Raw genomic sequence first — 115,343 nt, forward strand, 5'->3', positions numbered from 1 at the left:
CTTTCAGTGTTTAAAAAAGGCAGTGAAAAGGGAAGAATAAAAGAAAAAGCTTGGGGGATTTGTAGATGAACAAACAACAATGGACCATCATACTCGCATTTATTTTCGTATTAATTGTCTCAGTATTTGCCGTGATTAATGTACGGCCTGTTGAGGTACACTATTTATTTGGAACGGCTGAATGGCCGCTGATCCTTGTCATTATCGGTTCAGTTTTAATGGGCGGACTGATTGTGGCATTTGCAGGGATCTTCCAAATTGTGAAACTGAAACGTGAACTAAAGGCACTAAAAGCTGAGCGTGCAGCCGCTGCACCTGCTGCGCCGACGAAAAAGGCAGACAAAGATCTTCAAAAGAAATCTCATGTCACGCCTTTAAAAGAACAGCCAGCATCATTTGACCGGAAGGAAAAATAATCTTCCAGCACAATTTCATAAAATAAAAATTGAAACCCCTCAGGCCACTCTAGTATAATAGTGTGGTTGAGGGGTGAATTTATGTTATTATCCAAAATGCGCTGGGAATATGAACATCCAAGCGAAGAAAAAGTGAAATCACTCTCTGAAAATCTGAATATTTCAGCGCTGACTGCATCGCTTCTCGTAAAAAGAGGACTTGAAGAAGTAGAAGAGGCGAGGTCTTTTTTATTTGATCAAAAAGCCGAATTTCATGATCCATTCCTATTAAAAGGAATGAAAGCAGCAGTAGAGCGCATCAACAAAGCGATCGAAGAGCAGGAATCGATTGTGATCTTCGGAGACTATGATGCAGATGGTGTGACAAGTACGTCTGTGCTTTTACATACATTAAAAGAGCGGTCTGCGATAGTAGACTTTTATATTCCAGATCGGTTTAAAGAAGGCTATGGGCCTAATGAACAGGCTTTTCGATATATCAAGGAGCAAGGAGCATCGCTTGTTATCACGGTTGATACAGGCATTGCTGCTGTAAATGAAGCACGTATTGCAAAAGAAATAGGGTTAGACCTGATCATTACAGATCACCATGAACCAAGTGAGGAGCTGCCTGAGGCACTTGCCATTGTCCATCCTAAGCAGCCGGGATGCGAGTATCCCTTTAAAGAACTTGCTGGTGTAGGTGTAGCGTTTAAAGTGGCGCATGCACTTCTTGGGGAGCTGCCAGTTCAGCTGTTAGATCTCGCAGCAATCGGGACAATCGCGGATCTTGTACCGCTTCATGATGAGAATAGATGGCTTGCCAAAAAAGGGCTTGTGCAGCTTCGGCAGTCGAATAGACCAGGACTGAAAGCGTTATTGAAAGAAGCGGGAGCCACTCTTGAAGAAGCGAGCGAGGAAACGGTCGGTTTTCAAATTGCGCCAAGGCTGAATGCTGTAGGGCGAATTGAACAGGCAGATCCAGCCGTTCATCTTCTTATGACTGAGGATAAGGATGAAGCAGAAGAGCTCGCTCGTTTTGTACAGGAACTGAATAAAGAACGACAAAAGATTGTCAGTACGATTACAGAGGAAGCCATTCAAATGGTGGAAGAGGCAGGCGATGACCAGTCTGCGATCGTTGTAGCGAAAGCTGGCTGGAATCCGGGCGTTGTCGGAATTGTTGCCTCTAAATTGACGGATACTTTTTCTCGTCCGGCGATTGTGCTTGGAATAGATGAAGAGACGCAAATGGCAAAAGGATCAGCCCGGAGTATTCCTGGCTTCGATCTATTTTTCCATTTAAGCAAATGCCGCGATATCCTGCCGCATTTCGGCGGGCATCCGATGGCAGCAGGGATGACACTTCGAGCGGATGATGTCGCTTTACTAAGGGAAAGATTAAATCAATATGCAAATGAAACATTGACGGAAGAAGATTTTATTCCAATTCAGCGGGTCGATGCTGTGTGCAAGGTAGACGAATTGACGGTTCAAGCGATTGAAGAAGCGGGAATGCTGTCACCATTTGGTATGTCAAACCCAAAACCGTTCATTATGATTGAAGATGCGAAGCTTGAAGATATCCGAACGATTGGGGCAAATCACAACCATATTAAAATGTCTCTGAAGGACGAAGACACGCTGCTTGACTGTGTTGGCTTTCACCAAGGGAAATTAAAAGAAGAAATTGTTCCAGGAAGCCGCATCTCCGTGATTGGGGAAATGTCCGTCAATGAATGGAATAACCGGAAAAAACCCCAGCTCATGCTAAAAGATGCACGAGTTGATGAATGGCAGCTGTTTGATCTGCGAGGGAAAAAGGATTGGGAGAAGAAAGTTTCGACACTTGATTCAGAAAAATCATTGGTCGTCTGTTTTGATGAAGCAACAAAACAGGACGTCGATCTCCCCATTCATCATGTTCATGCAGAAAATGTATCCACATTTGATGTACAAGGAAAGTATGTGGTCTTTGCGGATGTTCCCGCAGATGAGCAATTGCTGAAGCAGCTTTTAGAAAATCAAAAGCCTGCGAGAATTTATACGGTTTTTCAAAGAAAAGAAGATCATTTTATGTCCTCTTTCCCAAGCCGTGACCAATTCAAATGGTTTTATGGGTTCTTGTTTAAACGGGGAAGTTTTCCTATCAAAGAACAAGGAATGGAGCTTGCCAAACATAAAGGCTGGACAAAAGATACAATCATTTTTATGACAAAGGTGTTTTTTGAACTTGGTTTTGTTAAAATAGAAAATGGTGTGCTGTCAATAGTACTTGATGCCCCTAAAAAAGATTTAACGGCATCAGCGTCCTATACAGCAAAACAACGATTGATGGAACTCGATCAAACACTAACATATTCCTCAGCTAAAGAGCTGAAGGAATGGCTGAATAGCATGATGAGCGAAGTCTCACCTGTGCTTTGACGTACGAGGAGGAAAAGGAAAAGATGGATTTAAAACAATATGTGACAGTTGTACCTGACTACCCAAAGGAAGGTGTACAATTTAAAGATATTACAACGTTGATGGATAAAGGCGAAGTGTACCGATATGCAACGGATCAAATCGTTGATTACGCGAAGGAAAGAGACATTGATCTCATTGTTGGACCTGAAGCGCGTGGATTCATTATTGGCTGCCCTGTAGCATACGCACTTGGTGTAGGTTTTGCACCGGTTCGTAAAGAAGGAAAGCTTCCTCGTGAAGTCGTTAAAGTCGATTACGGCTTGGAATATGGTAAAGATGTATTAACGATTCATAAAGATGCGATTCGTCCTGGTCAGCGTGTCCTGATTACAGATGACTTACTGGCGACTGGTGGAACAATTGAAGCGTCCATTAAGCTTGTAGAGGAATTAGGCGGCGTTGTGGCAGGGATTGCATTTTTGATTGAGCTGACGTATCTGGACGGCAGAAAGAAGCTTGACGGCTACGACATCATGACGTTAATGCAATACTAATGGAGTTTTTCGTAAAAAGCACTCAGTAAGAAGGGTGCTTTTTTCCTATCAAAAATCTTTTAGCGGACTTCTTCTCTTTACATCTATCGAATTTTTCTTGATAATAAACTACAATACAGTTTTCATTTAAAAAGGTGATTCCATGGCGAACGAACAAGTTTTAACGGCGCAGCAGGTCATTGACAAGGCAAGAGAATACCTGTCCGCTGAACATATTCAATTTATAGAGCGAGCATATGAATATGCTGAAAATGCACACAAGGAGCAATACCGGAAATCTGGTGAGCCCTATATTATCCATCCAATTCAAGTGGCGGGTATTCTTGTTGATCTTGAAATGGACCCATCAACCATTGCAGGCGGTTTCCTGCACGATGTAGTTGAGGATACAGATGTGACATTACAGGATTTAAAAGAGCATTTTAACGAAGAAGTAGCAATGCTTGTTGATGGTGTCACAAAGCTCGGGAAGATTAAATATAAATCACAAGAAGAACAGCAGGCCGAAAACCATCGAAAAATGTTTGTTGCAATGGCGCAGGATATCCGTGTGATCTTGATTAAGCTGGCAGACCGTCTTCATAATATGAGAACGCTCAAGCATCTTCCGCAGGAAAAGCAGCGGAGAATTTCAAATGAAACACTTGAAATCTTTGCACCGCTTGCGCACAGATTAGGGATTTCAAAGATTAAGTGGGAGCTTGAAGATACAGCACTCCGCTATTTAAATCCGCAGCAATATTACCGGATTGTGAATCTGATGAAGCGCAAACGAGCGGAACGTGAGGAATACTTGGACGAGGTCGTCAATGAAGTGAAAGACCGCGTGTCTGAGGTGAACATCAAGGCCGAATTTTCCGGCAGACCAAAACATATTTATAGCATTTATCGCAAAATGGTCTTGCAAAATAAGCAGTTTAATGAAATTTATGATCTGCTTGCCGTACGTATTTTGGTTGACAGCATTAAAGACTGTTATGCGGTGCTCGGAATTATCCATACATGCTGGAAGCCGATGCCAGGCAGGTTTAAGGATTATATTGCGATGCCAAAGCCGAACATGTACCAGTCTCTTCATACAACGGTGATTGGACCAAAAGGTGATCCGCTTGAAGTTCAGATCCGTACAGTGGAAATGCATGAAATCGCAGAATACGGGATTGCGGCACACTGGGCATACAAAGAAGGCAAAGAGTCAGCAGAATCAACGGAAGAAGCGGTCTTCCAAAAGAAGCTCTCATGGTTTAGAGAAATTCTTGAGTTCCAAAATGAATCCACAGATGCAGAAGAATTTATGGAGTCGTTAAAGATCGATCTTTTCTCTGATATGGTGTTTGTGTTTACGCCAAAAGGAGACGTCATTGAACTGCCGTCGGGCTCAGTTCCGATTGATTTCTCTTACCGGATTCACTCGGAAATTGGGAATAAAACGATCGGTGCCAAGGTCAATGGCAAGATGGTCACACTCGATCACAAACTAAAAACAGGTGACATTATTGAAATTCTGACATCAAAGCACAGCTACGGGCCAAGTCAGGATTGGGTCAAGCTTGCCCAAACCTCCCAAGCGAAGCACAAGATCAGACAGTTTTTCAAAAAACAGCGCCGTGAAGAAAATGTCGAAAAAGGCCGAGAGCTCGTGGAAAAAGAAATCAAAAACCTTGAGTTTGATGTCAAAGACATTCTGACCGCTGAAAATCTGCAAAAAGTGGCTGACAAATTTAATTTTTCAAACGAAGAGGACATGTATGCAGCTGTTGGATATAACGGCATTACTGCACTGCAGGTCGCCAATCGTTTAACGGAAAAAGAAAGAAAACAAAGAGACCAAGAAGAGCAAGAGAAAACCGTTCAAGAAGTGACGGTGGAACCAAAGACGTATCACGGGAAAAAACGGGAAGCTGGCGTAAGGGTCAAAGGGATTGATAACCTGCTTGTCCGCTTATCTAAGTGCTGTAATCCTGTTCCTGGTGATAGCATTGTCGGTTTTATTACGAAGGGTCGAGGCGTATCTGTTCACCGCGACGACTGTCCGAACGTAAAGACAGGAGAAGCGCAGGAGCGGTTAATTCCGGTCGAGTGGGAGCATGAGCAGCCTGCTCAAAACCGTAAAGAATACAATGTGGAAATTGAAATATTAGGATATGATAGACGCGGCTTACTCAATGAGGTGCTTCAAGCCGTCAACGAAACCAAAACGAACATCTCCTCTGTTTCTGGGAAGTCTGATCGTAACAAAGTGGCGACGATCCATATGGCGATCTTTATCCAAAATATTAATCATTTGCACAAAGTGGTCGAACGCATTAAACAAATCAAAGACATTTACTCTGTTCGCCGATTCATGAATTAGAAAGGAAGTATTTCGTCTATGAGGCTTGTTGTGCAGCGTGTGACAAATGCATCTGTGAAGGTAGAAGAAGAGATCACAGGTGCCATCAACGAAGGTTATATGGTGCTTGTTGGTGTCACACACGAAGATACAGAAGAAGATGTGCTTTACTTAGCTGAAAAGCTTGCACATTTACGTATTTTTGAAGATGAAAATGGGAAAATGAATCGTTCATTATTGGACATAAAAGGAAGCGTTCTGTCTGTATCTCAATTTACCCTTTATGGTGATACGAGAAAGGGCAGACGGCCGAATTTTATGAAAGCCGCCAAGCCGGATGCAGCCAATTCGCTTTACGAATGTTTCAATAATACCCTTAGAGAAAAAGGCATCCATGTCGAAACTGGCCGTTTTGGTGCGATGATGGACGTGTCATTGACCAATTCAGGACCGGTCACGATCTTGATGGACAGCAAAGAATAGATTCTCTTTAGACTGTAGATGAACTCATGCGGGAGTTTGTTTAGAGTCTTTTTCTTTTGCGGTCAAACAAAAAAGAGGCGCAGAGGCCTCTTTCTTTTTAACGGAAATATTGTTTTAATCCTTCAGTCATTCCTTCTGTGACTCGTTCTTGGTAAGAGGCGCTATAAATGATCGCTTCCTCCTGAGGATTGCTTAAGTACCCGAGTTCATATAAAAGGGAAGGGCGTTTGTTTTCTCTTAAAACAAAGTAATCTCCGAATTTGACACCCTTATCAGGGATTTGAGAGCGTTTTGCGACTTCGGAATGAACGCTTGACGCTAACTGCTGATCTTTTGCTGCTTGATAATAATACGCTGTACTTCCTCTAACACTTTGGTCCATAAAGCTATCATAATGAAGACTAATAAATGCATCTGCATTTCGGTAATGAGATGTTGCCACCCTTGATTGGAGGCTGATAAAGGTATCATCACTTCTTGTTAAATATACATTTGCACCAGAAGCCCTTAATTTGCCTGCAAGTAAATTGGCGGTTTTGATTGTGAGGTTCTTTTCAAAAGCACCGTCTGCGCCAATTGTGCCGCTGTCTTTTCCGCCATGACCAGGATCAAGAACAATCGTTTTTCCTTTTAAAGAACCAGTTCCAGACGATGAATCCTGCTGAGGTCTTGGCGCTTCGCCGCTATTTTTCTTCGTTTGAACGACCCAGCTCGCCACATAGCCAGTTCCGCCGTTTGATAGTGTCACCTCGTACCAGTCGCCTTGCGTCCGAACGATTTGATAGGCAGCTCCTTTTGTTGCTCTTTCTGCAATCCCAGCAGAGGTAGAAGCGCTTTTTCGAATGTTGGTGCCGTCATAGACAATGTACGCTTTTTGCTCAGAAGCCGAAGAGGATGAACTCTTTTCAGGTGCAGAGCCTGCTCCTTTGCCTGTGACAATGTAATAGCTTGCAACCCAGCCTTTTACGCCTTTGCCCTCAATTTCATACCAGCCGTTCTGCTCTCGCAAAATGGTGATCTGTGTGTTGCGTGCAAGTGAAGCGACGACTTGTGCATTTGGTGCGGCCGATTGCCTTACATTCAAGCTCGATACGCCAACTGTACCTGTCTGGTTAGAGCGAGAGGACTCGCCGGAGCTTGATTGAGAAGTTTTCTGCCCCCCTGAAACATAATCAGAGTGAACCCAGCCTTCTGCTTGTTTATACGAAATTTTCGTCCATTCGCCGCTTGTCTCGAGCTTTTTAGCGGTAGCGCCTTGCGGGAAAGTACCAATCACTTGATAGGAAGTCCCAGGGCCTGTCCGGATGCGAAGATCGGAAGCTGTCGATGTAATTGTACTGTCTCCAGCCGTGCTTTGCGCCTTTGGTTTCGCGGATTTTTGAGCGCCGGATGATGTGGTAATCAGCCATGAGACGACCCAGCCTTTTTGTCCGTTTGATAATTGGATCTGCACCCATTCTCCTTGTTCAGTGAGAATGGGATAACTTTCGCCGCGTTTCACAACAGCTGCAATTCCATAGCTTAAACCAGGGCCCGTTCTCACATTGATTTCATCTGTTGCGACCACAGCTTGATCTGTTTGTGCTGTAGCATGTGTCATAGGCAAACCACTCGCGATGAGAACAAAACAAGTAAGCAGCATCATCATTTGATTGTGTTTTTTCAGATTCAAAACGGTGTTTTCCCCTCCCTTGTAAAACCGATGAATGTTAATTCGTTATGTAGTGGATGAATTCCTTGCAGTTTCCCTAATAAAAATGAATCAATCTGTTTATACTAAATAAAAATGTGATAAAAGGATGTACAAACATGAGATTAAGCAGAAAATTAGGACGAGTGCAATATAATGGACATCGTGATATCGACCGCTGGCAGCACGACGAAATGGATCAGCCAGGCTTCCTTGAAGAGACCGCATCTGAATACGGATGTACGTCAAAAGAAGAGCTGGAAAAGAAAAAGAGGCACGGCAAGGGTTGACAGAGTGGCAGCACCGACCTTATTATAATATAAATCAACACACTTGAAAATTTAAAATGTGGAACTGATGATAGAGAATAGTAGGGTAAATTGCGTGAGCAGAGAGGAATCGCCTTAGGCTGAAAGCGAATCCGCATGGCATTTATCACGAAAGAACACTCTGTAGGTTTCCTGCTGAACGCTCTAAAAATGAGTCAATAGGCGGAGAACGTGAATCTGCGTTAAGGATTTGAGCGGGAACATGGCTGGATCATGTTCCAACTAGGGTGGCACCACGGGTATAACTCTCGTCCCTACTATACACATAGTAGAGGCGGGGGTTTTTTATATGTCCACATAAAAAATGAATGATGGTCGTAGGAGGACGAAAAATGAGTTTTAATATTCCAAGAGGCACACAGGATATTTTACCTGGAGAGTCAGAACGCTGGCAGTATGTTGAACAAATTGCGAGAGAGACATGTGCAGCCTTTCAATACAAAGAAATCCGCACACCGATTTTTGAGCATACAGAGCTGTTTGCACGGGGAGTAGGCGAATCAACTGATATCGTTCAAAAAGAGATGTACACATTTGAAGATAAAAAAGGACGCAGCATCACACTACGTCCAGAGGGAACAGCTTCAACCGTCCGCTCTTATGTTGAAAATAAATTGTTCGCACAGCCGGCTCAGCCAACAAAGCTGTATTACATCGGACCAATGTTCCGCTATGAACGTCCGCAAACAGGAAGATATCGTCAATTTTATCAATTTGGGATAGAAGCGATTGGTTCCAAGGATCCTGCTATTGATGCAGAGGTCATTTCACTTGCGATGAGTGTATACGAGAAAGCAGGTCTTTCTAACTTAAAGCTCGTCATTAACAGCCTTGGTGACAAAGAGAGCCGTGCAGACTACCGCACAGCACTGGTCAAGCACTTTGAACCAAGAATTGAGGAATTCTGTCACGACTGTCAAACGCGTTTACATCAAAATCCGCTGCGCATTCTTGATTGTAAAAAGGATCGTGACCATGAACTGATGACAACAGCTCCATCCATTCAAGATTACTTAAATGAAGAATCTCGGACGTATTTTGAAAAGGTCAAACAATACTTATCAGATATAGGCATTGAGTATGTCGTTGATCCAAATTTAGTACGCGGTCTTGATTACTACAATCACACAGCATTTGAGATTATGAGTAATGCAGAAGGCTTTGGTGCGATTACAACATTAGCCGGCGGCGGCCGTTATGATGGACTCGTTGAAGGAATTGGCGGTCCTGAATCACCAGGGATTGGATTTGCGATGAGTATTGAGCGTTTCTTATCTGCGATCAATGCTGAAGGAATTGAGCTTCCTCTGCAAGATGGTATTGATTTATACATTGCTGCTCTCGGAGATGAAGCGAAGGATTATTCTGTTTCATTATTAAACCGTCTGAGAAAAGAAGGTATCTCAAGTGAAATGGACTATACAGGGAAGAAACTAAAAGGACAATTTAAAGCGGCTGATCGATTAAAAGCCAAATTTATTGCAGTTCTTGGTGAAGATGAGCTTGCGCAGCAAATTGTGAATGTGAAAGATACGACAACGGGTGAACAAATTGAAGTGAAGCTTGATGAGCTGATTCAAATGTTGAAGGCCCACCAGAAAGCGTAAAGAAGGAGTGGAATGTTTGTGTTTGGTAGAACTTTTTATTGTGGAGAAGTAACAGAAGACCAAATCGGTCAGTCAGTTGTATTAAAAGGATGGGTTCAAAAAAGGCGTGACCTAGGCGGATTAATCTTTATTGATTTGCGCGACCGTACAGGGATTGTACAAGTTGTCTTCAATCCAGACTTATCAAAAGAGGCGCTTGAGACAGCAGAATCAATTCGTAATGAATATGTTCTTGATATTAAAGGAACGGTTGTCGCAAGAGAAGAAGCAACGATCAACCCAAATTTAAAAACGGGCAAAATTGAAATTCAAGTCGAAACGGTCACCGTTTTAAATGAAGCAAAGACTCCTCCTTTTGTGATTTCAGATCAAGCAGACGAGGTATCAGAAGATGTTCGTTTAAAATATCGTTACCTGGATCTTCGCCGCCCTGCAATGTTTGAAACAATGAAAATGCGACATGAAGTCACAAAAGCATTCCGCCATTTCTTAGACGACAACGGCTTTCTAGACATTGAAACACCAATTTTAACAAAAAGTACGCCAGAAGGTGCGCGTGACTATCTTGTTCCAAGCCGTGTACACGAGGGAGAATTTTATGCACTGCCTCAGTCACCGCAATTATTTAAACAATTGCTGATGGTTTCTGGGATGGACCGTTATTATCAAATTGCCCGCTGTTTTAGAGATGAAGACTTGCGTGCTGACCGTCAGCCGGAATTTACACAAGTCGATATTGAAATGTCCTTTATGAGTCAAGAGGACATCATGACGCTTGCTGAAGAGATGATGGCGAAGGTGATGAAAGATGTCAAAGGTGTAGACCTTACATTGCCATTACCTCGTATGACATACGATGAAGCGATGAATTCTTATGGATCTGATAAGCCGGATACACGTTTTGAGATGAAGCTAGTGAACATTTCAGACACGGTAAAAGACTCCGATTTCAAAGTGTTTAGCGGAGCTGTGAAAAATGGTGGAGCTGTGAAAGCCATCAATGTAAAAGGGGCTGCAGCGAACTACTCAAGAAAAGACATTGATGCACTCGGTGCATTTGCTGCGAACTACGGTGCAAAAGGTCTAGCTTGGCTAAAAGCAGAAGGGACTGAATTAAAAGGTCCGATCGCTAAATTCTTTGATGAAGTAAAGCAAGCTGAATTAAAAGAACAGCTGCAAGTTGAAGAAGGCGACCTTTTACTCTTTGTTGCAGATAAGACGTCTGTTGTCCATGATGCGCTTGGTGCACTTCGCTTAAAACTTGGTAAAGAGCTTGAACTGATTGATGAGTCTGTATTCAATTTCTTATGGGTTGTCGATTGGCCGCTGCTTGAAAAGGATGAAGAAGAAGGCCGCTTCTATGCTGCCCATCATCCATTCACAATGCCGGTTCGCGATGATCTTGAATTAATTGAAACAAGCCCAGAAGACATGAAGGCCCAGGCTTACGATCTTGTGCTGAATGGCTACGAGCTTGGCGGAGGTTCTATTCGTATTTTCGAAAAGGACATTCAAGAAAAGATGTTTGGCTTACTTGGTTTTTCAAAAGAAGAAGCTTACGAACAATTCGGCTTCCTGCTGGATGCGTTTGAGCATGGTGTTCCTCCGCATGGCGGAATTGCGCTTGGGCTTGACCGTTTAGTGATGCTGCTTGCAGGCCGCTCTAACTTAAGAGATACGATTGCATTCCCGAAAACGGCAAGTGCGAGCTGCGTTCTTACAGATGCCCCTGGCCATGTAAGCGAGGCGCAGCTTGATGAGCTGAGTTTAGCGATTAAAACAAAAGTAAAACAGTAAAATAGGCGCATGTTTATAGGTATGTAAACGCTTGAAAAAGAAATATGCCTATGATATGCTTTCATCAATCAATAAATAAAGTCCTGATACGTACGGTGGTTACCTAGTTTTGACCGAACATTTTTTTATACGGGAGCTTGCCTTTCCTTTCTGCATAAATGCCTCTTTAGAGGACTTATAAAGTCAGGGAGAAAGCACCCACCTGCATGGTGCGGGGTTCAAAACGAAGGAAATGCTGGCGGCGTCATCGGGACTTTTTTGTGTTTTTTTCTTTTAGAGAAGGATGACGGAGAAGTCTGAATATGATATGATTCTTTCGATTCATTTTAAATAAAGGTGGAGTGAGGCACTTGTTACATCAGTTTTCAAGAAACGAGCTTGCCATTGGCAAGGAAGGCTTAAATATACTAAAAAACAGTACAGTTGCAGTGCTTGGTGTGGGCGGCGTTGGTTCATTCGCAGTAGAGGCACTCGCGCGTTCAGGCGTTGGCCGTATTGTTCTTGTTGATAAAGATGATATTGATATTACAAATGTAAACCGTCAGCTTCCAGCATTGCTATCAACAGTTGGCCAGCCAAAGGTTGACTTAATGCAGGCGAGAATCGCTGATATTAATCCAGAATGTGAAGTTGTTGCGCTGAAGATGTTTTATACAGAAGAAACATACGAACAATTTTTTGAGTATCCGCTTGATTATGTCATTGATGCCTCAGATACCATTCACTATAAAATTCATTTAATGAAAGAGTGTCTGAAACGAGGTGTGAACATCATTTCAAGTATGGGAGCTGCGAACAAAACAGATCCGACACGCTTCAAAATTGATGATATTTCAAAAACACATACCGATCCTATTGCAAAAGTTGTGAGAACACGTTTGCGTAAGGAAGGGATTCGTAAAGGAATTGAAGTCATTTTCTCTGACGAAAGTCCAATTGTCATTCGCGAAGATGTCAGAAAAGAAGTTGGAAATGATGAAGCGAAGATTCGCAAGGCGCAAATGCCGCCATCATCTAATGCGTTCGTTCCGTCTGTTGCCGGACTGATCATGGGTGGTCATGTCATTATGAAGCTTTTAAAAGATATTCCAATTACTCGTGTGAAGGATAAATAAACAGCCCACCTGCTGACATGCAGGGGGCTTTTTTTATTTCTGGCGTTTTAAATTCTCATAGACCTGTTTCAATGCACCTTCAAATTTTCCGGTTTGTTTCGGTACATAGTATTGCTTGTTTTTCAGCGGATCAGGTAAATATTGCTGCTTCACCCAGCCGTTTTCGTAATCATGTGGGTATAAGTAATCGACGCCTCTTCCGAGTGCTGTGGCGCCTTTGTAGTGAGCATCCTTTAAATGAACTGGAACTTCTCCAATTTTCCCTGTACGAATGTCACCAAGTGCCGCATCAATCGCCTTATATGCCGAATTAGACTTAGGAGAAAGACACAGCTCAATCACTGCGTTCGCCAGTGGAATCCGTGCTTCTGGGAAGCCGACTCTTTCTGCTGTTTGTACTGCGCTTAACACGCGGGGGCCAGCCTGCGGACTAGCTAAGCCAATGTCCTCGTAAGCCATCACGAGTAATCTCCTTGAAATGCTTTCAAGGTCTCCAGCTTCGATCAGTCTGGCAAGGTAATGCAGCGCCGCATCTGTATCAGATCCTCTAATGGATTTTTGAAAAGCCGAGAGGACATCATAATGAGCATCACCATTCTTGTCATGTGAGAAGCTCTTTTTTTGTAAACATTCTTCTGCTGCGGCAAGAGTGATTGTGATATGCCCTGTCTCATCAGCTTTTGTCGATAAGACAGCGAGCTCGAGTGCATTTAAAGCAGAACGCACGTCTCCTCCGCATCCATTGGCAAAATGATTCATCGCTTCATCGTCCACTGTCACCTCATAGCCGCCAAGCCCGCGATGTTCATCCTGTAAGGCTCTTGTTAACGCAGCTTTGATTTGCTCTGTTTCAAGCGGCTTCAGCTCGAATATTTGTGTCCGGCTTCGAATGGCAGGATTGATCGCATGATAGGGATTAGCCGTCGTTGCCCCAATTAAAATGATCATGCCATTTTCTAAATAAGGAAGAAGAAAATCCTGCTTTCCTTTATCAAGCCGGTGGACTTCGTCTAAAATAAGGATCACCTGGCCGCTCATTTTCGCTTCAGCGGCAACAGCTTCCATATCCTTTTTGTTATGAATGACCGCATTTAATGTACGAAAAGCAATGCTTGTACTGCCAGCAATCGCGGTTGCAATCGATGTTTTGCCGATGCCCGGCGGTCCGTATAAAATCATCGAGGATAAATGTTTTGCCTCGACCATTCGCCTAATAATTTGACCTTCCCCAACAAGATGCTCCTGCCCAATAATGTCTTCAATATGACTTGGGCGCATCCGGTACGCTAAAGGTTTCATAATTATCTCTCCTATAGCAATGTCTTGTTTGTATAGAGTACCGAAAATTCTTCAAATAGAAAAGGGATTCGTCCTTCTATCATGATCAGAACCCGTAAATGAAAGTTGGCAGAAAGTATGATATAATTGCTTTTGGTCTATATATCAGCGTATATGAAATCAGAAAAATAATTGATGACATAGAATAGAAAACGCAGAGGTGTTTAACTTGAAAATATCAACTAAAGGCAGATATGGTCTGACGATCATGATCGAATTAGCCAAAAAACATGGCGAAGGCCCTACATCATTAAAATCAATCGCTCAAAACAATGATTTGTCTGAGCATTATTTAGAGCAGCTTGTATCACCACTCCGCAATGCCCGTCTTGTAAAAAGTATCCGCGGAGCGTATGGCGGCTATGTTCTTGCACATGAACCAAACGAGATCACAGCAGGTGATATTATTCGTGTATTAGAAGGACCCATTAGTCCTGTTGAAGTCATCGAAAACGAAGAACCAGCAAAGCGTGAACTATGGATTCGTATTCGTGATGCAGTAAAAGACGTACTAGACAATACAACTCTTGAAGACTTGGCAAGCTACACAGATGACGGGGATCAAGACTCGTATATGTTCTATATTTAGATCAGAGGTGTACCGGAAATGGAACGAATCTATTTAGATCATGCGGCCACTACGCCGATGGATCAGCGTATTGTGGACAAGATGATGCCGTACTTTACAGAGATATTTGGCAATCCCTCTAGTATTCATTCATATGGGCGCGAGGCAAGAAAGTGGCTCGATGAAGCAAGAGAAGTCATTGCAGGAGAATTACACTGTAAGCCGCAGGAGATCATCCTCACAAGCGGTGGAACCGAGGCGGACAACCTGGCAATTACAGGTGTTGCCATGGCAAGACAGCATGAAGGAAAACATATTATCACAGTGAAAACAGAGCATCATGCGGTGCTGCATACATGTGAACGTCTAGAGAAACTTGGATTTGAAGTGACATATTTAGATGTGGACAAAACTGGATTGATTCATCTTGATCAATTAAAACAAGCATTGAGAGATGATACGATTCTTGTGACCGTTATGTACGGCAATAATGAAACAGGTGTGATTCAGCCAATTAAAGACATTGGCGAACTTCTGCGTGATCACTCTGCTCATTTTCATACAGACGCAGTGCAGGCGTTTGGAACAATGCCAATCGATGTAGCAGACCTTCATATTGATCTTTTATCTGCTTCTGGCCATAAACTGAATGGTCCGATGGGAACTGGCTTTTTATATGTAAACGAGGGCGTGAAACTTTCTCCGCAAATATTCGGAGGCGAACAAGAAAGAAAGCGCCGTGCTGGCACTGAAAATGTGGCAGGAATTGTTGGGCTTGCAGAAGCTGTTCAATTAACGAAGCAAAATAGAAGAGAAAAAGCGATGCATTATGGTAAGCTCAAAGAAACCATGCTGCAAGTATTCGAAGAGGAATCTCTCAATTTCTCTATCAATGGACATCCGAAAGAGACATTGCCGCACATTTTAAATGTTCATTTCCCGGGCGTCTCCATTGAATCGCTGCTTGTGAATTTAGATATGGAAGGAATTGCTGTTTCAAGCGGATCGGCATGTACGGCTGGATCTGTCCTTCCTTCGCACGTGTTAAGCGCCATGTATGGCGAAGAAGCAAAAGAGCTGACATCCTCAGTCAGAATAAGCTTCGGTCTTGGGAATGAAGAGGATCATGTGAAGCAGGCGGCACGTAAGATAGCGGCTGTTGTCAAACGCCTTGCCAAATAAATGCTTCCTTTTGTTCGTGTGTGAAAAATGAAACAGCAAAGCACCTAAAGAACGAAACGCGCATGTTGTTTCATTGAAATTGGAGTTGATGAAGATGACAAAAAGACCAGAAGAAACAAGAGTTGTGGTCGGTATGTCCGGAGGAGTCGATTCATCAGTTGCCGCTCTTATGTTAAAGGAGCAAGGCTATGATGTCATCGGCATATTTATGAAAAACTGGGATGACACTGATGAAAATGGTGTCTGCACAGCAACGGAAGACTATGAGGATGTCATCCGCGTATGTAACCAAATTGGAATCCCTTATTATGCAGTGAATTTCGAGAAGCAATATTGGGACAAAGTGTTTCAATATTTCCTTGATGAATATAAAGCGGGCAGAACGCCAAACCCAGATGTCATGTGTAACAAAGAAATTAAGTTCAAGGCATTCCTTGAGCATGCATTGTCACTTGGTGCGGATTATTTGGCAACAGGACACTATGCTCGTGTTGATCGAACTGGTGATGAAGTCAAAATGCTGCGAGGTCTTGATGCAAACAAAGACCAAACGTATTTCTTAAATCAGCTGACACAGGAACAACTTGATAAAGTCATGTTCCCAATCGGTGATTTAGAGAAAAAAAGGGTTCGTGAATTGGCAAAAGAAGCAGAGCTCGCAACAGCAACGAAAAAAGATTCAACAGGTATCTGCTTTATTGGAGAAAGAAACTTTAAAACGTTCCTCAGTCAATATTTGCCTGCACAGCCTGGTGTGATGCAGACAATGGACGGAGAAGTAAAAGGGGAGCACGATGGACTGATGTATTACACGATCGGTCAGCGCCAAGGACTTGGTATTGGCGGCAGTGGTGATCCTTGGTTTGTCGTTGGAAAAGACTTGGAGAAAAACATCTTGTTTGTTGAACAAGGCTTCCACAATCCACTTTTATACTCTGAAAGCATTTCAGCTGTTAATATCAGCTGGACTCGTCCCCATATTGTCGGAGAAAACGGTGAATTAACTTGCACAGCAAAATTCAGATACCGTCAAGAAGATCACCATGTGAAGGTCAAAATGACAGGTGAGCAAGAAGCGATGGTTATCTTTGATGAACCTGTTCGTGCTGTTACCCCGGGACAAGCGGTTGTTTTTTATGATGGCGACGAATGTCTTGGCGGCGGTACAATTGACGATGTCTTCAAAGATGGTCAAAAGCTGTCGTATGTGTAGCATGTTTCAAAACCTCAACGTCGCTGTTGAGGTTTTTTAATGAAAGGATGAGAGAGCGAATGAATTATAACGAAATCGGCATAGAAGCCTTGAATCAAGGGAATATCGAAAAAGCAGCTGAAGCTTTTACAAAAGCGATCGAAGAAAGCCCGAAGGACCCGGTTCCATATATTAACTTTGCGAACTTACTTTCAAGTATCAATGAATTTGAACGCGCTTTAAACTTTTTTCAGAAAGCAATTGAACTTGATCATACCGCAGCTGCAGCCTATTATGGAGCAGGAAATGTATATACATTAAAAGAAGACTTTATGAAAGCGAAAGACTATTTTGAACAAGCACTAAAAGCCGGCATGGAAAATAGTGATTTGTTTTATATGCTCGGGCAGACGCTCATCAAATTAGAGCAGCCAAAGCTTGCGATGCCGTATCTTCAGCGAGCCGTTGAACTAAACGAAGAAGATAATGAAGCAAGATTCCAATTTGGCATGTGCTTAGCCAATGAACACATGCTGGAAGAAGCGGTGACAACTTTTACTGAAGTCATCACGCGTGATCCGCAGCATGCAGATGCCTTTTATAATTTAGGGGTTGCGTATGCGTACTTAGAGAAAAAAGACGAAGCACTTGAGATGCTGGGTAAAGCCATTGACGTGCAGCCTGACCATATGCTGGCACTACATGCGCAAAAGCTGATTCAAGAGGCAGAATAGATGGAAGGAGGGAAGACCTGTGCAGGAACATCCAGATCAAATGAAGCTTGAGGACGAACCGTTTTTAAAGGGGATCATTCAAGCCGTTATTTTCCATAATGAAAGTAATTTATACTCGGTGTTAAAGGTAAAAGTCATTGAAACATCGGAAAACTTAGAGGAAAAAACAGCATCTGTCACAGGCTACTTCCCAGCACTTCATGAGGAGGAAACCTACACCTTTTATGGCAAAGTGACAAGCCATCCGAAATTTGGTGAACAGTTTCAGGCTACTCATTTTCAAAAGGAAGTACCGACAACGAAGCAAGGCATCATTCATTATCTCTCAAGTGATTTATTTGAGGGGATAGGCAAAAAGACGGCTGAAGAAATCGTGGGGCAGCTTGGCAATCAGACGCTTCATAAGATTATGCGTGACCCAGCTGTTTTGTATGATGTACCGCGCTTATCAAAAAAGAAAGCGGATAAGCTGGCCGCAGCGCTTCAGGAGCATCAAGGGCTGGAACAAATTATGATCAGCCTGAATCAGTATGGCTTTGGTCCGCAGCTCAGCATGAAGATTTACCAAGTATACGAGAGTGAAACGCTGCAGAAAATAGAGGAAAATCCCTATCAGCTCGTTAAGGATGTTGAGGGGATCGGATTTATTAAGGCGGATGAGCTTGGCGCTAGAACAGGCATCTCAGGAAATGACCCAGAACGGATTCGCGCAGCCTTGCTATATACAGTGGAGACAGCCAGTCTACAGGACGGTCATACGTACATACAAACGAAAGATTTGATCGTCGAAACCCGCAAGCTGCTCAACCAAACAGGCAATGATTACAAAGTGACTGAAATGGATGTTGCCAATCAGATCATTGCACTTGGCGAAGGAAAAGAAATGATTATTGAAGATGACCGCTGCTATCATCCATCCTTATTTTATGCGGAGCAAAGTGTCGCCAAACGCATTCAAAAAATCGTCTCCCAAACAGAATATGCAGATCAATTTCCTGAATCAGAATTCCTGCTAGCACTTGGCGAGCTGGAGGAGCGGTTAGGCGTCCAATATGCACCGACACAAAAGGAAGCGATTCAAAAGGCACTCATGTCCCCTATGCTGCTTTTAACAGGCGGGCCTGGAACAGGGAAGACAACAGTCATTAAAGGGATTGTCGAGCTTTACAGTGATCTTCACGGTGTATCTCTTGATCCAAGTGATTATAAAAAAGATGAATCCTTCCCATTTGTGCTTGCGGCACCAACTGGACGGGCGGCCAAACGGATGACAGAATCAACAGGGCTTCCAGCTGTCACCATTCACCGGCTGCTAGGCTGGAATGGTTCGGAGGGCTTCTCTCATGATGAGGAACAGCCGATTGAAGGCAAGCTTGTCATCATTGATGAATCAAGTATGCTGGATATTTGGCTGGCGAATCATTTGTTTAAAGCGATTCCTGATCATATCCAAGTGATTATGGTAGGGGATGAACATCAGCTGCCATCTGTCGGACCAGGCCAAGTTTTACGGGATTTGCTTGCCTCAAAAGCCGTGCCGGCTGTTACCTTGACAGATATTTACCGGCAGGCAGACGGCTCAACCATTGTTGAACTTGCACATGATATGAAAAATGGTGTGCTGCCAAAGGATATCACTGCACGCTCAAAGGATCGGTCCTTCATTCAGTGTTCAGCTGATCAAATGAAAGAAGTCATTGAGAAAGTTGTCAGCAATGCTGCTCAAAAAGGGTTTTCGGCAAAGGATATTCAAGTGCTGGCACCGATGTATAAAGGAAAAGCAGGCATCAATGAGCTCAACAAAATGCTGCAGCACATTTTGAATCCTAAAAAACCAAAGGGCAGGGAAATCCCGTTTGGTGATGTGGTGTACCGGACAGGTGATAAGGTGCTTCAGCTTGTGAATCAGCCGGAGAACAACATTTTTAACGGCGATATCGGTGAAATTGTCTCGATTTTTTATGCAAAAGAAAATACAGAAAAAGAAGACATGGCTGTGATCTCCTTTGATGGAAATGAAATCACCTTTACAAAAAAAGATTTTCATCAATTTACCCATGCTTATTGCTGCTCTATTCACAAATCACAAGGAAGTGAATTCCCGATTGTTGTGCTGCCAGTCGTGAGGAGCTATTACCGAATGCTTCGGCGGAATCTGCTGTACACAGCCATTACACGCAGTAAAAAGTTTTTAATACTGTGCGGTGAGGAATCAGCGCTGGAGTGGGGCGTGAAAAACAATGAGGATTCCCTTAGACAAACGTCCTTAACGATGCGGCTAGTGCAAACCGAACAAATCATGGATGCAGAACTTGAAGCGCTCCAAAAAGAGCTTCCATTTAGCGTACATGACGCAAATATTGGCATGGAGGGAATCACTCCATTTGATTTTATGCATGAGTAGAAGGCTTCCATATGGAAGCCTTTTAGCGTGAAAAGAACTTCACCTATTCCGTTCATGGAAGCCATTTCTTCGTATGAGTCATGAATCAAACGCACACGATAAGACTGTTCCGCAAAAGGTGGTTGAGCACATTTTGAGAACATGCCGAGAACTTGAAGGAATGACGATCTATGCAGGTGAGCTGTCCCAATCGCTTGGTTCCATAAAAGATATTTGCTTTTTAGCCGGAGGCAGCTGCGGAGGATATGTGTTAGAGGGGAAAAAGAAAGACTGTGCACTCGTTCCATTTTCTGCTTTTGATCAGCTGACAGACAAAGGTTTGTATGTGAGCTGCCAGGAGGGAGTGGGCATGGATTCCTCTGCTCCATTCTTGTTATTTTCGAAATTAAAAAAGAAAATGATGCAGTCGCCTGATGGTGAAAATTTAGGCATTTTAGAAGATGTATACTTTTGCTCAAATTCGGGCACAATCGTAGCATATGAACTCTCGGACGGCTTCTTTACAGAGCTATCAGGGATTCGGAAACAGCTGCAGGCTGCCGGAACCTTGATGAACGTTCAAAAAGAAGCACTGGTTCTAGACCGAACGTAAAGAGGTGCTGATTATGCTCATTTGCCCAAATTGCAAATGTAAAGACATCGGAAAAATTGGGGTCAATCAATATTATTGCTGGGGCTGTTTTATTGAATTGACGCTGTCAAAAGGCAAAATATCTACACACCAAGTGGAGGAAGACGGGACACTAAGCAGCTTAGATGATCTGTTTAGTGACGATGAACGTTCAATTCAACTATAAGTGTTAAGGGGGAATTTCGAATGGGCAAAATGACTTCTTCACTATTAACGCTTGGTGCAGGTGCACTCGCATATCACTTTGCAAGCCGATATGATATGCCATCAAAGCGGGATATGAAAAAGCTAAGAAAACGTGTTATGAGAATGATGTAAACAAAAAGGGCTAAAATGATCTTCATTTTAGCCCTTTGTTTTTTTCATCGTGATAGCAAACTGGTCTATACGCTGAGGCATCCGCCAAGAGCGGATGTCCTTTTTATGCCTGCCTGTATTCTAATCGTCTTGCAAGAATGGATAAGCTGAAATTGACGACAAAATACATCATAGCTGCCAATAAGAAAATTGGCAGTAAATAGGATTGGCTTTGACCGTTTAATATTTGAGCGTGATGTAATAATTCTGGAAGCGCAATGACAACGGCAAGCGACGTATCTTTCAAAAGAGATATGAACTGACTGACAATTGGCGGCACCATTCGGCGCAGAGCCTGCGGCATAATAATCATTTTCAGTGTTTGAATATAGGTTAAACCAGAAGATCTGGCTGCTTCAATCTGGCCCTTATCAATTGATTTAAGACCGCTCCGAATAATTTCTGACAGCATCGCGGATTCAAACACGGTTAAAGCTGCAATGGCAGAGGCTGTGATGCTTAGCTTGATGCCGATTTCAGGCAATGCAAAATACGTGAAAAAGATGATCAGCAAAAGCGGCAGGTTTCGAATGGTCTCTACAACTACCGCAAGCACCTTCGATAAAACAGGTATTTGAGCGAACCGTAATGTACCAACGACTAATCCAATGATAAAGCTCAAAATGATGGAGATAAAAGCCACTTTTAAGGTGACAGCAAATCCTTCAAGTAAAAAGGCGAGATGATCAGGCTGGTAGGCACCTATAAAATCCATGATGTTTCCTCCTTTCTAGTGGCTTCTTGCTAATCTTCTTTCTAAATAACCGACGCCTAGACTGAGCGGAATGGTTAATAGCAGATAGAACATCGCAACAAAGATGTAGACATCAAACGTTACAAATGTTCTAGACGCAATGAGGTCTCCTTGATACATGAGATCAAACCCTGCAATGACTCCTAAAATCGAGGAGTTTTTGACAAGGTTAATAAATTGATTCCCAAGAGGGGGAATGACGATTTTAATCGCCTGCGGCAAAATGATATACCGCATCGTCCCGCCATATGACAGACCTGAGGCGCGGGCTGCTTCCATTTGTCCAAGCGGTACAGCTTGTATCCCTGCACGAATGGCTTCAGCAATAAAGGCAGACGTATAAATGGCAAGAGCAATTGTTCCAGCAGTAAAGCCATCTGCTACAATACCCAGCACAGGTAAACCAAAGAAGAAAACAAAGGTGATCAATAATAACGGAATATTCCGAATAAATTCAACATAAGCCGTTCCGAACCAGTTGAGCGGCCTAAATGGCGCAATTCTCATAATGGCAATGAGTGTACCGATCAAAAAGCTTCCAATCAGAGCAATGACACTTGCACCAATGGTATATTTAAAGCCTTCTAAATAAAGATGAACATTTTCAGTGAGAATGGAAAACCGCAGCAATCAGTTCACTTCCTTCCTGATCAACAGGGGAGCCTTTAAGCGGCTCACCTGAGGCATTGATCTTAAACGAATCAAATGTTATTCTTTGATCCATTTTTTGAGAATCTTGTCATACTCTCCATTGTCTTTTAACGTTTTTAAGGCTTTATTGATCGCATCTGTTAATTCTTGATCTCCTTTTTTCACAGCAATGCCATAAGGCTCATCGGTAAAAGTGCCGCCGACCACTTCATAATTTGAATCCTCATCTGCCATACCAAATAAGATCGCATTATCAGTTGTCAGCACTTGCCCTTGGTTTGATTTTAATGCTGTAAAAGCCTCCTGATAGTTCTCAAATTCTAATACGGATGCTTCAGGTGCTTTCTCGCGGATATTTTGAGAAGAAGTAGATCCTTTCACGGCCAGCACCTTCGTTCCTTTTTTAAGATCATCAATGGATTGAATGTCGCTTCCTTTTTTCACAAGCAGTGATTGTCCTGCTTCAAAGTAAACATCTGAGAAATTGACTTCTTTTTTACGCTCTTCTGTAATTGTCATGGTCGCAACAATCGCATGGATATCCCCTTTTTGAAGCAAAGGAATTCTTGTTTTAGATGTCACTTCCTTAAATTCTGCTTTTCCTTCATCGCCGAGTATTTCCTTTGTGATGGCTTTTGCCATGTCAATATCAAATCCTTCAATATCACCGCTGCTCGGATTTTTTAGACCGAATAAACGTGTGTCATTTTTTACACCGAAAATGATTTTTTTGTCTTTCTTAATGGCTTCTAAAGAACTTCCTTGTTTTGCATCAGTTGACCCTTTTTCAGTAGATCCACAAGCAGCCAAAGCGGCGATGCAGCAAGTCATAAAGAGCAGCAGGCCAAAGCGTTTCATTTTTTTCATCAAACCATTCCCCCTAGTGATTTAATATACGGCTTAAAAATAATTGAGCACGTTTCTCTTGCGGTTTTTCATAAAATGCAGCCGGTGTTGATTCTTCAAGAATTCTGCCTTCATCAATAAAGACAATACGGTCAGCCACTTCGCGGGCAAAGCCCATCTCATGCGTGACGACAACCATGGTCATGCCTTCACGAGCCAGCTGCTTCATCACATCTAATACCTCGCCGATCATCTCTGGATCAAGTGCAGATGTCGGTTCGTCAAAAAGCATCACCTCCGGCTTCATCGCAAGCCCTCTTGCAATGGCAACGCGCTGCTGCTGTCCGCCCGAGAGTCGTGAAGGGTAGGTGTCTGCCTTTTCAGGAATGCCGACTTTATTTAAATAAAATTCAGCTGTTTCCTTTGCTTCTTCCTTGCTCACTTTTTTGACCTTCATCGGCGCAAGCATAATGTTTTCAAGCACCGTCTTATGCGGATAGAGGTGAAAATGCTGAAAGACCATTCCGATATTTTGCCTGACAAGATTGATGTTGGTCTTCGGATGCTGAACAGACACTTGGTTGACGAGAACTTTTCCCGCATCAATGCTTTCAAGACGATTGATACACCTGAGCATCGTGCTTTTACCAGACCCTGAAGGACCGATGATCACAACAACCTCCCCTTTTTGAATATGTAGGTTCATGTCCTTAAGTACATGGAACTGGCCATAATGCTTGTTGACTTCTTCGAATGTGATCATGAAGAACCTCCTCTTGTGTTTCATTGGCTAAAGCTAAAGTGGATTCTAGCACAACTTGTGTAAAAAGAAGTAAATAATGGAATATTTTCTGACGAGATATTACAGCAAACAGTGACTTTGGATGGAGCTGTATGTTTCATGTGTATTCATTTTTAACAAAGTTAGGACAAATTTTATTTACGTGGATAATTGCAGAAGATGGTTAAACAATAAGAAAAGAGGTGAAAAAGGTGAAGAAACGTCCGATCCAATTTCTAATATATGCTGCAGGGGTCCTGCTTGTCCTTGCATCCTTGCTCATTTTACTGCAGCTCGACGAGTTATGGATGCCTGTTTTTTTATTGCTGAAGGCGGTTCTCATTCCGCTTCTCATCGCTATTTTTATTTCTTATCTGCTTTATCCGATTGTGGAAAGACTGCATGCACGAGGGCTGCCGAGAACAGTCAGTCTCTTACTCATCTATGTCTTGTTTTTTGGCGGGATTGGTTTTGCGGTATATAAAGGAGCGCCTGTTATGATCGCACAGTTAAATGAGCTGTCAGAACAAATTCCTGTTATCGCTGAAACGTATAATGGCGCTTTATCACATATTCATCATCATACGAGCCACTGGCCTGACGGACTTCATGACCGCTTGGACCGCTTCATTGTTCAATCGGAGACATATGCAGCCAATAGCGCTGAGCGGATGATTCTTAGCTGTAAAGTTTTATTCGATTACGCATTAGTCGCAGCACTCATCCCTTTTCTTGTTTTTTATATGGTAAAAGACATGAACACGATGAAGCGGGCGGCATGGTATTTAACGCCGCCGTCATTTAGGAAGAGGGGGCATGCCTTTGTCAAAGCAGTGGATGAATCGCTTGGTGATTATATTCGAGGGCAGCTGCTTGTCTGTTCTTTAATCGGGGGTGCAGCGGCCATTGTGCTTTGGCTTTTTCATATCCCGTATCCGCTCGTTCTTGGCATGCTGATAGGAGCAACGAACGTGATTCCGTATTTTGGACCGATAATTGGCGCAGTTCCTGCCATCTTTATTGCGTTTACCATCTCAGTGAAATCGGTCATCATTGTATTGATCACAGTAGCGGTGCTGCAATTTTTAGAGAGCAATGTCCTAAGCCCGATCATTGTAGGGCGAAGTCTTCATATGCATCCTGTCGTCATTATGCTTGTCTTGCTTGCAGGAGGGGAGCTGTTTGGCTTAATTGGAATGATTTTAGCCGTACCAGCAGCTGCGATTATCAGGGTGATCATCGTGCAATATATCCTGATGAGACGAAGCGTTCATTGACAAGACGAGCCGAGTTGTCTATAATAATTTCGATTCATACATATTGAAATTCAATGACGGACCCGAGTACGTTAAAAAGCTGTTGCAGAGAGAGGCTTTATTTGCTGAGAAAAGCCTTATCAGACCTTTAACGGAAGCTAGTCCCGAGTGCAGATAAACACTGCCGCTCTCTTCCGGCGTTATCGGATGTGAAGGTGATAGACGAATGTGTCTATAATCAGGGTGGTACCGCGAGAACATCTCGTCCCTGTGTAAGTCGTTTTGTGCTTGCATAGGGCGGGGTGTTTTTTCGTTTGTGTGGAGATTGATGAATGAAAAGGGAGGATTTTTGAATGAAAACTTTAACTTCAGCTCAAGTACGTCAAATGTTTTTAGACTTTTTTAAAGAAAAAGGACATGCTGTAGAACCAAGTGCGTCACTTGTACCGCATGACGATCCGACGCTTTTATGGATCAACAGTGGGGTGGCAACATTAAAAAAATACTTTGATGGCCGCGTCGTACCTGACAATCCACGTATTTGCAACGCGCAAAAATCGATTCGTACGAATGATATTGAAAATGTAGGGAAGACAGCACGCCATCACACGTTCTTTGAAATGCTTGGCAACTTCTCTATTGGTGATTATTTTAAAGAAGAGGCCATTGAATGGGCGTGGGAATTCCTCACAAGTGAAGAGTGGATTGGCTTTGATCCGAATTTGTTATCTGTGACAGTCCACCCAGAGGACGAAGAAGCATATATTCTTTGGAGAGATAAAATTGGTGTGCCTGAAGAACGTATTATCCGTCTTGAAGGAAACTTCTGGGATATTGGCGAGGGCCCAAGCGGACCGAATACAGAAATTTTCTATGACCGCGGTGAATCATACGGTGACGACATGAACGATCCAGAATTATATCCAGGCGGAGAAAACGAGCGTTATCTAGAAGTATGGAATCTCGTTTTCTCTGAATTCAACCATAATCCAGATGGATCATACACTCCACTGCCGAAGAAAAACATTGATACAGGGATGGGCCTTGAACGAATGGTATCTGTCATTCAAAATGTGCCAACGAACTTCGATACAGACCTTTTCATGCCGATTATTCGTGCAGTCGAAACCATTTCTGGAGAAAGCTATGGTTTGGCGAAGGAAAAAGATACAGCATTTAAAGTCATTGCTGACCATATCCGTACAGTTGCCTTTGCTGTAAGTGACGGTGCGCTTCCTTCCAATGAAGGCCGCGGATATGTATTAAGACGTTTGCTGCGCCGCGCTGTGCGTTATGCAAAAACGATCCATATCCACCGTCCGTTTATGTATGATCTAGTGCCAGTTGTTGCTGAGATCATGAAGGATTTCTATCCAGATGTACAAGCAAAAGAAGAATTTATTGCGAAAGTCATCAAAAACGAAGAAGAACGTTTCCATGAAACACTGAATGAAGGGTTAGCGATTTTGTCAGAAGTGATCAAAAAAGAAAGAGACAAAGGCAGCTCACAGATTTCAGGTGAAGATGTATTTAAACTGTATGACACGTATGGATTCCCTGTCGAGCTGACAGAAGAATACGCAGAAGATGAGAACATGACAGTTGATCGAGAAGGCTTCCAAGCGGAAATGGAGAAGCAGCGTGAACGGGCAAGAAATGCGAGACAAGATGTCGGCAGTATGCAGGTTCAAGGTGGCGCTTTAGGCGATATTAAAGTGGAAAGTACCTTTGTTGGATACGAAAATTTAACTGCGGAAACTCGCATTGTCGAACTGCTTCAAAATGGTGAAATTGTCTCTGAAGCACATGAAGGAGACACGGTGCAAATCTTGTTAGATGAAACACCATTCTATGCGGAAAGCGGCGGACAAGTAGCGGATAAAGGAACACTAAAAAGTGCAGAAGCCATCATTGAGATCAAAGATGTGAAAAAAGCGCCAAACGGTCAGCATGTCCATGAAGGAGTCGTCGTAAGCGGTACGGCTCAAAAAGGTCTCGAGGTCACTGCTGAAGTGGAATCAGCTCTTCGAAAAGGCATTGTCAAAAACCATACAGCGACACACCTTCTGCATCAGGCGCTGAAAGATGTATTAGGCAGCCACGTGAACCAAGCAGGGTCATTGGTAAATGAAAACAGACTTCGCTTTGATTTCTCTCATTTTGGACAAGTGACGAAAGAAGAATTGTCTCAAATTGAAAAAATCGTGAACGAAAAGATTTGGGAAGGCATCTCTGTTGCCATTGACCTGAAACCAATTGCTGAAGCAAAAGAAATGGGGGCAATGGCGCTCTTTGGCGAGAAGTATGGCGATATTGTCCGTGTTGTCCAAGTGGGCGATTACAGCATCGAGCTATGCGGCGGCTGTCACGTGCAAAACACTGCGGAAATCGGTTTGTTTAAAATTGCATCTGAGTCGGGTATTGGTGCTGGAACACGCCGTATTGAAGCTGTGACTGGTAAAGGTGCTTATGAAGAATTAAATGACCAGCTGGCGATTTTAGAACAGGCAGCAAGTGAGCTGAAGTCAAATACGAAGGATGTACCAAAACGGATTGCTTCATTACAGGCAGATTTAAAAGAGGCTCAAAGAGAAAACGAATCTCTTCTTGCGAAATTAAGCCAAGCAGAAGCAGGCTCTATTTTAGAGAAAGTGACAGAAGTTGGCGGAGTGAAAGTATTAACTGAAAAAGTAAATGCTAAAGACATGAACCATTTAAGAACAATGGTTGATGACTTAAAAGCTAAATTAGGATCAGCTGTCATCGTCCTGGGAGCCGTTCAAAACGGAAAAGTAAACATTTCAGCAGGAGTAACAAAAGACGTGATCGAAAAAGGTCTGCATGCAGGGAAGCTTGTGAAGCAGGCAGCTGAAATCTGCGGCGGAGGCGGAGGCGGACGTCCAGACATGGCTCAAGCAGGCGGAAAACAACCAGAAAAGCTTGAAGAAGCACTGGCAACTGTCGAAGAATCTGTCAAATCCGTTTTATAATCAGGCAATGTAGTGTAGAATAATGGTATTAGATGAGCGGTTAGAAAAAAGCTTGCTAGTAGAATGTTGGAAGAGAGGTGCAAGAAGCAGTGAGTTCATTTGATAAGACAATGAAGTTTAACTTCTCTGATGATTCAGCTGAAACCAATGTGAATGAAGTGCTCATTACAGTTCATGACGCACTCCAAGAAAAAGGATACAACCCGATCAATCAAATTGTCGGATACTTGCTGTCAGGCGACCCTGCTTATATTCCAAGACATCAGGATGCACGCAACCTAATTCGTAAACTAGAACGAGACGAATTAATTGAGGAATTGGTTAAATCGTACTTAGAGACACATAAAGAGGCGTAAAACATGAGAATTTTGGGCTTAGATTTAGGCACGAAAACCCTTGGTGTTGCGATCAGTGATGAAATGGGATGGACAGCGCAAGGGATTGAAACAATTAAAATTGATGAAGCAGGCGGAGACTTTGGTCTCAGCCGCCTGTCTGAGATCGTTGCAGAATTTGGAGCGGATAAAATTGTACTTGGCTTTCCAAAAAATATGAACGGTACGGTCGGTCCTAGAGGCGAAGCCAGCCAATCATTTGCGAAAGTGCTAGAAAACACGTACAATGTTCCTGTTGTGCTTTGGGACGAGCGTCTGTCGACAATGGCAGCGGAAAAAATGCTCATCTCTGCAGATGTGAGCAGACAAAAGCGTAAAAAAGTCATTGATAAAATGGCGGCTGTCATGATCCTGCAAGGATATTTAGACAGCTTAAATTAAAATGAGGTGAATCAAATGGAACACGGAGAAAAGCAAATTACAATCGTTGATGATAATGGAAATGAACAGCTTTGCGAAGTACTATTTACTTTTGAAAGCGACCATTTTAACAAATCTTATGTCCTTTACTACCCAATTTCTGAACAAGACAATGAGGAAATTGAAATTCATGCATCAAGCTTTACACCGAACGAAGACGGTGAAGATGGCGAGCTAGAGCCGATTGAAACGGATGAAGAATGGGACATGATTGAAGAAACGTTAAATACGTTCTTAGATCAAGAAGACGAAGAATAGAACAAATAAAAGGCCTGTGAACAGATCTTCTTGATCTTTCTTCACAGGTCTTTTTTTACGTTCATTATGTTAACTTAATTTTATTTTATGTTGACATAATGAATTGTACCTTTTACTCTGTTTTTAACAATAAATTGAGTGAGGGGCATGGAGATTGAAAATACAAGATATGATGCAAATAGCGTTAATGACAGCGGTCATCGGGATGTTAGGCTTGATCCCGCCGATTTTACTTACATTTACACCTGTACCGATTACATTGCAAACCGCAGGTCTTTTGCTTGCTGGGGGGCTGTTAAAGCCAAAACAAGCACTGATCAGTTTATGTCTTTTTCTTTTGGTTGTGGCAGCAGGCGCACCTCTTTTGTCAGGCGGGAGAGGCGGGATAGGGGTCTTTTTTGGTCCAAGCGGTGGTTTTCTTCTTGCTTATCCTGTTGCTGCCTTCATGATCAGCTTATGGGTGAACTGGCTGAAAAAAGTAACCGCACTGCGTCTTTTTGTGATCTATGCGGTTTGCAGTATTGTGATTTTGTATATGTGCGGCATCCCCTTTCAAGCCATGATGATGCATATTAAGGTCTCGCAGGCCGCTTTCCTTAGTTTGATTTATCTTCCAGGTGATCTCATCAAAGCGGGAATGTGTGCTGTCTTTACGGTCAAAATCATACAGGCCATGTCATATCGAAAAAGGGATCTGCATAAAGGGAGGCGTGCAGTTTGAACAGAATAACGGAAAGCTATGCAGTACATGCAGAAATGAAACCAGATCAGATTGCCATCATAGATGAGCAAGAAAGCATTACATATCAAGATTGGTATGAACGTGTGCAGAGATCAGCGCAGTGGTTACAAGGAACGGCTCATCAGCAAAAAAGAATCGCTTTTTTATTATCAAATGGTGCTTCTTTTTTGCAAATATTTGCGGGCGCTGCATGTGCAGGGTGGACAGCCGTTCCGCTTGATCCGAGATGGAGTCATGAAGAATGTGTCGAAAAGCTCTTGTTAAGTGAGGCGGATCTCGCCATTATAGAGGATCGATTGATAAAGAGATTTGAACAGGGAAGCGTGGACATGCCGCTTCTTTCTTTATCTGAATGGAAGGAAAGAATGAGCCTTCTCACAGACAGTCCATATAACAGCTGCGATACCGAGAAAGATCCTGTCTTTTATATGGGATTTACGTCAGGATCAACGGGCTCACCGAAAGCCTTTATTAGGCGTCAGCATTCATGGATCGAGAGCTTTCGAATGACTGCCGCTTCATTTGGAATCACTCATCAAGATCATGCTCTTATATTAGGTACACTCTTATCCTCTCACTTTTTATATGGTGCCATCAGTACATTATACTTTGGCGGCACAGTGACGCTTTTAGAAAAATTTGTGCCAGTAAAAGCGAAGAAAGCCTTAGAGACAGGTGATATCACTGTTATGTATACCGTCCCAACAATGACAGAAACGTTACTGCAAATCGATGCTTTTAGAGGGGACAATCCGCTTCTTGTCATGTCATCGGGAGCAGATTGGAGCAGCTCTTCAAAAGAACAGCTCGTCACCAACTATCCACATGTCACTTTTTTTGATTTTTATGGCACATCAGAGTTAAGTTTTGTCTCTTATTTGTCTTCAAATGACTTTTTGCAAAAACCTTCTTCTGTTGGACGGCCTTTCTCCTCCATTCAAGTAGAAGTAAGGCGGCCCGATCAATCTGTCTGTCAGCCAAATGAAACAGGGAGGATTTATGTAAAGAGCCCAATGACTTTTTCAGGTTACTTACATGAGCAGAAACCGCCGGAGGAGTGGCTGACAGTTTACGATATGGGATGGCTGGATGAAGACGGTTATCTGTATATGAGCGGCCGTGAGAATGGCATGATTGTCTATGGAGGACTGAATATTTTCCCAGAGGAAATTGAGCGTGTGCTAAATGAACAGCCAGAGGTAAAACGGTCGATTGTGGTTGGCGTTCCTGACCCATATTGGGGTGAAATCCCTGTTGCCATACTGGAGCAAGTGCAGCAAATAAAGGCGGTTCGACAAGCTGTTAAAGAAAAGCTGGCGGCCTACAAGGTACCAAAAAAATGGCTTGTGATTGATCAAATGATTGAAACATCCGGCGGAAAAATAGCCCGCGCGAGCATGAAAAAGTGGGCGGAGGAGCAATTGTCATGCAAGCAGTGATCGTACAAGCAAAACGAACACCCTTCGGTGACAAAAATGGGATGCTGAAGAATTATCGCCCAGAGCAATTAGCCGCTCCCCTTATTCGGCATTTGTCTCAGATGAGGGCGCCGAATGATGTCATATTAGGCAATGTCGTCGGAGGCGGTGGAAATATAGCCCGTCTGTCCTCATTAGAAGCAGGTCTTCCTTTACATGTTCCTGGTATGACGATTGACAGGCAGTGTGCCTCTGGTCTTGAAGCGATCCGAACAGCTTGCGTCATGGTTCAATCGGGGGAGGGCACGATGTATATCGCTGGCGGGACTGAGAGCATTTCCAGATCACCAATGAAAGAGAGAGCCCGCTTTTCACCGGAGTGGATAGGAGATCCGCATATGGGAGAAGCAGCAGAGCTGACCGCGTCGGCATTTTCTGTCACGAGAAAAGAACAAGATGACTATGCCCTTTTAAGCTGGGAAAGAAGTTTAGCGGCATTCACACATGGTACATATTCAGAAGAAATCGTTTCGATTGACGGGATGAACATAGATGAAGCGGCTGCTAAAATAAGACCGATGGCAAAGCTGATCAAGCGGGCAAAGCCTGTATTTTTACCGGGAAAAGGAACTGTGACCGCCGCCAATAGCTGTAAGGAAGCAGACGGAGCAGCCGCCGTCGCTGTGATGGAAAGATCGCTAGCGGAAGCAAGTGGATATAAGGCGATGCTACGGTATGCCGGAAGTGCTGTGACAGCGATACATCCTCATTTTCCAGCTGCTTCACCAATTGATGCGATCAAGAAGCTTTTACATCAAGAGAACATCAAGGCAGAGGAAGTGGCGCTATTTGAAATCAATGAAGCGTTTGCGCTGAAAGCTGCACTTATTGCCCGGACGCTGGGGATACCATATGACCGGATCAATAGAAGAGGCGGTGCACTTTGCCTTGGGCATCCTTACAGCGCGTCAGGAGCTGCTATGATGGTGAGATTATTTTATGAAGCGCGCACCTTACCGAATGGAAGCTATGTCATGGCTGTTATTGGAAGTGGTGGCGGCATTGGTTTAGCCGTGTTATGTCAAGTTCTGTCATGACATGCATAAGCAAGGAATTGCCGAACTCCGTCGAATCATGTACTATAAAAGCTAGATGTGAGGAGGGCCATGCATGTTTTCAGAACAAAAGAAACGACCATTCTTCAAAAGAAAAATGGGGATCGTCCTGTTATCTGTCCTTGCTGTCATCATCATTGCAGCATTATCAGGCTTTTTATATGTTAAATCAGCACTCGGACCGGTCGATCAAAAAAGCAAACAAACCATTAATATTCATATTCCAAATGGGACATCTGTCCGCGAAATTGCGGGCATTTTAAAAGAAAATGGGCTCATTTCGAATGACACGATTTTTACTTATTATGCAAAATACAAAAAGGCGTCCGGCTTTAAAGCGGGATATTTTCATTTAAAACAAACAATGGACGCAGACACGCTGATCAAAAAGCTGACATCTGGCGGGACAGATTACGCCTTTCAGCTTGTGATTCCAGAGGGAAGACAGCTGTCTGATATTGCAGCCATTATTGCAAATCAGACGAATTTTTCAGCGAAGGAAGTTGAAGCGAAGCTGGATGATCCTGATTTTATTCAAACGTTAATGAAAAAATATCCGAAAACCGTGACATCACAGGTGAATGGAAAACAGGTGAAACATCCGTTGGAGGGTTATTTATTCCCTGCTACGTATCCATTTTATCGTGAGGATGAATCGCTCGAAACGATCATTGAAACGATGATTAAACAAACAGATCAATACGTGAAAACGTATGAAAAAGACATGAAAAAGAGAAACATGTCCATACATGATGTGTTAACGATGGCATCACTGATTGAAATGGAAGCAACTGAAAAGACAGATCGGGCAAAAATCTCAAGTGTATTCTATAACCGGTTGAAAAAGGACATGCCGCTTCAAACTGACCCAACCGTTCTTTATGCACTTGGTGAGCATAAATCCCGCGTGTATTACAAAGACCTAAAAGTGAAATCTCCTTATAACACGTATAACAACAAAGGGCTGCCGCCTGGACCTATTGCAAATGCTGGTGAATCCTCCTGGAAAGCCGCTCTGCATCCAGAGAAAACGGATTACGTTTACTTCCTTGCGAAGAAAAATGGAGAGGTCATATTTACGAAAACGTTAAATGAGCATAATAAAGCAAAAGCGAAATACATCACAGGCAGCAATTAATGTACAAGTGAATCGAAAAAGACTGTAGACAACACGAGATTGCCTGCAGTTTTTTTCGTTGGAATATCCATTTTATAGGTTCGCAATTGCCACTTCTTTGTGGTAAAATATATCGGGTTGTTTTTACTTAGATGAACGAAAGATTGACGAGAAAGAGAGCTGCAATAGGCAGGACTCTTCTTTTTCAGGTCATGAAGGAGCTAGACAGATAATGACTATCGAAGATGATCGAATAAATGATTATATTGAACATTTAATTCACCCAAGTCCAGATGCAATCGCTCAATTAGAGATCTATGCAAAAGAGCATCATGTGCCAATTATGGAAAAGGTGAGCATTGAGCTTTTACTGCAGCTGCTTTCGATGAAAAAGCCGAAAAAAATTCTTGAGGTTGGGACAGCGATTGGCTATTCCGCCATTCGAATGGCAACAGCTCTTCCAGATGCTGAGATTTATACGATTGAGCGAAATGCAAAACGCTATGAAGAAGCGACACGGAACATTGAGGAATTAAAGTTAAAAGAAAGAATACACGTGTTTTTTGGTGATGCGATGGAATCGGCTAAAACGGTCCAAACGATGGCGCCCTATGATGTGATCTTTATTGATGCCGCAAAAGGGCAGTACAAGCGTTTTTTTGAATTGTTTGAACCGATGCTCGCTCATGACGGAATGATTATCACAGACAATGTATTATTTAAAGGCTTAGTGGCAACGAATTATGAAGAAGAAATTGAAGATAAACGAAAAAAACAATTAATTGGAAAAATTGATCGATACAATCAATGGCTCATGTCAAACCCTGATTTCCAAACGTGCATTATTCCAGTTGGAGACGGGATCGCCATTAGTACAAAAAGAGGTGACCAATCATGAAGAAACCAGAATTGCTTGTGACGCCAAGCAGCGTGTCAGACGTACTGCCATTAATTGAGGCAGGAGCTGATGCATTCTTAATAGGCGAACAAACATACGGTATTCGTCTTGCAGGTGAGTTTTCAAGAGAAGATGTGAAACAAACGGCTCTGCTTGCACATGCCCATCACAAAAAAGTGTATGTAGCGATGAATGCGATTTTTCATAATGACCGCGTGCAGCTGCTTGGAGATTATTTAACCTTTCTCGATTCATTAAACGTGGACGGCGTCGTCTTTGGAGACCCAGCTGTGATCATGGCAGCAAAGGAAACAGGAGTGAACCTGAATCTTCACTGGAGTACAGAAACGACTGGGACAAACTATTACACTTGTAACTACTGGGGCAGAAAAGGCGCATCGCGTGCTGTTCTTGCAAAAGAGCTGAATATGGACAGTGTGATCGACATCAAAGAAAATGCTGAGGTGGAGATTGAAATTCAAGTCCATGGCATGACATGTATGTTTCAATCGAAACGTACGCTCATCGGCAACTACTTTGAATACCAAGGCAAACAAATGGATGTCGTAGGCAGAAACATGGAGGAAGGGCTATTCCTGCATGACCAAGAGCGTCAAAACAAATATCCTATTTTCGAGGATGCAAACGGAACACATATTATGAGTCCAAATGATGTGTGTATGATTGACGAATTAGAAGAGTTTGTTGACGCAGGCATTGACTCATTTAAAATTGACGGAATTTTAAAGTCACTTTCTTATATGACAGAGGTGACATCACTTTATAGAAAAGCAATTGATTTGCTAACGACTGACAAAGACGCGTATGAAGATCAGAAAGAGGACTGGGTGAAGCGGATTGAAGAGATTCAGCCAGTGAATCGTTCGATTGATACAGGGTTCTTCTTTAAAGAAACGGTTTATTAAGATAAGAGGAGGCAGAGGAAATGGCATTATTGAAAGATGGTATTTCTGAAATGATTGATGGGAAACGTGTCATTACAAAAAAACCAGAACTGCTTGCACCCGCAGGAAACTTGGAAAAACTGAAAATTGCTGTACATTATGGAGCTGACGCTGTTTTTATTGGCGGGAAAGAATTTGGACTTCGCTCAAATGCAGATAACTTTTCAATTGAAGAAATGGCAGAAGGCGTCGCATTTGCAAACAAATATGGCGCACGCATTTATGTGACAACAAATATCTTCGCCCACAATGAAAACATGGACGGACTGGAGGAATACCTTCAAGGGATTGAAGGCGCTGGAGTTGCAGGTATTATCGTAGCTGATCCATTGATCATTGAAACGTGTAAACGTGTTGCACCGAAGCTTGAAGTCCATTTAAGCACACAGCAATCTCTTTCAAATTGGAAAGCAGTTCAGTTTTGGAAGGAAGAAGGGCTTGAGCGTGTGGTGCTCGCACGTGAAACTAGTGCGCTAGAAATTAGAGAAATGAAAGAAAAGGTCGATATTGAAATCGAAACATTCATTCACGGTGCGATGTGTATCGCATACTCTGGCCGCTGCGTGCTCAGTAACCATATGACAGCAAGAGATTCTAACCGCGGAGGCTGCTGCCAGTCCTGCCGCTGGGATTATGATCTTTATAAACTAGAAGGTTCTGAGGAAGCGCCTTTATTTGGTGAGGAAGATGCGCCATTTGCAATGAGTCCAAAAGATTTGAAGCTTGTTGAATCCATTCCTCAAATGATCGAAATGGGAATTGACAGCTTAAAAATCGAAGGACGGATGAAATCCATTCATTATGTTGCCACTGTTGTAAGTGTATACCGCAAAGTCATTGATGCGTATTGTGCTGATCCAGACAATTTTGTCATTCAGCAGGAATGGTTAGATGAATTAGATAAATGCGCAAACCGTGACACAGCACCAGCCTTTTTCGAAGGCGTACCAGGAACGGATGAACAAATGTTTGGCATTCATGGAAAGAAAACGACATTTGATTTCGCAGGTCTTGTTCTTCATTATGATGAAAAAGAACAAATCGTGACATTGCAGCAGCGTAACTTCTTTAAGCAAGGCGACGAAGTCGAATTCTTCGGACCAGAAATTGAGAATTTCACATGCAAAATTGAAACGATTTGGGATGAAAAAGGAAATGAACTAGATGCTGCTCGTCATCCGCTGCAAATCGTCAAATTCAAGCTTGATCAAAAAGTATACCCTAGCAACATGATGAGAAAGGGGAAATAACAGCCACATGAGGAGTAAACCAGTTGTCATTGGTATTGCTGGCGGCTCAGGTTCAGGTAAAACGAGCGTCACCAATTCAATCTATGAAAAATTTAAAGGACATTCCATCCTCATGCTTCAGCAAGACTTATATTACAAAAATCAAAGTCATATGCCATTTGAAGAGCGCCTGCTCACGAACTATGATCATCCGCTTGCATTCGACAATGACCTGATGTTTGAGCATTTGGAACAGCTCCTAAGATACGAATCCATTGAAAAACCAATATACGATTTTAAACTAAACACACGTTCAGAAGAGACGGTTCATGTTGAGCCGAAGGATGTCATTATCGTTGAAGGTATCTTTGCGCTCGAAGACGAACGTTTGAGAGACTTAATGGATATTAAACTGTATGTTGATACAGATGCAGACCTTCGCATCATTCGCCGCATTTTACGCGATACGAAAGAAAGAGGCCGGTCGATCGATTCTGTGATTGAACAATATGTATCTGTTGTCAGACCGATGCATAATCAATTCATTGAACCGACAAAGCGATACGCCGATATCATCATCCCAGAAGGCGGCCAAAACCATGTGGCGATCGACTTAATGGTGACAAAAATTCAAACGATTCTTCAAAACCGAGCAGAGTAAATGGTGGAGAAGAAAAAGACCTTTACAGTGTAAAGGTCTTTTCAGCATCATCTTACCAAACTCTCACAAAAACTTGTCCTAAGACAGACGTTCCTTTATAAAGAGTGATAGTGGCATCGCCACGTGAATGAGCGGTCACTAGCCCACTAGAGCTTACAGAAGCAACACTCTGGTTATCTGTCCAATAACGTGTTGCTGCAGCATTATAGACTGAGCATTGCTCACCAACTCTCATAGGTAAATCGTAATTTTGAATCGAAATTACATCTAATGTTTTAAATCCCGAGGAGCAGCTATTGACTGTGAAATCCGCTGTTTCTTTGGCTGAAGCCATGCCCATTAGTGAAAAAGATAAGGTAGAGATGGATAGAACAGAGACAATTGTTTTCTTCATGTTCATTTAAAACACTCCCTAGCATGTATTTGGTCTTGCATTGATGAAATTCAACAAAAACCAAATATTTCCTTGTCAATATTTTTTAATAATGTGTGAACGTTTATTAAAGCGGTATTCTCGGAAGAATCTTGAGGGTTTGATATGATAAGAAAACAATGAAGAAAAGAAGAGATGGGGAAATCACTACCACATAGCGAAAGAATGAAGTTGAAAAAGTATATTAAAAAAACGACAAACAAATCATCACAAATTTTCAAACAATTCTTGATCAAAATGCAATTTTGTAATAATATAGCATAGACATATCGTACACTGACCATATTATGTATTGGAAGATGGAGAATGGATAAGCTATTCTTCTACATATGATCGAAATGGCCGAACGAGGTACAGGAGCTTCCTGTGCCTTTCCACAGTTTGTGCGATTTTAGACCGCTGCGAGTGGTCCTGTCTAATAAAAGGCATAATAGTTGCATCTAAAAGGGACGCCATGTAAGATGGACTTTTACGAATATGGTACAGAAGGAATGAGGGCCTGAACATGTCCTCATTCTTGTATATTTCAGTCGTCACTCACGTGCAGAAAGTTTGTATGATGAGTATTAATAGAAGGAGTGAATGATTCATGGCACAAGAGAAAGTATTTCCAATGACAGAAGAAGGAAAACGTAAATTAGAAGAAGAGCTTGAATATTTGAAAACGGTTAAACGTAAAGAGGTTGTAGAGCGTATTAAAATCGCTAGAAGTTTTGGAGACCTCTCTGAAAACTCGGAGTATGATTCTGCTAAAGAAGAGCAGGCGTTTGTAGAAGGCCGTATTACAACGCTTGATAATATGATTCGTAATGCTAAAATTATCGAAGATGAAGGAAACTCAAATGTGGTTTCACTTGGTAAAACGGTGACATTCGTTGAATTACCAGACGGGGAAGAAGAGTCTTACACAATTGTGGGAAGTGCAGAAGCTGACCCGTTCGAAGGCAAGATTTCAAACGATTCACCTATTGCAAAAAGCCTTTTAGGTAAACAAGTAGACGACAAAGTAACTGTTCAAACACCGGGCGGAGAAATGTTCGTCCAAATTGTAAAAATTTCATAATCACGTTTATCAGGTAAACACCTCGTCCACAATAGGGACGAGGTGTTTTTATGCGCAAAAAAAGAAGAATTCAATGGACAGGTGCGATTATTTTTATACTATTGCTCGGTCTTCTGATGAGACTGGCAGAAATTCAGCTGTTTTTCACAGAATCGTTTTCAAAGCTTGATATCAATTTAATACAAGAAAGTGTCAAACAGCGAACTGAAGAAGTCGTTATTTCAGACGGGCGCGGTGAGTTTTTAGATCGAAACGGCCAAGCACTTCTTACAAAAGAACAGCCTGCGGTTATCTTATTTCCTTTCCTGCAATATGATCTTCCACGCTTACAGCAAACCGCCTCTATTCTTGAGATGGAAGAGGATGAACTCAAAAAACAGTTAACAGAAACGAAAAAACCTCTCATTTTAAAAGATGACATCACGAAAAAAAAACTGAAAGACATCAATGATATGAAATATTCAGGTGTGTACGGCGTATATATGAAAGAGAAGGACAAAAAAAGACTTGCCCTCCACACATTAGGTTTCACAAGCGAAAATCCAGAACTACTCAGAAAGCGTTATCCTGACAAAAAAGAGCTTTCCATACGTACTGAAATCGGCACATTTGGGCTGGAAAGCACCTTTGACGAATTTCTATTACCCGAGCAAGACACAAAATTGTTATATCATGTGGACGGAAGGGGAAACCCTTTGTTCGGTATGGACGTCAAATATACAGCAGAAGCTCATTCCTTTTATCCACTTCAGGTACAGACAACGATAGATGAAGACATGCAGGCTGAAATGGAGAAGGTGCTCAAAGACCAAGGCGTTGAAAAAGGCGGTGCCGTTCTGCTCGACATTGAAAACAGCAGTGTACTGGCAATGGCAAGTACCCCAAATGTCACAAGCAAAAACCGGCATGAGGCAAGAAATTACATGCTGACAGCGATTGCTCCAGGCTCTGTCTTTAAAACGGCTGTGCTTGCCGCAGCAATCGAAAAAAACCTTGACCAGCCACAAACCATGTATGACTGTCGAAAGAATTTATATGGAGAGCCTGAAGGAAAACAGGAAGTGCTGAATCTGACGGACAGTTTCTCGCAGAGCTGCAATTATACCTTTGCGACACTTGCTGAAAGGCTCATTCAAACAGATGATCAAATCATCGAAAAGACGGCTGCAAAACTTGGACTCATAGATCGAGCTGGCTGGGAAGGGGATGTCTATCATAAGCAGCACTTCAAACAGTTTGATCGTGAAGAAACAGGCAGTGTGTGGGGAGATAAAAGAGACAAGCATGTCAAAAAAGCCATTGCACAAACCGCAATAGGACAAAAAAATGTCAAAACGACTCCTCTGCAAATCGCGAATATGATGGCTGCGATTGCAAGAGGAGGAGAACGAAAAGAAGTGAAAATCGCAGAAAAAGTGCTGTATCAAAACGGAACAACGATGCTGTCCTTTCAAAACAAACGGCCTGAAGGGGGCAGCATAGACCGCTATACAGCTCAAAAGCTGCAAAAATTCTTAAGGCAGGTGGTGACCTCTGACAAGGGAACCGGAAGAAGGTTTCAAGATTTGCCATACGATGTAGCGGGAAAATCAGGTACTGCCCAAACCGGCAGTCAAGACAAAAAGGGGAATCCGCTTTATCATAAGTGGTTTGCTGGATACTTTCCGGTAGAAAAACCAAAATACGCCCTTGTTGTTGTTCACCTTGATGAGACAGGTGGCCGGGCTAAGACAAATGATGCGTTTTATGATATTGTAAAAAAGGTCAATGAAATTGAAAAGAAACAGACATAGAACATCCCTTCATGACATGTTAGAATAGTAACGACTTAGGGAACAGAGGCAAAGGAGTGCAGAGATTTTGAGTAGAAATTCTCGATTTGAGCATCGTGATAAGCGCAGAAAGGCAAATATGGTGCTTAACATATTAATTGGTATCGTTGTGGTGCTTATTTTGGTTGTCGCATCTAGTTTGTTAATTTTTAATAAGCCGAAAGATCCTGATGTAGCGGATGCGCCATCAAAAACGGCACCTGCAACAAGTGAAAATAAACAAAACTCACAAGAAGATGTGAAAGATCCAAAGAAAGACACATCCGATGATTCAGATGCAAAAAAAGATGATTCATCTGATCAAGACGACGAAAAGAAGAAGACTGATGATGAAGAAAAACCTAATAAAGATGCGTTAAAAGACGCCAAAGAAACAGATGGCGGCAAAACGAGTGATGTAGACAAAACATACGAAAATGATGACTGGGAGCCTGTAGGAACAGAGCAATCCGGTTCACATACAGCAACCTATGATTCCAGCTCAAAAGACTGGAAAGAAATGATCAAAGCCATGTCCTATGCGACAGGAATTTCAGAAGATCAAATGACTGTTCTTTGGTTAGGAAATAACGGAGGTCCTCAAGATGCAAAAGGAACCATCCGTGATAAATCAACAGGTGAACGCTACCGCGTGGAAATTACGTGGGTAGATGAAAAAGGCTGGAAACCTGTGAAGGTTGAAAAATTAAGATAAACAAAAAAGATAGCATATCTGCTATCTTTTTTGTTTAAACATTTGCTTTAAAATGAACAACTGCTGTATACAAAATCCGCTCATCGATCACAGTCGTTTGATGACTGACAGAATGAACAGTCAGCAGAATCGCCTGATTATGTTCAATTTGTTTTTGGATCTTTTGTTCAAGTTCTTTTAAAGATGTTGCTTCAAAAAATTCTATTTTATCCTTTAAAAAATCCAGCTGAAAATCCATTTGATTCACCTCTCTATACTCTTCATTCATCTTAATCTCTCTCCCTCAGAAGGGCAAATGTTTTTCTGTCTCTCCCAGTATTTTTTAGTAGGAAAGAAACAGAAGTTGTGGTAGGATAGGAACTGTTCGACGGAATAAAACATACTATACACATAGGAATAAATAGATAAAGTGGAGGGAAAGAAAATGGGACGTGAATTTCTTTCTTTATTTGATCATTGGGCTGACTCTTATGACGACACGGTAAGTGGTCATGACGAGCAGTATAAAGAAGTGTTTCGCCGGTATCCGGCTATTTTAAAAGAGATTGTCTGCCTTTCAGGCCAAGATGTTCTTGAGTTTGGAAGCGGTACGGGGAATCTAACAGCGCTGCTCCTTGCAGCTGATAAAAACGTGTTTGGTGTTGAACCATCAGATGCCATGAAGAAAGCGGCTCTTCAAAAAGGACTGCCAGATCTATTTCATGATGGGGATTTTTTATCTTTTCCAGCGCCGCCTTTTGAGCCAGATACGATCGTCAGCTCATATGCATTCCACCATTTAACGGATGAAGAAAAAAAACAAGCCATTCACACCTATAGCAACATCCTTCACTCAGATGGTAAAATAGTCTTTGCTGATACAATGTTTCAAAATCAAGCAGCACATCAAGCTCAGATCGACAAAGCGAGAGCCGAAGGGTTCGATCAGCTTGCAGAGGATTTAGAAACGGAATATTATCCATCCATTGATGTGCTAAAGCAAATCTTTGAAGAAGAAGGTTTTAGCACGTCCTTTCATCAAATGAATGATTTTGTTTGGATCGTAGAAGCGAAGAAAAGGGAATGAAAGGATGTTTTTGATTTGAAAATCGCAGTTATAGGTGCAATGGAAGAAGAAGTGACGATTTTAAGAGATCAACTAAAAAATGCTACACAAGAAAACATCGCTGGGTGTGAATTTACAACAGGTGTTTATGAAGATAAAGAAGTGATTTTATTAAAATCAGGGATTGGAAAAGTAAATGCAGCGGTCAGCACAACATTACTGCTTGACCGCTTTCAGCCAGATTATGTGATCAATACAGGATCTGCTGGCGGTTTCCACCACTCATTAAATGTAGGTGATATTGTCATCTCTACTGATGTGAGACATCATGATGTAGATGTGACCATCTTTGATTACGAATATGGACAAGTGCCGGGACTTCCAGCTGCTTTCATTGCAGATGAAAAGCTTGTGAAGCTGGCAGAGGAATCTGCTTTAGAGATCGATCATATTCAAGTGGCAAAAGGAACGATTGCAACAGGAGATTCGTTTATGAATGATCCGGATCGTGTAGCGTTTGTGAGAGAGAAGTTTCCAGAGCTATATGCGGTGGAAATGGAAGCCGCAGCCGTTGCACAGGTCTGCCAGCTCTTTGGTACGCCATTTGTTGTCGTTCGTGCGCTATCGGATATTGCAGGGAAAGAATCCAATATCTCCTTTGATCAATTCCTTGAGCAAGCAGCGATTCACTCAACCGACCTTGTCTTGCGTATGATAAAGCAAACACAATAAAAGAAGGGGTTCCCCCCTTCTTTTCCATGCAAAGGAAGGGAATCATATGGCTGTCATAAAGGATATTACTGAATTAATTGGCCGCACACCGCTTTTAAAGCTGTCAGGATTTGGCGTCCCAGAAGGCGTTGAGGTGTATGCAAAGCTTGAGATGATGAATCCAGGTGGAAGTATTAAGGATCGTTTAGGTGACATGCTCATCAGAGAAGCATTAGCATCTGGCAAACTGCGTCCAGGCGGAACTATTATTGAAGCAACTGCTGGAAACACAGGAATTGGGCTTGCCCTAAGTGCAAGAAAGCATCAATTGCAGACCATTTTTTGTGTACCAGAACATTTTAGTCAAGAAAAACAACAACTGATGAAGGCGCTCGGTGCAGAGATTATTCATACGCCGAGAAAAGAAGGCATGAAGGGTGCGATTGATCGAGCCCTTGAATTAGAGGCAAGCCTTGACAATGCCTATTGTGTTTTACAATTTAAAAACCAAGTAAATCCATTGACTTACTACAGAACGCTCGGTCCCGAATTATGGTCCGACTTAAAAGGGAATATCGATGTATTCGTGGCGGGTGCAGGATCTGGCGGGACTTTTCAAGGTTGTGCCGCCTATTTAAAAGAGCAGCATCAGGCGTTAAAAACAGTGGTTGTGGAGCCTGAAGGATCAATTTTAAATGGAGGGGACCCGGGTCCGCATAGAACGGAAGGAATTGGCCTTGAATTTATCCCAGATTATATGGAATCTGCTTTATTCGATGAGATTTATACGGTCAGTGATGATGATGCTTTCCAAATGGTGAAAGAAGCTGCTGAAAAAGAAGGCGTTCTCATTGGAAGCTCTTCAGGTGCCGCTTTATTTGCCGCTTTAGAGGAAGCAAAGAAAGCAGCACCTGGGACAGTCATTGTCACCATTTTTCCTGACAGCAGTGAGCGATATTTAAGTAAAGGAATTTATGAGGGAGGAAAATAGCATGAAACCAAAAACAATGATGATTCACAGCGGAACAACGGGTGATGAAAGAACAGGCGCCGTGTCTGTGCCGATTTACCAAGTAAGTACTTATAAGCAGCCGAAAGCAGGCGAGCATACGGGGTATGAATACTCCAGAACAGCAAATCCAACAAGAACTGCCCTGGAAACAGTCATTCGTGATCTTGAAGGAGGAGCAAGCGGCTACGCATTTGGTTCAGGGATGGCAGCCATTACGGCTGTGATGATGCTGTTTAACAGCGGAGATCATATTGTGCTGACAGATGACGTGTACGGCGGAACCTACCGCGTCATCACAAAGGTGCTAAACCGTATTGGCATTACTGCAACCTTTGTTGACACAAGTGATCCTGAAGCAGTGAAAAAAGCCATTTTACCTGAAACAAAAGCCGTTTACATTGAATCACCAACCAATCCTTTACTCAAAATGACGGATCTAAAAGCCATCGGCGAATTGACAAAGGAAGCCAACATCTTGATGATTGTCGACAATACATTTTTCACACCGTATTTCCAAAAGCCGATTGAATATGGCGCAGACATTGTCTTGCACAGTGCGACTAAGTATTTAGGCGGCCATAGTGATGTTGTAGGCGGGCTTGTCGTCACAGCGACGAAAGAGCTTGGAGAAGAACTGCACTTTGTTCAAAACTCGACAGGCGGAATTCTTGGACCGCAGGATTCATGGCTTCTCATGAGAGGGATGAAAACGCTTGGACTAAGAATGGAAGCACATCAACAAAATGCACAGAAAATCGCTGAGTTTTTAAAGCAACATGCAGCCGTCACACGTGTTTATTATCCAGGTCTCGATACTCACCCTGGACATGAACTTGCGAAAACACAAGCATCCGGCTTCGGCGGCATGATCTCTTTTGATATTGGAAAAGAAGAGCATGTCGATGTATTTTTAAGCCAGCTTAAGCTGTTTACAATCGCAGAAAGCCTTGGAGCGGTAGAAAGCTTAATTTCTGTCCCAGCCCGGATGACCCATGCGTCCATTCCAAAAGACCGCCGGGAGGAGCTTGGCATCACAGATGGTTTAATTCGAATTTCCGTCGGAATTGAAGATGTGGATGATTTACTCCATGATATCAAGCAAGGACTAAGCGCACTGGCGAATGGATAGATTTACATGCTCCTCGCTTTCTCTCACTATGTTAAGCTATGAATAGACATTGATAACTGGAAGGTGAAACAAGTGAAGAAAAAGTGGAGTGATTTAGTGACAGATTACAAGCAGTACGCTTTTATTTTGCTTGCTGTCAGCACCTTTTTATATATTGGTACGATCTTACCGAACCAGCACATCGAAGCATCTCCAAAAATGGTGATGTTGGGAATAGATTGTGTTTTCTTATTAGCAGCTTTTGTTTGTGTTAAACGCGCGATTTTCTTTCAAAAGAAACTGCAAGAATTAGATGAAGATTAATTCGAAAGCCTCCTCATTTGCCTGAGGAGGCTTTTTTTTTGTATTGGACAATCGGACAAGAATAACTGTAGAAATTTAGTCAAAAACACAAAAATCATCTATATGACTAAAAACAGGTTTACAAAATGGTGCTTGCTGGATATACTTACAAAGTAAAAACGTAAAGGAGGCTGAAGAATATGTTATTCGTATCTACTTGTGGTCAATTCAACCAACAATTTCATCATGTCATCAGCCTGTGGAAGAGTTCGTGTCCTTCCTTTACCTTATACGGTGCACGCTTTAAAACTGTTTAAGTAAACGAGGATTTCACACGTATCATCCATTGCAGGTTGGAAGACACTGTCTTTTGATCTGCATTTTTGTGTGCCCGCAGGTCAACTGATAAAGAAGATCTGCGGGCTATTTCGCGTGCTGCGAACTGAAGGGAGGTGAGCGTATATGACAATCCATTTATTTTTTATTACTTTGACGATCAAGCGGAAATACAAGGACATTGAGACCGTTCTTTACGAACAAGAAGTCGAAACAATTTATGAAGAAATGAAACAGAAACAACTAAAGTATATGAACTAAAACAGGAAATGAAAAATGTGAAAAGGAGGAGATTGACATGTTTATGATGCTTGCCATGCTTGATTGTTATACGATGGAGAAGGACCAGGTTTAGACACGCTCCACATTGATCACCTGCACATATGATACCGTAAAAGGTGATTGTGAGGTGATCAATGAATGTCGATGTCACCATATATGAGATTTCCGTCTGTGGGGCACGGGTATGCATCTATTCCGCATTCCTTAAAGCACGGATACGGCAATCCATACCGCATGCAAAGAGAGCAAGAGGAAATGCTCAGACGTTATATGTATCAGTACCGGACTTATTGGTATTAAAGAAAAGGAGCAGGAAACTATGACGTTTCCTGCTCCTTTTACGTTAGCAAATCCAGCTTGCACCAATGATGATCAACAAAATGAACAGTACAACAAGCAATGCGAATCCGCCTGCAAAACCGCCACCGTAGCCACCGCAGTAGCCTCCAGAATAACCGCCAAAGCCCATAATCTAGCACCACCTTTATCTAATCAAGATACATTTATAAATTATGCAGCTCATGCAGAAAACGAAATCAATCTGAGCACAAATAATGAAAACGCCTATTCGGGTTAAAAAAATTTTCACTTTCTGCGAAACATTTTCTGAAAAGGAGCGTCTTATAAAAGACAAATAAATTAGGACTAGGTCTTAATTTTTGTTAGGTGAGAGCCGATATGAAAAGTAAGAAAATTTGTAAATAGTTTATTTACTGGTGAAAAGCAGGTGTTAACATTGATTCAAAGCTGGATTGGAAAACAAATGAGGGAACCAAAAGGCTTGTTCTCAAAGTGGGTTGCCCGCTATATGGAAAAAAATCATCATAATATCAATGAATGGACGATTCAACTCTTAAATATACAAGAAAATGACCGAATTTTAGAAATTGGGACTGGAAGAGGCATCACCTTATCAAAGGTAGCTGAAAAACTTGACCGCGGAAAAGTATATGGAGTGGATGCCTCTCGTCATATGATTAAATATGCAAAAAGAAAACATAAGAAGCTTGCGGAACAGGACAAAGCTGTCATTACGCTTGGTAAGGCTGAGCAATTACCTTTTGAAGACAGATCATTCAATAAATTATTTACGGTGCAGACGATCTATTACTTGAAGGATATTGAACAAGTCATGAAGGAAGTGTACCGCGTACTTCAAGTGGATGGAGAAGTATTTTTATCCTTCCAAAAGCAGGAGCTGATCAACGAACAAAAACGGTCAACATCTTTTTCATCGTACAGTGAAGAAGAGATCAGCCGCCTGTTTTCAGCATATCACTTTAGAGAGGTCTCGGTTTATCACTATGATACATACATCTGTATCAAAGCCTTAAAATGATGAAAATATTTCCCAGGTAATGAACAAGCACTCAAAAAAGAGGGTCTTCGTCAGAGGAGCCTCTTTGCCTGCAATAAAAAAAGGCTCTTCATCAGAAGAGCCTTTTGTATGTAATATAGGCGCCAGCCAGGTGTGTAAGGAATGATAGTATATATAAGGAATTTGTTTGTCGATTAAGGATACCTGTCTGGCTTATTTCTTATATCGACACCGTTCTGCAAAAGTTTAGCTTTTTTTTCAATTTTTTCTTTTTTATTTCACTGGAAGACACATTTTTCTTTCTCACATAGACATGTGCCTCCTTCTTTTTCACATAATGTGCTGTTTGAAGAAGGAAATTGCTTAAGAAATAGAGAAAATTGTAGAGACTTCATTTTTAAACAAAAGGGAGGAATGAAATCATGTCGGGAAACAAAGGTGTCGTTTATAAAGGAGCAGGAAAAGTAGCAGTTGAGGATATTGGATACCCTGATTTGGTCTTAAAAGACGGCCCGGGTGTACCTAAAGCCAATGTGGGGCGCAAATGTGAGCATGGCGTCATTTTAAAAGTAGTGACGACGAATATTTGCGGAAGTGATCAGCACATGGTGAGAGGGCGTACGACTGCACCTGAAGGACTTGTCCTTGGTCATGAAATTACAGGTGAAGTCGTTGAAGTTGGGCGAGATGTGGAGTTTATTCAAAAAGGAGATCTCGTGTCCGTTCCGTTTAATATTGCATGCGGACGCTGCGTCATGTGTAAGGAACAAAAAACCCATGTGTGCTTAAATGTAAACCCGGACCGCCCAGGCTCTGCCTATGGATATGTAGATATGGGCGGATGGGTTGGCGGCCAATCCGAGTATGTCATGGTTCCATATGCAGATTTTCAACTGCTCAAATTTCCAGACAAAGATCAAGCGATGGAAAAAATACTTGATCTCACGATGCTTTCCGATATTTTCCCCACAGGTTTTCATGGTGCTTATACGGCTGGAGTAAAGCCTGGTTCGACCGTATATATTGCAGGTGCTGGGCCAGTAGGTCTTGCAGCAGCACATTCGGCTCAGCTTCTTGGCGCATCTGCTGTGATTGTTGGAGATCTGAATGAGCAAAGACTGGAGCAGGCAAGAAGCTTTGGCTGTGAGACGATCAATTTACGAAAACATGATCGAATCGGTGAACAAATTACGAATATTTTAGGGGAGCCAGAAGTTGATTGTGCCGTCGATTGTGTCGGCTTTGAAGCTTCGGGTCATGGAGACCAGGGAGAAGCACCAGCAACTGTTTTAAATACGATTATGGATATTACCAAAGTTGGCGGCAAGCTTGGAATTCCAGGGCTTTATGTCACAGAAGATCCAGGAGCAGTGGATGCCGATGCAAAAGTCGGTTCTCTGAAAGTGCGAATTGGACTTGGCTGGGCGAAAGCTCATACCTTTGTGACAGGTCAAACCCCTGTTATGCAATATCATCGCAGTCTAATGAAATCCATTTTAAGCGGCAGAGCACAGATCGCCAAAGCCGTCAATGCGACCGTCATTGACCTTGATCAAGCCCCTAAAGGATATAGTGACTTTGATTCCGGTGTGGCGAAGAAATTTGTCATTGACCCGCACGGGATGCTTTCTCGATAATTTTCTAAATGAAAGGAGCCGCTCAATAAAATGGGACGGCTCTTTATTGTGGAAAATCACATAGAATATACAAATCCATTTTAAGGGGGAGGAATCAGATGAATTCAGATCAAGCCAAAAGAAGAGTTGTAGAACAATTTGGGAGAAATGCAGAAAAGTATGTGACGAGTCAAACTCATGCAAAGGGTGCAGACCTGGATCTAATTGTTGAATGGACAGCTCCAGAAGAAAGCTGGATCGTACTCGATATAGCCACTGGTGGCGGGCATACCGCAAAAGCATTGGCTCCATATGTGAATCAAGTATTTGCGACAGATTTAACGAAAGAGATGCTTTCTCATACATCACTTCATTTAAAAGCGTATCCACAAATTTTTTATGTAGTAGCGGATGCAGAAAACCTTCCTTTTTTAGATGGCACATTTGATATGGTCACATGCCGAATTGCAGCACACCATTTCCCGCACCCTGAACAGTTTGCCAAAGAGGCATCTCGCGTATTAAAGTCAAATGGTCTGTTTTTCTTTATTGATAATGTTTCGCCAAATGATGAAGAGCTTGCACTATTTATCAATGAGCTGGAAAGATTAAGAGACCCAAGTCATGTGTCCTGTCTATCTACAGAACAATGGCGGGAATTGTTTTATAAGGAGGGAATAAAAGAAGTAAGATCAATGGAACGAAAAAAACGTTACCCTTTTCAAGAATGGGTCAAGCGAACAACGAAAACTTTAAAGGAAGAAGAGATCGTTACAAAATACATGTTAGATGCTAACGAAAAAATAAAGCAATATTATAGATTGAACATGACAGAGGATCAAATAGAATCAATAGAGGTGGATGACTGGATTGCTCTTTTCAGGAAAGGGTAAAAGTAAATCATTCATCCAGTCATAGAAAGGAATTAATCATATGCTACATTTTAAAGGGAAAACCCTCATCATCACAGGCGCAGCCAATGGTATTGGTTTCTCGATAAATGTTTAACAATAAAGAGCCGCTCCATAAATAGGACGGCTCTTTATTGTGGAATTCCATTGAATATACAATACATATCAACGAAAGAGAAACTTTCTAAGGTTTCTTCATAAGGTCCTTGATGATAAATAGTCTCGATATATTTTTCATTTCTTTCTTTACTCTAGAGTTACTCCATACCTTACACTATTTCTTGTGAACTTAACATGACCTAACATTCGACCACTACTAACTTGGCTTGGTAAATGGTTGGGTTTCTCAATGAAATGGAGTAATAAGGCGGAAGGTTGGATTCGAAAATACGGAGTCTAGGCCATTATAGTCATCTATTTTTACCAGTCGGTCGAATATTTTAATCAGTTTAAAAGAAAGGGTTTTTTAGAAATGACAAAACTAAATCAACAAATGACGTTAGCACCTGTACCGCAGGACGAGCTAGCAGCATTTAAGGCAGAATTACAAGAGGCATTTATGAAAGGATTACAAGATCGTTTTACAGATGCGGAAGATCCGGCAGAAATGGGACCAATCCCGTCTGAGGAAGATTTCAATCATTCACTTACTGCTAAAGAATCGGTTGTACGTCAACTTTTACTAAACGCCGAAAGAGTTGGTGGTGTCGTATTGAAAATGAATAACGAAACCCAGCGAAACGAAGTGGACTTCCTGTATACAAGGGCAAATGCACATGGCAAGGGTCTTGGCACTAAAATGTGGGAAGCGATAGAAGCAGCGTTCCCAGAGACGAAGGTTTGGGAGCTGCACACACCATATTTTGAAAAGCGTAATATTCATTTTTACGTGAATAAATGTGGCTTTAAAATTGTTGAGTTTTATCACCAAGGCAACCCAGGACCTAATGTTGAAGGCAAAGAGCCGGAATCGGATGAAGAGTATGAGTTTTTCCGTTTTGAAAAGGTCATGACGAAAGTGAGCAGTGAATCATAATGCAAGGGAAAATCTCACAGCTTTGGATTTTGATGAAGCGCAGTCAAATGGCGAATAGTCAATTAGTTCTTTTATTTTTTATAAGTATCGTAGAGGTGGCAGCTGGACTTGCTGTGCCACTACTCACAATGAAGCTTATTAACCAAATTTCAGATACTGGTTTTGCATTAACATCACTCTTACCAGTCATTGGTGTTTTAATTGTACAGGCGATGCTTAGTGCAGTTACATTTTATATGATGCGTCGTTTAGGTGAAGGAGTTGTCGCGAATTTACGAACAGAAGTATGGGAGCATATGCTGCATTTACGATTAACATATTACGATGCACATGAATCTGGCGAAACGATGAGTCGAATTACGCAGGATACAAACGTCGTAAAGGAGTTTGTAACGGAAAAGCTCGTATCGTTTGTATCGGGGCTTTTTGCGATACTTGGTGCAATCGTTGTTTTATTGTGGATTGACTGGAAAATGACGCTGCTGCTACTGATCGCCGTACCACTCACAATTTTTGTGACGTATCCGCTAGGGGAAAAAATGTACGCGATTTCGAAAGCCAATCAAGATGAGTTGGCAGGATTTGGCGGACGATTAGGGAGGATTTTAACAAACATTCGCCTTGTGAAAGCTTCACAAACAGAGCAGCAAGAGCTAACAGGCGGAAAAAAGCAAATTCAGCAGCTGTATAAGTACGGATTAAAAGAAGCAAAAATTGTTGCGATTCTTTCACCACTTATGACGCTGCTCATGATGGTTGTGATCATTGCGATTTTTGGGTATGGCGGTTCACAGGTTGCTTCAGGTGCCATTAGTTCTGGCGAGCTTGTGGCAATCATGATTTATTTAGTACAAATTATTATGCCATTTACACAAATGGCGACATTCTTTACTGATTTACAAAAAACACTTGGCGCAACAGAGCGTATTGTCGAGGCTTTAGATGAGAAGCGTGAAGTCCAAGACGGTAAACCGGTAATTGCTGCGTCACAGCCGATTCATTTTGAAAATGTGTCGTTTAAGTACAACGAAAAGTACGTGTTAAAAGGTATGACGTTTACGTTAAAGCCAAATGAAACAACGGCCTTTGTCAGCCGAAGTGGAGGCGGGAAAACGACCATGTTCTCCCTTATTGAACGTTTTTATGACGTGTCATCAGGTGCGATACTGTATGGCAAAGAAAACATTGAGCAATTTAACTTAACAGAGTGGCGTGGGTTGTTTGGCTATGTAAGTCAAAATGCACCGTTATTAAACGGGACGATTCGTGACAACGTCATGTACGGGACGAATGGAGCAAGTGAACAAGAGGTACTTGCCGCATTAAAAGCAGCCTATGCCTATGATTTTGTCATGCAGCTGGACAAACGCCTCGATACAGAGGTTGGTGAAGGAGGTATTAAGCTTTCGGGTGGTCAAAAACAGCGTATTGCGATTGCTCGTGCGATTTTACGAAATCCGAGAATCTTATTACTTGATGAGGCGACATCGAACTTAGATAACGAATCAGAGCGTGAAGTGCAGCTTGCTCTTCAAGCGTTAACGAAAAACCGGATGACCATCATCATCGCCCATCGGTTATCCACGATTACAAGTGCAGACCAAATCCTTGTCTTTGAAGATGGACGCTTGTCAGGTCAAGGCACACATGAAGAATTACAAAAAACACATCCGTATTATCAACAGCTTTGGCAAAATGGTCGTTTAACTGAAGATTAGACGATGAAATACAAATACGAGTCAGTTGCTTTCGTGTATTCTTTGAAAGTAAAGACGTTAAAAAAACGAATGAAATGGAAATGGGACAAAACAACATCCTACTTCCTAAATCTTAATCATTTTATATATTCAATTAGATTCTAAATAACAACAAATTAAGAGATGGACGACCTTTGATTTCGCTATAATACGCTTTTACCGTATCTACGATAAATGAAAAATCAATGTACTGCTCAATTTTACGAAACTGGTGATCCTCTCTGACCAGTTGATCTAGTCATACAAATTCAGCTTTGTGCCGAGATTCCTCAAAATGATATGATAGACGACAACATCTCATGGAGAAAGGATTGGATGAATGATGAATTTTCAACATAAAACCGTCATCATCACAGGCGCAGCCAATGGTATTGGTGAAGCGATCGCCTGCGGTTATGCAAAAGAAGGGGCACGTGTGGTGCTTGCGGATATAGATGAAGAGAAGGGGAAGCATTTGGAGGAGCAGCTGAGAAAAGAGTCCTTTGAAGTTTATTTCATTAAAACAGATGTGAAACAGGAGAAGGATATTCAGCGCTTAATGTCGTTTGCGGTGGAGCACTGCAAAACAATTGATATTCTCATCAACAATGCCGGCGTCATGTGCACAGCATCCCCTTATGAGTTAACGGTCGATGAGTGGGATCATGTGCTGCATACAAATGTAAGAGGGACTTTTTTATGTGCTAGAGAAGCAGCACGTTATATCAAAGAGAATCCAAACGGCGGTTCCATTGTGAACATTTCATCTACCCGTGCGACCATGTCAGAGCCCTATACAGAAGCATATGCTGCATCAAAAGGCGGGATTTCCGCGCTTACTCATGCCTTGGCAGTTTCTTTTAGTCAGGATCACATTACGGTAAATAGCATTTCCCCTGGATGGATTGAAACGAAAGATGAGAAAAGTCTTCGAGAAATTGACCATCAGCAGCATCCTTCCAATCGAGTCGGCACGCCAAATGATATTGTGAAAGCCTGTTTTTATTTAACAGATGAAGACAATCAATTTGTGACCGGCACAGATTTGGTTGTTGATGGCGGCATGACTAGGAAAATGATTTATGCGGATTAACATGAAAAAAAACATTGACGCTTTGATCGAGGCGCAGTACAATATGTAACAATTCAGCTGAAGATCATGATGAAAAAAAGACACAGCGCAAATAGAGAAGAGTACATCATAGCTGCCCCACACAGAGAACTCCGTGAAGCTGAGAAGGAGCTGGGAAGCATGATGGAACCAAGCCTCTTAGCTCTGCACCGGATTCCCTCGGATGGTGGTGCAGCGAACTTCTCCCGTTACAGAGAAGGGTGAATGATCACCCGCTAAGGTTCATCTGGCAACAGATGAATAAACTGAGGTGGCAACGCGGAGTAAATCCCGTCCTCAAGACAGACATGTCTTGGGGGCGGGATTTTTTTTATGACAAATAGGGGGGACAATGATGAAAAAACATTGGCGGGATATGAGTATTTTGCTTGGAGCCATCGGGATCGCGAACATAGGAGAATGGATTTATATAGTTGCCCTCCATCTGCTTATTTTTCAAGAAACGGGCTCTGTACTTGCTGTAACAGCAGTTTATTTGTTAAGACCGGCTGCTGCTCTTTTGACCAATAGCTGGTCCGGCAGTTTGATTGACAGGCTGAATCAGCGGAATGTGATGATCAGTTTAGATATTACCCGTGCTCTGCTCATTGCATGTATCCCTTTTGCCTTATTTTCAGGACATCTGCTCATTCTGTATGTCATGGTGTTTTGCATACAGATGGCACAAGCGATGTTTCATCCAGCGTCGATGGTGTATATGACAGGACTAATCCCGGCGGATAACCGAAAACGGTTTAATGCCATTCGCTCTTTATTACAATCCGGTGGATTTTTACTTGGGCCCGCAGCAGCAGGTCTGCTCTTTCTCATCGGGACTCCTGTTCTTTCAATTTATGTAAATGCAATCTGCCTGTTGATATCTGCTCTGTTATCGATGTGTTTACCGAATTTGCTCAAAACAGATGCTGCCCAAAAGCGGTTTTCCCTTTCAATGTTAAAAGAGGATGCAAAGCTTGTTCTGCGATTTAGTCTGACGTCACGCCAGATCATGACGGTATATTTATTATTTAGTGCGGCGATAACGGTCCTTCCTACGGCCATAGACTCACTTGAAACAGCCTTTGCAAAAGAAGTATTGATGCTGACTGATACACAATATGGCCTTCTTGTCAGTATAGCTGGAGCGGGTATTATCGCAGGGGCAAGTCTTAATTCGGTCATTGTCGAAAGGCTGTCAGTTTCGCTGATGCTTGGAATCGGCAGCTTGTTTGTGGCGTTTGGCTATCTTATTTATGCATTTTCCAGCAGTCTAGTTGCAGCCGCCGGTGGATTTTTTATATTAGCCTTCTTTTTAGCATTTGCGAACACAGGCTTTATGACGTTCTATCAAACAAATATCCCCGTAGAGGTGATGGGAAGGGTAGCCAGCTTTTATGCTTTGGTTGAAGCCATTCTAACGATAACCATGACAGGAATATTCGGCGGACTCGCTCATATTTTATCGATCAGAATCTCCGTCATCATTGGGTGTATATGTATGCTTCTTATCTGTCTATTGTTATGTTTTGTCATCTTTCGTCCATTGACTGTCAAAAAAATAGTGCATCCTACTTAGAAAATTAAAAAAATTATGTTATCATTATTTAAGTAAGTTAATTAAATTGATGAGAAAAGGAGTCTTACAAATGAAAGCACTACGCTGGCACGATCAAAAGGACATTCGACTAGAGGAAATTGATGAACCAACAGTTGCTCCAGGAAAAGTGAAACTTAAAGTAAAATGGTGCGGCATTTGCGGTAGTGATTTACATGAATATTTAGGCGGACCGATCTTCATTCCTGTGAATGAACCTCATCCACTTACAAAAGAAAAAGCACCAATTACACTGGGACACGAGTTCTCTGGTGAAGTTGTTGAAGTAGGAGAAGGCGTGAGCAATTACAAAGTAGGCGACCGAGTGGTTGTTGAACCTATTTTTGCAACTCACGGACATCAAGGTGCTTATAACTTAGATGAAAACATGGGCTTTTTAGGACTTGCCGGAGGCGGCGGTGGATTCTCTGAATATGTATCAGTCGATGAAGAATTACTTCATTTATTACCAGACGAAATCTCATATGAGCAAGGCGCGCTTGTCGAGCCTTCTGCAGTTGCTTTATATGCGGTTCGTTCTAGTAAAGTACAAGCTGGGGATACAGCGGCTGTGTTTGGCTGCGGACCAATTGGTTTACTTGTCATTGAAGCATTAAAAGCAGCTGGTGCTACTGATATTTATGCAGTTGAATTATCAAAAGAACGTCAAGAAAAGGCAAAAGAGCTTGGAGCGATCATTGTAGATCCTTCTCAGTATGAAGATGTTGTTCAAGAAATTGCTAGCCGTACAAACGGTGGCGTCGATGTTTCTTTTGAAGTGACAGGTGTACCTGTTGTATTGAAGCAAGCAATCCAATCAACTAGAATTTCAGGCGAAACAGTCATTGTAAGCATTTGGGAAAAAGGCGCGGAAATTATGCCGAATGACATTGTCATTAAAGAACGTACAGTCAAAGGAATTATCGGCTATAGAGACGTATTTCCATCTGTATTAAACTTAATGAGAAAAGGCTATTTCTCTGCAGACACACTCGTCACGAAAAAAATCAAGCTGGACGATGTGATCGAGGATGGCTTCCATGCATTAATCAATGAAAAAGATCAAGTGAAAATTTTAGTCAGTGCTGAATAAGTAAGATAACAAAGAGGATGGCATAAGCCATTCTCTTTTTTTATGTATTCAGATCATTTTCATAAAGGGAGCTGCGGTCGAATAGTGATAAGTGAAAAGATGTTTTTGATAAGGGAGATGACATCATGTTTTATCACATCAAAGAATTGCAATATGAAGCAAAGCCCTCAAAGCCTGACCCGGTTTATGCAAAGAAATTACAAGAAGTATTAGGCGGTCAATATGGTGAAATCAGCGTGATGATGCAATATTTATTTCAAGGCTTTAATTGCCGGGCAGACCAAAAATATAGAGATTTATTGTTTGACATAGGGACAGAGGAAATTGGTCATGTGGAAATGCTGGCGACGATGATCGCGCGTTTACTAGATAAAGCACCGGTTCAAGAACAAGAACAGGCGTATCAAAGTGATCCAGCACTTGCAGCTGTTATGGGTGGAATGAATCCTCAGCATGCAATTGTTGCTGGTTTAGGAGCTATGGCAGCGGATAGTCAAGGGTATCCGTGGAATGCCAAGTATATCATTGCAAGCGGAAATTTAATGGCGGATTTCAGGGCCAATTTAAATGCAGAATCACAAGGGAGACTTCAGGTCACAAGACTTTACGAAATGACAGATGACCGCGGCGTCAAAGATATGCTCTCCTTCCTCATTGCTCGTGATACATATCATCAAAATATGTGGCTTGCTGCAATTAAAGAATTAGAAGAGCGAGAAGGGGATGTCGTCGTACCAACCACCTTCCCTCGTTCACTAGAAAAACAGCAAGTATCCTATGACTTGTTTAACTTCTCAAGAGGGGAAGAAAGTAAGCAAGGCAGATGGGCACATGGACGCAGCATGGATGGAAAAGGAGAGTTCAGATATATTTCTGCACCTGTCGTATTCGGCTCTGCACCAAAGCTCAAACCCGCACCAAAAGAACTGTTTAACACACCAAAAAAGGGTGAATAAAAAAGTCGATCAGGTTTTTGGCCTGATCGACTTTTTAACGTCCGAGAGTTCTTCCGTATACGCTGACACGTTTCTCTAATAATGCAAAGGCTAATTCAAAGACAATGCTCAGCAGCCAATAGATCAAAGCAGAGACGAGATAAGTTTCTAAAAACTGATAGCCGTCATTTGCAATGATCCGGGAAATACCCATGATTTCGAGTACCCCAATTGTAAACGAAAGAGATGTCGCTTTTAATAACTGAACGAGCTGATTGCCTAGGTTCGGTAAGGCCACAACAAATGCCTGCGGCAAAATAATGCGTATCATCGCCTGTCTTGTTGTCATACCTACAATTTTTGCCGCTTCAAGCTGCCCTTTGTCTACTGCGAGAAGTGCACTTCGGACCACCTCTGTTAAATGAGCGGCTGAATGCAGGCTGAAGGTAATAAGGGCCACAGCTAATGGGGAGACCATATCCGGATGAAAGGTCAGTCCGAATGTGCCGCTCAAACTGGTTAGAACAAAAGGAAGCCCATAAAAGAAAGCGAACAGTTGAACAATAAGCGGCGTTCCTCTAAAAAAGGAGACGTAGAGCGTAACGAGCTGTCTGAGTACAGGGATGCGAAAGAGGCGAATGAAAGCAAAAACAGATCCGATCACAAGACTCACAGCCATAGAAACTAGTGCAATTAATAAGGTGAAAGGAACACCTTTTAGAATATGTGGTACTTGGTCAATCGCAAATGGAATATCAATGGTTTGCATCAAATCGCCTCCTTAACGTGACAGACTGGTGCGGCCTTTTACAAATTTCTTTTCAAGCAGCATGGTGACTAATTCAATGCTCATACAAATGAGCCAGTACACAATCGCAATGATCACATACACTTCAAACATGCCGATTCCATAGTTATTTCCTAAGATGATCTTCACCTGTCCCATCATATCGATGAGTCCGATCGTAAAGGCAATCGCCGTGTCTTTCACAAGATCAATGGTGTAATTTCCGAGGTTTGGCAGGGCAATGAGAAAGGCCTGCGGGATAATGATCCTGATCAAGGCCTGTGTATCTGTCATCCCAACAATGTAGGCAGCTTCCAGCTGATCCTTCCCAACAGACGAATACGCACTGCGAAAAACTTCAGATAAATAAGCGCCCGTATGTAAAGAGAACGTCATCATCACAAATAACACACGATCCCAATGATTGATTTGAATTCCTGCCACAAGTAAAAGCTGAGGAAGTCCAAAATAAATTAAGAATAACTGAACAATTAATGGCGTACTTCGTGTAAAAGATAAATAGATAACAGCCAATTGCTTCAGCACTGGGATTTGTTTCATACGAATGCATGCAAATAAGAGCCCTATTATGATGGCGAAAAACAATGACACCGCAATAATGAGAAAAGTGAGTGGCAGGCGTTCAAGCACCTGTAAAAAAATTCGCAGCCAATCACCAGCTGTAAACGTCATGATGCTTCCTTCCTTTCTTCATATTGATAGCCTTGCTCAGAGATGTAGTCAATATCTTGAAAGAAATCAACCCCAAACCACTTTTTCGCAAGCTGAGGCAGTGTTCCATCATCAATCATCTCTTGTGTGACCTGGTCCAAATCTGCTGCAAGCTGCTTCTCACTTGGCTGTAAGACAAGATAGATCGGCTCCTTTGACACGATCCCGCCCACTTTGACCTTCAGATTCAGATGCTTTTGAATGGTATCGAAGGTCGAAATATTCATAAAGGCCGCATCGGACCGTCCGCTTTCAACACGCTTTAAGTTGAGTTCATTTGAAGGGCTTTCAATGGTTGTCAGCGGAATATCTGGATCATGTTCTTCATTATATTGATTTAATATGGAACGCAATCCGCCGCTCGGACTGACAGGAGCGAGCTTTTTTGATGTCATATCGTCAAGCGATTGAATATCCCGGTTTGATTCATTCACAATTAATCCTGTCATCGAATAGCCGTACGGAACTTTAGGGTAAAGAAACCGTTTTTCGCGTTCAGGGTTACTGAAAAACCAATTAGCTGCCATTTCAAACTTCCCCGCGCCAACACCAATTAAATTGGATTCTTCCTCGCCAAATATGTAATCAAAATGTATGTGCGGAAGTCTTTTTTCCACTTCATTTAAATAATCAATGTTATAGCCGATCGGTTCGTTTCGGTCATTTGTGGCTAAAAAGGGTGGATTGACCTCTGCACTTAGTGCGACTTTCACAATTTGTTTTCCATCATCTGTTGTTGTTTTCACACTGCTGCAGCCAATCAGAGAGAGGAGAATCAGAAGGACACCAGCTGTCATGAATGCTGTCTTTTGTTTCATATGTCTTCCTCCGATCCTTGCCACATTCCGCGATGAATCCTGGATAAAAATTGTTTCGTTCGTTCATGCTGAGGCTTCATGAGGACGTCTTCTGGTGAGCCTTTTTCAACGATTTCTCCATCTGCCATAAAGATCACCGTATCTGCTACGTCTTTTGCAAACGAAATTTCATGCGTCACAATGACCATCGTCATCCCTTGGCTCGCAATATCTTTGATCATTTCAAGGATTTCTCCGACCATCTCTGGGTCCAGTGCCGACGTAGGTTCATCAAACAAAAGCACTGAAGGGTTCATCGCAAGAGCGCGGGCTATGCCAATTCGCTGCTGCTGACCGCCGGATAATTCACTCGGAAATGCATCCTTTTTATGAAGCAGTCCAATCCGCGTTAAAAATTGCTCTCCGACCTTTTCTGCTTCTTTTTTAGACATGTTTTGAGACACGATCAATCCTTCTGTAATATTTTCAAGTGCTCGTTTATTCTGAAACAAGTGATAATGTTGAAACACCATGGAAGATTGCTGCCTGAGTTTTAGCAGATCTTTTTTATGATATCGTTCAAATTGAATCGTGGCTTCACCAACTGTCAGCTCTCCTTTGTCTGGAATATCAAGGCTGTTTAAGCTGCGGAGAAGGGTGGTTTTTCCTGATCCGCTCGGTCCAATAATGGCGACCACTTCACCTTCTTGTACGGTGAAATCAATGCCTTTTAACACATGGGTCTGCCCATAAGATTTATGTAGATTAGTAGCTGAAATCATAAAAGCATCACGTTCCTTTGACAGATGTACTTAATATTGATAAAATTTAACACATTAAATCCTATAAGTAAAGTATGTTTTATTTATTCCAATTGGAAAAATCAGATATGATAGATTGTGAGATACAGAGGAGTTGGATACGTTTTGTCTAAAGCATTATTTGTTGATACCGATTTTCAAAAAACATGGCTTCATCAACTAGAATCTCTTCGTGAAACGATCGAACAAACGGCAAAAGAACACGATGAAGGCGCTTATTTTCCTGAAAAAAATATTGAATCATTAATAGAGATGGGCTATACGACGTTGTCTCTTCCTGCTGAATACGGAGGCGGAGGTCAATCTGTGAAGGATATGGTTCTGTTTCAAGAGACGCTCGGCAGTATGGACGGAGCGACTGCCTTATCCATCGGCTGGCACCAAGGGGTTGTAGGCGAAATCTACGAAAAGAAACAATGGAATGAGCAGCAGCTGCAATTCTTTGCGGAAGAAGTGAAGAAGGGCGCCCTTGTCAACCGTGCTGTGAGCGAGGCGCAGACAGGCAGTCCAACAAGAGGCGGGAAGCCTGGGACAACAGCCACTAGATCAGGTAATGAGTGGATCATCAATGGACGTAAAATTTTCACAACGATGTCACCAGCACTTACATACTTTTTAGTCGGCGTATGGATTGAAGAAAAAGAGGCGATGGGCTTCTTCTTAATTCATCGTGAGACAGAAGGTGTTTCAATAGAAGAAACGTGGAATGTTGTGGGCATGAGAGGAACTGAAAGTCATGATTTAATCTTAGATCAGGTGAAGGTTTCAGATGACATGCTTGTTGAGGTGCAAAAAGGGCCGCGGGGTGGTACGCTAAATCCTTGGATTGCACATATTCCGTCCTGCTATTTAGGGATTGCGCAAGCGGCAAGAGACTATGCTGTTCAGTATGCCATCACCCATTCACCGAACAGCATCAGCGGAACGATTAGTGATCTGCCAAATGTCCAAACACTTATTGGTGAAATCGACTTACTATTAAAGCAAGCACGTCACGTCATCTATTCAACGACGACATTGTATGAAAAGCCGGAGAAAAGAGAGCTGTTAATCAATGAATTCGGCGCTGTGAAACATACAGTCGTCAATCACAGTCTGCAAGTTGTCGATAAAGCCATGCGTTTAGTCGGTGCAAAAAGCTTAAGCCTTGACTGTCCACTGCAGCGTTACTATCGAGATATTCGGGCCGGGCTCCATAACCCGCCAATGGACGATATGACGATTTCAAAAATCGCGAAGCAGGCCATTGAAGAGAAAAAAGAAAGCTAATATACAGCAAAAAGCCGGATGAACCGGCTTTTTTTGTTTGAAAGAAAAGAGGACAAGCGTACCTTATATCTCATCGCTCAACATGCTACAATCAATGGAATCATGGGAAAAGGAGCGATTGTTTTGAAGAAAAAGTATATAAAATGGCTCATTACTGGCATGATGCTGATGGCACTTTGTATAAGCCAGCCTTCATCAACTGAAGGAGCATCACCAGCATGGTCAGTAGATGAATTCATGAAAGATCGGGAAGGCACGTTTGTGATTCAAGAAGTAAAAGAAAAGTCCCCTTGGGTGTATAACAAAAAAAGAGCGAAAGAGCGCTTTGCGCCTCAATCGACATTTAAGGTAGCAAATGCCTTAATCGGACTCCAAACAGGCGCAGTGAGAGATGAATATGACATCAAATATTGGGACGGAGTGAAAAGAGAGATTGACCGCTGGAATAGGGATCATACACTAGGATCTGGCATGAGAGATTCAGTCGTCTGGTACTATCAAGCCATGGCCCGTGACATCAGTGAAGAACGCATGAGTCAGTGGGTGAAAGCCATTCATTATGGGAACGAAGACATATCTGGCGGAATCGATCAATTTTGGTTAAGCAGTACTTTACGTATTTCTCCAGTTGAACAAGTTCGTTTCCTCAAACAGCTATATGAAGAGACTCTCCCATTTGACCTAAACGCCATGAGAACGGTCAAACGAATGATGGTACAAGAAGAAGAGAAACATGCCACCCTATACGGCAAAACAGGCTCCGGATCAGACATCGGCTGGTACGTAGGTTTTATCAAACATGAACACAAAACCTACATCTTCGCCACAAATATCAAAGGCACAGGCATAGAAGCAAAAGACATTACCTATCGCATTTTGAAAAAATATCATTTGATAGAAGCATCCGTTTAGGGTGCTTTTTTATGTGTGAAAAAGGGGATATATAGATAAGTTGATGATATATGGATTAGTTTTAAAGAATGATATATTTATAGAAATATATTGAAGTATAATTTCAAATGTATTATTATATATGGCGTAATGTTACAAATGTTACAAATATATGATAAGGAGATTAATATGAACCTAAAAAGAAAAGTAAAATGGAAAAGGAATATCGCGGCACTACTAGCCTTTGTGATGCTTTTATCAATGTTACCTTCTGATATTTTTGCAGAAGAACATGACAAAAATACAAAATCAAGTCATAACAGCTTAGAAGAATTAGATGATTCAAAAGCCATTGAAATGGCAGGGATTGACGAAGACGAAATTGGAAAAGACGGAGAAGTTCTTTCAGAAAGAACAGAAAACAGCAAGCTTTTTTATGAAGGAGAGGGTGTATTTACACAAGAGGTATATCCTGACCCTATTCATATAAAAGAGGCCTCAGACGCTGAGTGGGAGGACATCTCTCCTGAATTAAAGACGATCTCGCAAAAAGAAATAGAGACAGAAAATGCGAGATTAGAATCAACTTTTCAAAAGCAAATGAAGCAAGGACTATATGCTACATTTGAACACAAGAAGCGTCAAATTGAATTTTCAATTTTAAAAGCTTCAGGTAAAAACAAATCAGAAATCAATTCCAAGGATACCTCAGCACAATTTAAAGAGAACACCAATGAGCTTACATATGAAGAGGTATTTCCAAATATAGATTTACGATCATTTACCTTTAATGAAAACATCAAAGAAGATATTGTACTCAATCATTATGATGGCTACAATTCTTTTACATTTAAAATAAAAACAGATCTAACTGGGGAAATTGAGGAAGACGGTTCTATTACATTTTATGATCAGAAAAAGCGGACCATTTTTCAAGTCCCTAAACCATTTATGACTGATTCTAATTTAGATGAAAAGTCAGGTGAAGTGGCTCGCTCAGAAGATGTGACCTTTAAACTAGAAAAAGAAGACGATGGCTATTTACTTCGTGTGACTGCTGATGAGAAATGGCTTAAGGATCCTGAACGAGTTTATCCTGTGTCTATCGATCCATCGACTTCTTTATCTGTGTCAGCAGACACATTCATCATGAGTAAATACCCAACAACAAACTATTCATCCTCTACGCAAAAATGGGATGCTAATCTGAAAAGTTATGTACTGAAAACCGGTTATTATGATAAAACAACTGGTACAAACTACGCTTTCATGAAGTTTAATTCATTCAAACCGATTCAAAATATGAATGTAACAAAAGCGACGTTCAAAACGTATGTTGCTCATTCATATTACGGAACGAAAGCAACTGGTCTTTGGTTGGATACAGTGAATGCCAACTATGATCATACAAAGCTAACATGGAACAATAAACCAAGTTCTAAAAACATCGGTAAAGCCAATGTATATAAAGGACAATGGGCGAGCTATGATGTGACATCAACCATCAAAGCTTGGAATAGTGGAACAGCTAACTATGGCTTTAAATTACATGCAAATGGAAATGGACAAGACCATTGGAAAAAAATAATCTCATCAACAAACTCAACCAATAAACCAGTCATTGAAGTAACGTATACCATTCCACAAGCAAATGCACCAACTGTAAAAGGTTTTAGTAATGGAAATGGAACAGGTTACTTCAATTTAAGTTGGAAAAAGGTGTCTGGTGCAAAAGGCTATAAAGTATGGCTGTACAACGGAAAAGAGTATGAAGCCATTTCAGTTGGGAATGTGGCATCATGGAGTACAAAAGGAAAGAATATTTGGCCGACAGCGAGCGAGATTGCAGCTAAAAAATATAAACTTCATTTAGATGGAAAAGGGGGGACAGAATTAGCGGTTGATCCTTCCCCGGTTTACAAAAACTCAGGCGGTAAGTATGCGACAAGTAAAAATTACTGGGTAGCTGTAAGTGCGATTTTTGACCAAGGTGAAGGCGCAATGTCAGCAAAGGTAAAACCTGTCGTGCCGAATGTTGCTAGAGCGAAAGCACCTAGTACAAAAGGTTTCAATAATAATAACGCAACAGGTTACTTTGATCTTTCTTGGACTTCAGTTTCCGGTGCAACTGGTTATAAAATACAAATGTTTAATGGGAAAAGCTATGAGACATTGGATATCGGGAATCAGACATCATGGTCAACAAAAGGGAAAAAAGTATGGCCGACAACGGCTGAGATCAAAGCAGGTAAATATGCATTGCACCTGCAAGATGGAAAAGGTGCTGAGCTTCCAATTCATCCTGGTCCGACTTATAAAAATGCTGGAAGAGATGCGGCTCAAAAACACTATTCCTTCAGAGTGATTGCCTACAATAAAGATGGAGAAGCCATTGCTTCACCGCCAGCTGGACCAACTTTACCTGATTTATCTAGACCGAAAGCTTTATCTGGGTATGCTTATACCAATACAAAAGAGAGCCAAACAGGTTATATCAATTTACATTGGGACAAAGTGAAAAATGCAAAAGGGTATAAAATTAACATTTATAATGGTAAGGCATATCAATCATTTGATGTGGGTGATGTCGATCATTGGACAACACAAAACAAGAATATTTGGCCAACTCCTGATGAAATTAAAAGTGGGAAATATGTGCTTCATACAGATAGTAAGGGCGGGGAATTAGCGCTAGACCCATCACCAGTATATGAAAATGCGAATGGAAATTATAAAGGACGTAAGAACTACTCCTTTACCCTTTCTGCCTACGATGCAAATGGAGAAACCATTCCAACACCACCATTTAACCCGACATTCCATGAAGGGGCCGAATTCCTTGGAACAGAGGATTACTGGTCGATTATTGATATACCAGACGGTCAGCTTAATGGTGCAACTGGGAATGTCATTGTCAGTGAAGAAGAAATGTCGATTGATGGAAGAGGACCGGGGCTTGGAATTGGTCGAACGTACAACAGTTTAGATGCAGCTGACCACCTGTTTGGTCAAGGGTGGTACGCAGATGTAGAAACGAGTATCACCCCAACAAAAGAAGGTGTCATCTATATTGATGAAGATGCCACAACTCATGTTTTTACAAAAAAAGCAGATGGTACGTATCAACCACCAACAGGTATTTTCCTTGAATTAACAGAATCAAAAGATGAATACACGTTAAAAACGACGGACCAAACCTTTGCACACTTTAGTAAAAACGGTGGGAAAATCACCAAGATTGTAGATGGACATAAAAATACAACGACATACAAATATAACGAAAACAATCAGCTCACTTCAATGGAAGATGCATCTGGCCGAAAAATAACAATGGAATATGATGAAGATGGTCATATCATCTCCGTTCAAGGACCAAAAGGGAAAAAGCTTTCATATGAGTATGATGCAGGCTTACTAGTGAAAGTCATTGACTCAGATGGAACGAGCATCTCATATGAATACGATAAAGAAGGCAGATTGATTAAACAATTCTCTCAAAACAGCACAGAAGATCAGCCTGTTTTTACAGAATACCAATATGAAAATCACCGTTTAGTTAAGGCAATCAATGCCAAAAAAGAAACCTTTGAGTATGCATATGATATGTCTAAAAAGACACTCATGATGACGCAGCCAAACGGTCGAAAAATACAGTATACGTATAACGAAGCAGCCAATCCAATTCAAGTTGTAGATGATGCGGAAGGTTTGAAGATTACGACCAAAACCAAATATGAAGGAAATCAAATCGTTGAAGAAGCTGATCCGAATGATGTGGAAAAAGGGAAAGCTTCAGAAAGCTATTCGTATGATAAGAACGGCAATGTTATTCAAGCAAAAGATGCTTACGGGACAGAAACCTACGAGTATAACAAAAACAATGATGTCACTAAAGTGAAAGATACAGAAGGAGATATTACAGATATCGCCTACGATGGATTAGATGCTGTATCTGAGACAGATCAAAGTGGAAATATGTCTTCAGCAAGTATTTATGATTCTTACGGGAATTTGATACAAACGAGTAAAGAACTTGCTGCAGGCGCGAGTATTTTGAAAAATGGCAGTTTTGAAGATACGCTAACTGGCTGGAAGCTTACAGCATCTAAGGATGACGGGAAATTAGCGCAAATAGCTGGGAAAAGTGGTGTGTTATCTGGCGGCCGGGTATTAGAAATCAGTTCACAGTCGACAACTGAAGGAACAGAACTTGGCTATTCTTCGGCTACACAAGAAGTAACACTAGAGCCAAATACGACGTATACACTGAGTGGGAAAATAAAGACAGAACTAACGAAAGCAAGAGCATTTTTTAACATTGATTTAAGAGATACAAACAATAAACGAATTCAATGGATCAGCAACGGCTACAGCACACTATCAGGCAAAAACGATTGGACAAAACGCCAAGTTTCGTTTACGACGCCATCTCATGCAGGCAAAGCTGTGATCTATATGGAAGTGGATCATCGAGATAAGGCTGGAAAAGGAAAAGCCTGGTTCGATGAAATTCAGCTAGAAAAAGGCGAAGTTTCATCAAGTTATAATCCAGTCAAAAATAATTCCTTTACGGATAAAACAACAAGCTGGAGCGGGTCAGGTGGTTCATTAGATAATGAAGAAGGCTTTAACGATGACGTTTCGTTAAAAATGACCAGAACCTCTTCAACTCAAGCAAATGCCATCTATAAACAATCTGTACCGATTGAACAAAGTGCGAATGATCAATCTGTGTATGTCACATTGACTGGGATGTCTAAGGCTGAAAATGTCAAAGCTTCAAATGAAAATGATTACTCACTTCAAGCGTCCGTTACGTATACAGATGGCACAACAGGAACGTTTAATGCAAAATTCCCGACTGGTACACAGGAGTGGAACCGAGCGGCGGTTGTCATACCAAAAACAAAACCATTGAAAAAAGTCGACGTTCAGATTGTTTTCCAAAAAAGCGCGACTGGAACGGCTTGGTTTGATGATATCCGTCTAGTAGAAGGTAGTCTGTTAACGAAAACCACTTACGACGAGAAAGGGAACTATGCAGTTAAAGAAGAGGATGAGCTTGGTTACTCATCTCAATCTGCCTTCGACGAAACAGGCAAAAAACTTTCTGAAACCGATGCGAAAGGTGAAAAAACAACATTCGAATATGACCAGGCTGATCAGCTGAAGAAAATCACTTTATCTAACGGGACATCCATTGTAAGAACCTACGATAAAGAGGGCAATGAACAGTCGAAAACCATTCGTGCAGAGTCAGATCAAACGTATCAATTTGAATACGACCTTATGGGCAAATTAACAAAAACCATTGATCCATTAGGAAATGTGTTAAAAAGTGAATATGATGCGAATAGCAACTTAATTAAAACCATTTCTGCAAATGGACATGAAGTGTCTCTCACGTATGATGGAACAGACCGAGTGAAATCAAAGTCATACAATGGAACAGAAAAATATCACTTTAGCTATGATAAAAACGGAAACGAAACAACGGTTGTCAACAAAGAACAAAACACAACCAAAAACAGAACGTTCGACCAACAAAACCGCATCACAAAGTTAACAGAGCGAGGCAGCAGCCAAACTTGGACGTATCCAATCGATTCAGATAAACTGAAATCCTTTGAATGGACACACGGAAATCAAAAAGGGACGAACCAATTCAGTTATAATAAGCTTGATCAAATGACGCAAATGAAGGATTCGAGTTCTACGTATTCGTTTGATTATGATGAAAATGGAAATGTTCAGTCCTTTATTACAGGTAACGGCAGTGGTGCTAGCTTTGCTTATGATGAGCGCAATTTAATTAATGATTTGCATATTGGAACAAACCAAGGCACAACGATCTTAAACGAAGCTTACGAATATGATCAAAATGGAAACAGAATAACGATTGATCAAGGAAGCAACGGGAAGATTCGTTATGAATATGGAAAATTAGATCAATTGATCAAAGAAACTCATCCAGATGGCACGGTCATTGAGTACACATATGATGGGTTTGGAAACAGAAAAACCGTCACGACTGAAAAAAATGGCACTAAAAAAACAATCAACGCATCATTCAACATCATGAACCAACTGACAAAGGTAAATGATGAGACTTTAACTTATGACAAAAATGGCAACCGAACGTCTGACGGACAATTCCTTTATGAATGGGATGCAGAAGATAACATAACGGCCATCAAGAAAAAAGGCGAAGACAAGCCATTTGTCACTTACAAATATGATGAGCGTGGATATAGAATTCAAAAAACAGTGAATGGAAAAGTCACCAATTACTTTTATGACGGCGACAGCCTGAATGTTTTATACGAAACAGATGGAGACAACGAAGTCACAAAAACATACACATACGGTGAGAGTGGACAACTCCTTGCATTCACACAAAACGAGAAAAAATATTTCTATCACTACAATGCACACGGTGATGTCATTGCCATCACAAATAGTGCAGGAAAAATCGTTGCTGAGTACGAATACGATACATGGGGAGTTCCAACTAAAGTAAAAGAAGATGAAGAAGTAAAAGGAAACCCATATCGCTATGCTGGTTACCGCTTCGATGAAGAAACAGGACTTTACTATTTAATCGCCCGCTACTATGAACCGAGAAACGGCGTATTCCTATCACTTGACCCAGACCCAGGAAGCGATGGAGATGCACTAGATCAAAACGGCTATACTTATGGCAACAACAACCCAGTCATGAATGTGGACCCAGACGGCCATTGGGTATGGTTTGTTGTCAATGCAGGATTTGCGGTATATGATGGATACAAAGCTTATAAATCAGGCAAGGGCTGGAAAGGTGCAGCAGTTGCAGCCGCATCAGGATTTGTAGGTGGTGGAAAGTTAAAATTAACAAAAAAAATCGGAAAATGGGCTACCTCAAGACATTGGTATAAAGGAACATTTAAATCCAAAAGAAAGTCGTTGGACTATCATCATAATAAACATATTGTGAGAAATGGTAAATCTTACAGTAAAAAAAGATATACAAAAGTTGCTAGAGCATTTTATCGATCTAATAAGCATTTACGCGAAAAAGTAATACTATCTACTGGAAAAAAAGGATACAGGATTAAGAATGGAAAAAAGGGTGGTTATTATACAAGGAGTGGAAAGGTAGTTACATTTTGGAATAATAATTGGAAGAAAAAGAAAAGGCGTTAATTTTAATTTCTACAATATAGAAGGGCCTGAATATGGATGAAATTTTTTAAAAGATATAATATTGATCAAAAAACATTAGATGAAATCAAAAAATATTATGTATTATTACATGGTCCGTTTCCAAATGATATGTACGATTTTGAAGAAGAAACAAATACTTCTTTAGATGAATTTTATGAATTTTTCGCTTTAATAACTGGAAGTTTAAATTATATAATTGAAGATAAAAAAATACCTAGGTATCAAAGAGAAATGTTAAAAAAAACGTTCTATGAACATTATCCACATTTTAGTAATTATAAAAGTGAAATTTTAAAATATCAAGAATTAAGTGAATGCTTAGACTTTCATGAAAAAATTAGGATTTTGATTAATAAGCTTATAAAAGGAGTATGAATCTTTAAACTAAAATAATAAACAAAAACAGCTGTCAAGTATATTTGATAGCTGTTTTAATTAATTTGGTAAAGACACAATTTATTTTTATGACGCGGACAGCATGACTATTTTATACGAAACCGATGAACGCAGTCAAAAAAGCATACACATACAGTGACAAGTGACAGTGGACAACTCCTTGCTTTCACACAAAACGGGAAAAAATATTTCTATCACTACAATGCACACGGTGATGTCATAGCCATCACAAACAGTGCAGGAAAAATCGTTGCTGAGTACGAATACGATACATGGGGCGTCCCAACAAAGGTAAAAGAAGATGAAGAAGTAAAAGGCAACCCATATCGCTATGCAGGTTACCGCTTCGACGAAGAAACAGGACTTTACTATTTAATCGCCCGCTACTATGAACCGAGAAACGGCGTATTCCTTTCACTAGATACAGACCCAGGAAGCGATGGAGATGCACTAGATCAAAACGGATATACCTATGGAAACAACAACCCAGTCATGAATGTGGACCCAGACGGCCATTGGGTATGGTTTGTTGTCAATGCAGGATTTGCGGTATATGATGGATACAAAGCTTATAAATCAGGAAAAGGTTGGAAAGGTGCAGCTTTAGCAGCCGCATCTAATTTTGGACCTAGGAAGATATTTAAGGGTGCGAAAAGAATTTATGGTTTTGCAGCTAAAACGATTAAAATTAAAGGGCATACAAAACATGGTCTTAATCAGTCAGTAGGTAGAATTGGAGGGCGTGGAGTTAGTGCGAAAGCAAAACTAGACGCTATTCGTAACCCTAAGAAAAAAATTGATCAAGGAAATGGAACTATAAAGTATGTTGGTAAAAAAGCTACAGTAGTTTTAAATAAAAAAGGGCAAGTTGTTACTGCTTTTGGTAGTTCACTAGCAAAAGGAGATAAGAATAGATTTCACACGCATGGAAAAGGGAACAAGTCCAAAAAGAGAAGAAGATAAAAACTATTTAAGGGGGGATTAGATGGCGCTAATTACGGATGACTTTATTGAAGTCGAGTTAAAACCTAGGACGTATCAAGAAGATGGAAACGATCCATTTGTTTTATCTATTTTTGAGTTGTCTGAAAGTAAAAAGGTGATAGTTCGAGATTTTTCTGCAGTGTTATTAAAAAGTGAGTATGAAAAGTTAGTCTCAGAAATTGAAGATCTAATGAATAATAAGTTGAAAAATCTTTATTTTGAAACTATTGAGCCACTGTTTATTTTAAGAATGAATAAAGTAATTGAAAAATATGTAATTGAAATCGAAGTGTTTATTAATGATGAAATACAGTCAGAACAATATGAGATAAAACTTGATGAGGAACATGTAAAATGCTTTTTAAAAGATTTGAAATATGATATCGAAAATATAAAAAAACCTCCGAAACTTCCTTAATTATCATTAGTGTCTAACTAAACTAAACCCTCCTTCTTAGTATTATGAAGGAGGGTTTAGTATGAAACAGAATAAGGTCATAATAAATTTAAAATTATAAGAAAACGAAATGATGAAGTGAATTTACTAAGAAAAGAAATAATCCTAGATGTATTGAAAGATATCTAAGCCCACTACCACTGGTAAAAAGGGTTTGAGGTGTTATTTAAATAATAGAACGATTAACGAAAGCTATTGAAGAGCTGTGTATACAATTGAAGTTATTTAAATAAATAAAGTTTGACACGTACATTTGGCGCATCTTTATCAAGCTTAGCAGTAAAAGTTGCTTAAATGTAGTCAGTTTACAGTGTGAAGTAAGTTTGAGAAAACCTTATTTAGAGATGGTGTAATTAATGGACGAACCAAAAATGCTAGACTGTTTAAATAAAATACGAAAAGTTTTAAAGAGGACGATCAAACAAGAAAACGAATCATTGTACTTTTACAATAACCTCTCGGAGGACACACAATGACATGGTTTTTAAATGAAAAAATCCAGAAACAAATCCCTGATTTCGATATCAACCATCTAAAGCAAATCAATGAATTCCACTACTTTAAAGAGTATAATGAACATTACGACTTGATCAATTGTATTGTTCTGCACATCCCATATGAATCCCCGAATCTACAAGCAGACATTCATCTGAAATTTACCAATGTCTCTTCTGTTCAAATCAAAGATTTGGAGTTAACAAACGATGACCATATTATATTGAACATTCAACTTTTGGATAGAGGCTGGGAATATTTGAATTACTTTGTCGAAGATGATGAAGAACAGTATTTTTCTTTTTATTGTGAAACGATTCAAGTTATACAAGTCGTTTCAAATGAATCGGGCTAGTCTCTCTACATATGTGCGAATGATGCTTTTCCATCCTAACATAGAAAGGTGCAATGACATTGAATCGAATGATGAAGTGGCTTTTTTTTGCAGCAGTCATCGCTGGCTTATTGGTATGCGCATTCTTTGTGTTCCGTTTCAACCAGCCTAAGCCGACGACAAACATCCATTATGCAGACACACAAAACAAACAGCAAACACTCGATATGTACATGCCAAAGGGCAAAGGTGAAGACAAAAAGAAAAAGCATCCAGTCATGATCTATCTCCATGGCGGCGGCTGGACAGGCGGCGATAAGAGTAGAGTCGCTTCAAAGGCTGATTATTTTACAGGTCAAGGGTATGTGTTTGTTTCAATGAATTACAGGCTTCACCCTGATGCTAATTACGAGCAGATGGCAGATGATACGGCAAACGCCATTAAATGGGTGAAGGATCATGCGGATGAATATCAAATTGATTCATCAAAAATCAATGTCATGGGTCACTCAGCGGGCGGTCATTTGACGGCACTGGTTGCCACAGATTCGACCTACTTAAAACGTGTGGGGCTGTCGCCAAAAGCGATCAATTCCATCGTGATTTTAGATGGGCCGTTAAACCTCAATCAATTTATACAAGCCATCCCATCGTACAAAAAAGTCTTTGGCAAACAAGAGAAGAACTGGACAAAGGCATCACCTGTCACTTATATGAATCAAGCGAATGTACCGCCTGTCTATTTGGTGACGGGCTGGGAAAATCCTGAGGTGTACCGATTTGCAGAAAAACTAAATCATGATAAAGGCTCTCGGTTTGTTTTTCGGGTTCATACGCTAAGCCATAGTGACCTGAACAAATGGTTTGGATCAGACAGAGCGCCAAAAGAAGCACAAAAAATGACAGAGGCTGTGATGGCTTTTGTCAAAAAACAAAATCAATAACGAAGACCGTATGCTCGGGCAATTCTTTTTGCCGCAGTATAATGATAAAGTGGTTTGATATTAAAGGAGTGTATGTTGTTGTCATCACGAATGGAAAATAAAGTGTTCAACTGCGAAAAAGAGCTGACGCTGAATATTATCGGCGGTAAGTGGAAAATGCTGATTTTATGGCACCTTGGCAGAGAAGGGACAAAACGTTTTGGTGAGTTAAAGTCGTTAATGCCTGGGATTACGCAAAGAATGCTTGTCAATCAGCTAAGAGAATTAGAGGAAGATCACATTGTGCACCGGGAGGTTTATCCTGTCGTTCCGCCAAAGGTTGAGTATTCTCTCACAGAATTAGGAGAAAGCTTAATGCCGATTTTAGAGGCGATGTATGATTGGGGAAAACAATATCTCGACAGCAATTTTTTAAAGGACGATAAATAGTCATATCACCGATTGTAGACAAAGGGCTAAAATTACTTTATTTTAGCCCTTTGTCTTCTTTTCAATCACACTGAGATACTGGCCAAAAGACAGTATCTTTTTTGTAACCATATGCGAAAAAGTATAGTATGTAAAAAAAAAGTGCGTACTTGGATTGCGTCCATCCTGTTGTTATACTCATTTCATCGTTCAAGATGCATCAACCGCGGAGCTCTTGAAGATGAAATGAAAAACGGGAGTGAAAGTTGATGAAATTACAATTAGCATTAGATTTAGTGAATATACCAGAAGCGATTGAGCTGATCAAAGAAGTAGAAGCATCCATTGATGTGGTCGAAATTGGTACACCTGTTGTGATTAACGAAGGGCTTCGTGCTGTAAAAGAAGTCAAGCAGGCTTTTCCGAATTTACGTGTACTCGCTGATCTGAAAATTATGGATGCTGCCGGCTATGAAGTGCAGCAGGCATCCGAAGCTGGAGCAGATATCGTCACCATTCTTGCAGCGGCAGAAGATATGTCCATTCAAGGAGCGGTGAAAGAAGCGAAAGCAAGAGGAAAACAAATTCTAGTTGATATGATTGGCATCAAAGATATCGCAGGCCGTGCAAAAGAGCTGGATGCGCTCGGGGTCGATTATATTTGTGTGCATACAGGCTATGATCTGCAAGCGGTTGGACAAAACTCATTTGCTGACCTTATGACGATTAAACAAGTTGTCAAACAGGCGAAAACAGCGATTGCAGGCGGAATTAAGCTTGATACGTTACCTGAAGTCGTGAAATTAAACCCTGATTTAATCATTGTCGGCGGCGGAATCGCAAGTCAGGACAATAAAGCAGAAGTGGCTGCACAAATGAAACAGCTGATCGCACAATCATGAAGACCAGCGACTATGTGAAAGTCATTTTAAATGAACTTTCTGAGCATTCGTCAGCCATTCAAGACGAACAAGCAGAGCATCTGGTTACAAGTATTTTATCCGCACAAAAAGTCTTTGTGACAGGTGCAGGCAGGTCTGGCTTGATGGGAAAATCGTTTGCGATGAGACTTACGCATATTGGCGTCAAGGCATATGTAATTGGAGAAACGAATACGCCTTCCTTTACAGAAGAGGATCTTTTGATTGTGGGGAGCGGATCTGGCCGCACAGAGTCTTTGCTTGTCCTTGCAAAAAAAGCAAAAGCAATTGGTGGAAAAGTGGCAGCGTTCACCCTTTCTGCTGAGTCACCTTTAGCTGATCTATCGGATGAAGTCATCTTATTATCAGGTGCGCCGAAGGATCAACAGGAAGGAAACCATCATACCATTCAGCCAATGGGCTCACTATTTGAGCAGTCGCTTCTTTTGACATACGATGCGGTTATTTTACGGTTAATGGAAATAAAAGAGCTCGACACACATAAAATGTACGGTCACCATGCAAATTTAGAATAGATATTTTCAAAGCCTTTCCTTTCTTAGAAGGAGAGGTTTTTTTCATTTATCAAGATCAGAATCTTGACATCATCTATTTGATGTAACTATAATTGTTACATCGTTAAAGGAAAAGCGCAATCACGGAAGGAAGATGAACATGAAAGTACAAATTTGGTCAGATATCGCCTGTCCTTTTTGTTATATAGGAAAAAAACAGCTGGAAACAGCGCTAGAACAATTTCCAGAGAAGGAGCAGGTAGAGATAGAGTTTAAAAGCTTTGAGCTTGATCCACATGCACCTACTCAGGTCGATTATGATGTCCATGATATGCTCGTCAAAAAATATGGCATGAGCCGCAGCCAGGCCATGGCGATGAATGAGCAGGTGAAGCAGGCCGGCAAAGAGAAAGGAATCGATTTTCAATTCGATCCGCTCGTGTTGACCAACACCTTTGATGCCCATCGATTGGCGCAATATGCTGGTCAAATGGGGAAAGGCGATTTCGTTATGGGAGAGCTGTTTCAAGCATATTTTACAGATGGAAAGCATGTTGGTGATCGTCAAACCCTTTTACAAATTGCAGAAAAAGCAGGTCTTGATGAAAAGGAAGTACAGCAAGTTTTGGGTGGCGAAGCATTTGCCGATCATGTCCGAAAAGATGAACAAGAAGCGAGACAGCTTGGTATCAATGCTGTTCCGTTTTTCTTGATCAATGACAAGTATTCAGTTGCAGGTGCGCAGCCAGCCGATACGTTCCTGCGCGCACTTGAAACAGCTTGGACAGAGGAAGCAGCTCAAGCAGAGAAAGCGTCTGCCAATTCATTTGAAGCAGCATGTGCAGATGGCGTATGTGCGGTGCCTTCCCCTAAAGAAGAGGCGTAATAGATATGTTCCCTATCTTTTTATAAGATGGGGATTTTTTATTGTTTAATGATGGATGAGGGGTAACACATGTCTTTCATTTCAGGGATCCGACCCATTCACGCCTCATGCTGGAATCTAAAATAAAATGAGCCACTTGGAGTAAGGGCTCATTTTATTCGTTTGATCGTTTCACCTGGAACCAATTCAGGCTCGTAAAACGTTTGATCAGGGAGATTCTTTTTTCCTTGTACTTTTTTAATCATCCAGTCTGCTGCATCACGGCCCATTTGCTCCTGAGGATGGGTCAGTGTTGTCAGCTTCACATGGGCATTTTTCTGGGCGATATACGAATTATCCTGTCCAATAATCGAGAGATCATCTGGAATGGACAGCCCGATTTCGCTGCATACATTGGCTACTTCTAAACCCACCTCATCGTTATAGCAAACAAGAGCAGTCAGCTCATGCTGGTGCGCCATCAGGAATGTGTGAATTTGCTCTCCCAAATGCTGCTTCGATTCTGTATCGAAAAAGAGCACATGCTCAGGCAGGAAATTAAGCTTCGCTTCACCTAGCGCTTGAATATAGCCCTTCATTCGATATTTTCCCTGTAAATCATCTGTTTTTGAAATAAGTCCAATTTGCTGATGGCCTGAGGTGATCAGCTCTTTTGTGGCTAAATAGCTGGATTTTACATCATCTAAACAGAGAAAAGGAACCTCTAGCTGCTCATAATAGGCATTGATCATAATGAGCGGTACATCCTGTTCTTTAAAGGATAAGTAGTACGAAATGTTTGGATTATATAAATTGCTTTTCGTCGGCTCGACAATAAGTCCGTCCACCCCAAAAGACAGCATCATCTCCAGCGCTTTTTTCTCCTGCTCAACATCGTTATTTGTACTTGCCAGTAACAAGGAATAGTTCTCTTCGTTTAATCGGCTTTCAATGCCTCGAATGATAGAAGGGAAAATGTAATCGGATATGTATGTTGTAATGACCCCAATCGTTTTCATATGTGCATGTCCCGCAGGTTTTGTTTGATATTGATTGGTCACAAATGTGCCTGAACCTTTTTCGCTGCGCAAAAATCCTTCGCTGGACAATTCCAAAATGGCTTTTCGAACTGTATGTCTGCTTACTTGATACATGTCTTGCAGGCTTGATTCGGTTGGAATGCGCTCCCCGATCCGATAATCCCCTGTGAGTATTTTGCTTTTTATATCATCAATAATGATCTGGTACTTCTTTTTCATCGTTTCACTTCTTTCTCAGTTGATCATCTACTCGGATTGAGAAGAAATTGTATGGACATATTTTAACATGGTTGTCGAATCAAAAACAGGCGCTTTCCTTTTCAGTCATGACCCCTCCAGAAAAAATGCAGGTTTTTGTCACATTATGTATGTACAACTATATTTATTATTGACATATGTACGTACAAATATTATATTGTGATTGTACCAGAGAATCAATGAATCTAGAAAAACAAAATTGAAACCGCTATCAAAATGGGGGTGAACGTAGATTGAATCATAAAGAGACGGCCAAAGCCTTGAAAGAAGGACGGACATCTTTAGGCATTGAATTTGGTTCAACACGAATTAAAGCGATTTTAATAGATGAGGAATTTCAGCCAATTGCACAAGGTGCATATGAATGGGAAAGTTTTCTCCAGGATGGAATTTGGACGTACAACTTAATTGATATCATTACAGGTCTGCAAGTGGCCTATCGAGAGATGAAAGAACAGGCCGAGCAAAAGTATGGTGTGACCATTCAAACCATTGGCTCAATCGGGGTATCAGCGATGATGCATGGTTATGTGGCATGTGATCATACAGGAGAGGTTCTCGTTCCGTTCCGAACATGGCGGAATGCAACGACCATCGAGGCGAGTCAAAAGCTGACAGATGTATTTCAATTTCATATTCCAGAAAGATGGAGCATTGCCCATTTGTATCAAGCGGTATTAGAAGAGGAAAAACATCTATCCCGATTAGAATATATGACCACTTTGTCTGGATATATTCACTGGCTGTTAACCGGAAAGCAGGCCATTGGTATTGGCGATGCGTCAGGGATGTTTCCGATTGATGACGAAACGAAGGACTACAATGAAGAAATGCTCCAGCAATTTGAAGCATTGATTGCAGAAAAAGGCTACCCGTGGAAGCTTCGCCACCTTCTGCCGCATGTCTATTTAGCAGGCGAAGAGGCAGGCGTGTTAACGGCAGCAGGAGCAGCCATTTTGGATCAAGGAAAACATTTGCAGCCAGGCATTCCATTTTGCCCGCCGGAAGGTGACGCTGGAACGGGAATGGTGGCAACAAACAGTGTAGAAAGACGGACTGGGAATATTTCTGTTGGGACATCGGTTTTTGCCATGATTGTGCTGGAGCAGGATCTAAAAGGTGTGTATCCAGAAGTGGATATGGTTACGACGCCGGATGGACTGCCAGTTGCGATGGTTCATGCGAATAACTGTACAAGTGACCTAAACGCTTGGATGAATATATTCAAAGAGGCATTTGAAGCACTAGGCATGCAAGTGGAGTCAGAAAGGTTATACGAATCGTTATTGCAGCAATCTTTAGAAGCAGATCGAGATGGCGGCGGTCTCTTAAGCTATGGCTATTACTCTGGTGAAAATATTACGAGACTGCCAGAAGGAAGACCTCTTTTTGTCAGGTCTCCTGAAAGCCGCTTTAACCTCGCTAATTTCATGCGCACCCATTTGTTCTCCGCTTTTGGTGCTATGAAAATAGGCATGGACCGGTTAAAGGAACAGGAACATGTAGTGATTGACCGCTTACTAGGACATGGGGGATTATTTAAAACACCGCTCGTTGGACAAAAAATGGTTGTCGCAGCGCTAAATACACCTGTATCAGTCGTTTCAACAGCGGGAGAAGGTGGTGCGTTTGGGATGGCGGTCCTTGCTTCATATATGGTCCATCATCAGCAGCAAACATTGGCTGAATTTCTTACCCAACGAGTATTTGCCCATACATCAGAAGAACTCATGGAGCCCGATCCACTCGATGTCAAAGGCTTTGATGAATTTTTAAAGCGCTATCAAAAGGGGCTTCCGATTGAAGAAGCGGCAGTAGCGCATCTGCTGCCAAAGAAAGGAGTGACGACGGTATGCTAGATCGCTTAAAAGAAGAAGTGTATCAAGCAAATTTAGATTTGCCAAAATACGGACTTGTGAAATTTACATGGGGCAATGTCAGTGCATGTGATCGTGACAGTGGTTTGTTTGTGATTAAGCCGAGCGGCATAGCGTATGACCAGCTATCAGCAAAAGATATGGTCGTGGTGAACTTTGACGGTGAAGTGGTGGAAGGAGAATTCAGTCCTTCGTCAGATACAGCTACACATGCAGTTCTTTACAAACACTTTGAGGAAATAGGGGGCATTTCACATAGCCATTCTATGTGGGCAACCGTTTGGGCGCAGGCAGGTCTTGATTTACCAGCAATGGGCACAACACATGCCGATACATTTTACGGCGCCGTTCCGTGCGCTCGTTTTCTTACAGAAGAAGAAGTCAATCGGGGTTATGAGGTAGAAACGGGCAAGCTGATCATCGAAACGTTTGAGAAAAGAAACCTAGATGTGATGGCGGTGCCGGGTGTATTGCTTCAAGGTCATGGTCCATTTACATGGGGGAAGGATGCAAAAAGTGCGGTCACAAACAGTGTGATTTTAGATGAAGTCGCCAAAATGAACCTTTTTGCCAAGCAATTGAACGAATTTGCTGAGCCATTGCCGCAGCGAATTTTAGATAAACATTACTTAAGAAAACATGGAAAGCATGCGTATTACGGACAAAAACCTTCAACATAAAGAAACGAGGGATATCTATGTTAACAAGCCTGAAAAAAGAGTTTTGGTTTATCGTTGGGTCACAACATTTATATGGTGATGAAGCACTGAAAAAAGTAAAAGCAGATGCACAAAAGATGACGGATGCTTTAAATGAGAGCGGTTTGCTTCCTTATCCAGTGATCTTGCAGAAACTGGCTGTCAGTGCCGATCAAATCACAAAGCTTATGAAAGAGGTCAATTATCGCGATGAAGTTGTCGGTGTGATGACGTGGATGCATACATTTTCTCCAGCAAAAATGTGGATACGCGGCACTAGTCTTTTGCAAAAGCCTCTTTTGCATCTTGTTACACAATATTATGAAAAGATTCCGTGGGACACGATCGACATGGACTATATGAATCTCCATCAATCCGCACATGGAGACAGAGAATATGGCTATATCAATGCACGTTTAAATAAACAAAACCAAATTGTGACCGGTCATTGGTCTAAGCCGGAAGTGCAGCAGCAAATTGCTGATTGGATGGACGTTGCGGCTGCCTATCATGAGAGCTTTCACATCAAAGTAGCCCGGTTTGGTGACAACATGCGGCATGTGGCTGTGACAGAAGGCGATAAAATCGAAGCGCAGATTCAATTAGGATGGACCGTTGACTACTTTGGAATAGGCGATCTCGTCGAATATGTAAATGCAGTAGAAGACGAAGAGGTAGATGCATTATTTGCTGAGTATTTAACGCAATATGATGTGAATTATGGAACGTATTCAGTTGAAGAGTGGGAAAAAAGTGTCAAGGTGCAGGCGCGATATGAGATCGCCATCAAACGTTTCTTAGATGAAGGCGGCTATAATGCCTTTACAACAAACTTTGAAGACTTACATGGGATGAAGCAGCTGCCTGGACTTGCGGTACAGCGGCTGATGGCAAAGGGATACGGCTTTGCTGGGGAAGGTGATTGGAAAACGGCCGCACTGGACCGCTTATTAAAGGTGATGAGTCATCATCAATCCACTGGATTTATGGAGGACTACACGTATGAAATGACGTCTGGAGAGGAAGCAGTGCTGCAATCTCATATGCTGGAAGTAGATCCAGCGCTCGCCCATACAAAACCTGTCATTGTCGTGTCTCCACTTGGGATCGGAAACCGGGAAGATCCAGCGCGTCTTGTGTTCGATGGAAAAGCAGGCGATGGTGTCGTTGTCTCCATAGCAGATTTTGGAACTCATTTCAAATGGCTGATACAAGAAGTCGAAGCCTTTGAGCCGGAGGAAGCAGCACCTCATTTACCAGTTGCGCGTGTATTGTGGAAAATCAAACCGAATTTTCAGGATGGCGTCAAAGCATGGATTAAAGAAGGCGGAGGCCACCATACAGTCGTGTCTCTCAATTTAACGGTTGATCAAATTGTTCACTTTGCAAAGCTAGTCAATGCAGAATATGTGGTTTTATAGAAGGGGGAAAGGTCTTCTGCTGGTTACAGTAGAAGCACCGAGTGAAATGAAAGCGGTTAATTAAGTGAGGGGGTCATCCACTTGGAGAAAAAAGTGTCAAGCAAATTTATCTTCTTTTTCGGGTCCTTTGCAGGCATCTTATTTGGATATGATATTGGTATTATTGCAGGGGCAGAAGGACATATTCAGGAAGAATTTCAGCTCAGCCCATTATGGCTTGGAATCGTTGTCTCTTCATTAATGGGAGGGGCCATTATTGGCTCCATCTTAAGCGGTCTCTTAGGGGATAAATTTGGCCGCAGAAAACTCATTTTGGTCTCATCCGTAATCTTTTTTGTTGGGGCGATCGGATCAGCTGTCGCACCAGAAGAGATTTCACTCACCATCGCTCGAATCTTTTTAGGGACAGCAGTAGGAACAGCTTCATCTTTGGTTCCGGCTTACATGTCTGAAATCGCTCCTGCTAAAATCCGCGGGAAATTATCTGGGCTCAATCAGCTCATGATTGTAACTGGTCTATTGCTCAGCTATATTGTTGCGTTTGTGTTTGAGCCCATCCCGGACAGCTGGCGCTGGATGCTGGGAAGTGCCGCTTTATTTGCGATCGTGCTTTATATTGGTATGCTGAAGCTTCCTGAATCTCCGAGATATTTGATTAAACACGGAATGGCTCATAAAGCACGGGAAGTATTAGGATCACTGCGTTCTTCCCGTGAAGAAATCGAATCAGAAATGCAGGAAATTTTAGAAGTCGCCAAAGAAGAACGCTCGGGGATTCGTGAATTGTTTCAAAAGAAATTCAGAATGGCTCTTTTCATTGGGGTTGGAATGGCAACCCTTCAGCAAATTCAAGGTGCAAACTCCATTGTCTATTATGCAACGAGTATCGCTCGGAATGTAGGGCTTGCACCTCAAGTTGCCGCAGGTTTTACAGTCATTGTCGGTGTCATTTTTGTCGTCACGACCGTGATCTTTTTACAATTTGTTGACCGCTTCGACCGCCGAACGATTCTCACCGTAGGAGGATCGGGCATGGCCCTTTCTTTCTTTGCTCCCGCCGCATTAGGGGCACTTGGCGTCAGTGAAGGAATTTTAAACTGGGTAACATTGATTTCACTTTGCTGCTTTATTTTGTGCTATGCCTTCTCGTGGGCACCGATCACCTGGATCATCATCGGAGAAATCTTCCCGCTTTCTGTCAGAGGCATCGGAGCAGGTATCTCTTCTGCCTTTAACTGGACCGGATCGTTAGCGGTTGGACTCGTTTTCCCTATTCTGGCTGATCAATTCAGCTTTGGGGTCATTTTCTCCTCATTCGGAGTCATCTGCTTAATCGGGCTGTTATTCACCCGATTTGTGCTAGTCGAGACAAAGGGAAGAAGCTTAGAGCAAATCGAAACCGATATGGCTGCGCGTGTATAAATAAAGAAAACCATCTATCCCATGTGGATAGGTGGTTTTTTACTCAAGCGTCTGTTTGAGCTCAATTGGCAGTAAATCAATCAATTGATCATAGGAAGACAAATCCAGCACTTCAAGCAGCGCGTAATATTTCGCATAGATTTCACTCAGCTGATCAGGATGGTTTGTTTGATATTGATTCAGATGCAATTGAGTTAGTTCAAGTGCAATGTCTAGCTTGTTTCGTTCGAATGGCTGTGTCGTGTTGATCATATCGTTCACCTCTTATTTGATAATGAGTGGAAAAAATGCATTGAATAAAAAGAGCTGATGTTTTGTTTTCATGGATGACCTGTCTTCGTAAGATATCATTTGTATAATATGTTAAAATTGTCCTTTTGTAAAGAAAGAGAAAAATAGATAGAAAGTGGATTTTTTTAAAAATAGACATGCATCTAATCACGAATGATGGCTCTGACATACGATAGAGTGTAAGTGAAAGACAACTTGAAGGGGTGTTAAGATGAGCCGAAATCGATTAGATGATTTCTTCTTTGGACCTCGCAGAGGAAACCAAGGAGGAGAAGAAACGGTTGTTTTCCCCACACGTCAAATTGTCAACACAAGAACGAATGAACAAACGATCAGAAAAATCCATCCAACGCATATCACAAACGTCAATAAAAACATTAAAAGAGTAGAAAACTACTATCCGGTCACTGAATCGACTCACAACGAGTATATTGTAGAAGAATACGATTGCGGCAGTGATATCAAAAACCCTTGCTGCCGTCCGGTGAAGCGCTGTAAGTGGTAATGAAGGGGGCATCCTTTTATGGGATGCCTTTTGTATGTCTAATGCTCCATTTCATTTAATTGTCCTTGATCCAGCTGAAAGAAACGATTTCCTAATTCTGAATAAAGGTAGCGCTGATGGCTTGTAAATAAAACACATCGATGTGAGAATTCTTTTTTTAATAAAGAAATCGATTGTATTTGAGAGGCTTCATCAAGAGAGGTAAAAGGCTCATCAAGAATAATCAGCTCTGGAGATCTTGCCACCATACAATTAAAGAAAAGTTTATATCTCATGCCCAAAGAATACTGTTTGACAGGCATCTTTAGGGCATGAGTTAAATCAAATGCATCACAAAGCGATAGAAAGGTCTCTTTGTATAAAACCTTTTCCGGCCTTTTCATTTTCCATAAAGACTGGATAAGCTCCATATGCTCGAAACCAGTGAGCGCATCATAGACTAAAGGTTTATCTGGGATGTATGCTACCAGACTTTTATATTGAGCGGTTCCAGGATGATGTTGCTCGTTAAGTAAAATCGTTTCTGATGCTGAAGGAAGCAGACCTGCGATAATCTTTAAAAGTGTTGATTTACCGCTGCCGTTTTTTCCAATAATACAAGCTCGATCACTTTCTTTCAGATCAAATGACACATGATCGAGAAGGGGAGAATTCTCTTCTGTTGTTTCATAGCGAAAAGATAGCTGAGACACTTGAAGTTTAGCCATTGATGAATCCTCCAATAACAAACGCAGTCGTCACAAGCATATACAAGATCACAGTTGCTAAGGCAGCTTTTTTTGATCCTTCAGCATAGTAAATAATTCCATCATAAAGGATACGTAAAAGATATAAGTTGAATAAGAAGGAAACTATTTGAATCAAGAGAAAATAGTGATCTAATTGTAACACCATCACACAATAGATCGCTGCACTATTCACTAATAAAAGAAATGCATTATAAACCAAAATAACAAGATACATTTTGCGTAAAATAAAAGCTTTATGAAAAAAATACATATAAATAGAAGTTAGGACAGTACTGAGAAAATTTAAAATGAAATAAAGCGGGATTGTCAGCAAAAAGATAAAAACAATGCTGGCAAGTTGTTTCCCAGTGGATAAAGGTTCATCTACTAACAAATCAATAATAAAAAATGTTAAAAAAACAGTCGACACAAATAATGATAGTAAGACAAGGCCTACAATGGTTTTAATCGATTGATTCTGATTGAAAAATTGCTTAGGTCGTAGAAGTAGCTCCATGGAACCACATTCTCCTTTCTTCTATGGTAGATGTACATGGCTAACGTATTGCTCTAAAAGAGATGCTATGAATAAAAGAACGGCTGCTGCAAAAATCAATTGAAGCACAGTTAGGGTCAGTTTTTTTAATTCAATCGTTTCTCCTTTTATAAATCGATAAAGATAAATAAAAGGATAAGAGCTGACGATTGAGAACAGAATTAATCCAAGAACTTCTACAAAAGCATGAGGCAGGAGTCCTGTGAATAGCTGCTGTGCTTCGTGATTGACAATCAGATACTGAACGAGTTTGCCGATAATGTAGCCGTTGTAAAAAAGAATGCCCGCAGACATGATCCCGCCTGTAAAAGCTCCGATGCCTAATATTGCCATTCCAACTTGTAAATTGTTTAAGAAAATAGATAGAAAAAACATCTCTTCATCCTTTTTAAGATAAGGAATCTGATCATAAGGAAGAAGGCTTCCGATTAGCACAGCTGCAATAAAGATAGCAGCGTAGAGGTAACCGAGGCGTAGAATCAGTCTATTCTCCGATATAAAACATCTTATTTTTTTCAACATATTCAATCCCTTTATAGATGGTCTTGCGGCATAACACCCAGCAAATTACTGAAACGATCACAAAATATAAAGCAAACAGAACGCTTATGAGACTTGTAGAATGCTGCAAAATAGGTAGAAAAGAGGTCAAGATCATATAGTACATGAAAGGCAACACGAGAAAATTCCTTGCAAAGGCCTGTCCTTTATCGATAACTTCTATTTCTTCATTGGTTGTCCCTATTTCATGCTCGTGAATAAAATTGAATTTCGTTGTGAATGGAAACAAATACAGCTGAATCAATGGAAAAATGAAAAAGCCAATCCCCAATGCCACCAATTGAATGAGCATCTGAACATCAAAAAGGTGATATACACTCATGATTAATAGATTAATGAAAAGTAGAAAGAGTGATGGTATAGAAAATAAACAATAAAATAACTGGATTTTTGATAAGAAAAACTGCATAAGAGATGTTTGAGAAAGCTCATAGAGCCAAATATTCTTTTTTTCAGCACTCAAAGAAAATATAGAAGGGGTCAGTATTCTCATTTCATATGTTTGATTAGCTAAAATCATCACATTTAATGTGAATAATAGCTGAATTTGCAAAGCTTGATGATCAACAAGCGAGATCAAACCGGTCATAACCCCGACATAGAAGAAGGCTTCATATGACATGAACATATAATTAAAAAACTCTTTAGACAGCAGCCACCTTTTTTCTTTTAACACCTTAATGTCTTTTTGAATCAGCATATTCTTTTCAAACAGCGAGCCTTGAATTTTATCAAGTGCTTGAAAGTACCAATAAAATAAATCTTTAAAATGTTTTGAGCTTTGATCATGCTCTTTTCCAGTCGGAATCCAGCGAACAGGGGTCTTCATGACGAGTGTTGCCGCTAATATCACCACGAAAAATGTGACAGGTGAAGTAAAAAGCGCTAGAAATTGTAGAAATACCGAATCCTGTGAAAATAAAGCATGATGGATTTGCTGAAGATTATTCTGATATAAAGACATCAAGTTGTTTGAAAGTGTAATCCAAAACGCATCTTCTGCAAGCGAAGCAATTGATTGAAAAAGTTGTCGGAAGGTGTGATAAAAAGGGAAAATGATGTTCGATATTAGAACTCTTCCAAATAAGAAGAAAAGTAAAGAGATGCTTGCGAAAAAAAGAACACGAATGATCCCAATTTTTTTTACGACAATGTTATAGATGTAAGCACCAAATATCTTATTGCTGACCATAAAAAGTAAGAAGCCTGTCAATATAACATTGAGATGCTTCAACCAGAATATCCAGTCATGTGTTTGAGCAATGAAATATTGAAAGAGAAAATAGATCAAATAAGTGCTCAAGCTCGTAAATAGAAGCCATACCAACTCAGAAAACAAAAGCGTTTGAAAAAGGTGTCTTGCGGAAACAGGTGCAAGCTGTATCAACTCTTCAAAAGGAAGAATATGCGTTCTTCTATAAGATTCGATTCCTTTGACAATAGAGAAAAGGAACAAAAATATCACAAAAGCACTTTCCCATTCTATTTGATAGACCGGGGAGTAAAGATATGAAGAAATAACGAATACAATCAGGCATCCTAATAAAGTATCAAGAATGCAAGAAAATAATATGTATTGTGTAGAAGAAAACGATTTGAAAAATGGAACCCTGCGTATGATAAACTGAGCTAGATTTGAATATTGTTGTTTCATTCTAATTGATAGAAGTAGTGATAATAATGGATATAACATCTTCTCACCTGCATAAAAATTTAAATAGAAGGAGAACAAGTCTCCTTCTATTGGGTCATAAAATTGAATTACCAAGCAATAACAGCTTTACGGCCTTTTTTCTTAATTTCGTTTTTAAGGTACTGACGAATTGTCTCTTTACCAGCCGCTGCAATGAGAGAAAGACCACCCGATCCAACAGCAGTTAAAATGGAGACAATTGTTGTAACAGCACCGCCCGCTTCAACCACGTTCAGAACAACAGCTGCAACACTGCCCGGAATACCAAATTCTTTTGCTAGATCAGCAACGGGCAGCATTTGTAGCGAGAAGGAAAAAAGAGCTAGCATAAGGAATCCTACTGCTAAAGCACCAAAAAGAACATGTAGTTTGATTTCGTTTTTTGTTTCTGTCATATCAAATTCCTCCCTTTTTTGTATTTTTATTACTATTATATCTTAAGATATCTTTTAGTGCATCGCAATCCTTTTTTTTCATTTTTTTCATGAATTAGTTATAGATTAATATAAATAAAGTGAAAAGATAAGTGAGAAAAGAATCGTTTTTGCTAGAATAAAACACGTAAACATGATCGGAAATACCTTGTTTTTACAGATGGGGAAGCGAGTCTAATTTGCATATAGGTAAAGAGATATGTGCAGAGGGGCCAATATCCTTTGATCAAAAACTCTTTTCAAGATAAAATTGGAAGTATCCATTATTCTTTTGGAGGCGATTTTCTGAATATTCGATTGTTAACATCAGATGATGCTGAAGAATATGCAGCACTCAGACTAGAAGCACTGCGATTAAATCCAGAGGGCTTTGCGTTGAGCTATGAGGAAGAGCCAATCAATACAAAGGACAAATATAAAGCGCGTTTTGCTTCGGCCCAATCTATGTGGACTTTTGGCGCTTTTCATCAAGGACAGCTTGTGGGGGCAGTCACGCTCATCCAAGAAACCTTGCAAAAGTTAAAGCACCGAGCGAATCTGACAGCGATGTATGTAACACCTTGTGCCCGCGGAGTAGGAGCAGGCCAGGCCTTGATGACAAAAGCTCTTTCCTTTGCTCGAGAACGGGAGGATATCGAGCAAATGTATTTATCAGTGGTGACAACTAATCACTCAGCCAAGCGCCTTTATCGCTCTGTTGGATTTGAATCGTACGCTGTCGAAGAAAAAGCGCTAAAATGGGCTGATACATATGCAGATGAGGAAAAAATGGTTTTATTTTTATCATAGTCTGGAGGAGATAGAAGTGGATCAACAGGCCATGCGTATCATATTAGCAGCAGGACCCAATAGTGAGCTGGAATCTTTTGCACTGCGTGCAGCACTTGAAAACTTCGGCGTGAAAGTCGATATGCATTGGATTGGAAGACCGAATGATCTGATTCATGTGTTATCTGGTAGAGTTAGAGGAGAAATAGAATACCTTCTTTTATCGTTTCACGGTGAAGAAGGAGCATTTATCATGCCTGAATTAGGGGAAGATGTTTACGAAGATGGGGAGCCTAGAGATACTGCCTTTGGAGCGGATGAAATCAAGCGGTATGCCTCCTTAAAAGGAGTTCATGTCATCTCTACAGGCTGCACACTAGGAGAGAAAAAGTTAGCAGATGCTTTTTTAGAGGCAGGGGCTACATCTTATTCGGCGCCGGACGATTACATCGATGGGAATGCAGCATTTATCTTTGTGCTGACCATGCTGTACGAGCTCATGAACAATACAAAGACGGTCAGGGCGGCATTTGATCGAGCGCGTTCCATTGATGAAGAAACGAAATTATTTCAACTATATATGCAAAAGTAATCAAAGGACTGAGAAATCAAGTCCTTTTTTTATTCCTCTCCAAAAATGTGTCGAAAATGTGACAATTGTGTGATTTGCAAACTAAAAAGGGTGCATGCAAAGTCTATCCTACAAACACACGTCATTCAGGCATGGCGGCATCACGAGAGGAGAATTTTTGTGTCAATTAAATGGAAAGTCAGTCTTGTTCTATGCGGACTTGCGATGATCATCGGAATCGCCGCGTTTTATCATAATCAGCAGGCAAGCGGGACAGAGAAGAAGAAGGTAGAACCAGATGCGAGCTATAAAGAAGTTGAAATTGTAACCCTCGTGAATGACGGGAGATACTTGAGATATGCTGTGAACTATCCTGTGTTTCATCAAAAAAAGCTAGATCAAGAGATGAAAAGATTCGCAGAAACAGCGCTGGACAAATTCAAAACATCGTTTAGTGAAGCAAGTGATGTCGATGAAGATCATCGATACGAATTAAACATAGATTACGAGATTACTCATTATGCCAAACAAACTGCTGCGATCAAATTCAATACATATGAATGGAAAGGCGGAGTAAAAGGCGCACATGAAACGAAGATATTCAATTTTGATTTCAAGAAACAGCAGTTTTTATCAATAGATGATCTATTTTTATCAAAAAAAGAAAGTCTGCAAAAACTGTCTCAAATGACATTTGAGGAGTTGAAAAAAGATCGCTCTCTTGCGGAAAATGAGCATTTGCTTAAACAAGGAACATCTCCTAAGGCAGAGCATTATCAGTATTTTGCCATCAAAGATCGTTTTATTGAATTCTACTTCCCAGCAGGGCAAATTGCACCAGACAAAAAAGGTCCTCAAGTGCTGGCGATTAAGAAAACACTGCTTAAAGGAATGTTAAAGCCAGAATACATCAATAAAGAAAAGAACAAAAACGAGAAAAAAGAACCGATCGCAAAAAGAAAGATCGTAAAACTGCCAAAACAGGGAGGATTCAACCCAAATCAAAAAGCCATTGCCCTTACATTTGATGATGGACCAAATCCATCAACGACATCAAAAATCTTAACAGCTTTAAAAGAAAACAAAGGACATGCAACATTTTTTGTGTTAGGGAGCAGGGTTCAATATTATCCCGATATGCTAGGTGAAATCAGAAAAGGTGGAAATGAAATCGGAAATCATTCCTATAACCACCCTTTACTCACAAGACTGCCATTAAAACAAGCCATCAAACAAGTAGAAGATACGCAGCAAATCATTGAAAAAGCAGGCGGATTCACACCGACTCACTTTAGACCGCCATATGGTGGAACAAACGGGCAGATCAACGCGGCTGTCAACATGAAAGTCACACTTTGGGATGTAGATCCTGAAGACTGGAAATATCGAAACAGCCAATACGTCGCAAATTACATTCTTACACATGCGTCTAGCGGAGAAATCGTCTTAATGCACGACATCTATGACACCTCTGCCAACGCGGCTGTCACGATCATCAAGGAATTGACCAAACAAGGATATCAATTACTAACAGTCTCGGAGCTTGAGCAGTGGAAGGAAGCTCGGGCGAAAAAGGTGAATTGAATACGTAAAAAAGATGCGAGTCTTAATGGATTCGCATCTTTTTTAAAGCCAATTATGAGAATGAAGGGAAAATATGTTAAGGTGATTGTAGAAAGGGAGGGCTTCGAATGGTATTGATGAGGTTGATCAGCATATATATGCTGACAGCGTTTAGTTTGGGATTTGTCGTAAACTATGTATCTGGTTTGATGCTGCCCATCTATATTCTTGCGATGATTGGGCTCATTTTATGTCTCGCTCATATTGCGCTTCATTATATTCGGCGAATCAGAAATATGTTATTTGATGAGTAACGGGAAGATTTCCCCTATGGCAAAAACCTCCTGCTAGATGCGTGAGGTTTTATTTTTTCGGTTTTTGCTGTTCTAACAGTTGGATGATTTTCTCGTTGGACGCTTTGATTTGTCTCAAAAGAGAAACGATATTTTCTGTAAATCCCACGGTCACAACAAGTAAAATGATGATCATCCACATGCTCTGGCCTCCAATCGCTGACTACTAATACAGTATAATAAGAATGTATAAAATGAACAGTTCGTGCCATATATTCGGCAATTGAATGGAGAATGTTGAGGGGGATTTATTTGAAACGTGTAGACGTGGTTTCAGCTATTATTTATGATGAGGAAGAAAATTTATTAACGGTCAAGAATGTAAAGGGATATTGGGAACTTCCAGGCGGTGCTGTGGAAAAAGGTGAAGACCTGCAGCAGGCTGTCATCCGTGAAGTAAAAGAAGAGACAGGGTATGTTGTCAAAGTAAATGAACTTCATTCGGTTCGAGAAGCATTTTTTCAAGATAAAAAACATCACGCACTTATCATTACGTTCTTTGCGGAAATCACCGGAGGAGAGATGAACATTCTAGATCCGGATCATGATATTGAAGAAGTAAAATGGGTCAGTACTCAAACCTTTCAAAAGCTAAACCCAAAGCTATATCACATGCTAAAATTAAACCAACAAACACAAGCCTTTTATGATTTTGAGGGAAATAGAACAATTGGTTAAATCCAAATTGATATAGCCATGAAGGAGCGATATGGATGTTTTTATACTACGGCCCCACAGGAGCTCCAGTAGAAAATCCGGGAGAAGAATTCATGAAAAGGATCTTCTTTCAGGAGGGTGAAGAGTATTGGAAACAAGGTAACGGAGAATCTTCCATTGAGATAGAGGAAGATTGGGAATGCGAGACTCTAGTTTTCTTTTATACTGAACCGTATGGATTCTTTATCATCAGATATCCAGATTTTTTAGTCCCTTTTCAAAAGGTAGAAAAGATTGAAACGATCGAGCATTTGATCGCTGGGTCACCATTGCATGTGCCATCGTGTAGCTATGTCGACCGCAATCAGGCATATCAAATCATTCAACATTTTTTGACGACAAAAAAGGTACCTGATCTTGTTGAATGGGTCGAGTTGAGGAATATTGATTTTCATCATGATGTAGAAAAATTAGGGGAGTAAGGTAAAAGTGTGTATAGATGAAAGAATACATAGTTTAGATGAGAGTATGCATTTACATGTAGGGTATTATGAACAAGGTTTTGATTATGAAGGCGTGTTTTTTAAGAGTTTAGAAACAGGAAGATGGTTATTGTTTTTTGATGAGAAAAGTTACGGGTTAACGTTTTCAAAGAAATATGAGAAATGGCAAGATGTAGGGTTATTAATTGGGGAGTATCCTATTGAAGATAGCCAAATTGAGGACGAAGGTAATAAGATTTTTGAATATTTTTTAAAAGAAAACAATTTAGTGGAGTAAATGATGGTTAAACTTTGTTTATCGCTTAGTTTTTTCGGAGTGTTTTTTATTTGATGTTAATTTAATGTTTGTTTCTTTTTATTAATAGTATCCTTTTCAATTAAGAAGGAATTAAGGGAAGTTCATAATGACAAGATAAAAACAGACCAAGCTCGGTCTGTTTTTATAGAAGTTTCTTACTTTTTCAAGCTCCATATTGAGTTGAATAGAATCAATCACATTCACATCTCGTTTTCTTATTTATCTCAAACGATGTTTTTATCACACATAAGTGCATGAGAATTTCATTATTAAAGTCAAAAGGGGGGTGCAGAATTTAAAAATCGAATTTCACTTTTGCCCCATCATGCAATAATTCAGGTTCGTCATTTAGAAATACATCTCCTAAGTGAAGTGTGATTGAACTCAAATCTGAAACATCATCTACAAGTAAAGGAACTACAACCATACCTTCATTTTCGACTTTACCATAAAAAGAACCAACACCTTTATCCGTATACAAATTAGACTCATTGACTTCAATTTGTTTTTTTGTATTAGTGGTAATAACTTTAACACCAGAAAACAAAACATCTTTATCGGAAGTGTTTTCAGTCGTGTAAGTGATTTGTATTCTATGATATTTATCTTTTTCATATTGATTATCAGAAAGAAGCTCTTTATCGTCTTCACCTAAATTACTGTATTCAAAAACTTTAATATCTTGTATTTTCATCTTAATAGGACTTAAATCTATTTCTTTTTGTTTGTCGTTTATCTTTTTCAAAGTCAGTGTTGAACCATTTTTATCTTTCTTCCATTGCCCAATTTCTGTTAGAAGTCCTGATGTTGGTTTATTTTCTTTTTGGGCTGATTCTTTTGAACTCTCTTTACTCGTTTCTTCTTTTTTTGCCGGATCAGTTGAGCTGTTAGTGTTACCACAAGCAGTTAGAACTGCCATAAAGCATAAGAATAAAATTAGTTTAGCTTTTTTCATTAGTCTGCACCCTTCTATATACACATTTTAGTAATACAGGAAACATTATAATATAAAAAATATTAAATTGATGATTTTCGACAAAATAAGACAAAATAATTTATGACTTATAGCATGGGTTTAAAGTCACGAAACGTTCGGTAGCGAATTCATATGTAACATTGAAAAGAGATGCTATTTCATTTGTGAAATGATTATACGGTTGAATAGCTTTTATTTTTCTAAGCATAAATGTCGGAATACAAAACTTATATGCAAACCTCTTAGCCTGCATTTCCTGTAGCTCTCTAAACAGTGGGGCATGATTAATTGATTTCCTTCATGTCTAAGCGCATGACAAATTTCATGACCAAAATCTTGCCACTGTTCTTGAGGGCTGAGGCGGCAGCTATTATCAAAAGAAATGCAGCGAGACAGTAGCTTATTGCCGAAATAAAAAACAGACCTAGTGAGGTCTGTTTTTGTTAGAAGTTAGGAAGTTTATTTTCACTTCCCTTTCTCCCGCTTCCGTTTCTCCTTCTCCGCCCGGTAAAACTCATGAAACATCTTCATCAGCGCCCGCTTCTCAATCCGTGACACATAGCTCCGCGATATCCCAAGCTCTTTGGCTATTTCCCGCTGCGTTTTTTCTTTTTTTAAATCAAGGCCGAACCGGCCGACGATCACTTCTTTTTCTCGGCCGTCGAGAATATCGATATACTCCTTTACTTTTTCTAGCTCCATGTTGAGCTGAATGGTATCGATCACATCTTCATTTTCGGATTTTAAGACATCAATTAATGAAATTTCGTTGCCTTCTTTATCCTGACCGATGGGGTCATGCAAGGAGACATCCTTTTTTGTTTTTTTGAGCGCGCGTAAGTGCATGAGAATTTCATTTTCAATACACCGCGCCGCATACGTTGCCAGCTTTGTTCCTTTTCCAGAGGAATAGCTTTCGATGGCTTTAATGAGTCCGATCGTCCCGATGGAGATGAGGTCTTCAGCGTCTTCCCCGGTATTTTCAAATTTCTTTACAATATGGGCGACGAGCCGAAGGTTATGTTCAATCAGCATGTTTCTTGCGTGTTCATCGCCCTGTGCCATGAGGGCTAAGTATTTTTTTTCATCATCTCCCGAAAGGGGCTGTGGAAAGGCATTGTTTTTGACATAGGACACTAAAAACACCAATTCTTTGACCATCAATCCCATCGCTGTAAATACTCCTGCCACGATTTTCACCTCCACCATGTTTAGGCCGCTGCCTATATCCTCAAATGTATGTGAAGGAGGGATTGTCTGTGTCTGTACGATGAAAAAATCATCTTTTTCAAAAAAATCGTGCTTCTGTTCGTCTCTTTTTTATGTTTGCGGTTTCTTTGCGGTGCTTGGCGGTCAAGAAGCGTGCTAAAATATGTAATATTAGACCGAAAAGGAAGGGGTAATTTCGGAACATGGGGAAGGTTCTATCTTCACATGTAGGTATGAAAATTAATGAATGGTATCGAATGATACGGCAGTTCAGTGTTCCAGATGCGGAAATCTTGAAAGCGGAAGTTGAAGCGGAAATTGAACAGATGGAAGAGGACCAGCATTTACTGATTTATTATCAGCTCATGTGTTTTCGGCACCAAATCATGCTTGACTATATACACCCTTCAAAATATCAACCTTTCTCAGTATCTAATCTAGTCGATAAAATCGAAAATTCCAACCATGAGTTATCTGATATGCTGCATTATTACCATGCATTTTTTCGTGGCATGCATGAATTTAGTCAAAAAGAATATTTAGAAGCCGTCAAATATTATCGAGTCGCAGAAAAGCAGCTGTCTATGGTATTTGATGATATTGAGCAGGCAGAGTTTCATTTTAAAGTGGCAGAAGCCTACTATATAATGAAACAAACACATGTCTCCATGCACCATATTTTAAAGGCGCTGGAAATATACGATCAGCATGATGCGTATACCATTCGCATCATTCAATGTCTCTTTGTCATCTCAGGAAATTATCAAGATTTAAAACGAAAAGACCGGGCACTGCCTCATTTAAAAAAGGCAAAACAGCTCGCATCTCAAATTGATCACCCGCGCATATACAGTTCAGCGCTCTATAATTTAGGAAAATGTTATGGCGAGCTTGGCTATAGAGAGGAAGCGGAACGATATTTAACGGAATCCGCTGATCTTGCCCGCAAAGAGCTGCTCCCAACGCTTCCGCATACGCTCTATACGCTGGCGAAGCTGCTTTTTAGACAGAATGAACAGGCGGATGCCCTGCGCATATTAGAAGCTGGGAAATTGGCCGCAAAGAAGCATGAAGACCAGCTGTTCTGTCATATGTTTGAGTATCTGGATGCTTTATATGTTCAGGAAATCAATGAAGACCAACTGCAAAAAACCATTGATTATTTGGAAAAACTTAGCCTATACTCTTATATAGAGGATATCTCACTAGAAATTGCGACAGCCTTAGAAGCCTCTCAACAATACAAAAAGTCCAACCAGTATTATCAGAAATTATTATGGGCTCAAAATCAAATCCAAGAAGGAGAGTGTCTGTATGAATTCTAAGCAACGTTCGACAGTTGAAGAGAGAAACCAAACGTGAAACAAAGAGCGGGCCAATATGGCCGGCTTTTTTTATTTGAAAAAAAAGCGGATATGAGCATGAATTGATGAGAAAGCGGGCAATTTATCGGTAATGATGTTCGGTGGAGGAGGCGGTCGAATGAGAGGGCTGCATATCTTGATGTGTATATGGCTGCTATGTGCTATTATTCCTAATAAAATAGAGGCACGTACATTAAAACGAGTGGATCTTGAAAAAACGGGACGTGCCTTTTGGGATGTGAGAGCGGAACGGAAAAAGATTGCGATCACCTTTGATGATGGACCTCATCCAGTGTATACAAATCAAATATTGGATGTACTGAAGGAGCATCAAGTGAATGCAAGCTTTTTTGTGATAGGGAGCCGAATTCATACATATCCAATGATCGCAGAACGGATTGTGGACGAAGGGAATGAACTCGGCAATCATACGATGAATCATACGTATTTTGACCTTTTGTCGTCAAAGGAGATCAAGCGGGAATTAAAAGAATCAGCGGCTCATATCGCTTCACTCCAGCCTGGCGGTCCCTTATTATTTCGCCCTCCTGGTGGACGCTTAACAATGAAATCATTCCGCATTCTATCAAAGCAAGGGTACGATGTGGTCATGTGGTCCTTTACGCAAGATCCGAAGGACTGGTCAAGACCAGGCGCACGTAAAATTGCAAGCCGAATCATTGATCATATTCAAGGCGGCGATATCATCCTTTTACATGATGGCGGAGGTAATCGCAAGCAAACGGTAGAAGCATTGAAACAAGTGATTCCTGAGTTGAAGAAGAGGGGCTATGAATTTGTAAAAGTAAGTGAACTGCTGCACCATGACAAAGCATATATGCCTGTTCAGCTGCAATAGACAGCATTCGCCAAAAACATTCATTCATTGAAACCAAAAGTCTTGTCGTTTACTATATGAAGAGGGCTTTTGGAGGTGAATGTTGTGAAGAAATATGTTTTCCTTTTCATCCTATTATGTGTTGCTGCTGGGTGCTCAAAGCCAGTACAAGAAAGCGTCATTGCATTTGGTGACAGCAATACAAGAGGATCAAACTGGGACTTTCGAGATTATCCAACATCTGAAAAATGGGTGAATCTCATGAAAAACGTCGAGCGCGGCCAAATTCAAGTGAAGAATGCAGGCATTGGCGGGCAGACGACTGAAGACGCGAAACTTCGCTTTGAGCAGGATATTTTAAAACAGAAGCCAACTTACGTCCTCATCATGTTCGGTACGAATGATGCGGCGATTTTAGACGGGAAACATCCCCGAGTGACGAAAAAACGGTTTAAAGAAAATTTAACCTACTTCATTTCTGAAAGTAGAAAAGAAGGCATTACCCCGATTCTCATGACCTGTGTGCCTGTTGTAGAAGGCGGGAAAAAGGGCTTGTATTATTACTCTAGATATAAGTCATCTTATTTTGCCGGGAGAGGCGGGGCAAGAGCCTGGCAAAACTCTTATAATGACATCACAAGAGAAGTAGCGAAGGATGAGCAGGTGCCGCTTGTCGACAACTGGAAAGCTTTCATCCGAGAAGCTGGAGAAGATAGTGATCATGCCCTGATTCAGTCTGGCTTGATCGACCCTTCTGGCAATCATATGACACCAAAAGGGGCGAGAATTATTTATAACGAAATCAAAGAGCGTGATGTCATCAAACATTTTTAAATGATGGCCATCTGCCTAAACAAGACCATCCATCCAGCATAGTCTAACAGTATATCTTCCTAGAAGGAGGTAACTGATATGTGGGGATGTCCTTATCCTTACCCTGCGTGTTCGCCTTATCCAGCACAAGGAGCAGGAATCGGTTACGCTTTTCTTGTTGTGTTCCTTGTGGTCATTTTAGTCGTAGGCGGAGGGTTATGGTTTTGGAATGAACAGCCTTGCAATTAAGACACCTCTTCTTACATCAGAAGGGGTGTTTTTTACGGAAAATAGTAGTAAGCCTATAGCGCAAGTGATATAATATCAGTCACCTGAGTTTAAAAAAGGAGAGTGCTCGGGAGGCATGGTTCCTGTGATATGGAATTAAGAGGAAACAGAGAGCATATGCCCGAGCGAACGTCTTTTCATTTCTGTCTCAATTAATTCAATGAAGTCGCGATTTAAGTTCATTTCATTTGCTTTATAATACGATTCTATAAGTAAATCATCTGACAGCTTTTTCATACTAGAAACCCATATGATGGGAAAAACACCTCCCCTGAAAAAGTTGGCATAAAATTTGAGGAAAAGACATATCATCATAGGTTGATCGACTGTCTTTGAAGTACCTTTAATCTACCATGAATGGGAAACAAGAACAATCGTTCTGTTATCCACATGGTTAAGTGGATAACTTGTGGGTAGAGTGTTTATAATTGAATGAAAGCGTGATGAAATATAGGTGGATAATGTGTGTAAAATTATCCACACCTGTTGAAGGTCCTCGTCATATGTCGAAAACTTTTTCATTGTATTCGATAGACAGACAAATTGTGATTTGATTCGACACAATCGCTGAAAACCAATGGAAGAAAGGGTGCAAATTGTGCTAAAGAAGTATTTCTTACCGGATGAATTTGTGAAAAGTATTTTCCACATTTCACCGCAAAAATTAAAAGAACGAAATGTAAAAGGAATTATTACCGATCTAGATAACACACTAGTAGAATGGGACCGTCCAAGTGCGACACCGCGCTTAATTGAATGGTTTCAAGAAATGAAAGATCACGGGATACAAGTGACGATTGTATCGAACAATAATGAAAAAAGGGTCAAGCTTTTTTCTGAACCGGTTCATATCCCGTTTATTTATAAAGCGAGAAAGCCTATGGGAAGAGCCTTTAATAAGGCAGTCGCTGATATGCAGTTGAAAAAAGAAGATGTGGTTGTCATTGGGGATCAGCTCATGACAGATGTTCTTGGCGGGAATCGTCATGGCTTCCATACGATTTTGGTCGTTCCTGTTGCTGCCTCGGACGGATTTTTCACAAAGTTTAACAGGCAGATTGAACGCAGAATTTTAGGAGCCTTAAAGCGTAAGGGCCACATTCAGTGGGAGGAAGAGTAATAATGGAAAAGGTTGTTTGTATTGGCTGCGGTGTAGCCATTCAGACGGAAGATAAAGATCAATTAGGATATGCGCCGGCAGCATCTCTATTGAAAGAAGATGTGATCTGTCAGCGCTGTTTTAGGTTAAAGAACTACAATGAGATTCAAGATGTTTCTTTAACAGAAGACGACTTTTTAAATATATTGCACAGCATTGGAGAGACAAATTCTCTCATTGTGAAGGTCGTTGATATTTTTGACTTTAACGGAAGCTGGATCAATGGGCTGAGCCGTATTGTCGGCGGTAATCCGATTTTACTTGTCGGCAACAAAGTGGATATTTTACCGAAATCCGTGAAAAAAGATCGTCTGATTCATTGGATGAAACGGGAAGCAAAGGAAAACGGATTAAACCCTATCGATGTTTTCTTGATCAGTGCAAGCAGAGGCCAGGGTGTGCCTGAGGTGATGGAAGCGATCGATCATTACCGCGAGGGAAGAAATGTCTATGTCGTCGGCTGTACGAATGTTGGAAAATCAACATTTATCAATCGAATCATCAAAGAAGTATCTGGCGAAGAGAACGTCATTACTACATCCCAATATCCAGGTACTACACTTGATGCGATTGAAATCCCGCTTGATGACGGGTCTGCTTTATTCGATACGCCGGGCATCATCAACCGCCATCAAATGGCGCACTATGTCAGCAAAAATGACTTAAAGATTTTAACGCCGAAAAAAGAATTGAAACCGAGAACGTTCCAATTAAATGAAGCACAAACGCTTTATTTTGGCGGACTGGCTCGATTTGATTACGTAAAAGGCGGCAGAACATCATTTGTCTGCTATATGCCAAATGAGCTGAACATTCACCGGACAAAGCTGGAGAACGCAGATGATTTATATGAAAAACATGCAGGGGAACTGCTGTCACCGCCATCAAAAGAGGGAATGGAAGATTTCCCGCCGCTCGTTCCGCATACCTTTACCATTGATCAGCCAAAAATGGACATCGTCTTTTCAGGTTTAGGCTGGGTTACTGCAAATGATGCGGGCAAGCAAGTCAAAGTTTATGCGCCAAAAGGCGTTCATGTGTTTATGAGACGTTCGTTAATTTAAATGTTCAAAGGGGGAGAGACCTTGAAACCTTTATACGGAGTAATCGGTAACCCTGTTGGCCACTCAATGTCTCCGGATATTCATAATGCAGCACTAAAGGACGCTGGAATTGATGGACATTATCATGGCTTTCAAGTAGAAAATGATGACCTGAAAGATGCGATTAGCGGCATGAAGGCGTTAGGAATCAGCGGCATTAACGTCACTGTTCCGCACAAGGTAGAAATCATGAAGTACCTTGACAAAATTGATGTGACAGCTGAACGCCTCGGTGCCGTCAATACGGTGCGGCTCGAAGGGGATCAGCTCGTTGGGTACAATACAGATGGAGAAGGCTTTCTTCATTCATTGCTTGAAGCCTTGGATCAGCCGTTATCAGAGCTGTCATTTCTCTTGATTGGTGCTGGCGGAGCGGCAAGAGCGATTTATACGACAATTGCTCAGTATGCACCGAAGAGCTTTGATATTACGAACCGCACCATTGAAAAAGCTGAAGCTTTAATTGAAAGTGCAGAGGGAAAAATCACATCTCAAGCAATCACATTAAATGCAGCAGAAGAGCGGCTTGGGGAATATGACGTCATCATCCATACGACCTCGATCGGCATGTATCCGAATGTTGAAGAAACCCCGATTTCTTTAGCGAACGCAAAAAAAACAGCGGTCGTTTGTGATATTGTGTATAATCCAATAGAAACAAAACTGCTCAGTGAAGCAGCAGGTTTAGGCTTGAAAACAGTGGATGGGGTTGGCATGTTTGTTGGACAAGCAGTAAGAGCCTTTGAACTGTGGACAGGCATTACGCCTGACGCCGGAAAAATGAAGTCAATTGTCATAGAGAAATTAGGAGGAACACCATGTTAAAAGGTAAGCAAAAACGTTTTTTACGTGCACAAGCACATCATTTATCACCTATTTTTCAAGTTGGAAAAGGCGGGGTAAATGACAATATGGTCAAGCAAATTTCCGAGGCGCTTGAAGCAAGAGAACTGTTAAAGGTCAGCGTATTGCAAAATTGCGACGAGGACAAAACGGAAGTTGCGAAAGCACTTGTAAAAGGTGCAAAGGCTGAACTCGTTCAAACGATCGGAAATGTGATTGTCCTTTACAAAGAATCTAAGGAAAATAAACAAATTAAGCTGCCGTAAAGGTGGATACGATATGAAAAAAATAGGGTTGTTCGGCGGTACGTTTGATCCTCCCCATAACGGGCATTTGCTGATGGCAAGTGAAGTGCGGATTCAAGTGGGGCTTGATGAAATTTGGTTTATCCCAAACCATATGCCTCCTCATAAAACTGGACGGAAACGAGCAGATAGTCATCACCGGATAAAAATGGTGGAGGCGGCGATTCAGTCAAATCCATATTTTCGGCTTGAGCTCATTGAAATGGAGCGGGAGGGTCCGTCTTATACGGTAGATACAGTCGATCTGTTAAAGAAGCGTCATCCAGAAGATCAGTTCTTTTTTATGATAGGAGCGGACATGGTCGAGTATTTGCCAAAATGGCATCGGATCGATGATTTGCTTCAAATGATCACCTTTATTGGGATGAAAAGGCCGGGTTACGTTGGAACTACGGGATATCCTCTTTTATTTGCAGATGTTCCAGCATTTGATGTATCATCGACATTGATTAGGCAGCGAATAGAGCAGGGGAACCCTGTCGATTATTTGATTCCGAAAGCTGTTGAGCGTTATATAAAGGAGCATCATTTATATGAATCGTGAAGAAGCATTGAACTGTGTCAAAGAGCAGTTAACAGAGCATAGATATACACATACACTCGGAGTCATGAAGACAGCCATTTCATTAGCGGAACGGTTCGGTGCAGATGTGAAAAAAGCAGAGATCGCCGCTATTTTTCATGATTATGCGAAATTTAGGCCAAAAGAAGAAATGAAGGGGATTATCCAAAAAGAACAGATGAACCCTTTATTGCTTGAATATTCGCCCGAGCTTTGGCACGCCCCGGTTGGTGCCTATTTGGTCAAAAAAGAAGCTGGAATTGACGATCAAGATGTGTTAACAGCTATTGAATTTCATACTTCCGGCAGACCAGACATGACCTTACTTGAAAAAGTCATTTATGTCGCAGATTATATTGAACCAGGACGTCATTTCCCTGGTGTCGAAGAAGTAAGGGAGTTAGCAGAAAATGATCTAGATCGTGCACTGATCCAATCATTAAAAAACACCATCAGTTTTCTAATGAAAAAGAATCAGCCAGTCTTTCCAGATACGCTTGCTACTTACAACTCGCTTGTGCATAAGAACAACTAAGGAGGAATTTTGGATGGATTCATCATCAATTTTAAACGTCGCAGCAGGAGCATGCGATGATAAACGGGCTGAGGATATTATTGCCCTTAATATGCAAGGAATCTCACTTGTTGCAGATTATTTTCTCATTTGTCACGGGAATTCTGATAAACAAGTGCAAGCCATTGCAAGAGAAGTAAAACATCTTGCAGAGGAAAGCGGAATCGAAGTGAAGAAGATGGAAGGCTTTGATGAAGCAAGATGGGTATTGATTGACCTAGGTGATGTCATTGCCCATGTGTTCCACAAAGAAGAAAGAGGATACTACAATCTAGAAAAGCTATGGGGAGATGCGCCGAGAGAAACCCTTTCACTTGGCATTAACTCATGATTTATCAAGGGTTTGCAGGTGTGTATGACGAGCTCATGACACATGCACCTTATGATGAATGGGTTCAGTGGATCCAGCAGTATATGAAGCCGAATGCTGCCATCATCGATGTAGGCTGTGGAACTGGAGAGATTTCTCTTCGATTAGCTGAAAAGGGCCACAAGGTCACAGGAATTGACCTCAGTGAAGAAATGCTGGCCTTTGCGCAGCAAAAAGCGCAGGCGAAAAAGCAGTCGATTCAATTTTTACATCAAGATATGAGAGAGGTTACGGGCTTTGAACAAGCCTTCCAGGCAGCCGTTATTTGCTGTGATTCCTTGAATTACTTAAAAAACGAAAATGACGTCAAAAAAACCTTTAAAAACATGTTTCAGCTTTTAGAGGCAGATGGGGTTTTACTTTTTGATGTTCATACGCCTTATAAAATGGAAGAGGTATTCCCAGGTTCGACTTATGCAGATCAAGATGAAGAGATCAGCTATATTTGGCAGAGTGATAAAGGGGATGACATGTATTCGGTCATACATGATTTAAGCTTTTTTGTAAAAGACGGAGACATGTATCAGCGTTATGATGAGACACATGAACAGCGCACATTTCCATTTGAAACATATGCAGCGTTCCTTGAGTCCGCGGGCTTTGAACAAATAGAAGTGACTGCTGATTTTACAAATGAAGCCCCCGGTGAATTCGCCGAAAGATATTTCATCTCAGCTAAGAAACCAAAAACCATCGTTTAATAGAACGATGGTTTTTTAAAACCCTTTTTTCGCTTATTGCAAAGATGATTAATTTCTGCGATCATCAGTGAACACACTTGGCGGATATTGATGCGCAACTGCTTCTAGATCTTCATCGAATTTTTTATGGGTATTTTGAAAGAGACGGTAAAACATATCTTGCACACCTGCTTCAAGTGCTTTAATGCCTTCACCAGTGACGCCGCCTTTCACACATACTTTGTCTTGCAGTGTCGGAAGGGTATAGACTCTTTTTTCAATCAAACGGCCAAGACCAACAAGCATATCCTCTGATAAGGTGGTGGCTTCTTCTTTAGAAATATCCGTTTCTTCTACGGCTGCTTCAATCATTTTCTGAACGAGAAAACTGATAAAAGCAGGTCCGCAGCTGACAATATCGGAAGCCGCTCTTGTAATTGAATGATGGATCTCGATAGGTGTTGAAATGCACGAAGCTAACTGTCTTAACGCAGTTTTTGTCCCGGCATTGCATGATGAACCAAAAGTTAAAAGTGATGCGCCTGATAAAGCGCGGTTTGTAATGCTTGGAATCAGCCTGGCTGTTTGACAAGGAACGATATCCTGAAGCTGTTCAGGATGAACCGGACTTGTAATGATGACAATGGTTTGTTGCTCCGTTAGAAGAGGGCTCAGCTCTTTTAAAAGTGGATAAATATCAAGTGGTTTGACACAAACAAAAATGAAATCTTTATTCGTGACAGCCCCTGAAAGCTGTTTCGTTACTTCAAGCTCTGGATGGTTCTTTTTTATATTGAACGCTTTTTCAATGGTTCGGTTTGTAATGGTGATCGATGAGGGATTGACTGCCTTTGATTCAATAAATGCCTCAGTAAGTATGGTACCCATGTTTCCTGTACCGATTAACCCTATATTCAAACGTTCTCCCTCCTTAGACGCATAGGATCTGTTATCTTCTAAACAGTATGTTGAGCAGTAGAAAAATATGATTGAAAGAAGCGTGAGTAAGTGAAACGATTCATTTCATTAAAAAAATACAGTCTTTATATCGCCGCTGGACTCATAGTCGTGATCATCTTCAGTTTCTTCTTTTTCACTGGAAGAGGAGAGGGCAGCAGAGAGCCAAGTGTATTGAAGGAAAATAAAGACACACAATTCACATTAGAAGACAAACAAGAAAAGACAGAAAAAGAGCCATCGACGATTTTTGTAGAGGTCAAAGGAGCTGTAAGGAAGCCAGGTGTTTATACGTTTCAATCTGATGCTCGGGTAGAGGAAGCGATTCAAAGGGCAGGAGGCTTTACCAGCAAAGCAGACTCGATTGAAATCAACCAAGCAGCTAAATTAGAGGATAGTATGATGATTTATGTTCGGAAGCAGGGGGAAGCGGAAAGAGAGACGCAAACAGCATCAGCTGACGCATCAACGGGCGTTGAAAAGAGTGAGGGTGTGAATGTCAATCAGGCCGATGCAGCCGAATTGCAAACCATTAACGGCATAGGACCAGCTAAAGCCGAAGCTATCATTACGTATAGAGAGGAACACGGAGAATTTCAACAAATTGAAGACTTGCGGAACATTTCAGGTTTTGGGGAAAAGACGATTGAACGGCTGAAAAGTCAATTGACCGTGAAGTAGAATTGACGTTAGAGAAGAAAGGCATGTACACTTAATATCAACCATCATTCTGGAGGGATCAGCTCGTGGAAAGAATTTCATGGAATCAATATTTTATGGCACAAAGCCATTTGCTTGCTTTACGAAGCACCTGTGAGCGGTTAGCTGTTGGGGCGACCATCGTAAGGGACAAGCGCATCATAGCAGGGGGGTACAATGGCTCCATTGCCGGTGATGTGCATTGTGCGGATGTAGGGTGCTATGTCATTGATCATCACTGTGTTCGCACCATCCATGCGGAAATGAATGCTATTTTACAATGTGCCAAATTTGGTGCACCTACAGCTGATGCTGAAATATATGTCACACATTTTCCTTGTTTACAGTGCTGTAAAGCCATCATTCAAGCGGGCATACGAACAGTGTACTATGCAAAGGATTATAAAAATCATCCATATGCCATTGATTTATTCGAGCAGGCGGGTGTTCAAACAGAGCAAGTTGAATTAGATGAAATGATCATCGACTTAAAAAATCAAGAAAAATTGGCCTTTGTTGCAGATTTAATTGGGAAGCTGAGTGAATCAGGACTTAGCGAAACAGAAATTCGCGATATGCATGAGAAGGCGAATCAATTATTTACTTCCTATGTTTAAATATTTGCCGTTTGGGGCAATTTCAGCAGCTGTTGGAATTGCTCTGGCTGCATATCATCTTCATATGTATTTCCTTCTCTTTCTTCTCATCATATTACTTCTCAGCCTACTGAAAAAAATGCCTCAGCTCTTTTTAATGGTCAGCCTATGCGGTGCTGTCTATATACTCATTTTTATGATTCATGAGTCTCTTGAAACAGATCAACCCGTACTAGAAAAATTCCTATCTGGTTCCGTTGTGATTGAAAGTATTCCGAAAACAGATGGCAATCGTTTTTCAGCGACTGTTTCAACAGACCATGAACAACTAGCCACTTTTTATACAATTCAAACAAAGCGTGAAAAAGAGGCATTAAAAGAGATAGAACCTGGTATGAGCTGTCACATGACAGGTGATGTTCGTCCAGCAAAGCACGCAACCATTCCTAACGGGTTTCAATACGATCAATTTTTAAAATCAAAAGGCATTGACGCCATTTTTCTGCCACAGTCGATCAAAAACTGTACAAAAAAAGACAGTTCTCCCTATTATCTTCAAGTGATAAGGCAAAAGGGTTTGAAATTTTTAGAAGATCATGTGCCTAAACACTCTGTTGGCATTGTACAGGCACTTATTTTTGGCGATCGTGAGTTGATAGACCCTGACACATTAAGAGATTATCAAATGCTTGGGATTATTCATTTACTAGCGATCTCAGGACTGCATGTGCAAACGCTTCTTGCGTGTTTATTTTGGTGCCTCCTTCGTGCGGGCGTGACAAGAGAGACAGCACGTATTCTTCTATTATGCTTTCTTCCTATTTATGCTTGTTTGACAGGTGCTGCACCATCTGTTTTAAGAGCTTGCCTCATGGCAGGAATCTATTTAGTGATGACTAGTCTGCCAAAAGAAATGAAACAGCCTTCTGCTGTGGTATTAAGTGCAACGTTTTTACTCTTACTAGCAATTCATCCTCTTTATTTATTTGATATCGGATTTCAGCTTTCATTCGTGGTCACGTTTTTTATTTTGTTATCGACTAGGATTTTATCAAAAGCAAAAAGTTCAGTCATGCAATTATTCCTGATTTCCTTTATTGCACAGCTTGCTTCACTTCCTGTTCTTTTATATCATTTTCATCAATTCTCTTTACTGAGCGTACCTTTGAACATGATATTTGTTCCTTTATATACGACGGTCGTTATGCCGCTATCCTTACTCTTTTTTATTCTCACTACCATTTATCTTCCGCTTGGACAAACATTGTTTCAGTTGCTTGATTCGGTGATTCAGCTTAGTCATCAATTGTCAGCCTATATGGCTGTTTTTGATGAATTTAACTTGATTTTTATGAAGTCTGCTTGGTGGCATATTCTTCTTGAGGTGAGCGCCTTAATTGTTCTGTTATTTGTGATGGAGTGCAAAACTTCTGTGAAATCCTATGCACTGCCGATCCTTTTTCTTATTGGTGTCTTGAGTACACACTATTTCACCCCGAATTTTTTTGAAAAAGGGGAAGTGACGATGCTGGATGTAGGACAGGGGGATAGTTTGTTTATTCAGCTGCCCTATCGAAAAGGGCACTTGCTTGTGGATACAGGAGGCAGACTTTCTTTTGAAGAAGAACCGTGGAAAAAAAGACGGAAAGTGTCTACGATCGGTGATCAAACGCTGATCCCGTTTCTGCACTCTAAAGGTATAGCGAAACTAGATGTCCTTATTCTTACACATGCGGATCAAGACCATATGGGAGAAGCAGCTCGTTTAATCAAACGAAATAAAGTAAAGCGGCTGGCTATTCCAAAAGGCTTTGCACGGAGTCCAGAGGATGCGGAGCTGTTAAAAGAAGCAGCTGATCAAGGGATCATGATTGATGAATTAGAGAGAGGAGATCAGCTTCAGATTGGAGAGCAAATATTTAAGGTCCTTCATCCATCGGGTGATCGGGTAACAACTAAGAATAATGATTCACTCGTTTTGACATTTACTCTAGGCGGGAAGCGGTTTATGCTCACTGGAGATCTTGAACAAGAAGGGGAGCGAGACATTATAGAAGCCTTTCCTCATCTTCGAGCAGATATCCTAAAGGTTGGACATCACGGGAGTAAAGGGTCAACAAGCGAAGAATGGCTTCAGCATCTCAAGCCCTCACATGCACTCATTTCAGCAGGTGAACGCAATCGTTATCAGCATCCACATCAGGAAGTTTTGAAAAAATTAAAGGACCAGCAAATGAAGGTGTATCGTACAGATACCGACGGGAGCGTGACGTATGAATTTCTCGATGAGCAAGGAACGTTTTACACTCATCCTCCATATGATATCTTACAAACTCAATAAAAAAACTGCCAAAACGGCAGTCATGTAACCTTCATGAAGTTAAGATCCAACGAGGTGTATAATGGTTGCCAAAATAAACATTGAGGCGAAAAATCCGAATGTGACGATAAAACCAACGGCTGAGTCGGTCACATCATTCCGCTTGCTTTGAACATTTTTTTCAAATTCATTCATTTTCATCCCTCCTGGCTAATTTTAGTATACTTGAACTCATTTGGAATTGCTAGAAGGTAAAGTAACCGTTTTCCATTTTATGATCATTTTATGAATATCGTCTGACAGCAGGCTGACCCGGGAGCTTGCGCCGGACGTTTACTATAAATGAGGAGGCGGCACTTTCAGCTTCCTCTTTACTAATGTCTTCACACACTTTAGGATAGAGGAGGAAGTGAAAGAGAGGGATTCAATTGATGGTCTTTGATGTATGGAACAATTTAAAACGAGGGGATATCCATCCCGTTTATTGCTTATATGGGAAAGAAACATATTTACTGCAAGAAACCGCTGCTAAATTGAGACAAGCTGTAGTAGACGAAGAAACGAAGGATTTTAATTACTCCGTCTTCGATATGGAAGAAGTACCGCTTGAACAGGCTGTAACGGATGCAGAAACATTTCCGTTTATGGGAGAAAGACGTCTCGTCGTGATCAAGAATCCTTATTTTCTTACAGCTGAAAAGAAAAAGGAAAAGATTGAGCATGAGCTTTCTGTATTAGAAGCTTATTTAGAAAAGCCAGCACCCTATACCATTCTCGTGTTATTGGCACCATATGAAAAGCTGGATGAGCGTAAAAAAATCACCAAATTGCTAAAAAAGAAAGCTGCTGTCGTTGAGGCGAAAGAGTTAAACCCAAAAGAAACAATTGATTTCACCATCACACTGGTGAAGACAGAAGGAAAGACGATTACATCTGAAGCGGCTGAGCAGCTTGTGATGCTATGCGGCGGAAGTCTCTCCTCTCTATTCCAAGAGGTTCGGAAGCTAAGTACATATATTGGAGAGCGGGAGGAAATTGAGTTAGCGGATGTCAATCAGCTCGTTGCAAGAAGCTTAGAGCAAAATATTTTCGAGCTGATTAATCAAATTGTAAACAGACGCCGCTCTGAGGCCATGCAGATGTTTTATGACCTCTTGAAGCAAAATGAGGAACCCATTAAAATATTAGCACTCATTTCAACTCAATTTCGATTGATTTTGCAGACGAAGTACTTCGCTCAGCAAGGCTATGGACAAAAACAAATTGCTTCAAATCTAAAAGTCCATCCATTTCGGGTCAAACTTGCGATGGATCAGGCAAGACTGTTTTCAGAAGATGAGCTCAAGCAGATCGTCAAAGAGCTTTCAACGATTGATTATGAAATGAAAACGGGTAAAAAGGACAAGCAGCTGTTGTTAGAATTGTTCCTGCTTCGTTTGTTAGGCGCTTGAACATAAAAAAACGACCTTCTAAAAAGAGGGTCGTTTTTGTTTAGATGTATAATTGCCAGTCTGTCCTTAAGGCTATGCCGGTCAGGACGGACGTACAGTTAAACAGGTGCCTCATCACTGAGGCGTTGCAAGCATTATGCAGAAAGTCCGTTTACTTGTTTAGCAAGTCTTGATTTGTAACGCGCAGCTGCGTTTTTGTGTACAAGACCAGTTTTAACGGCTTTGTCAATGCGTTTTGCAGCAGAAGCAAGAGCAGCTTTTGCTTGCTCAGCATCGTTGTTAGCTACAGAAACTTCAACTTGTTTAATCGCAGTACGCATCGCAGACTTGATTGTTACGTTATGTGCACGGCGTTCGTTATTCGTTTTTGTACGTTTGATCGCTGATTTAATATTTGGCATGTGTTTCACCTCCTAAGATACAACCTAAACACAATTGTCTTAAGGTTAAATCTTCACAATAGAACAAATTGTATTCTATCAAACACACCTTTAGAATGCAATATAAATGTAAAGTATTTTTCATTGATGACGTGCTCGAATGTTTCTTTCAAGAGATGGAAAGACTACTGTTAATTACTTGGTGGAAGGAGTCTTTTTATGGAGAAACAGAAACTCGATTTAAGCGTTTATCAAATACGGACAGACCTCGCTGTTGAAACAAAAGAGATACTAGAACAAGAGAACGATCCGAATGTCGTCAAAAAGGACGGGATCCAAGGGATTGTCGAAAAGGAAAAAGAAGAGCAGGGCATCCGCATACGTACTGTGGAAATCACGAAAGAAGGGGAGGAGCTGACCGGCAAAAAGGCAGGGACATACTTGACGTTTGAGGCACAAGGCATTCGGGAGAAAGACTCTGAGATGCAAGAAAAAGTCGTCGAAGTCTTTGCCCATCATTTTGCTCAGTTTTTAAAAGACAGAGGCATTCAGGCTGATGCGAGCTGCCTTGTAGTAGGGCTGGGAAACTGGAATGTCACGCCAGATGCATTAGGTCCTCTCACGGTTGAAAATCTGCTTGTAACCCGCCATCTCTTTGAATTGCAGCCGGAAAATGTTCAGGAAGGCTATCGCCCGGTTTCCTCTTTGTCTCCAGGGGTGATGGGACTGACCGGTATTGAAACAAGTGACATTATCCAAGGCGTGATTGAGCGATCTAAGCCTGATTTTGTCATTGCGGTCGATGCCCTTGCTGCTCGTGCGGTGGAACGAGTGAATACAACCATTCAAATTTCTGATACAGGCATCCATCCCGGTTCCGGTGTAGGGAATAAGCGAAAAGAATTAAGCAAAGAAACATTGGGAATTCCAGTGATTGCGATTGGCGTTCCGACAGTGGTGGATGCAGTAACCATTGCAAGTGACACAATTGATTATGTCTTAAAGCATTTTGGTAGAGAACTAAAAGATGATAGACCATCTCGCTCTCTTGTGCCGGCTGGTTTGACATTCGGGAAGAAAAAAGTACTTAACGAAGAAGACTTGCCAGATGAAGAAACGCGTCAATCATTCTTAGGCATCGTAGGAACCCTTCCTGAAGAAGAAAAAAGGCAGCTGATCCACGAAGTGCTTGCGCCCCTGGGGCAAAATTTAATGGTCACGCCTAAGGAAGTCGATACATTCATTGATGATATGGCAAACGTACTTGCCAACGGATTAAACACAGCACTTCATCAAAAAATCACTCAAGATAATATGGGTTCATATAATCATTAATCGGTTCTACTTTCTCTAGCTCGCTCATAGTGTAATTACTAGAAAGCGTGCTGGAGGGAGTAAATCATGAAAAAAAGACCCCGCCGTCCTCGACAGTTGGTCGTTGCGATTAATGGAACGAAAGTAGTAAAAAGCATCTTCTTATTTATTGCCTCTCTTGTTGTGGTGTTTGTGATGTCAGGGGCTTTGACCTCTTTAAAACCCGAGCTGAGGCCGCAAGCCTCGTTATATGGTGTAGCAGATGAGCTCTCTGGCGCATTTTTTGCCACATTAATGGGCCTGGAAAACCAATATTTCGCCTCAGCAGTTCCAGAAGATCAAAAAGGATTTCATTTCTCTGGGCTGTCACTGAAGCTTGCAACCAGTATTAATTTAGAAGACCCGCGCAGTTTCCTAGGAAGAGAGCTCCCAGGCTTTGAACATTTTGATACAAAAATCATCTTAGCGGGTGAAGGAACAGACTATACCAATATGCCAATGGAATCGCCGCCGCCTAGTGAAGTGATCCAAGATGAAAAAGAAGCAAATTTGGCTGAGCTGGACAAGCTCGATGATGATACGCCGAAAAAGCCTGCCAAAGAACCGGACCGGTCAACAGGAAAACGAAAAGCTGTGTACATTTATCACACACATAATACGGAATCATATTTACCATTTTTAAAAGGAGAAACGAATCCAAATAATGCACGGCACTCAAAAGTGAATGTCACCCTTGTCGGCGACATGTTTGGAAAGGCGCTTGATCAGCAAGGAATCGGCAATACAGTCGACAAAACGGAAATTGAAAAAAGACTGGTGAAAAAAGGATTAAAGTATCCGCAGTCTTATAATGAATCAAGATTGGTCGTGAAAGAAGCCTTAGCGAAAAATGATGACCTCGATTATTTAATTGATATTCATCGGGACTCAAGAAGAAAGAAAGATACGACTGTCGAAATCAAAGGGAAAAAATATGCGAGAATTGCGTTTGTTGTTGGGAAGAAGAATCAAAACTATGAGAAAAACTTAAAGCTTGCGACAGAGTTCCACCATTTGATGGAGAAAAAATATAAAGGTCTTAGTGTCGGTGTGTTTGCCAAAGGAGAAATTGGCGATAATGGAATCTATAATCAAGATTTATCCGACAAAGCCCTTCTTTTAGAATTTGGTGGAGTAGATAATAATATGGAAGAATTAAGAAATGCATCCAATGCGGCAGCTGATGTATTCAGCGACATTTTCTGGGACGCGGAAAAGGTGGACGGCAAAGCAAAGGATGAGAAAAAACGCTCTTAAGGTGGTGACGGGTATGGGCTCATTTATTGGAAAAACCATTATTTTAGGATTGGTCTTGCTGTTTGGTGTCTTTTTAGGAATGCAACAAGCGAATAATGGCATGCTGCAAATGAAGGGCTACCATGATCCGCAATTAAAAGGAGCTTTCTCCATTCAAATGAACGACAATGAAGAGAAGGAAGCTTCTATCTTAGGAACGGCTGTTACAGAAAAGGATCTTGCCGAAAAACAAAAACAGCTGGAGGAAATAGAGGGCTTTAATGCCTTTTCCAAGGCAGGAAAAGCCCTGTCTGATGGCATGACACATGCAGCCCGTTCTCTTTATGACTGGGTGAATGGGAAATAAACGAATTTCATGAGATCTCCCCCTTTTGATCAAAGCCGCTGACCGATAAGCGGCTTTTCTTGATTTCGATTGAATCTTTACAGCCCTATTGATATAATCTAACCTAGCGCAACCCGCGTTTTATAGTAGGAGTGATAGATTGTGACAGATAAAGAAAAACGATTAGAGCGGCAATCAAGAATTCGAAATTTCTCCATTATCGCCCATATTGACCATGGGAAATCCACATTGGCGGACCGTATTTTGGAAAAAACAGCGGCGATTACTCAACGGGAAATGAAAGAACAATTGCTTGATTCCATGGATTTAGAGCGTGAACGCGGCATAACGATTAAATTAAACTCTGTCCAGCTGAAATATAAGGCGAAGGATGGAGAAGAATATATCATGCACCTGATTGATACACCAGGGCATGTCGACTTCACCTATGAGGTATCTCGAAGCCTAGCTGCCTGTGAGGGTGCGATTCTTGTAGTAGATGCAGCACAAGGAATTGAAGCACAGACACTTGCGAACGTTTATTTAGCTCTTGATAACAACTTAGAAATTCTTCCGATTATCAACAAAATCGATCTGCCAAGTGCAGAGCCTGAGCGTGTAAGAGAAGAAATTGAAGATGTCATCGGGTTGGATGCGTCTGAAGCTGTTCTCACCTCTGCTAAGGCGGGTATTGGAATCGAGGATATTTTAGAACAAATCGTTGAAAAGGTGCCGGCTCCCGCTGGAGATCCAGAAGCACCACTTCAAGCCCTTATTTTTGATTCTCTTTACGATGCGTATCGCGGCGTTATTGCGTACATACGAATTGTCGAAGGAACCGTCAGACCTGGTCAGAAAATTAAAATGATGGCGACGGGGAAAGAATTTGAAGTACTTGAAGTTGGCGTTTTTACACCAAAAGCCATGCCAACAGACGAACTCACCGTTGGAGATGTTGGCTACTTAACCGCTGCGATTAAAAATGTCGGTGATACACGTGTAGGGGATACGATCACAAGCGCGGAAAACCCTGCGAAAGAAGCACTTCCAGGATACAGAAAGCTAAATCCAATGGTATACTGCGGACTTTATCCGATTGATACAGCGAAATACAATGACTTACGTGAAGCGTTAGAAAAGCTTGAATTAAATGATTCTTCACTTCAATATGAGGCAGAGACATCCCAAGCACTTGGCTTCGGTTTCCGCTGCGGCTTCCTTGGAATGCTTCATATGGAAATCATCCAAGAACGGATTGAACGTGAATTTAAAATTGATCTGATTACGACAGCGCCAAGTGTTATTTATGATGTATATATGACAGATGGAGAAAAAATCGTCGTAGATAACCCGTCCAATCTGCCTGATCCACAAAAGATTGAGCGAATTGAAGAACCATATGTAAAAGCAACAATGATGGTGCCGAATGATTATGTAGGCTCTGTGATGGAGCTTTGCCAAGGAAAGCGCGGGAATTTCATTGATATGCAGTATCTTGATGCGAACCGCGTGAGCATTGTGTACGAAATTCCTTTGGCAGAGATCGTATACGAATTCTTTGATCAACTAAAGTCCAACACAAAAGGCTATGCGTCCTTTGATTATGAGTTGATTGGCTATCGTCCTTCGACGCTGGTGAAGATGGATATCATGCTGAATGGCGAAAAAATCGATGCCCTTTCCTTTATTGTTCACCGCGATTATGCATATGAACGAGGCAAGATCATCGTAGAAAAGCTAAAAGAACTGATTCCACGCCAGCACTTTGAAGTGCCAGTTCAAGCAGCAATCGGTCAAAAAATCGTTGCTCGTTCCACCATTAAAGCGATGCGTAAAAACGTACTTGCTAAATGTTATGGTGGAGACATTTCCCGGAAAAGAAAGCTTCTTGAGAAGCAAAAAGAAGGGAAAAAGCGCATGAAGCAAGTGGGCTCTGTTGAAGTCCCGCAAGAAGCATTTATGGCCGTGCTGAAGATGGACGACAGCACACCGAAAAAATAACATCCTCAAGGCTACCTGCTTTACAATGTCTGCCTTGACGTTTATAGTCGATAACAAACAAAGGCGCCGCAGCGATAAACTGCGGCTCTTTACCTGTAAAGAAGGTGTCATCAAATGAAA

Annotated in this window: 123 protein-coding genes, 1 other RNA gene, 1 pseudogene and 2 other annotated features (1 of these 127 only partly in view); of the genes and pseudogenes, 95 read left to right on the plus strand and 30 right to left on the minus strand. The window is 41.2% G+C overall.

The window, feature by feature from the left end:
* Positions 1-65 precede the first annotated feature (65 nt).
* The 5 genes from BAE31_RS10485 (at position 66) to dtd (ending at position 6,173) form a co-directional block, all read left to right on the plus strand.
* A complete protein-coding gene (locus BAE31_RS10485; RefSeq protein ID WP_076840400.1) occupies positions 66-416 on the plus strand; it encodes a LapA family protein in 351 nt (116 codons plus the stop codon).
* 81 nt (positions 417-497) lie between these two features.
* Positions 498-2,822, plus strand: coding sequence for a single-stranded-DNA-specific exonuclease RecJ (gene recJ / locus BAE31_RS10490; RefSeq protein ID WP_076840401.1), 2,325 nt, complete (start codon positions 498-500; stop codon positions 2,820-2,822).
* Positions 2,823-2,845: 23 nt separating this feature from the next.
* On the plus strand, positions 2,846-3,358 hold the full coding sequence (locus BAE31_RS10495) for an adenine phosphoribosyltransferase (protein ID WP_034279900.1): 513 nt from the start codon (positions 2,846-2,848) through the stop codon (positions 3,356-3,358).
* Positions 3,359-3,500: 142 nt separating this feature from the next.
* Positions 3,501-5,711 carry a RelA/SpoT family protein gene (locus tag BAE31_RS10500; protein WP_034279902.1) on the plus strand — a complete coding sequence of 737 codons (2,211 nt, stop codon included), beginning with the start codon at positions 3,501-3,503 and terminating at the stop codon, positions 5,709-5,711.
* Between the two features lie 18 nt (positions 5,712-5,729).
* Positions 5,730-6,173, plus strand: coding sequence for a D-aminoacyl-tRNA deacylase (gene dtd, locus BAE31_RS10505; protein ID WP_076840402.1), 444 nt, complete (start codon positions 5,730-5,732; stop codon positions 6,171-6,173).
* Positions 6,174-6,270: 97 nt separating this feature from the next.
* Here the strand turns inward: dtd and BAE31_RS10510 are convergent, their stop codons facing one another.
* Complete coding sequence (locus BAE31_RS10510) at positions 6,271-7,845, minus strand: N-acetylmuramoyl-L-alanine amidase family protein (protein WP_076840403.1); 1,575 nt, start codon at positions 7,843-7,845, stop codon at positions 6,271-6,273.
* Positions 7,846-7,982: 137 nt separating this feature from the next.
* On the opposite strand from BAE31_RS10510, the gene BAE31_RS19680 reads away from it, so the two are divergent.
* The 5 genes from BAE31_RS19680 to BAE31_RS10530 all read left to right on the plus strand — a co-directional run bounded on the left by BAE31_RS19680 (position 7,983) and on the right by BAE31_RS10530 (position 12,711).
* Positions 7,983-8,153 carry a YrzK family protein gene (locus BAE31_RS19680; RefSeq protein WP_003216250.1) on the plus strand — a complete coding sequence of 57 codons (171 nt, stop codon included), beginning with the start codon at positions 7,983-7,985 and terminating at the stop codon, positions 8,151-8,153.
* 58 nt (positions 8,154-8,211) lie between these two features.
* Positions 8,212-8,451 (plus strand) — a binding site (T-box leader).
* Positions 8,452-8,524: 73 nt separating this feature from the next.
* Positions 8,525-9,799: a histidine--tRNA ligase gene (hisS, locus tag BAE31_RS10515; RefSeq protein WP_076840404.1), complete on the plus strand. Its 1,275-nt coding sequence runs from the start codon at positions 8,525-8,527 to the stop codon at positions 9,797-9,799.
* A gap of 18 nt (positions 9,800-9,817) precedes the next feature.
* Entirely contained in the window at positions 9,818-11,596 is a 1,779-nt protein-coding gene (aspS, locus tag BAE31_RS10520; protein WP_117612515.1) for an aspartate--tRNA ligase, read from the plus strand.
* Positions 11,597-11,673: 77 nt separating this feature from the next.
* Positions 11,674-11,854: non-coding RNA, 6S RNA (gene ssrS / locus BAE31_RS10525), on the plus strand.
* 92 nt (positions 11,855-11,946) lie between these two features.
* A complete protein-coding gene (locus tag BAE31_RS10530; protein WP_024423127.1) occupies positions 11,947-12,711 on the plus strand; it encodes a tRNA threonylcarbamoyladenosine dehydratase in 765 nt (254 codons plus the stop codon).
* Positions 12,712-12,744: 33 nt separating this feature from the next.
* On the opposite strand, the gene BAE31_RS10535 is transcribed toward BAE31_RS10530, so the two are convergent.
* Positions 12,745-14,010, minus strand: a complete 1,266-nt coding sequence (locus BAE31_RS10535) for a replication-associated recombination protein A (RefSeq protein WP_076840405.1) — start codon at positions 14,008-14,010, stop codon at positions 12,745-12,747.
* Between the two features lie 208 nt (positions 14,011-14,218).
* Between BAE31_RS10535 and cymR the strand changes: the two genes are divergently transcribed.
* The 8 genes from cymR to BAE31_RS10575 all read left to right on the plus strand — a co-directional run bounded on the left by cymR (position 14,219) and on the right by BAE31_RS10575 (position 21,078).
* Complete coding sequence (gene cymR, locus BAE31_RS10540; RefSeq protein ID WP_024423125.1) at positions 14,219-14,638, plus strand: cysteine metabolism transcriptional regulator CymR; 420 nt, start codon at positions 14,219-14,221, stop codon at positions 14,636-14,638.
* Between the two features lie 18 nt (positions 14,639-14,656).
* The gene (locus tag BAE31_RS10545; RefSeq protein WP_076840406.1) at positions 14,657-15,799 is read left to right on the plus strand and encodes a cysteine desulfurase family protein; all 1,143 of its coding nucleotides are present in this window, start codon (positions 14,657-14,659) and stop codon (positions 15,797-15,799) included.
* A gap of 94 nt (positions 15,800-15,893) precedes the next feature.
* Positions 15,894-17,012, plus strand: coding sequence for a tRNA 2-thiouridine(34) synthase MnmA (gene mnmA, locus BAE31_RS10550; RefSeq protein WP_041107037.1), 1,119 nt, complete (start codon positions 15,894-15,896; stop codon positions 17,010-17,012).
* A 59-nt stretch (positions 17,013-17,071) separates the two neighbouring features.
* Entirely contained in the window at positions 17,072-17,725 is a 654-nt protein-coding gene (locus BAE31_RS10555; RefSeq protein ID WP_076840407.1) for a tetratricopeptide repeat protein, read from the plus strand.
* Positions 17,726-17,744: 19 nt separating this feature from the next.
* On the plus strand, positions 17,745-20,129 hold the full coding sequence (recD2, locus tag BAE31_RS10560; RefSeq protein ID WP_075622137.1) for an SF1B family DNA helicase RecD2: 2,385 nt from the start codon (positions 17,745-17,747) through the stop codon (positions 20,127-20,129).
* Positions 20,130-20,202: 73 nt separating this feature from the next.
* On the plus strand, positions 20,203-20,721 hold the full coding sequence (locus BAE31_RS10565) for a PRC-barrel domain-containing protein (protein WP_083703994.1): 519 nt from the start codon (positions 20,203-20,205) through the stop codon (positions 20,719-20,721).
* A 13-nt stretch (positions 20,722-20,734) separates the two neighbouring features.
* Positions 20,735-20,926: a hypothetical protein gene (locus BAE31_RS10570; protein ID WP_003216308.1), complete on the plus strand. Its 192-nt coding sequence runs from the start codon at positions 20,735-20,737 to the stop codon at positions 20,924-20,926.
* A gap of 20 nt (positions 20,927-20,946) precedes the next feature.
* Complete coding sequence (locus BAE31_RS10575) at positions 20,947-21,078, plus strand: YrzQ family protein (RefSeq protein WP_003216198.1); 132 nt, start codon at positions 20,947-20,949, stop codon at positions 21,076-21,078.
* A gap of 103 nt (positions 21,079-21,181) precedes the next feature.
* Here BAE31_RS10575 and BAE31_RS10580 read toward each other — a convergent pair whose 3' ends face one another.
* From BAE31_RS10580 to BAE31_RS10595, 4 genes are all read right to left on the minus strand, one after another.
* Positions 21,182-21,832: an amino acid ABC transporter permease gene (locus tag BAE31_RS10580; RefSeq protein WP_024427867.1), complete on the minus strand. Its 651-nt coding sequence runs from the start codon at positions 21,830-21,832 to the stop codon at positions 21,182-21,184.
* Between the two features lie 15 nt (positions 21,833-21,847).
* Positions 21,848-22,501 carry an amino acid ABC transporter permease gene (locus BAE31_RS10585; protein ID WP_024423118.1) on the minus strand — a complete coding sequence of 218 codons (654 nt, stop codon included), beginning with the start codon at positions 22,499-22,501 and terminating at the stop codon, positions 21,848-21,850.
* A gap of 78 nt (positions 22,502-22,579) precedes the next feature.
* Positions 22,580-23,389, minus strand: a complete 810-nt coding sequence (locus tag BAE31_RS10590) for a transporter substrate-binding domain-containing protein (RefSeq protein WP_075622138.1) — start codon at positions 23,387-23,389, stop codon at positions 22,580-22,582.
* A 13-nt stretch (positions 23,390-23,402) separates the two neighbouring features.
* A complete protein-coding gene (locus BAE31_RS10595; RefSeq protein WP_076840408.1) occupies positions 23,403-24,131 on the minus strand; it encodes an amino acid ABC transporter ATP-binding protein in 729 nt (242 codons plus the stop codon).
* Between the two features lie 230 nt (positions 24,132-24,361).
* On the opposite strand from BAE31_RS10595, the gene BAE31_RS10600 reads away from it, so the two are divergent.
* The 13 genes from BAE31_RS10600 (at position 24,362) to udk (ending at position 37,613) form a co-directional block, all read left to right on the plus strand.
* The gene (locus BAE31_RS10600) at positions 24,362-25,426 is read left to right on the plus strand and encodes an AI-2E family transporter (RefSeq protein ID WP_024423115.1); all 1,065 of its coding nucleotides are present in this window, start codon (positions 24,362-24,364) and stop codon (positions 25,424-25,426) included.
* Positions 25,427-25,470: 44 nt separating this feature from the next.
* Positions 25,471-25,678: a binding site (T-box leader), on the plus strand.
* An 80-nt stretch (positions 25,679-25,758) separates the two neighbouring features.
* Complete coding sequence (gene alaS, locus BAE31_RS10605; RefSeq protein ID WP_041107027.1) at positions 25,759-28,395, plus strand: alanine--tRNA ligase; 2,637 nt, start codon at positions 25,759-25,761, stop codon at positions 28,393-28,395.
* Positions 28,396-28,484: 89 nt separating this feature from the next.
* Positions 28,485-28,751, plus strand: coding sequence for an IreB family regulatory phosphoprotein (locus BAE31_RS10610; protein WP_008358522.1), 267 nt, complete (start codon positions 28,485-28,487; stop codon positions 28,749-28,751).
* Between the two features lie 3 nt (positions 28,752-28,754).
* A complete protein-coding gene (gene ruvX / locus BAE31_RS10615) occupies positions 28,755-29,171 on the plus strand; it encodes a Holliday junction resolvase RuvX (RefSeq protein WP_024427871.1) in 417 nt (138 codons plus the stop codon).
* Between the two features lie 15 nt (positions 29,172-29,186).
* The gene (locus BAE31_RS10620; protein ID WP_024423112.1) at positions 29,187-29,468 is read left to right on the plus strand and encodes a DUF1292 domain-containing protein; all 282 of its coding nucleotides are present in this window, start codon (positions 29,187-29,189) and stop codon (positions 29,466-29,468) included.
* A gap of 154 nt (positions 29,469-29,622) precedes the next feature.
* The gene (locus tag BAE31_RS10625; protein ID WP_076840409.1) at positions 29,623-30,189 is read left to right on the plus strand and encodes a biotin transporter BioY; all 567 of its coding nucleotides are present in this window, start codon (positions 29,623-29,625) and stop codon (positions 30,187-30,189) included.
* A 35-nt stretch (positions 30,190-30,224) separates the two neighbouring features.
* On the plus strand, positions 30,225-31,649 hold the full coding sequence (locus BAE31_RS10630; RefSeq protein ID WP_481747481.1) for an acyl-CoA synthetase: 1,425 nt from the start codon (positions 30,225-30,227) through the stop codon (positions 31,647-31,649).
* The gene (locus BAE31_RS10635) at positions 31,637-32,725 is read left to right on the plus strand and encodes an acetyl-CoA C-acyltransferase (RefSeq protein ID WP_076840411.1); all 1,089 of its coding nucleotides are present in this window, start codon (positions 31,637-31,639) and stop codon (positions 32,723-32,725) included. Before BAE31_RS10630 ends, BAE31_RS10635 begins: the two co-directional genes overlap by 13 nt.
* A 73-nt stretch (positions 32,726-32,798) precedes the next feature.
* A complete protein-coding gene (gene mltG, locus BAE31_RS10640; protein ID WP_041107019.1) occupies positions 32,799-33,881 on the plus strand; it encodes an endolytic transglycosylase MltG in 1,083 nt (360 codons plus the stop codon).
* A gap of 211 nt (positions 33,882-34,092) precedes the next feature.
* Positions 34,093-34,758, plus strand: a complete 666-nt coding sequence (locus BAE31_RS10645; protein ID WP_039180249.1) for an O-methyltransferase — start codon at positions 34,093-34,095, stop codon at positions 34,756-34,758.
* Positions 34,755-35,684, plus strand: a complete 930-nt coding sequence (locus tag BAE31_RS10650) for a peptidase U32 family protein (protein ID WP_024427876.1) — start codon at positions 34,755-34,757, stop codon at positions 35,682-35,684. The genes BAE31_RS10645 and BAE31_RS10650 overlap by 4 nt, the downstream gene beginning before the upstream one ends.
* A gap of 20 nt (positions 35,685-35,704) precedes the next feature.
* On the plus strand, positions 35,705-36,973 hold the full coding sequence (locus tag BAE31_RS10655; protein ID WP_024423107.1) for a peptidase U32 family protein: 1,269 nt from the start codon (positions 35,705-35,707) through the stop codon (positions 36,971-36,973).
* A gap of 7 nt (positions 36,974-36,980) precedes the next feature.
* Positions 36,981-37,613, plus strand: coding sequence for a uridine kinase (gene udk, locus BAE31_RS10660; RefSeq protein ID WP_024423106.1), 633 nt, complete (start codon positions 36,981-36,983; stop codon positions 37,611-37,613).
* Positions 37,614-37,665: 52 nt separating this feature from the next.
* Here the strand turns inward: udk and BAE31_RS10665 are convergent, their stop codons facing one another.
* A complete protein-coding gene (locus BAE31_RS10665) occupies positions 37,666-38,013 on the minus strand; it encodes an Ig-like domain-containing protein (RefSeq protein ID WP_046311893.1) in 348 nt (115 codons plus the stop codon).
* Between the two features lie 622 nt (positions 38,014-38,635).
* Here BAE31_RS10665 and greA point away from each other — a divergent pair.
* The 3 genes from greA to BAE31_RS10680 all read left to right on the plus strand — a co-directional run bounded on the left by greA (position 38,636) and on the right by BAE31_RS10680 (position 41,635).
* A complete protein-coding gene (gene greA / locus BAE31_RS10670) occupies positions 38,636-39,109 on the plus strand; it encodes a transcription elongation factor GreA (RefSeq protein WP_008358505.1) in 474 nt (157 codons plus the stop codon).
* A gap of 50 nt (positions 39,110-39,159) precedes the next feature.
* Positions 39,160-40,902: a peptidoglycan D,D-transpeptidase FtsI family protein gene (locus tag BAE31_RS10675; RefSeq protein WP_076840412.1), complete on the plus strand. Its 1,743-nt coding sequence runs from the start codon at positions 39,160-39,162 to the stop codon at positions 40,900-40,902.
* A 67-nt stretch (positions 40,903-40,969) separates the two neighbouring features.
* Positions 40,970-41,635, plus strand: coding sequence for a YrrS family protein (locus BAE31_RS10680; RefSeq protein WP_034622445.1), 666 nt, complete (start codon positions 40,970-40,972; stop codon positions 41,633-41,635).
* Positions 41,636-41,669: 34 nt separating this feature from the next.
* On the opposite strand, the gene BAE31_RS10685 is transcribed toward BAE31_RS10680, so the two are convergent.
* A complete protein-coding gene (locus BAE31_RS10685; RefSeq protein WP_024423103.1) occupies positions 41,670-41,873 on the minus strand; it encodes a YrzA family protein in 204 nt (67 codons plus the stop codon).
* A gap of 186 nt (positions 41,874-42,059) precedes the next feature.
* Here BAE31_RS10685 and BAE31_RS10690 point away from each other — a divergent pair, with 186 nt between their 5' ends.
* From BAE31_RS10690 to BAE31_RS19685, 7 genes are all read left to right on the plus strand, one after another.
* Complete coding sequence (locus BAE31_RS10690; RefSeq protein WP_076840413.1) at positions 42,060-42,701, plus strand: class I SAM-dependent DNA methyltransferase; 642 nt, start codon at positions 42,060-42,062, stop codon at positions 42,699-42,701.
* Positions 42,702-42,716: 15 nt separating this feature from the next.
* Entirely contained in the window at positions 42,717-43,412 is a 696-nt protein-coding gene (gene mtnN, locus BAE31_RS10695) for a 5'-methylthioadenosine/S-adenosylhomocysteine nucleosidase (RefSeq protein WP_024423101.1), read from the plus strand.
* Between the two features lie 46 nt (positions 43,413-43,458).
* A complete protein-coding gene (locus BAE31_RS10700; RefSeq protein WP_076840414.1) occupies positions 43,459-44,382 on the plus strand; it encodes a PLP-dependent cysteine synthase family protein in 924 nt (307 codons plus the stop codon).
* A gap of 1 nt (position 44,383) precedes the next feature.
* A complete protein-coding gene (locus BAE31_RS10705; protein WP_024423100.1) occupies positions 44,384-45,532 on the plus strand; it encodes a bifunctional cystathionine gamma-lyase/homocysteine desulfhydrase in 1,149 nt (382 codons plus the stop codon).
* Positions 45,533-45,604: 72 nt separating this feature from the next.
* The gene (locus tag BAE31_RS10710; protein WP_024427896.1) at positions 45,605-45,835 is read left to right on the plus strand and encodes a YrhC family protein; all 231 of its coding nucleotides are present in this window, start codon (positions 45,605-45,607) and stop codon (positions 45,833-45,835) included.
* Positions 45,836-46,276: 441 nt separating this feature from the next.
* Positions 46,277-46,411, plus strand: coding sequence for a YrzI family small protein (locus BAE31_RS10715; RefSeq protein WP_065214597.1), 135 nt, complete (start codon positions 46,277-46,279; stop codon positions 46,409-46,411).
* A gap of 159 nt (positions 46,412-46,570) precedes the next feature.
* Positions 46,571-46,732, plus strand: coding sequence for a hypothetical protein (locus BAE31_RS19685; RefSeq protein WP_155267112.1), 162 nt, complete (start codon positions 46,571-46,573; stop codon positions 46,730-46,732).
* 43 nt (positions 46,733-46,775) lie between these two features.
* On the opposite strand, the gene BAE31_RS20150 is transcribed toward BAE31_RS19685, so the two are convergent.
* On the minus strand, positions 46,776-46,901 hold the full coding sequence (locus BAE31_RS20150) for a YjcZ family sporulation protein (RefSeq protein WP_008342643.1): 126 nt from the start codon (positions 46,899-46,901) through the stop codon (positions 46,776-46,778).
* Positions 46,902-47,168: 267 nt separating this feature from the next.
* On the opposite strand from BAE31_RS20150, the gene BAE31_RS10725 reads away from it, so the two are divergent.
* From BAE31_RS10725 to BAE31_RS10745, 5 genes are all read left to right on the plus strand, one after another.
* Complete coding sequence (locus BAE31_RS10725) at positions 47,169-47,771, plus strand: class I SAM-dependent methyltransferase (RefSeq protein ID WP_024427897.1); 603 nt, start codon at positions 47,169-47,171, stop codon at positions 47,769-47,771.
* A 401-nt stretch (positions 47,772-48,172) separates the two neighbouring features.
* Positions 48,173-49,387, plus strand: a complete 1,215-nt coding sequence (gene fdhA / locus BAE31_RS10730) for a formaldehyde dehydrogenase, glutathione-independent (protein ID WP_024423097.1) — start codon at positions 48,173-48,175, stop codon at positions 49,385-49,387.
* Between the two features lie 98 nt (positions 49,388-49,485).
* Entirely contained in the window at positions 49,486-50,259 is a 774-nt protein-coding gene (locus BAE31_RS10735; RefSeq protein WP_041107001.1) for a class I SAM-dependent methyltransferase, read from the plus strand.
* Between the two features lie 490 nt (positions 50,260-50,749).
* Positions 50,750-51,313: a GNAT family N-acetyltransferase gene (locus tag BAE31_RS10740; protein WP_024427899.1), complete on the plus strand. Its 564-nt coding sequence runs from the start codon at positions 50,750-50,752 to the stop codon at positions 51,311-51,313.
* Positions 51,313-53,031: an ABC transporter ATP-binding protein gene (locus BAE31_RS10745; RefSeq protein WP_076840415.1), complete on the plus strand. Its 1,719-nt coding sequence runs from the start codon at positions 51,313-51,315 to the stop codon at positions 53,029-53,031. Before BAE31_RS10740 ends, BAE31_RS10745 begins: the two co-directional genes overlap by 1 nt.
* A gap of 133 nt (positions 53,032-53,164) precedes the next feature.
* Here the strand turns inward: BAE31_RS10745 and BAE31_RS20155 are convergent, their stop codons facing one another.
* Positions 53,165-53,299, minus strand: a complete 135-nt coding sequence (locus BAE31_RS20155; RefSeq protein ID WP_471656433.1) for a transposase — start codon at positions 53,297-53,299, stop codon at positions 53,165-53,167.
* Between the two features lie 93 nt (positions 53,300-53,392).
* Here BAE31_RS20155 and BAE31_RS10755 point away from each other — a divergent pair, with 93 nt between their 5' ends.
* From BAE31_RS10755 to BAE31_RS10770, 4 genes are all read left to right on the plus strand, one after another.
* Entirely contained in the window at positions 53,393-54,142 is a 750-nt protein-coding gene (locus BAE31_RS10755) for an SDR family NAD(P)-dependent oxidoreductase (RefSeq protein ID WP_076840462.1), read from the plus strand.
* Positions 54,143-54,515: 373 nt separating this feature from the next.
* Positions 54,516-55,736 carry an MFS transporter gene (locus BAE31_RS10760; protein ID WP_076840416.1) on the plus strand — a complete coding sequence of 407 codons (1,221 nt, stop codon included), beginning with the start codon at positions 54,516-54,518 and terminating at the stop codon, positions 55,734-55,736.
* Between the two features lie 70 nt (positions 55,737-55,806).
* Positions 55,807-56,847, plus strand: coding sequence for a 2,3-butanediol dehydrogenase (locus BAE31_RS10765; RefSeq protein ID WP_025092841.1), 1,041 nt, complete (start codon positions 55,807-55,809; stop codon positions 56,845-56,847).
* 125 nt (positions 56,848-56,972) lie between these two features.
* Positions 56,973-57,803 carry a manganese catalase gene (locus BAE31_RS10770; protein WP_075623576.1) on the plus strand — a complete coding sequence of 277 codons (831 nt, stop codon included), beginning with the start codon at positions 56,973-56,975 and terminating at the stop codon, positions 57,801-57,803.
* A gap of 34 nt (positions 57,804-57,837) precedes the next feature.
* Here the strand turns inward: BAE31_RS10770 and BAE31_RS10775 are convergent, their stop codons facing one another.
* From BAE31_RS10775 to BAE31_RS10790, 4 genes are read right to left on the minus strand one after another with little or no spacing between them, the layout of a single operon-like run.
* Positions 57,838-58,551 (minus strand): amino acid ABC transporter permease, encoded by a 714-nt coding sequence (locus tag BAE31_RS10775; RefSeq protein WP_076840417.1) that lies wholly within the window; start codon positions 58,549-58,551, stop codon positions 57,838-57,840.
* Between the two features lie 12 nt (positions 58,552-58,563).
* On the minus strand, positions 58,564-59,262 hold the full coding sequence (locus BAE31_RS10780) for an amino acid ABC transporter permease (RefSeq protein ID WP_041106989.1): 699 nt from the start codon (positions 59,260-59,262) through the stop codon (positions 58,564-58,566).
* Entirely contained in the window at positions 59,259-60,119 is an 861-nt protein-coding gene (locus tag BAE31_RS10785) for an amino acid ABC transporter substrate-binding protein (RefSeq protein ID WP_076840418.1), read from the minus strand. The genes BAE31_RS10780 and BAE31_RS10785 overlap by 4 nt, the downstream gene beginning before the upstream one ends.
* Positions 60,116-60,880, minus strand: a complete 765-nt coding sequence (locus BAE31_RS10790; RefSeq protein ID WP_076840419.1) for an amino acid ABC transporter ATP-binding protein — start codon at positions 60,878-60,880, stop codon at positions 60,116-60,118. The genes BAE31_RS10785 and BAE31_RS10790 overlap by 4 nt, the downstream gene beginning before the upstream one ends.
* 144 nt (positions 60,881-61,024) lie before the next feature.
* Here BAE31_RS10790 and BAE31_RS10795 point away from each other — a divergent pair, with 144 nt between their 5' ends.
* From BAE31_RS10795 to BAE31_RS10850, 12 genes and pseudogenes are all read left to right on the plus strand, one after another.
* Entirely contained in the window at positions 61,025-62,188 is a 1,164-nt protein-coding gene (locus BAE31_RS10795) for an acyl-CoA dehydrogenase family protein (protein ID WP_076840420.1), read from the plus strand.
* A 123-nt stretch (positions 62,189-62,311) separates the two neighbouring features.
* Entirely contained in the window at positions 62,312-63,100 is a 789-nt protein-coding gene (blaBPU, locus tag BAE31_RS10800) for a BPU family class D beta-lactamase (protein WP_076840463.1), read from the plus strand.
* Between the two features lie 168 nt (positions 63,101-63,268).
* Positions 63,269-70,264, plus strand: a complete 6,996-nt coding sequence (locus BAE31_RS10805) for a DNRLRE domain-containing protein (RefSeq protein WP_076840421.1) — start codon at positions 63,269-63,271, stop codon at positions 70,262-70,264.
* A 36-nt stretch (positions 70,265-70,300) separates the two neighbouring features.
* Positions 70,301-70,660: a YxiJ family protein gene (locus tag BAE31_RS10810; RefSeq protein ID WP_076840422.1), complete on the plus strand. Its 360-nt coding sequence runs from the start codon at positions 70,301-70,303 to the stop codon at positions 70,658-70,660.
* 67 nt (positions 70,661-70,727) lie between these two features.
* A pseudogene (locus tag BAE31_RS10815) lies at positions 70,728-71,644 on the plus strand (RHS repeat-associated core domain-containing protein); the annotation flags it as partial.
* A gap of 22 nt (positions 71,645-71,666) precedes the next feature.
* Entirely contained in the window at positions 71,667-72,083 is a 417-nt protein-coding gene (locus BAE31_RS10820) for a WapI family immunity protein (RefSeq protein WP_076840424.1), read from the plus strand.
* Positions 72,084-72,594: 511 nt separating this feature from the next.
* Positions 72,595-72,972, plus strand: coding sequence for a hypothetical protein (locus tag BAE31_RS10825; RefSeq protein WP_076840425.1), 378 nt, complete (start codon positions 72,595-72,597; stop codon positions 72,970-72,972).
* A 53-nt stretch (positions 72,973-73,025) separates the two neighbouring features.
* Positions 73,026-73,895, plus strand: a complete 870-nt coding sequence (locus BAE31_RS10830) for an alpha/beta hydrolase (RefSeq protein WP_076840426.1) — start codon at positions 73,026-73,028, stop codon at positions 73,893-73,895.
* Between the two features lie 72 nt (positions 73,896-73,967).
* Entirely contained in the window at positions 73,968-74,324 is a 357-nt protein-coding gene (gene hxlR / locus BAE31_RS10835; protein ID WP_029708013.1) for a transcriptional activator HxlR, read from the plus strand.
* A 248-nt stretch (positions 74,325-74,572) separates the two neighbouring features.
* Positions 74,573-75,205, plus strand: coding sequence for a 3-hexulose-6-phosphate synthase (hxlA, locus tag BAE31_RS10840; RefSeq protein ID WP_024423080.1), 633 nt, complete (start codon positions 74,573-74,575; stop codon positions 75,203-75,205).
* On the plus strand, positions 75,202-75,759 hold the full coding sequence (gene hxlB / locus BAE31_RS10845) for a 6-phospho-3-hexuloisomerase (protein ID WP_076840427.1): 558 nt from the start codon (positions 75,202-75,204) through the stop codon (positions 75,757-75,759). Before hxlA ends, hxlB begins: the two co-directional genes overlap by 4 nt.
* 139 nt (positions 75,760-75,898) lie before the next feature.
* Positions 75,899-76,624, plus strand: a complete 726-nt coding sequence (locus tag BAE31_RS10850; RefSeq protein WP_076840428.1) for a DsbA family oxidoreductase — start codon at positions 75,899-75,901, stop codon at positions 76,622-76,624.
* 149 nt (positions 76,625-76,773) lie between these two features.
* On the opposite strand, the gene BAE31_RS10855 is transcribed toward BAE31_RS10850, so the two are convergent.
* Positions 76,774-77,862: a GntR family transcriptional regulator gene (locus tag BAE31_RS10855; RefSeq protein ID WP_024423077.1), complete on the minus strand. Its 1,089-nt coding sequence runs from the start codon at positions 77,860-77,862 to the stop codon at positions 76,774-76,776.
* A 272-nt stretch (positions 77,863-78,134) separates the two neighbouring features.
* Between BAE31_RS10855 and BAE31_RS10860 the strand changes: the two genes are divergently transcribed.
* The 4 genes from BAE31_RS10860 to BAE31_RS10875 all read left to right on the plus strand — a co-directional run bounded on the left by BAE31_RS10860 (position 78,135) and on the right by BAE31_RS10875 (position 83,319).
* Positions 78,135-79,760: a xylulokinase gene (locus tag BAE31_RS10860; protein WP_076840429.1), complete on the plus strand. Its 1,626-nt coding sequence runs from the start codon at positions 78,135-78,137 to the stop codon at positions 79,758-79,760.
* The gene (locus BAE31_RS10865) at positions 79,754-80,458 is read left to right on the plus strand and encodes an L-ribulose-5-phosphate 4-epimerase (protein WP_025092857.1); all 705 of its coding nucleotides are present in this window, start codon (positions 79,754-79,756) and stop codon (positions 80,456-80,458) included. Before BAE31_RS10860 ends, BAE31_RS10865 begins: the two co-directional genes overlap by 7 nt.
* A 17-nt stretch (positions 80,459-80,475) precedes the next feature.
* Entirely contained in the window at positions 80,476-81,897 is a 1,422-nt protein-coding gene (gene araA / locus BAE31_RS10870; RefSeq protein ID WP_076840430.1) for an L-arabinose isomerase, read from the plus strand.
* A gap of 81 nt (positions 81,898-81,978) precedes the next feature.
* Positions 81,979-83,319, plus strand: a complete 1,341-nt coding sequence (locus BAE31_RS10875) for a sugar porter family MFS transporter (protein ID WP_034280034.1) — start codon at positions 81,979-81,981, stop codon at positions 83,317-83,319.
* 39 nt (positions 83,320-83,358) lie between these two features.
* Here BAE31_RS10875 and BAE31_RS10880 read toward each other — a convergent pair whose 3' ends face one another.
* Positions 83,359-83,571: a hypothetical protein gene (locus BAE31_RS10880; RefSeq protein WP_076840431.1), complete on the minus strand. Its 213-nt coding sequence runs from the start codon at positions 83,569-83,571 to the stop codon at positions 83,359-83,361.
* 250 nt (positions 83,572-83,821) lie between these two features.
* On the opposite strand from BAE31_RS10880, the gene BAE31_RS10885 reads away from it, so the two are divergent.
* The gene (locus BAE31_RS10885; protein ID WP_076840432.1) at positions 83,822-84,115 is read left to right on the plus strand and encodes a spore coat protein; all 294 of its coding nucleotides are present in this window, start codon (positions 83,822-83,824) and stop codon (positions 84,113-84,115) included.
* Between the two features lie 38 nt (positions 84,116-84,153).
* On the opposite strand, the gene BAE31_RS10890 is transcribed toward BAE31_RS10885, so the two are convergent.
* From BAE31_RS10890 to BAE31_RS10910, 5 genes are all read right to left on the minus strand, one after another.
* Positions 84,154-84,822 carry an ATP-binding cassette domain-containing protein gene (locus BAE31_RS10890; RefSeq protein WP_076840433.1) on the minus strand — a complete coding sequence of 223 codons (669 nt, stop codon included), beginning with the start codon at positions 84,820-84,822 and terminating at the stop codon, positions 84,154-84,156.
* Positions 84,815-85,360 (minus strand): hypothetical protein, encoded by a 546-nt coding sequence (locus BAE31_RS10895; RefSeq protein WP_034280043.1) that lies wholly within the window; start codon positions 85,358-85,360, stop codon positions 84,815-84,817. Before BAE31_RS10895 ends, BAE31_RS10890 begins: the two co-directional genes overlap by 8 nt.
* A 21-nt stretch (positions 85,361-85,381) precedes the next feature.
* Positions 85,382-85,921: a stage II sporulation protein M gene (locus BAE31_RS10900; protein WP_226014623.1), complete on the minus strand. Its 540-nt coding sequence runs from the start codon at positions 85,919-85,921 to the stop codon at positions 85,382-85,384.
* Entirely contained in the window at positions 85,884-87,194 is a 1,311-nt protein-coding gene (locus tag BAE31_RS10905; protein WP_249895860.1) for a hypothetical protein, read from the minus strand. Before BAE31_RS10905 ends, BAE31_RS10900 begins: the two co-directional genes overlap by 38 nt.
* A gap of 527 nt (positions 87,195-87,721) precedes the next feature.
* Positions 87,722-88,048 (minus strand): uberolysin/carnocyclin family circular bacteriocin, encoded by a 327-nt coding sequence (locus BAE31_RS10910; protein ID WP_024423066.1) that lies wholly within the window; start codon positions 88,046-88,048, stop codon positions 87,722-87,724.
* Between the two features lie 261 nt (positions 88,049-88,309).
* Here BAE31_RS10910 and BAE31_RS10915 point away from each other — a divergent pair, with 261 nt between their 5' ends.
* The 4 genes from BAE31_RS10915 (at position 88,310) to BAE31_RS10930 (ending at position 91,303) form a co-directional block, all read left to right on the plus strand.
* Positions 88,310-88,876 carry a GNAT family N-acetyltransferase gene (locus BAE31_RS10915; RefSeq protein WP_249895861.1) on the plus strand — a complete coding sequence of 189 codons (567 nt, stop codon included), beginning with the start codon at positions 88,310-88,312 and terminating at the stop codon, positions 88,874-88,876.
* 16 nt (positions 88,877-88,892) lie between these two features.
* Positions 88,893-89,447 carry a delta-aminolevulinic acid dehydratase gene (locus tag BAE31_RS10920; RefSeq protein WP_076840434.1) on the plus strand — a complete coding sequence of 185 codons (555 nt, stop codon included), beginning with the start codon at positions 88,893-88,895 and terminating at the stop codon, positions 89,445-89,447.
* Between the two features lie 159 nt (positions 89,448-89,606).
* A complete protein-coding gene (locus BAE31_RS10925) occupies positions 89,607-91,010 on the plus strand; it encodes a polysaccharide deacetylase family protein (protein WP_076840435.1) in 1,404 nt (467 codons plus the stop codon).
* Positions 91,011-91,117: 107 nt separating this feature from the next.
* On the plus strand, positions 91,118-91,303 hold the full coding sequence (locus tag BAE31_RS10930) for a hypothetical protein (RefSeq protein ID WP_076840436.1): 186 nt from the start codon (positions 91,118-91,120) through the stop codon (positions 91,301-91,303).
* A 49-nt stretch (positions 91,304-91,352) separates the two neighbouring features.
* Here the strand turns inward: BAE31_RS10930 and BAE31_RS20035 are convergent, their stop codons facing one another.
* Positions 91,353-91,484 carry a hypothetical protein gene (locus BAE31_RS20035; protein ID WP_283936071.1) on the minus strand — a complete coding sequence of 44 codons (132 nt, stop codon included), beginning with the start codon at positions 91,482-91,484 and terminating at the stop codon, positions 91,353-91,355.
* 110 nt (positions 91,485-91,594) lie between these two features.
* Here BAE31_RS20035 and BAE31_RS10935 point away from each other — a divergent pair, with 110 nt between their 5' ends.
* From BAE31_RS10935 to BAE31_RS10945, 3 genes are read left to right on the plus strand one after another with little or no spacing between them, the layout of a single operon-like run.
* Complete coding sequence (locus tag BAE31_RS10935) at positions 91,595-92,020, plus strand: NUDIX hydrolase (protein WP_076840437.1); 426 nt, start codon at positions 91,595-91,597, stop codon at positions 92,018-92,020.
* Positions 92,021-92,055: 35 nt separating this feature from the next.
* On the plus strand, positions 92,056-92,481 hold the full coding sequence (locus tag BAE31_RS10940; protein WP_076840438.1) for a hypothetical protein: 426 nt from the start codon (positions 92,056-92,058) through the stop codon (positions 92,479-92,481).
* A gap of 7 nt (positions 92,482-92,488) precedes the next feature.
* Positions 92,489-92,779 carry a DUF3986 family protein gene (locus tag BAE31_RS10945; protein WP_226014620.1) on the plus strand — a complete coding sequence of 97 codons (291 nt, stop codon included), beginning with the start codon at positions 92,489-92,491 and terminating at the stop codon, positions 92,777-92,779.
* 316 nt (positions 92,780-93,095) lie between these two features.
* Here BAE31_RS10945 and BAE31_RS10950 read toward each other — a convergent pair whose 3' ends face one another.
* The 4 genes from BAE31_RS10950 to sigK all read right to left on the minus strand — a co-directional run bounded on the left by BAE31_RS10950 (position 93,096) and on the right by sigK (position 94,970).
* Positions 93,096-93,755, minus strand: coding sequence for a hypothetical protein (locus BAE31_RS10950; protein WP_076840439.1), 660 nt, complete (start codon positions 93,753-93,755; stop codon positions 93,096-93,098).
* Positions 93,756-93,855: 100 nt separating this feature from the next.
* Positions 93,856-94,029: an ImmA/IrrE family metallo-endopeptidase gene (locus BAE31_RS19805; RefSeq protein WP_083703996.1), complete on the minus strand. Its 174-nt coding sequence runs from the start codon at positions 94,027-94,029 to the stop codon at positions 93,856-93,858.
* The gene (locus BAE31_RS20090; RefSeq protein ID WP_349642600.1) at positions 93,969-94,172 is read right to left on the minus strand and encodes an ImmA/IrrE family metallo-endopeptidase; all 204 of its coding nucleotides are present in this window, start codon (positions 94,170-94,172) and stop codon (positions 93,969-93,971) included. Before BAE31_RS20090 ends, BAE31_RS19805 begins: the two co-directional genes overlap by 61 nt.
* Before the next feature lie 69 nt (positions 94,173-94,241).
* Positions 94,242-94,970: an RNA polymerase sporulation sigma factor SigK gene (gene sigK, locus BAE31_RS10960; RefSeq protein WP_034738387.1), complete on the minus strand. Its 729-nt coding sequence runs from the start codon at positions 94,968-94,970 to the stop codon at positions 94,242-94,244.
* Positions 94,971-95,188: 218 nt separating this feature from the next.
* On the opposite strand from sigK, the gene BAE31_RS10965 reads away from it, so the two are divergent.
* The 4 genes from BAE31_RS10965 (at position 95,189) to BAE31_RS19690 (ending at position 98,249) form a co-directional block, all read left to right on the plus strand.
* The gene (locus tag BAE31_RS10965) at positions 95,189-96,310 is read left to right on the plus strand and encodes a response regulator aspartate phosphatase (protein ID WP_041086294.1); all 1,122 of its coding nucleotides are present in this window, start codon (positions 95,189-95,191) and stop codon (positions 96,308-96,310) included.
* Between the two features lie 157 nt (positions 96,311-96,467).
* Entirely contained in the window at positions 96,468-97,208 is a 741-nt protein-coding gene (locus tag BAE31_RS10970) for a polysaccharide deacetylase family protein (RefSeq protein ID WP_076840440.1), read from the plus strand.
* Between the two features lie 84 nt (positions 97,209-97,292).
* Positions 97,293-98,021, plus strand: coding sequence for an SGNH/GDSL hydrolase family protein (locus tag BAE31_RS10975; protein WP_024423053.1), 729 nt, complete (start codon positions 97,293-97,295; stop codon positions 98,019-98,021).
* A gap of 78 nt (positions 98,022-98,099) precedes the next feature.
* Entirely contained in the window at positions 98,100-98,249 is a 150-nt protein-coding gene (locus tag BAE31_RS19690; protein ID WP_162842499.1) for a hypothetical protein, read from the plus strand.
* 135 nt (positions 98,250-98,384) lie between these two features.
* Here BAE31_RS19690 and BAE31_RS10980 read toward each other — a convergent pair whose 3' ends face one another.
* Positions 98,385-98,525 (minus strand): sporulation histidine kinase inhibitor Sda, encoded by a 141-nt coding sequence (locus BAE31_RS10980; RefSeq protein WP_003217327.1) that lies wholly within the window; start codon positions 98,523-98,525, stop codon positions 98,385-98,387.
* 361 nt (positions 98,526-98,886) lie between these two features.
* Here BAE31_RS10980 and BAE31_RS10985 point away from each other — a divergent pair, with 361 nt between their 5' ends.
* From BAE31_RS10985 to BAE31_RS11020, 8 genes are read left to right on the plus strand one after another with little or no spacing between them, the layout of a single operon-like run.
* Positions 98,887-99,408, plus strand: a complete 522-nt coding sequence (locus BAE31_RS10985) for a YqeG family HAD IIIA-type phosphatase (protein ID WP_008356191.1) — start codon at positions 98,887-98,889, stop codon at positions 99,406-99,408.
* Positions 99,409-99,410: 2 nt separating this feature from the next.
* On the plus strand, positions 99,411-100,511 hold the full coding sequence (yqeH, locus tag BAE31_RS10990; RefSeq protein ID WP_076840441.1) for a ribosome biogenesis GTPase YqeH: 1,101 nt from the start codon (positions 99,411-99,413) through the stop codon (positions 100,509-100,511).
* A 21-nt stretch (positions 100,512-100,532) separates the two neighbouring features.
* Positions 100,533-101,375 carry a shikimate dehydrogenase gene (aroE, locus tag BAE31_RS10995; protein ID WP_076840442.1) on the plus strand — a complete coding sequence of 281 codons (843 nt, stop codon included), beginning with the start codon at positions 100,533-100,535 and terminating at the stop codon, positions 101,373-101,375.
* Entirely contained in the window at positions 101,369-101,659 is a 291-nt protein-coding gene (gene yhbY / locus BAE31_RS11000; protein ID WP_008342507.1) for a ribosome assembly RNA-binding protein YhbY, read from the plus strand. The genes aroE and yhbY overlap by 7 nt, the downstream gene beginning before the upstream one ends.
* A gap of 13 nt (positions 101,660-101,672) precedes the next feature.
* Positions 101,673-102,242, plus strand: coding sequence for a nicotinate-nucleotide adenylyltransferase (locus tag BAE31_RS11005; RefSeq protein ID WP_041106943.1), 570 nt, complete (start codon positions 101,673-101,675; stop codon positions 102,240-102,242).
* On the plus strand, positions 102,232-102,795 hold the full coding sequence (gene yqeK, locus BAE31_RS11010) for a bis(5'-nucleosyl)-tetraphosphatase (symmetrical) YqeK (RefSeq protein ID WP_076840443.1): 564 nt from the start codon (positions 102,232-102,234) through the stop codon (positions 102,793-102,795). Before BAE31_RS11005 ends, yqeK begins: the two co-directional genes overlap by 11 nt.
* 13 nt (positions 102,796-102,808) lie before the next feature.
* A complete protein-coding gene (gene rsfS / locus BAE31_RS11015) occupies positions 102,809-103,165 on the plus strand; it encodes a ribosome silencing factor (RefSeq protein WP_003217467.1) in 357 nt (118 codons plus the stop codon).
* The gene (locus tag BAE31_RS11020; RefSeq protein WP_041106941.1) at positions 103,162-103,905 is read left to right on the plus strand and encodes a class I SAM-dependent DNA methyltransferase; all 744 of its coding nucleotides are present in this window, start codon (positions 103,162-103,164) and stop codon (positions 103,903-103,905) included. The genes rsfS and BAE31_RS11020 overlap by 4 nt, the downstream gene beginning before the upstream one ends.
* A 48-nt stretch (positions 103,906-103,953) precedes the next feature.
* Here the strand turns inward: BAE31_RS11020 and comER are convergent, their stop codons facing one another.
* The gene (gene comER, locus BAE31_RS11025; protein WP_076840444.1) at positions 103,954-104,802 is read right to left on the minus strand and encodes a late competence protein ComER; all 849 of its coding nucleotides are present in this window, start codon (positions 104,800-104,802) and stop codon (positions 103,954-103,956) included.
* A gap of 90 nt (positions 104,803-104,892) precedes the next feature.
* Between comER and BAE31_RS11030 the strand changes: the two genes are divergently transcribed.
* The 3 genes from BAE31_RS11030 to BAE31_RS11040 all read left to right on the plus strand — a co-directional run bounded on the left by BAE31_RS11030 (position 104,893) and on the right by BAE31_RS11040 (position 108,477).
* Positions 104,893-105,522: a helix-hairpin-helix domain-containing protein gene (locus tag BAE31_RS11030; protein WP_076840445.1), complete on the plus strand. Its 630-nt coding sequence runs from the start codon at positions 104,893-104,895 to the stop codon at positions 105,520-105,522.
* 65 nt (positions 105,523-105,587) lie between these two features.
* The gene (locus tag BAE31_RS11035) at positions 105,588-106,157 is read left to right on the plus strand and encodes a ComE operon protein 2 (RefSeq protein WP_024423045.1); all 570 of its coding nucleotides are present in this window, start codon (positions 105,588-105,590) and stop codon (positions 106,155-106,157) included.
* Positions 106,150-108,477 carry a DNA internalization-related competence protein ComEC/Rec2 gene (locus tag BAE31_RS11040; protein ID WP_076840446.1) on the plus strand — a complete coding sequence of 776 codons (2,328 nt, stop codon included), beginning with the start codon at positions 106,150-106,152 and terminating at the stop codon, positions 108,475-108,477. The genes BAE31_RS11035 and BAE31_RS11040 overlap by 8 nt, the downstream gene beginning before the upstream one ends.
* Positions 108,478-108,516: 39 nt before the next feature.
* On the opposite strand, the gene BAE31_RS11045 is transcribed toward BAE31_RS11040, so the two are convergent.
* Complete coding sequence (locus tag BAE31_RS11045; protein ID WP_012010638.1) at positions 108,517-108,651, minus strand: YqzM family protein; 135 nt, start codon at positions 108,649-108,651, stop codon at positions 108,517-108,519.
* A gap of 236 nt (positions 108,652-108,887) precedes the next feature.
* On the opposite strand from BAE31_RS11045, the gene holA reads away from it, so the two are divergent.
* Positions 108,888-109,907 carry a DNA polymerase III subunit delta gene (gene holA, locus BAE31_RS11050; protein ID WP_076840447.1) on the plus strand — a complete coding sequence of 340 codons (1,020 nt, stop codon included), beginning with the start codon at positions 108,888-108,890 and terminating at the stop codon, positions 109,905-109,907.
* A 134-nt stretch (positions 109,908-110,041) separates the two neighbouring features.
* Here the strand turns inward: holA and rpsT are convergent, their stop codons facing one another.
* Complete coding sequence (gene rpsT, locus BAE31_RS11055; RefSeq protein ID WP_024423042.1) at positions 110,042-110,308, minus strand: 30S ribosomal protein S20; 267 nt, start codon at positions 110,306-110,308, stop codon at positions 110,042-110,044.
* Positions 110,309-110,506: 198 nt separating this feature from the next.
* Between rpsT and gpr the strand changes: the two genes are divergently transcribed.
* The 5 genes from gpr to hemW all read left to right on the plus strand — a co-directional run.
* Positions 110,507-111,622 (plus strand): GPR endopeptidase, encoded by a 1,116-nt coding sequence (gpr, locus tag BAE31_RS11060; protein ID WP_024423041.1) that lies wholly within the window; start codon positions 110,507-110,509, stop codon positions 111,620-111,622.
* A 66-nt stretch (positions 111,623-111,688) separates the two neighbouring features.
* Positions 111,689-112,897, plus strand: a complete 1,209-nt coding sequence (locus BAE31_RS11065) for a stage II sporulation protein P (protein ID WP_041106934.1) — start codon at positions 111,689-111,691, stop codon at positions 112,895-112,897.
* 13 nt (positions 112,898-112,910) lie between these two features.
* Complete coding sequence (locus BAE31_RS11070) at positions 112,911-113,243, plus strand: YqxA family protein (RefSeq protein WP_024423039.1); 333 nt, start codon at positions 112,911-112,913, stop codon at positions 113,241-113,243.
* 141 nt (positions 113,244-113,384) lie between these two features.
* Complete coding sequence (lepA, locus tag BAE31_RS11075; RefSeq protein ID WP_024423038.1) at positions 113,385-115,223, plus strand: translation elongation factor 4; 1,839 nt, start codon at positions 113,385-113,387, stop codon at positions 115,221-115,223.
* Positions 115,224-115,337: 114 nt separating this feature from the next.
* Positions 115,338-115,343, plus strand: partial view of a radical SAM family heme chaperone HemW gene (gene hemW / locus BAE31_RS11080; protein WP_076840448.1) — the start only. 1,134 nt of this gene lie beyond the right edge of the window; the window shows 6 of its 1,140 coding nt (coding positions 1-6); it begins with the start codon at positions 115,338-115,340; its stop codon lies beyond the right edge, outside the window.

Origin of the sequence: Bacillus sp. I-2, from assembly GCF_001974945.1 — a bacterium.
Lineage (GTDB): Bacteria > Bacillota > Bacilli > Bacillales > Bacillaceae > Bacillus > Bacillus safensis.

Excerpts from the sequence above, each read along its gene's own strand:
- hxlA (WP_024423080.1), top strand. The coding sequence starts at position 74,573 with ATGAAATTACAATTAGCATTAGATTTAGTGAATATACCAGAAGCGATT.
- rpsT (WP_024423042.1), bottom strand. The coding sequence starts at position 110,308 with ATGCCAAATATTAAATCAGCGATCAAACGTACAAAAACGAATAACGAA.
- BAE31_RS10950 (WP_076840439.1), bottom strand. The coding sequence starts at position 93,755 with ATGAAAAAAGCTAAACTAATTTTATTCTTATGCTTTATGGCAGTTCTA.
- BAE31_RS10980 (WP_003217327.1), bottom strand. The coding sequence starts at position 98,525 with ATGAAAAAGCTGTCAGATGATTTACTTATAGAATCGTATTATAAAGCA.
- BAE31_RS10590 (WP_075622138.1), bottom strand. The coding sequence starts at position 23,389 with ATGAAAAAAATGAAACGCTTTGGCCTGCTGCTCTTTATGACTTGCTGC.
- ruvX (WP_024427871.1), top strand. The coding sequence starts at position 28,755 with ATGAGAATTTTGGGCTTAGATTTAGGCACGAAAACCCTTGGTGTTGCG.
- BAE31_RS10830 (WP_076840426.1), top strand. The coding sequence starts at position 73,026 with ATGACATTGAATCGAATGATGAAGTGGCTTTTTTTTGCAGCAGTCATC.
- BAE31_RS11005 (WP_041106943.1), top strand. The coding sequence starts at position 101,673 with ATGAAAAAAATAGGGTTGTTCGGCGGTACGTTTGATCCTCCCCATAAC.
- BAE31_RS10690 (WP_076840413.1), top strand. The coding sequence starts at position 42,060 with ATGGGACGTGAATTTCTTTCTTTATTTGATCATTGGGCTGACTCTTAT.
- BAE31_RS10635 (WP_076840411.1), top strand. The coding sequence starts at position 31,637 with ATGCAAGCAGTGATCGTACAAGCAAAACGAACACCCTTCGGTGACAAA.
- dtd (WP_076840402.1), top strand. The coding sequence starts at position 5,730 with ATGAGGCTTGTTGTGCAGCGTGTGACAAATGCATCTGTGAAGGTAGAA.
- hisS (WP_076840404.1), top strand. The coding sequence starts at position 8,525 with ATGAGTTTTAATATTCCAAGAGGCACACAGGATATTTTACCTGGAGAG.
- BAE31_RS10565 (WP_083703994.1), top strand. The coding sequence starts at position 20,203 with ATGAGTCATGAATCAAACGCACACGATAAGACTGTTCCGCAAAAGGTG.
- BAE31_RS10900 (WP_226014623.1), bottom strand. The coding sequence starts at position 85,921 with ATGTTGAAAAAAATAAGATGTTTTATATCGGAGAATAGACTGATTCTA.
- BAE31_RS11040 (WP_076840446.1), top strand. The coding sequence starts at position 106,150 with ATGTTTAAATATTTGCCGTTTGGGGCAATTTCAGCAGCTGTTGGAATT.
- BAE31_RS11020 (WP_041106941.1), top strand. The coding sequence starts at position 103,162 with ATGATTTATCAAGGGTTTGCAGGTGTGTATGACGAGCTCATGACACAT.
- BAE31_RS10705 (WP_024423100.1), top strand. The coding sequence starts at position 44,384 with ATGAAACCAAAAACAATGATGATTCACAGCGGAACAACGGGTGATGAA.
- BAE31_RS10500 (WP_034279902.1), top strand. The coding sequence starts at position 3,501 with ATGGCGAACGAACAAGTTTTAACGGCGCAGCAGGTCATTGACAAGGCA.
- BAE31_RS10630 (WP_481747481.1), top strand. The coding sequence starts at position 30,225 with ATGAAACCAGATCAGATTGCCATCATAGATGAGCAAGAAAGCATTACA.
- BAE31_RS10485 (WP_076840400.1), top strand. The coding sequence starts at position 66 with ATGAACAAACAACAATGGACCATCATACTCGCATTTATTTTCGTATTA.
- holA (WP_076840447.1), top strand. The coding sequence starts at position 108,888 with ATGGTCTTTGATGTATGGAACAATTTAAAACGAGGGGATATCCATCCC.
- BAE31_RS10665 (WP_046311893.1), bottom strand. The coding sequence starts at position 38,013 with ATGAACATGAAGAAAACAATTGTCTCTGTTCTATCCATCTCTACCTTA.
- BAE31_RS11065 (WP_041106934.1), top strand. The coding sequence starts at position 111,689 with ATGAAAAAAAGACCCCGCCGTCCTCGACAGTTGGTCGTTGCGATTAAT.
- greA (WP_008358505.1), top strand. The coding sequence starts at position 38,636 with ATGGCACAAGAGAAAGTATTTCCAATGACAGAAGAAGGAAAACGTAAA.
- BAE31_RS19690 (WP_162842499.1), top strand. The coding sequence starts at position 98,100 with ATGTGGGGATGTCCTTATCCTTACCCTGCGTGTTCGCCTTATCCAGCA.
- BAE31_RS20035 (WP_283936071.1), bottom strand. The coding sequence starts at position 91,484 with ATGTGGATGATCATCATTTTACTTGTTGTGACCGTGGGATTTACAGAA.
- BAE31_RS10700 (WP_076840414.1), top strand. The coding sequence starts at position 43,459 with ATGGCTGTCATAAAGGATATTACTGAATTAATTGGCCGCACACCGCTT.
- mnmA (WP_041107037.1), top strand. The coding sequence starts at position 15,894 with ATGACAAAAAGACCAGAAGAAACAAGAGTTGTGGTCGGTATGTCCGGA.
- BAE31_RS10805 (WP_076840421.1), top strand. The coding sequence starts at position 63,269 with ATGAACCTAAAAAGAAAAGTAAAATGGAAAAGGAATATCGCGGCACTA.
- hxlB (WP_076840427.1), top strand. The coding sequence starts at position 75,202 with ATGAAGACCAGCGACTATGTGAAAGTCATTTTAAATGAACTTTCTGAG.
- udk (WP_024423106.1), top strand. The coding sequence starts at position 36,981 with ATGAGGAGTAAACCAGTTGTCATTGGTATTGCTGGCGGCTCAGGTTCA.
- BAE31_RS10575 (WP_003216198.1), top strand. The coding sequence starts at position 20,947 with ATGGGCAAAATGACTTCTTCACTATTAACGCTTGGTGCAGGTGCACTC.
- BAE31_RS10850 (WP_076840428.1), top strand. The coding sequence starts at position 75,899 with ATGAAAGTACAAATTTGGTCAGATATCGCCTGTCCTTTTTGTTATATA.
- BAE31_RS10675 (WP_076840412.1), top strand. The coding sequence starts at position 39,160 with ATGCGCAAAAAAAGAAGAATTCAATGGACAGGTGCGATTATTTTTATA.
- BAE31_RS10865 (WP_025092857.1), top strand. The coding sequence starts at position 79,754 with ATGCTAGATCGCTTAAAAGAAGAAGTGTATCAAGCAAATTTAGATTTG.
- BAE31_RS10620 (WP_024423112.1), top strand. The coding sequence starts at position 29,187 with ATGGAACACGGAGAAAAGCAAATTACAATCGTTGATGATAATGGAAAT.
- BAE31_RS10650 (WP_024427876.1), top strand. The coding sequence starts at position 34,755 with ATGAAGAAACCAGAATTGCTTGTGACGCCAAGCAGCGTGTCAGACGTA.
- hxlR (WP_029708013.1), top strand. The coding sequence starts at position 73,968 with ATGTTGTTGTCATCACGAATGGAAAATAAAGTGTTCAACTGCGAAAAA.
- BAE31_RS10655 (WP_024423107.1), top strand. The coding sequence starts at position 35,705 with ATGGCATTATTGAAAGATGGTATTTCTGAAATGATTGATGGGAAACGT.
- BAE31_RS10740 (WP_024427899.1), top strand. The coding sequence starts at position 50,750 with ATGACAAAACTAAATCAACAAATGACGTTAGCACCTGTACCGCAGGAC.
- BAE31_RS10790 (WP_076840419.1), bottom strand. The coding sequence starts at position 60,880 with ATGATTTCAGCTACTAATCTACATAAATCTTATGGGCAGACCCATGTG.
- BAE31_RS10495 (WP_034279900.1), top strand. The coding sequence starts at position 2,846 with ATGGATTTAAAACAATATGTGACAGTTGTACCTGACTACCCAAAGGAA.
- BAE31_RS10930 (WP_076840436.1), top strand. The coding sequence starts at position 91,118 with ATGGTATTGATGAGGTTGATCAGCATATATATGCTGACAGCGTTTAGT.
- BAE31_RS10580 (WP_024427867.1), bottom strand. The coding sequence starts at position 21,832 with ATGGATTTTATAGGTGCCTACCAGCCTGATCATCTCGCCTTTTTACTT.
- yhbY (WP_008342507.1), top strand. The coding sequence starts at position 101,369 with ATGTTAAAAGGTAAGCAAAAACGTTTTTTACGTGCACAAGCACATCAT.
- BAE31_RS10910 (WP_024423066.1), bottom strand. The coding sequence starts at position 88,048 with ATGACAGAAACAAAAAACGAAATCAAACTACATGTTCTTTTTGGTGCT.
- BAE31_RS10760 (WP_076840416.1), top strand. The coding sequence starts at position 54,516 with ATGAAAAAACATTGGCGGGATATGAGTATTTTGCTTGGAGCCATCGGG.
- BAE31_RS10645 (WP_039180249.1), top strand. The coding sequence starts at position 34,093 with ATGACTATCGAAGATGATCGAATAAATGATTATATTGAACATTTAATT.
- fdhA (WP_024423097.1), top strand. The coding sequence starts at position 48,173 with ATGTCGGGAAACAAAGGTGTCGTTTATAAAGGAGCAGGAAAAGTAGCA.
- BAE31_RS10895 (WP_034280043.1), bottom strand. The coding sequence starts at position 85,360 with ATGGAGCTACTTCTACGACCTAAGCAATTTTTCAATCAGAATCAATCG.
- BAE31_RS10685 (WP_024423103.1), bottom strand. The coding sequence starts at position 41,873 with ATGGATTTTCAGCTGGATTTTTTAAAGGATAAAATAGAATTTTTTGAA.
- BAE31_RS19685 (WP_155267112.1), top strand. The coding sequence starts at position 46,571 with ATGTCGATGTCACCATATATGAGATTTCCGTCTGTGGGGCACGGGTAT.
- BAE31_RS10820 (WP_076840424.1), top strand. The coding sequence starts at position 71,667 with ATGGCGCTAATTACGGATGACTTTATTGAAGTCGAGTTAAAACCTAGG.
- yqeK (WP_076840443.1), top strand. The coding sequence starts at position 102,232 with ATGAATCGTGAAGAAGCATTGAACTGTGTCAAAGAGCAGTTAACAGAG.
- BAE31_RS10890 (WP_076840433.1), bottom strand. The coding sequence starts at position 84,822 with ATGGCTAAACTTCAAGTGTCTCAGCTATCTTTTCGCTATGAAACAACA.
- BAE31_RS10885 (WP_076840432.1), top strand. The coding sequence starts at position 83,822 with ATGAGCCGAAATCGATTAGATGATTTCTTCTTTGGACCTCGCAGAGGA.
- BAE31_RS10855 (WP_024423077.1), bottom strand. The coding sequence starts at position 77,862 with ATGAAAAAGAAGTACCAGATCATTATTGATGATATAAAAAGCAAAATA.
- rsfS (WP_003217467.1), top strand. The coding sequence starts at position 102,809 with ATGGATTCATCATCAATTTTAAACGTCGCAGCAGGAGCATGCGATGAT.
- BAE31_RS10735 (WP_041107001.1), top strand. The coding sequence starts at position 49,486 with ATGAATTCAGATCAAGCCAAAAGAAGAGTTGTAGAACAATTTGGGAGA.
- BAE31_RS10545 (WP_076840406.1), top strand. The coding sequence starts at position 14,657 with ATGGAACGAATCTATTTAGATCATGCGGCCACTACGCCGATGGATCAG.
- araA (WP_076840430.1), top strand. The coding sequence starts at position 80,476 with ATGTTAACAAGCCTGAAAAAAGAGTTTTGGTTTATCGTTGGGTCACAA.
- BAE31_RS10595 (WP_076840408.1), bottom strand. The coding sequence starts at position 24,131 with ATGATCACATTCGAAGAAGTCAACAAGCATTATGGCCAGTTCCATGTA.
- BAE31_RS10770 (WP_075623576.1), top strand. The coding sequence starts at position 56,973 with ATGTTTTATCACATCAAAGAATTGCAATATGAAGCAAAGCCCTCAAAG.
- recJ (WP_076840401.1), top strand. The coding sequence starts at position 498 with ATGTTATTATCCAAAATGCGCTGGGAATATGAACATCCAAGCGAAGAA.
- alaS (WP_041107027.1), top strand. The coding sequence starts at position 25,759 with ATGAAAACTTTAACTTCAGCTCAAGTACGTCAAATGTTTTTAGACTTT.
- BAE31_RS20150 (WP_008342643.1), bottom strand. The coding sequence starts at position 46,901 with ATGGGCTTTGGCGGTTATTCTGGAGGCTACTGCGGTGGCTACGGTGGC.
- BAE31_RS10940 (WP_076840438.1), top strand. The coding sequence starts at position 92,056 with ATGTTTTTATACTACGGCCCCACAGGAGCTCCAGTAGAAAATCCGGGA.
- BAE31_RS10535 (WP_076840405.1), bottom strand. The coding sequence starts at position 14,010 with ATGAAACCTTTAGCGTACCGGATGCGCCCAAGTCATATTGAAGACATT.
- BAE31_RS10825 (WP_076840425.1), top strand. The coding sequence starts at position 72,595 with ATGACATGGTTTTTAAATGAAAAAATCCAGAAACAAATCCCTGATTTC.
- BAE31_RS10555 (WP_076840407.1), top strand. The coding sequence starts at position 17,072 with ATGAATTATAACGAAATCGGCATAGAAGCCTTGAATCAAGGGAATATC.
- BAE31_RS19805 (WP_083703996.1), bottom strand. The coding sequence starts at position 94,029 with ATGCAGGCTAAGAGGTTTGCATATAAGTTTTGTATTCCGACATTTATG.
- BAE31_RS10780 (WP_041106989.1), bottom strand. The coding sequence starts at position 59,262 with ATGACGTTTACAGCTGGTGATTGGCTGCGAATTTTTTTACAGGTGCTT.
- BAE31_RS10775 (WP_076840417.1), bottom strand. The coding sequence starts at position 58,551 with ATGCAAACCATTGATATTCCATTTGCGATTGACCAAGTACCACATATT.
- BAE31_RS10970 (WP_076840440.1), top strand. The coding sequence starts at position 96,468 with ATGAGAGGGCTGCATATCTTGATGTGTATATGGCTGCTATGTGCTATT.
- BAE31_RS10965 (WP_041086294.1), top strand. The coding sequence starts at position 95,189 with ATGGGGAAGGTTCTATCTTCACATGTAGGTATGAAAATTAATGAATGG.
- gpr (WP_024423041.1), top strand. The coding sequence starts at position 110,507 with ATGGAGAAACAGAAACTCGATTTAAGCGTTTATCAAATACGGACAGAC.
- BAE31_RS10765 (WP_025092841.1), top strand. The coding sequence starts at position 55,807 with ATGAAAGCACTACGCTGGCACGATCAAAAGGACATTCGACTAGAGGAA.
- BAE31_RS10880 (WP_076840431.1), bottom strand. The coding sequence starts at position 83,571 with ATGATCAACACGACACAGCCATTCGAACGAAACAAGCTAGACATTGCA.
- BAE31_RS10810 (WP_076840422.1), top strand. The coding sequence starts at position 70,301 with ATGAAATTTTTTAAAAGATATAATATTGATCAAAAAACATTAGATGAA.
- BAE31_RS10785 (WP_076840418.1), bottom strand. The coding sequence starts at position 60,119 with ATGAAACAAAAGACAGCATTCATGACAGCTGGTGTCCTTCTGATTCTC.
- BAE31_RS10745 (WP_076840415.1), top strand. The coding sequence starts at position 51,313 with ATGCAAGGGAAAATCTCACAGCTTTGGATTTTGATGAAGCGCAGTCAA.
- mltG (WP_041107019.1), top strand. The coding sequence starts at position 32,799 with ATGTTTTCAGAACAAAAGAAACGACCATTCTTCAAAAGAAAAATGGGG.
- BAE31_RS11070 (WP_024423039.1), top strand. The coding sequence starts at position 112,911 with ATGGGCTCATTTATTGGAAAAACCATTATTTTAGGATTGGTCTTGCTG.
- BAE31_RS10715 (WP_065214597.1), top strand. The coding sequence starts at position 46,277 with ATGACAATCCATTTATTTTTTATTACTTTGACGATCAAGCGGAAATAC.
- BAE31_RS11045 (WP_012010638.1), bottom strand. The coding sequence starts at position 108,651 with ATGAATGAATTTGAAAAAAATGTTCAAAGCAAGCGGAATGATGTGACC.
- BAE31_RS10570 (WP_003216308.1), top strand. The coding sequence starts at position 20,735 with ATGCTCATTTGCCCAAATTGCAAATGTAAAGACATCGGAAAAATTGGG.
- yqeH (WP_076840441.1), top strand. The coding sequence starts at position 99,411 with ATGGAAAAGGTTGTTTGTATTGGCTGCGGTGTAGCCATTCAGACGGAA.
- BAE31_RS10755 (WP_076840462.1), top strand. The coding sequence starts at position 53,393 with ATGAATTTTCAACATAAAACCGTCATCATCACAGGCGCAGCCAATGGT.
- BAE31_RS19680 (WP_003216250.1), top strand. The coding sequence starts at position 7,983 with ATGAGATTAAGCAGAAAATTAGGACGAGTGCAATATAATGGACATCGT.